The 101,310-nt window shown below is 63.9% G+C and carries 82 protein-coding genes, 1 other RNA gene, 1 pseudogene and 1 riboswitch; of the genes and pseudogenes, 32 read left to right on the top strand and 52 right to left on the bottom strand.

Features of this window, described 5'->3' with window-relative positions:
* Positions 1–581: 581 nt before the first annotated feature.
* Complete coding sequence (locus M622_RS0119935; protein WP_040830464.1) at positions 582–1,355, top strand: class I SAM-dependent methyltransferase; 774 nt, start codon at positions 582–584, stop codon at positions 1,353–1,355.
* A gap of 152 nt (positions 1,356–1,507) precedes the next feature.
* Here the strand turns inward: M622_RS0119935 and M622_RS25415 are convergent, their stop codons facing one another.
* From M622_RS25415 to M622_RS25350, 14 genes are all read right to left on the bottom strand, one after another.
* Positions 1,508–2,404, bottom strand: coding sequence for a glycosyltransferase family 2 protein (locus M622_RS25415; RefSeq protein ID WP_021248394.1), 897 nt, complete (start codon positions 2,402–2,404; stop codon positions 1,508–1,510).
* Positions 2,397–3,356, bottom strand: a complete 960-nt coding sequence (locus M622_RS25410; protein WP_031346415.1) for a sulfotransferase family protein — start codon at positions 3,354–3,356, stop codon at positions 2,397–2,399. Before M622_RS25410 ends, M622_RS25415 begins: the two co-directional genes overlap by 8 nt.
* A complete protein-coding gene (locus M622_RS25405; protein WP_021248392.1) occupies positions 3,319–6,543 on the bottom strand; it encodes a sulfatase-like hydrolase/transferase in 3,225 nt (1,074 codons plus the stop codon). The genes M622_RS25410 and M622_RS25405 overlap by 38 nt, the downstream gene beginning before the upstream one ends.
* Complete coding sequence (locus M622_RS25400; protein ID WP_021248391.1) at positions 6,527–7,366, bottom strand: glycosyltransferase family A protein; 840 nt, start codon at positions 7,364–7,366, stop codon at positions 6,527–6,529. The genes M622_RS25405 and M622_RS25400 overlap by 17 nt, the downstream gene beginning before the upstream one ends.
* A gap of 368 nt (positions 7,367–7,734) precedes the next feature.
* A complete protein-coding gene (locus M622_RS25395; protein ID WP_021248390.1) occupies positions 7,735–8,658 on the bottom strand; it encodes a glycosyltransferase family 2 protein in 924 nt (307 codons plus the stop codon).
* 5 nt (positions 8,659–8,663) lie between these two features.
* On the bottom strand, positions 8,664–9,431 hold the full coding sequence (locus M622_RS25390) for a polysaccharide deacetylase family protein (protein WP_084520674.1): 768 nt from the start codon (positions 9,429–9,431) through the stop codon (positions 8,664–8,666).
* Positions 9,432–9,555: 124 nt separating this feature from the next.
* Positions 9,556–10,509, bottom strand: a complete 954-nt coding sequence (locus tag M622_RS25385) for a glycosyltransferase family 2 protein (RefSeq protein WP_031346410.1) — start codon at positions 10,507–10,509, stop codon at positions 9,556–9,558.
* A 60-nt stretch (positions 10,510–10,569) separates the two neighbouring features.
* Positions 10,570–12,444, bottom strand: a complete 1,875-nt coding sequence (gene asnB, locus M622_RS25380) for an asparagine synthase (glutamine-hydrolyzing) (protein WP_245543038.1) — start codon at positions 12,442–12,444, stop codon at positions 10,570–10,572.
* Positions 12,416–13,507, bottom strand: a complete 1,092-nt coding sequence (locus tag M622_RS25375; protein ID WP_021248385.1) for a glycosyltransferase WbsX family protein — start codon at positions 13,505–13,507, stop codon at positions 12,416–12,418. Before M622_RS25375 ends, asnB begins: the two co-directional genes overlap by 29 nt.
* A 19-nt stretch (positions 13,508–13,526) precedes the next feature.
* The gene (locus M622_RS25370; protein WP_021248384.1) at positions 13,527–15,512 is read right to left on the bottom strand and encodes a hypothetical protein; all 1,986 of its coding nucleotides are present in this window, start codon (positions 15,510–15,512) and stop codon (positions 13,527–13,529) included.
* A gap of 6 nt (positions 15,513–15,518) precedes the next feature.
* A complete protein-coding gene (locus tag M622_RS25365) occupies positions 15,519–16,982 on the bottom strand; it encodes a lipopolysaccharide biosynthesis protein (RefSeq protein ID WP_021248383.1) in 1,464 nt (487 codons plus the stop codon).
* 106 nt (positions 16,983–17,088) lie between these two features.
* The gene (gene rfbC, locus M622_RS25360) at positions 17,089–17,631 is read right to left on the bottom strand and encodes a dTDP-4-dehydrorhamnose 3,5-epimerase (protein WP_021248382.1); all 543 of its coding nucleotides are present in this window, start codon (positions 17,629–17,631) and stop codon (positions 17,089–17,091) included.
* On the bottom strand, positions 17,628–18,506 hold the full coding sequence (gene rfbA / locus M622_RS25355; protein WP_021248381.1) for a glucose-1-phosphate thymidylyltransferase RfbA: 879 nt from the start codon (positions 18,504–18,506) through the stop codon (positions 17,628–17,630). Before rfbA ends, rfbC begins: the two co-directional genes overlap by 4 nt.
* Positions 18,507–18,607: 101 nt before the next feature.
* A complete protein-coding gene (locus tag M622_RS25350) occupies positions 18,608–22,201 on the bottom strand; it encodes a VanZ family protein (protein ID WP_021248380.1) in 3,594 nt (1,197 codons plus the stop codon).
* Between the two features lie 107 nt (positions 22,202–22,308).
* Here M622_RS25350 and M622_RS25345 point away from each other — a divergent pair, with 107 nt between their 5' ends.
* Positions 22,309–22,716: a hypothetical protein gene (locus tag M622_RS25345; protein WP_052028681.1), complete on the top strand. Its 408-nt coding sequence runs from the start codon at positions 22,309–22,311 to the stop codon at positions 22,714–22,716.
* 10 nt (positions 22,717–22,726) lie between these two features.
* Here the strand turns inward: M622_RS25345 and M622_RS25340 are convergent, their stop codons facing one another.
* Together M622_RS25340 and M622_RS25335 are read right to left on the bottom strand one after the other, a co-directional pair.
* Complete coding sequence (locus M622_RS25340; protein ID WP_031346405.1) at positions 22,727–23,971, bottom strand: pyridoxal-dependent decarboxylase, exosortase A system-associated; 1,245 nt, start codon at positions 23,969–23,971, stop codon at positions 22,727–22,729.
* A gap of 55 nt (positions 23,972–24,026) precedes the next feature.
* Positions 24,027–25,631, bottom strand: a complete 1,605-nt coding sequence (locus M622_RS25335) for an acyl-CoA ligase (AMP-forming), exosortase A system-associated (RefSeq protein ID WP_021248377.1) — start codon at positions 25,629–25,631, stop codon at positions 24,027–24,029.
* A gap of 114 nt (positions 25,632–25,745) precedes the next feature.
* Between M622_RS25335 and M622_RS25330 the strand changes: the two genes are divergently transcribed.
* A complete protein-coding gene (locus M622_RS25330) occupies positions 25,746–25,997 on the top strand; it encodes a phosphopantetheine-binding protein (protein WP_031346403.1) in 252 nt (83 codons plus the stop codon).
* 49 nt (positions 25,998–26,046) lie between these two features.
* Here M622_RS25330 and M622_RS25325 read toward each other — a convergent pair whose 3' ends face one another.
* Positions 26,047–27,783 carry an SLC13 family permease gene (locus tag M622_RS25325; RefSeq protein WP_021248375.1) on the bottom strand — a complete coding sequence of 579 codons (1,737 nt, stop codon included), beginning with the start codon at positions 27,781–27,783 and terminating at the stop codon, positions 26,047–26,049.
* A 482-nt stretch (positions 27,784–28,265) separates the two neighbouring features.
* Here M622_RS25325 and ampD point away from each other — a divergent pair, with 482 nt between their 5' ends.
* Positions 28,266–28,784, top strand: a complete 519-nt coding sequence (ampD, locus tag M622_RS25320; protein WP_021248374.1) for a 1,6-anhydro-N-acetylmuramyl-L-alanine amidase AmpD — start codon at positions 28,266–28,268, stop codon at positions 28,782–28,784.
* A 333-nt stretch (positions 28,785–29,117) separates the two neighbouring features.
* Entirely contained in the window at positions 29,118–29,993 is an 876-nt protein-coding gene (locus tag M622_RS25315; protein WP_021248373.1) for a lytic transglycosylase domain-containing protein, read from the top strand.
* A 1-nt stretch (position 29,994) separates the two neighbouring features.
* Here M622_RS25315 and M622_RS25310 read toward each other — a convergent pair whose 3' ends face one another.
* The gene (locus tag M622_RS25310; RefSeq protein ID WP_021248372.1) at positions 29,995–31,167 is read right to left on the bottom strand and encodes a pyridoxal phosphate-dependent aminotransferase; all 1,173 of its coding nucleotides are present in this window, start codon (positions 31,165–31,167) and stop codon (positions 29,995–29,997) included.
* Between the two features lie 157 nt (positions 31,168–31,324).
* On the bottom strand, positions 31,325–33,172 hold the full coding sequence (locus M622_RS25305; protein ID WP_021248371.1) for a phosphoenolpyruvate carboxykinase (GTP): 1,848 nt from the start codon (positions 33,170–33,172) through the stop codon (positions 31,325–31,327).
* Positions 33,173–33,588: 416 nt separating this feature from the next.
* Here M622_RS25305 and M622_RS25300 point away from each other — a divergent pair, with 416 nt between their 5' ends.
* Positions 33,589–35,862 carry an NADP-dependent malic enzyme gene (locus M622_RS25300; RefSeq protein ID WP_021248370.1) on the top strand — a complete coding sequence of 758 codons (2,274 nt, stop codon included), beginning with the start codon at positions 33,589–33,591 and terminating at the stop codon, positions 35,860–35,862.
* A 249-nt stretch (positions 35,863–36,111) separates the two neighbouring features.
* On the top strand, positions 36,112–37,224 hold the full coding sequence (pbpG, locus tag M622_RS25295) for a D-alanyl-D-alanine endopeptidase (protein ID WP_021248369.1): 1,113 nt from the start codon (positions 36,112–36,114) through the stop codon (positions 37,222–37,224).
* 7 nt (positions 37,225–37,231) lie between these two features.
* On the opposite strand, the gene M622_RS25290 is transcribed toward pbpG, so the two are convergent.
* On the bottom strand, positions 37,232–38,029 hold the full coding sequence (locus M622_RS25290) for an IclR family transcriptional regulator (RefSeq protein ID WP_021248368.1): 798 nt from the start codon (positions 38,027–38,029) through the stop codon (positions 37,232–37,234).
* 234 nt (positions 38,030–38,263) lie between these two features.
* Here M622_RS25290 and M622_RS25285 point away from each other — a divergent pair, with 234 nt between their 5' ends.
* From M622_RS25285 to M622_RS25255, 7 genes are all read left to right on the top strand, one after another.
* On the top strand, positions 38,264–41,113 hold the full coding sequence (locus M622_RS25285) for a monovalent cation/H+ antiporter subunit A (RefSeq protein WP_021248367.1): 2,850 nt from the start codon (positions 38,264–38,266) through the stop codon (positions 41,111–41,113).
* 1 nt (position 41,114) lies between these two features.
* Entirely contained in the window at positions 41,115–41,510 is a 396-nt protein-coding gene (locus M622_RS25280; protein WP_021248366.1) for a Na+/H+ antiporter subunit C, read from the top strand.
* Positions 41,507–43,030 (top strand): monovalent cation/H+ antiporter subunit D, encoded by a 1,524-nt coding sequence (locus tag M622_RS25275; RefSeq protein WP_021248365.1) that lies wholly within the window; start codon positions 41,507–41,509, stop codon positions 43,028–43,030. Before M622_RS25280 ends, M622_RS25275 begins: the two co-directional genes overlap by 4 nt.
* Positions 43,030–43,551: a Na+/H+ antiporter subunit E gene (locus tag M622_RS25270; protein WP_021248364.1), complete on the top strand. Its 522-nt coding sequence runs from the start codon at positions 43,030–43,032 to the stop codon at positions 43,549–43,551. Before M622_RS25275 ends, M622_RS25270 begins: the two co-directional genes overlap by 1 nt.
* Complete coding sequence (locus M622_RS25265; protein WP_021248363.1) at positions 43,548–43,817, top strand: K+/H+ antiporter subunit F; 270 nt, start codon at positions 43,548–43,550, stop codon at positions 43,815–43,817. Before M622_RS25270 ends, M622_RS25265 begins: the two co-directional genes overlap by 4 nt.
* 10 nt (positions 43,818–43,827) lie before the next feature.
* Complete coding sequence (locus M622_RS25260; RefSeq protein WP_021248362.1) at positions 43,828–44,280, top strand: Na+/H+ antiporter subunit G; 453 nt, start codon at positions 43,828–43,830, stop codon at positions 44,278–44,280.
* Between the two features lie 107 nt (positions 44,281–44,387).
* Positions 44,388–45,719 (top strand): pseudouridine synthase, encoded by a 1,332-nt coding sequence (locus M622_RS25255; protein WP_031346397.1) that lies wholly within the window; start codon positions 44,388–44,390, stop codon positions 45,717–45,719.
* 87 nt (positions 45,720–45,806) lie between these two features.
* Here M622_RS25255 and M622_RS25250 read toward each other — a convergent pair whose 3' ends face one another.
* The 6 genes from M622_RS25250 to M622_RS25225 form a co-directional block, all read right to left on the bottom strand.
* Entirely contained in the window at positions 45,807–46,034 is a 228-nt protein-coding gene (locus tag M622_RS25250) for a hypothetical protein (protein WP_021248360.1), read from the bottom strand.
* A 142-nt stretch (positions 46,035–46,176) separates the two neighbouring features.
* Positions 46,177–47,376, bottom strand: a complete 1,200-nt coding sequence (locus tag M622_RS25245) for an ABC transporter permease (protein WP_021248359.1) — start codon at positions 47,374–47,376, stop codon at positions 46,177–46,179.
* 19 nt (positions 47,377–47,395) lie between these two features.
* A complete protein-coding gene (locus M622_RS25240) occupies positions 47,396–48,604 on the bottom strand; it encodes an ABC transporter permease (RefSeq protein ID WP_021248358.1) in 1,209 nt (402 codons plus the stop codon).
* Positions 48,601–49,326 carry an ABC transporter ATP-binding protein gene (locus M622_RS25235; RefSeq protein WP_021248357.1) on the bottom strand — a complete coding sequence of 242 codons (726 nt, stop codon included), beginning with the start codon at positions 49,324–49,326 and terminating at the stop codon, positions 48,601–48,603. The genes M622_RS25240 and M622_RS25235 overlap by 4 nt, the downstream gene beginning before the upstream one ends.
* Positions 49,327–49,345: 19 nt before the next feature.
* Entirely contained in the window at positions 49,346–50,503 is a 1,158-nt protein-coding gene (locus M622_RS25230; protein WP_021248356.1) for an efflux RND transporter periplasmic adaptor subunit, read from the bottom strand.
* A gap of 22 nt (positions 50,504–50,525) precedes the next feature.
* Positions 50,526–52,259 carry a glutamine--tRNA ligase/YqeY domain fusion protein gene (locus M622_RS25225; RefSeq protein WP_021248355.1) on the bottom strand — a complete coding sequence of 578 codons (1,734 nt, stop codon included), beginning with the start codon at positions 52,257–52,259 and terminating at the stop codon, positions 50,526–50,528.
* 167 nt (positions 52,260–52,426) lie between these two features.
* Between M622_RS25225 and M622_RS25220 the strand changes: the two genes are divergently transcribed.
* From M622_RS25220 to M622_RS25210, 3 genes are all read left to right on the top strand, one after another.
* A complete protein-coding gene (locus M622_RS25220) occupies positions 52,427–53,602 on the top strand; it encodes a mechanosensitive ion channel family protein (protein ID WP_021248354.1) in 1,176 nt (391 codons plus the stop codon).
* Positions 53,599–53,982, top strand: coding sequence for a fluoride efflux transporter CrcB (crcB, locus tag M622_RS25215; protein WP_021248353.1), 384 nt, complete (start codon positions 53,599–53,601; stop codon positions 53,980–53,982). Before M622_RS25220 ends, crcB begins: the two co-directional genes overlap by 4 nt.
* Positions 53,983–54,094: 112 nt before the next feature.
* Positions 54,095–54,760: a YiaD family glycine zipper/OmpA-like lipoprotein gene (locus M622_RS25210; protein ID WP_021248352.1), complete on the top strand. Its 666-nt coding sequence runs from the start codon at positions 54,095–54,097 to the stop codon at positions 54,758–54,760.
* A gap of 103 nt (positions 54,761–54,863) precedes the next feature.
* Here the strand turns inward: M622_RS25210 and M622_RS25205 are convergent, their stop codons facing one another.
* From M622_RS25205 to thiD, 3 genes are all read right to left on the bottom strand, one after another.
* On the bottom strand, positions 54,864–55,964 hold the full coding sequence (locus M622_RS25205; RefSeq protein WP_021248351.1) for an NAD(P)-dependent alcohol dehydrogenase: 1,101 nt from the start codon (positions 55,962–55,964) through the stop codon (positions 54,864–54,866).
* Positions 55,965–56,115: 151 nt separating this feature from the next.
* A complete protein-coding gene (thiC, locus tag M622_RS25200) occupies positions 56,116–58,032 on the bottom strand; it encodes a phosphomethylpyrimidine synthase ThiC (RefSeq protein ID WP_021248350.1) in 1,917 nt (638 codons plus the stop codon).
* A 119-nt stretch (positions 58,033–58,151) separates the two neighbouring features.
* Entirely contained in the window at positions 58,152–59,039 is an 888-nt protein-coding gene (gene thiD / locus M622_RS25195) for a bifunctional hydroxymethylpyrimidine kinase/phosphomethylpyrimidine kinase (RefSeq protein ID WP_021248349.1), read from the bottom strand.
* Positions 59,032–59,127: riboswitch (TPP riboswitch) on the bottom strand. Its footprint overlaps the gene before it by 8 nt.
* Before the next feature lie 111 nt (positions 59,128–59,238).
* Here thiD and M622_RS40480 point away from each other — a divergent pair.
* The 4 genes from M622_RS40480 to M622_RS25175 all read left to right on the top strand — a co-directional run bounded on the left by M622_RS40480 (position 59,239) and on the right by M622_RS25175 (position 63,400).
* The gene (locus tag M622_RS40480; RefSeq protein ID WP_021248348.1) at positions 59,239–60,924 is read left to right on the top strand and encodes a carbonic anhydrase; all 1,686 of its coding nucleotides are present in this window, start codon (positions 59,239–59,241) and stop codon (positions 60,922–60,924) included.
* A 163-nt stretch (positions 60,925–61,087) separates the two neighbouring features.
* Positions 61,088–61,741: a protein-L-isoaspartate O-methyltransferase family protein gene (locus M622_RS25185; RefSeq protein WP_021248347.1), complete on the top strand. Its 654-nt coding sequence runs from the start codon at positions 61,088–61,090 to the stop codon at positions 61,739–61,741.
* Positions 61,742–61,750: 9 nt separating this feature from the next.
* Positions 61,751–62,074 (top strand): rhodanese-like domain-containing protein, encoded by a 324-nt coding sequence (locus M622_RS25180; RefSeq protein WP_021248346.1) that lies wholly within the window; start codon positions 61,751–61,753, stop codon positions 62,072–62,074.
* Between the two features lie 24 nt (positions 62,075–62,098).
* A complete protein-coding gene (locus M622_RS25175) occupies positions 62,099–63,400 on the top strand; it encodes a TolC family outer membrane protein (RefSeq protein ID WP_021248345.1) in 1,302 nt (433 codons plus the stop codon).
* Between the two features lie 60 nt (positions 63,401–63,460).
* On the opposite strand, the gene waaA is transcribed toward M622_RS25175, so the two are convergent.
* Positions 63,461–64,720 carry a lipid IV(A) 3-deoxy-D-manno-octulosonic acid transferase gene (gene waaA / locus M622_RS25170; RefSeq protein WP_021248344.1) on the bottom strand — a complete coding sequence of 420 codons (1,260 nt, stop codon included), beginning with the start codon at positions 64,718–64,720 and terminating at the stop codon, positions 63,461–63,463.
* Between the two features lie 122 nt (positions 64,721–64,842).
* On the opposite strand from waaA, the gene M622_RS25165 reads away from it, so the two are divergent.
* Entirely contained in the window at positions 64,843–65,850 is a 1,008-nt protein-coding gene (locus tag M622_RS25165) for an NAD-dependent epimerase (RefSeq protein WP_021248343.1), read from the top strand.
* Between the two features lie 45 nt (positions 65,851–65,895).
* Here the strand turns inward: M622_RS25165 and argB are convergent, their stop codons facing one another.
* Together argB and M622_RS25155 are read right to left on the bottom strand one after the other, a co-directional pair.
* Positions 65,896–66,798 carry an acetylglutamate kinase gene (gene argB, locus M622_RS25160; RefSeq protein ID WP_021248342.1) on the bottom strand — a complete coding sequence of 301 codons (903 nt, stop codon included), beginning with the start codon at positions 66,796–66,798 and terminating at the stop codon, positions 65,896–65,898.
* 189 nt (positions 66,799–66,987) lie between these two features.
* Entirely contained in the window at positions 66,988–67,425 is a 438-nt protein-coding gene (locus M622_RS25155; protein ID WP_021248341.1) for an Hsp20/alpha crystallin family protein, read from the bottom strand.
* Between the two features lie 140 nt (positions 67,426–67,565).
* Between M622_RS25155 and M622_RS39595 the strand changes: the two genes are divergently transcribed.
* Positions 67,566–67,787, top strand: coding sequence for a cysteine-rich CWC family protein (locus M622_RS39595; RefSeq protein WP_084520672.1), 222 nt, complete (start codon positions 67,566–67,568; stop codon positions 67,785–67,787).
* Here M622_RS39595 and M622_RS25150 read toward each other — a convergent pair.
* From M622_RS25150 to M622_RS25105, 10 genes are all read right to left on the bottom strand, one after another.
* A complete protein-coding gene (locus M622_RS25150; RefSeq protein ID WP_021248340.1) occupies positions 67,779–68,138 on the bottom strand; it encodes a barstar family protein in 360 nt (119 codons plus the stop codon). The genes M622_RS39595 and M622_RS25150 overlap by 9 nt on opposite strands.
* On the bottom strand, positions 68,135–68,506 hold the full coding sequence (locus M622_RS25145) for a guanyl-specific ribonuclease (RefSeq protein ID WP_031346392.1): 372 nt from the start codon (positions 68,504–68,506) through the stop codon (positions 68,135–68,137). The genes M622_RS25150 and M622_RS25145 overlap by 4 nt, the downstream gene beginning before the upstream one ends.
* Before the next feature lie 53 nt (positions 68,507–68,559).
* Positions 68,560–70,209 carry a tetratricopeptide repeat-containing response regulator gene (locus tag M622_RS25140; RefSeq protein WP_021248338.1) on the bottom strand — a complete coding sequence of 550 codons (1,650 nt, stop codon included), beginning with the start codon at positions 70,207–70,209 and terminating at the stop codon, positions 68,560–68,562.
* A 187-nt stretch (positions 70,210–70,396) separates the two neighbouring features.
* On the bottom strand, positions 70,397–72,199 hold the full coding sequence (gene aspS / locus M622_RS25135; RefSeq protein WP_021248337.1) for an aspartate--tRNA ligase: 1,803 nt from the start codon (positions 72,197–72,199) through the stop codon (positions 70,397–70,399).
* 67 nt (positions 72,200–72,266) lie between these two features.
* Positions 72,267–72,890: a DUF502 domain-containing protein gene (locus M622_RS25130; protein WP_031346390.1), complete on the bottom strand. Its 624-nt coding sequence runs from the start codon at positions 72,888–72,890 to the stop codon at positions 72,267–72,269.
* Positions 72,891–72,957: 67 nt separating this feature from the next.
* Positions 72,958–73,242, bottom strand: a complete 285-nt coding sequence (locus tag M622_RS25125; protein ID WP_021248335.1) for an FmdB family zinc ribbon protein — start codon at positions 73,240–73,242, stop codon at positions 72,958–72,960.
* Positions 73,243–73,394: 152 nt separating this feature from the next.
* Positions 73,395–74,246: a prepilin peptidase gene (locus tag M622_RS25120; protein ID WP_031346389.1), complete on the bottom strand. Its 852-nt coding sequence runs from the start codon at positions 74,244–74,246 to the stop codon at positions 73,395–73,397.
* A gap of 3 nt (positions 74,247–74,249) precedes the next feature.
* A complete protein-coding gene (locus M622_RS25115; protein ID WP_021248333.1) occupies positions 74,250–75,479 on the bottom strand; it encodes a type II secretion system F family protein in 1,230 nt (409 codons plus the stop codon).
* Positions 75,480–75,499: 20 nt separating this feature from the next.
* The gene (gene pilB / locus M622_RS25110) at positions 75,500–77,218 is read right to left on the bottom strand and encodes a type IV-A pilus assembly ATPase PilB (protein WP_021248332.1); all 1,719 of its coding nucleotides are present in this window, start codon (positions 77,216–77,218) and stop codon (positions 75,500–75,502) included.
* Positions 77,219–77,356: 138 nt separating this feature from the next.
* Positions 77,357–78,190 (bottom strand): cytochrome C assembly family protein, encoded by an 834-nt coding sequence (locus tag M622_RS25105; RefSeq protein ID WP_031346388.1) that lies wholly within the window; start codon positions 78,188–78,190, stop codon positions 77,357–77,359.
* 51 nt (positions 78,191–78,241) lie between these two features.
* Between M622_RS25105 and ffh the strand changes: the two genes are divergently transcribed.
* The 5 genes from ffh to gloA are packed head-to-tail and all read left to right on the top strand — an operon-like array spanning position 78,242 to position 82,371.
* Complete coding sequence (ffh, locus tag M622_RS25100; protein WP_021248330.1) at positions 78,242–79,612, top strand: signal recognition particle protein; 1,371 nt, start codon at positions 78,242–78,244, stop codon at positions 79,610–79,612.
* Positions 79,613–79,625: 13 nt separating this feature from the next.
* Positions 79,626–80,402, top strand: a complete 777-nt coding sequence (locus tag M622_RS25095) for an EI24 domain-containing protein (protein WP_021248329.1) — start codon at positions 79,626–79,628, stop codon at positions 80,400–80,402.
* Positions 80,399–81,148, top strand: a complete 750-nt coding sequence (locus tag M622_RS25090; protein ID WP_021248328.1) for a competence/damage-inducible protein A — start codon at positions 80,399–80,401, stop codon at positions 81,146–81,148. Before M622_RS25095 ends, M622_RS25090 begins: the two co-directional genes overlap by 4 nt.
* On the top strand, positions 81,148–81,930 hold the full coding sequence (locus tag M622_RS25085) for a M48 family metallopeptidase (RefSeq protein ID WP_021248327.1): 783 nt from the start codon (positions 81,148–81,150) through the stop codon (positions 81,928–81,930). Before M622_RS25090 ends, M622_RS25085 begins: the two co-directional genes overlap by 1 nt.
* A gap of 45 nt (positions 81,931–81,975) precedes the next feature.
* Entirely contained in the window at positions 81,976–82,371 is a 396-nt protein-coding gene (gloA, locus tag M622_RS25080) for a lactoylglutathione lyase (RefSeq protein ID WP_031346385.1), read from the top strand.
* Positions 82,372–82,459: 88 nt separating this feature from the next.
* Here gloA and M622_RS25075 read toward each other — a convergent pair whose 3' ends face one another.
* From M622_RS25075 to M622_RS25050, 6 genes are all read right to left on the bottom strand, one after another.
* On the bottom strand, positions 82,460–83,293 hold the full coding sequence (locus M622_RS25075) for an SDR family NAD(P)-dependent oxidoreductase (RefSeq protein WP_021248325.1): 834 nt from the start codon (positions 83,291–83,293) through the stop codon (positions 82,460–82,462).
* A gap of 106 nt (positions 83,294–83,399) precedes the next feature.
* Positions 83,400–84,659 (bottom strand): sulfotransferase family protein, encoded by a 1,260-nt coding sequence (locus M622_RS25070; RefSeq protein WP_031346384.1) that lies wholly within the window; start codon positions 84,657–84,659, stop codon positions 83,400–83,402.
* A gap of 30 nt (positions 84,660–84,689) precedes the next feature.
* Positions 84,690–85,880, bottom strand: a complete 1,191-nt coding sequence (locus tag M622_RS25065) for a DUF1214 domain-containing protein (protein WP_021248323.1) — start codon at positions 85,878–85,880, stop codon at positions 84,690–84,692.
* Positions 85,881–85,899: 19 nt separating this feature from the next.
* Positions 85,900–86,916, bottom strand: coding sequence for a TIGR03617 family F420-dependent LLM class oxidoreductase (locus M622_RS25060; RefSeq protein ID WP_021248322.1), 1,017 nt, complete (start codon positions 86,914–86,916; stop codon positions 85,900–85,902).
* A 200-nt stretch (positions 86,917–87,116) separates the two neighbouring features.
* Complete coding sequence (locus M622_RS25055; protein WP_021248321.1) at positions 87,117–88,172, bottom strand: HD domain-containing phosphohydrolase; 1,056 nt, start codon at positions 88,170–88,172, stop codon at positions 87,117–87,119.
* Between the two features lie 124 nt (positions 88,173–88,296).
* The gene (locus tag M622_RS25050; RefSeq protein ID WP_021248320.1) at positions 88,297–89,541 is read right to left on the bottom strand and encodes a nitronate monooxygenase; all 1,245 of its coding nucleotides are present in this window, start codon (positions 89,539–89,541) and stop codon (positions 88,297–88,299) included.
* Between the two features lie 199 nt (positions 89,542–89,740).
* Between M622_RS25050 and ssrA the strand changes: the two genes are divergently transcribed.
* Positions 89,741–90,067: a transfer-messenger RNA gene (ssrA, locus tag M622_RS39590) on the top strand.
* A 122-nt stretch (positions 90,068–90,189) separates the two neighbouring features.
* Here ssrA and M622_RS25045 read toward each other — a convergent pair.
* Both M622_RS25045 and M622_RS25040 read right to left on the bottom strand, forming a co-directional pair.
* Complete coding sequence (locus M622_RS25045; RefSeq protein ID WP_031346381.1) at positions 90,190–91,461, bottom strand: sensor histidine kinase; 1,272 nt, start codon at positions 91,459–91,461, stop codon at positions 90,190–90,192.
* Positions 91,451–92,134, bottom strand: coding sequence for a response regulator transcription factor (locus M622_RS25040; protein ID WP_021248318.1), 684 nt, complete (start codon positions 92,132–92,134; stop codon positions 91,451–91,453). The genes M622_RS25045 and M622_RS25040 overlap by 11 nt, the downstream gene beginning before the upstream one ends.
* 147 nt (positions 92,135–92,281) lie before the next feature.
* Here M622_RS25040 and M622_RS25035 point away from each other — a divergent pair, with 147 nt between their 5' ends.
* Complete coding sequence (locus M622_RS25035; RefSeq protein WP_021248317.1) at positions 92,282–94,261, top strand: LTA synthase family protein; 1,980 nt, start codon at positions 92,282–92,284, stop codon at positions 94,259–94,261.
* A gap of 737 nt (positions 94,262–94,998) precedes the next feature.
* Here M622_RS25035 and M622_RS25030 read toward each other — a convergent pair.
* Together M622_RS25030 and M622_RS25025 are read right to left on the bottom strand one after the other, a co-directional pair.
* Positions 94,999–95,310, bottom strand: coding sequence for an RES family NAD+ phosphorylase (locus tag M622_RS25030; protein WP_245543036.1), 312 nt, complete (start codon positions 95,308–95,310; stop codon positions 94,999–95,001).
* A gap of 168 nt (positions 95,311–95,478) precedes the next feature.
* Positions 95,479–96,162: pseudogene (locus tag M622_RS25025) on the bottom strand (transposase family protein); the annotation flags it as partial.
* Positions 96,163–96,643: 481 nt separating this feature from the next.
* Between M622_RS25025 and M622_RS25020 the strand changes: the two are divergent.
* Both M622_RS25020 and pglW read left to right on the top strand, forming a co-directional pair.
* Positions 96,644–96,865 carry a helix-turn-helix domain-containing protein gene (locus M622_RS25020; protein ID WP_031346377.1) on the top strand — a complete coding sequence of 74 codons (222 nt, stop codon included), beginning with the start codon at positions 96,644–96,646 and terminating at the stop codon, positions 96,863–96,865.
* Positions 96,862–101,214 (top strand): BREX system serine/threonine kinase PglW, encoded by a 4,353-nt coding sequence (gene pglW / locus M622_RS25015; RefSeq protein WP_084520670.1) that lies wholly within the window; start codon positions 96,862–96,864, stop codon positions 101,212–101,214. The genes M622_RS25020 and pglW overlap by 4 nt, the downstream gene beginning before the upstream one ends.
* The last annotated feature ends 96 nt before the right edge of the window (positions 101,215–101,310 follow it).

The following is a 101,310-nucleotide window of genomic DNA, read 5'->3' as shown; positions in this document are numbered from 1 at the left end:
GACGGGGGAAAGGGGCGAATCATGCCAAAATCTCAGAATCTAGGCCATTGTTATATAAGCGTTTGTTAATAGTGCACCAACGCCGTTTTTTCGGCTCGGCTTGGTGACGAAACGCCTGGTCTGTCGGAAACCGAGCATCGATCTGATGAGGCCCAGCTCCGGCTCCTCACTCTGCTCTAGTAGGGTGGGCTCTTCGAAGTGGCTGCGTCAATCCCGATCCTGATGGTGCTTATCGCGCGCCGCCACGGTCAAGGCCTCGATCATGGCATCCTGCCAGTGGAGCGGTGCGGGTCATTTCTCGCTCGTGCGTCCTGGTCGGCGCCGCAGTGCGGTCGAGCACATGCGGGATGTGCGATTGGGTGAAGGGTCGAGGATGGAATCATACAATCACATCAAGGTGTTATGGTGGATCATGGGCTGTGCGAACACGGACTCGTGATATTTGCTCCTGCTGCAAGGAGGGATTGGATTATGCTGCACAACTCTCCCTGCGGACCTGACGGTTACAACCTTGCTCGATCGCCTGAAGAAGGGTTTGGCAGGAAAGCTCACAAACTTTGAGTTCGGGGAAAGACAGGATCATGGCCAGTGATAAACGGGCAAAATACTTTTCAGTCGACGCCTTCTCGGTTCTCGCTGCAGCAGAAGCCGGCAATTGGTGGTTTCGCTCACGAAACCGTTTGATTCTATGGACTCTTGATCGCTACTGTCAGCCGATTGGTAGTTTTCTGGAAATCGGCTGTGGGACGGGTTTTGTCCTTGAGGGGGTTCATCGGGCGTACGGTGAGGCTAAACTTTTCGGCTCTGAATATTTCGAAGAAGGGCTGAACTTTGCACGAGAAAGGGTTCCATCCGCAGAGTTTTTCCGTCTTGACGCCACGCAGATGACAGATGTTGGAGTATTCGATGTGGTGGGCGCTTTTGACGTGCTTGAGCACATCGACGAGGATGAGAGGGTTTTGAGTAATGTCTTCAATGCCATAAAGGCCGGGGGGTTTTTGATTGTCACCGTCCCCCAGCATCGCTGGCTCTGGTCTCCAGTGGACGACTACGCTTGCCACGTGCGGCGCTACACCCGCGGGGAGTTGGTGGGAAAGATCAAGGCGGCAGGCTTCGATGTTGTTCAGGTGTCGTCCTTCGTGAGCTTGCTTCTCCCCTTGATGTGGATTTCTCGCCTTCTCTCTCGGACGAAGAGTGTTGAGCCCATGAGTGAGTTCAGTATTCCAGGGTGGCTGAACAGAGTGCTTGAAGCGGTCATGAGCTTGGAGCGTAGGCTCATTGCGTGGGGCCTCCGTTTTCCTGCAGGAGGTTCTTTGATTGTCGTCGGAAGAAAAAATCGCGACTCCGCTCAATAATCTGAATTCGGCTGAACGCCGGCGCAGTTAAATGCTCATCAACAGCTTGTCGATAATCCTGCGGCTTTAAAAGTCGATATTTCCACCCACGACCCGCTTGCGCCACTCAGGTAGCCACTATTTCCATGACTTGAATCGCATGCTACGGAGAGTCAGATTTCTTGCCGCGTGAGCATGGCCAGCAGAAGGCTGGCGGCGAGGCGTCCCCTCTGAGTCGGCGAGGCAATCAGAGCCAGTAGCAGATCTTTGATTGCCTGTAGGTGCTGGCCATCTCGCCATGCCCATTTCGCATAGTCGCAAAGAAGGCCCGCGTAGACGCTTCTCCAGAATACGCCCTGCTGGTCCTGCGGGAGGAGTCTGCGGTTCTTGCGCGTCATTGCGAGCGCGCCACGGCGCATGGCGGTTCGGTTGCGGCTGACGCTTGCAGGGTGTTTCAGGATCACCACCAATGGCTCTTCCAGACACATGAAGCCACCGCGTGCAGCAAGCCGGATCCACATGTCGGTGTCTTCGGCGCCGGCAAGGGCAGGGTCGAAGCCACCGAGTTCCTTCACCAGCGCTGTGCGCGCGACAACTGCAGATGCGCCACCGGCGACGGACGCATGTCCACAAAAGATGTCGGCAACGGTCGCGCTGTGCTGGTCTGATCCACTCCAGATGCCGACCGCTCGCCCCTCGCGATCTTCGAGCAGGGCAGTAGCGGCACAGAAGGCGAGCTCAGGACGATGCTCAAGCAGTTCCACCTGACGGAGTAGCTTGTTCGGCAGCCAGCGGTCGTCGGCATCGAGAAAGGCAATATAGCGCCCATTTGAAGCGGCGATTCCGGCATTGCGGGCGCTGCTCATTCCGCCGTTGGGTTTGTCGACGACCCGAATGCGTGTGCCGAAACTCGCAAGCACCGAGCGCGTGTCGTCGGTACTGCCGTCATTGACGACGATGGTTTCGACACCCTGGAAATCTTGTGCAAGAACGCTGTCGATTGCGCGCCTGACGCACCATGCGGCGTTGTAGGCAGGAATGACGACGCTGACGGTGGGTGCTTCAATCATGGGGGTCGTAGCCCATCCGCTCCATCATCGGCGCGATCGCAGGCAGGATGCGTTCAATCATCTCGGGGTTGCTCTCTTTCCACTTCTGTTTCTTTGGCGTGCCCCTGACAATGCTCGTCGGACGGCTCGACAGGCTTGCACATCGCCGTTCCATTTCCGCATTGAAAGGCAGATTGAGGCGTTCGAACGCTCCGCGAAACATCTCGACCGGGCGTTCAAAGATGTCCTCGTAGCGCAAGCTTATCCATTGTTCCGGCGGGATTGTTCTGGCGGCGTCAAGCGCGAGGGCGTTTGCGGTGATCCACTGGTAGGCGCAGACTTCCTCGAGACTGGCCCTGTTGTAGTCTTTCCAGCCGGGTGGAAGAAAGAAGTGCCACTCGCTGAATTCGCCGTCATTGATTGCGACCGGCGAGGGCGAGGGGCCGAAAAATTTCTCGAGTCCGAAGCCGCCGTCGGTGCGCCCGAGCCGCCAACCGTCGATCATCGAACTGATGTTGTCCCGACCATCACGTTGTATGAATATGAACTTTGCGTTCGGAAACAGGGTATGCAGATAGCCAACGCGCAAGGTGTTGATGCAGGTCTTGTCAAGGACCTGACCTTGTCCGAGGCGCGCATAAAAATATGCGAGCGCTCGGCGGCGGTGTTCGGGCAGGGCTTGTTCCGGCCGGGCTGACTCCGACTCCCAGCCATTGTTCAGCGGCCCGACCAGCGAGTTCCAGAATTGTGGAAGTTCGTAGTCGAAGTGCAGGAAATGTCCGGACGCCGCAATGGTTTCAAAAGTGATGGTGGTGCCCGAGCGTGAGCAGCCGATCACGAAAACCGGATCCGGCATCGCCGGACGTGCCACATTCCAGAAAAGTTCTTGAGCTCGCCAGGCAAGAAGACGCAGATTCTTGTCTCGGACTTCCGGGTCAAGCAACTTGGGTAGGCTGCTCAGTTTCAGCGCCATCGTTGGGGGGCACTCCTGACGTTGTTAAAGAGATTGGCGAGCAGTCTGGATCTGCATCGATGATCTGTCGTAATGCCTTCCAGAGTGTCACGACAATTTCCGCATGCTTTGCAGAGACATCGGATATGCAGCCCGGGTCAGAGACAAGGTCAAACAGCAGCAGCTTGCAGCCTGATTCGAGTGGCTGATAGACGAGCTTCCATTGACCGCGTCGCAGCATCCGATCCTTGGCCTGCACGATAGGGCGTTGAAACTCTGGTTTGATGGCCATTGTGCCGGTTTGCTTGTCGGGGACCTCGAGCATTTCCAGCAGGTTCGGGTAGCGCAGATGATCAACAGCCATGCCCGGAATGTCTGTCATCCAGATCCCGGTTTCGTTGTAGGCGTCCAGTGCGATTTTCGCATCGGCGTCGTGGAGGTAAGCGCTCAGCGATACCCCGTCCATCCCTGTTGGCGCTGGTAGACCGAGTACATCAAGCAGGGTCGGCATGAGATCGATACTTCGCACGACATGCTCGACGCGGCCCTGCCCTGGTGTGCGCGGATCGATGATGAGAAGTGGTACGCGGGCGGATTGCTCGCCGATGGCGGAGTTTCCCTGTCCCCAGGATTCATGCTCGAAAAACTCCATGCCGTGATCTGAATAGAGGACGAGGATTGTGTTGTCCCTGAGACCTGTCGCATCGAGATGTGCCAATAGGCGACGGACTTCATCATCGAACCGATTGACGCAACCATCGTACAAAGCCGTGATCTGTTCGAGGTCGAATGCTTCGCGAGGCTCGGCCTGGCGACGCAGGATCTCCCAGGGGTCAGTCAGGCGCGCCATTGCGAACTTCGATTCGCCTGCGTATTCCCGCGTTGAATGATTGAGGTAGTAGGGGTATTCGGATCCAAAGGGTGGGTGGGTCGTGGAGAAAAACACGTTAAGCAGGAATGGCTGTGCTGACGCGCCCAGCCGATTGATCAGTCGGGCCGCCTCTACGCCCAGTTCGTCGGTGAGCGGTACGCCGCCGAGAAAATGGATTTCGGGCAACAGTGCCTTACCGAATTCGTTATGCACGAACATCGACAAGAACAGCCGCAGATCTTTCGGGCCCTGGCGAATGAAGAGCTTCAGGTTCCACTGGTCTTCGGGGAGATCGACATACTCGAAGCCAAGGTCGAACTTGCCCATGTCTGCGCCGCACCAGTCGGACAGCACGGCCGTTGTGTAAGCTTCGCGCCGTAGCAGATGCGCGAGCGCGGGCACCTTGAGACGGGTCTGGTCATCGGCCACATAATTGTCGCGAATGCCATGCGTATGAGGCCAGGTGCCGGTAAGTAGCGAAACAAGACTGGGGGCGGTGCGGGCGCATGGCACATAGCAGTGGGTGAAGAGCGTGCCCTGTTGCGCAAGGGATTCGATGAATGGGGTGAGCCTTTTTCCGATGCGGTCGGCGCGAAGGGTGTCCGAGCCGATCATCAACACGTTGGGGCGAGCCGTTGGCTTGTCGGCCTTGCGAGGCTTGGGGTATGACCTGGCCTTCAGGCGTCTGGCGATCAGTGCAAGGGTGGCGCTGAAAGCGGTGATCGACGCGACACCTGCCCAGTGCTGTTGCATGAGCAGTCTTGTGCCTGCAGCCAGGATCAGGATGATCGCGGTGATCGCGAATGCCGCCTCTGCCGCCTTCAGACCACGTGGCGTAAGACATCTCCACAAGGGATACAGGCGACTGCTTCGGTAATGCGACGACGCCATCAGGCTGGCCGGGAGCAAAAGAAGATGGCGACAAAACTGAAACCCGGTGCTGACAACGATTGCCGCGACCGCGCTCACTGCCCCCCATGCGGTGGAGGGGGTTTGCTGGAGAAGGTAGGTGCTGGCTGAATAGATCAGCGTTCCGAGCAGGCCTTGTACAAACAGAATCCCGAAGGCGATCAGAGTCAGTCGCATCAGGGCCAGTGCGGAATAGAGGCGGAAGTGGCGCAACACCTCGTGCCGCAACTGGGGACCGGTTTGGGAAAAATCGGCCAGCGATTTGCCCAGCAGCGCCATGGCCCCCAGCCCGGCGACCCCTATCGACGGCAACAGGGTCGATGCGAGTGCCCCCTGGCTGAGAGCCCAGGCGAGCACGCAGGCGGAAATCATGAAAACAGCGAGCAGGCTTGCCAGCGCCCCGGCTCGACTGGAATTCGAGTGTTGGCATTCGCGACTCTTCTTCATCGCCCGCCAGAGCTCGAGCGAGCCCGCAAGCTCACCTGCGCTGGCAGCCACGCGGACCATATAGAAAAATCGCCGGTTGCTGTCCGTGGTGAAGACTGCGCACGCTGAGTGCTCGAAGATCTTGCGCAGCATGTAGGCTTGCGGCCCCTTCGTTCGCTTGGAGATCATGAAGCTTGCGCGCGAACGCAGGTAGCTCTTCCGAAGGGTGTAGGGCGTACTCATGCGCTGCGCGTCGACCGCGTGTAGTTGCCTTACCTTGGGCAGGTAGCGGATCGTGTGTCCCTGGGCGGTCGCACGCCGCAGAAAGTCATGGTCCTCTCCACCGGCAAGATTGTGTCCGGTCGGTCCCAGATCGGTCGAAAACCCACCAATATCCAGGAGTACATGCCGCCGCACGCTGATGTTGCCGCCGCTGGGATAGCGATCCGCTTCGCAAATTCTGCGGGACTCGCGGCCCAGATCAAACTCGGGGAAGGGGCGAATCGGGATGGCATAGGGTTCCCTGGCATGAACCCATTGCGGCTCACTTCCGTCCCAGGCCGGCCAGATGCGGCCACACAGGATGCCATCCTCGGGGTAACGCTCGATGCCTTCGAGCAAATGGCTGATAAATCCGCTCTCAACCACCTGGTCGTCATCGATGAAGCACAGCACTGCGTGCTGTGTGTTGGCTATTCCGGTGTTCAGCGCATACGATTTTCCAGGCTGAGGCTCCTCCACCCACGACAGGCGCAGGCGAGCTTCGAGGTGGGCGTGACGAAATTCCGTGAGTCGGACAAGCGTGTCGTCGAGGCAGTTGTTCGCGACCACGAGCACGTCGATGATCTCTGCTCCCGCGTAGCCATCGTTGTAGATCGACTCGAGGGTTTCGATGAGCGACTGGCTGCGATTGTGGGTGCAAATGACAAGCGCGAGGCGAGAGGAGACGGTCATCAGGGGGGCGCTCGCGATGAAAGGAGCGGGTTCAGACTGATCGGCCATGTGCGCGCAAGACCTTGAGCCACTCGTTGATAAGAGAGCCCTCGGTGCGCATGTCCCAGCGATATCCCGTGCGCTTGAAAGGATAGATTCCCTGCTCTACGGCCCAGATCAAATCGTCCAGGTAGCGGATGTAGTTCTCATCGTGTCGCCATGGATGGATAGCCCAATGCTCATGGCCCGTCATTGACCAGCGCACGTAACCGCGCTGCGCGAATGTGTGGCTGAGGCTGTTCTCCAGAGGCTCGCCCGGACGGGATTGTTGCAAGGGGAGGCAGGCCCTCAATTTGACCATGTCCATCAAGAAGTAACGGGTGGAGGTGAAGGTGGCAATGCCCCACGGCTCTTGTGGTGTGCTCGCAAAGGACCGTCCAAGCAGTCGTTCGAGCCAGTTTCGCGCTTGCGGAGGTCCGCCCTGCGGTGTCGTGACAATGACCTCCGGATGCTGCTGAAGCATGCGCAGACCCTCGTGGATCCACGAGCCACCACCCTTGCGGTAAAAAAGCATGTCCGAGTCGACGTGGAGTACGTAGTCAGAGGCGCAGGAGTCGAGCGCATAAAGGTATTGATAAATGGGCGCGCCAGAGAAGTCCTTGAGCTCGATGTCGGCATTTCCGAAGTACTTGAGCAATATGCGCCTCTGTTCGTCATCGCTCCAGGGGATGACATCGACCCGATCCAGTACGCCGTCTTCAAGCAGGCGCGCGAGGATTTGCTCGACATCCGTTTGCTGACCCTGGATACGCGAGGCGTACTTGCCTTCCTGGCGACCAGGATCATAGGTCGCAATCTTCTCCCGGAACGGGAAGTTGAGCGCCTTCATCATATGGCGAAGAGTCTGCTCGAGATAGGGGGCATCGGAATTGCAGACGTTTACGGAATAACTGATCGGCGGTGTTGTCGATGGCATGTTTTGCAGCCTGTTGTTCGGAGTTGGGCAGGCGTCCTGGCAGTACGCTCTACCGTACTCTTCGATAGGATGGAGTTCCCTGCACGGTGAATTACGGAACGCACGTCGTCTTCAGTTTGGTCAAAACCATTCTCTATTCCTGTTCGCGTTGCTGGCTCTGGTGCTTGCTACACCAACCCGGAATGATGGATGAATGTCGGACTGGACAATGATCGGCACTCCGCACCCACACTGGATGCTTATGTGCACGGAAGGTCGGGGCTGAAGCAGCCCAGTCCCATAAGCTAGTTGTCCATCATCCAGCCCATGAAATAACCGGAAAAATACGCAGCATTCATTTCAAGGCGTAGTGAGTGGTTCTTGCCCAATCTTGCCCGGCTGCTGATGGCGCGAAAATAGGCCCGCAGAGCCTGGGGAATCAGGAATTTTGGCGGAATCTTGGAGCGCGCCCCGCGTGCGTATGCGCCCTCGGTACGGCCTTGGCGGAAATGCAGATCAAGAAAATAGCTGCGGCGGAGTTTGGGGGTCTGGATGCGGTGATGAATGATGGCGTCGGGTACCCAGCGCACGCTGCATCCATTGTCGAGCAGGCGTCGGTAGATTTCCGTGTCTTCCCCGCCTATGTTCGCGCTGCCCTTTCGCCCCAGACGGCTGTCAAAGTCACCGATGCGAGCGAAGACGGATCTACGAAAGGCGAAGTTTCCTCCAAAGATGGGTGTGTCGTGGGCCTCAAGGGCGCGCTCCTGCGGGCCGTGGTCCAGCTTGCCAAGGAAACCGAGCAACTCGTCCTGTAGCCAGGCCGGGCGGGCACCGTCCTCGAAGAACACTTCTATCCGCCCACCGAGTGCGTCCGGTGAGTAGGTGCTCATTGCCCGCTCGTACGCTACCAGCCAGAATGGATCGGGCGTTTCGTCATCGTCCATGAAAAGCAGATACTCGCCGCGTGCTTCCCGTAAGGCCCGGTTGCGGGCATTTGACAGGCCAAGGCTGTTTTCACGCACGATACGTGTGACGACGTGCTCAAGTCGCCAATGTGTAGAAGCCAGTAGTTCAGCCGTGGCATCGGTGCTGCCGTTGTCGATGACGATGAATTCCCATGGTCTGGTCGGCATTTCCAGCAGAGCAAGGTCGGCAAGCGTCCGCTCCAGGCGGTCTGCATGGTTGTGCGTGCACAGTGCGACGGTGATGAAGGGTGTGGTCGAGGTCATCGGGCTCAACTCGCCTGGATTCCAAACCGGGACAGGACTCTGCCGGCCTTGTAGCGAAAGCTGTTGGCAAGGCTGCCATCGTTGCTGCCCAGACTGATCTTGCGCTTCAGCATCGATGCGCTGTCAGTGCCGAACACGTCGAGGCGGCGCAGGCGGAAGTGCTCCACATCGGGGCGGTTGAAACCGGGCTGAACTGAAAATGCAGCGCGGTAGCCGGCGGACTGGGTGTGGGCGAGAACGCGATCGTCGTATCGCCCATAAGGATAGGCCAGGTAGTCCACCGCTTCGCCGAGCAAGGCCTGCAGGTCCTCGCGAGCGCCGACGAGTTGGGCTCGCAAGGCATCATCGTCCAGGGTGGGAAGGTCTGCGTGGCTGCGGGTGTGAGAATGAAACGCGAAGTCGTGCCGCAGCAGCTCCCGAATGTGGCTCCGATCCATCAGCGGGTAGGTGTGACCATCCGGATTCTGCTTCTCACACCAGGCGTCGCGCTTGCCGATCAGTCCACTCACGAGGAACACGGTTGCAGGCCAGTTGAGCCGCGCGAGCACCGGGGCTGCATGTTCGTGTACGCCAAGAAAACCATCATCAAAAGTCAGCAGGAAGGCGCCTTCTGCCAGCGTGGTCTCTCCGCCTAGCCAGGACATGAAACTCTCGATCGAGATCGCATGCCAGCCAGTGGAGGCAAGGCCTTCCATATGAGCGGAAAAACGCTCCGGGCTGACGCAGTACTTTCGCTCCCAGTCGTTGTGTGCATCGCCGATTCGGTGATACATCAGAACCGGGACGCGTTGTGCGCGTGGTGAGGGCAGGCTGTTCATTGGCGTACGGTGTGTTGTTTGATGTGGCGAGAGTGAGCCTGGGCTTCGACTTTGATGAAGCTGAGCGCGATTTCGCTGTTCATGTCGTGCGGCTGACGAGCGCTACCAGCCTGCGGAACACCGATCCGGGGAGCGTTGCCGGGATCAGGTATCTCAGGTCGCTGGCCTTCCAGCTGCCTTCACGCAGGGCAGCCCGGAAGAGTTTTTGTGCGTCCTCGAGCTCACGCTTCCAGTACGAGCGATAGGCCTCTCGCATGAGATAGCCATCGGAGAGTTCGGACAGCTTTGCCTGTGACAGGTGGCTGACGCGTTCGGGATGCTGTGCAATGAAGTCTCGACGCACCTGCAGTGCATCGAGGACCTGCTTCCAGCGTGTCTTGGATATCTGCCCGCCGCCATGCCAGCGGTAGAAGGCCATCACCTCGGGCACGCGCACGATGCGCTGGGTATGCGCATAGAGGCGCAGCCAGAAATCGTAATCCATCGAGGAGAAACATCTTTCCGAGAAGCCGCCGATCGCCTCCACTGCTTCACGCCGCACCAGGGCCGCATGTATCGGCCACGGGCAGCTGCGGAGAAATTCCGCGGCCGTGTCCATGGTGGCGTAGTCCGGCGGAACGTAGGGCTGTGATCCAGGCGCGCCCTCACCGAAGTTCTGCCAACCGCAGTAGGCAAGATCGGCAGCTTGCCGCTCGAGCGCACCAGCCAGTTTCTCGAGGCAGTCTTGGGAAAGATAGTCGTCGGCGTCGAGAAAGGAGACCAGGTCTCCCTTTGCATGCTTCAGGCCGAGGTTGCGTGCCGGATAGGGCCCTCTGCGATCCTGATGCAAGAGCACGATGCGTTGCGGGTGGCTTTCGGCAAGCGCCTGCAGAATCGCCTTGCTCCCATCCGTCGAGCCGTCGTCGACGATGATCAACTCGACGTTGCCATGGCTCTGCCCCATCACGCACTCGACCGCCTCGACTACAAAGGGGGCGGCGTTGTAGCAGGGCATCACAACACTGATGCGCGAGGACAGGGAGGCTGAGCTCATGTACGGCCCCACACTCTCGATTCACATCGCGGATGGTTCATTGTTCTCGGCTCTCGGCAGTTAACGAGCGTGTAGCAGGGTACGGCCTGCCGGGTGACGACTCAACAGTGTGTATGCCCAACGGCGGCTGTCGGACAGGCGCGTCTGCTTCAGCAAGGGGACGGATTTCCAGGCTTCGAGCCCGGCGTGGTGGCGAAGCCAGCGCCAGGTCGGGACAACGAAACCACTCTTGGGGCGATCAAGGACGGAGCCTGGAAGACTGTTTGGCAGAGTCTGCGGCAGCATCTGCTTGCCACTGCCGAGACGGCCGCTTGCCGCCAGGCCGAGGATCGATTCGGTCAGGCGATGATCGACCAGCGGAGTGCGGATTTCCAGGGAGTGGGCCATGCTGACCCAGTCCGTGTCGCGCAGGAGCTGGTTGCGCATGTAGCGAATCGACTCCAGGCAGGCCACCTGTGCAAAGTCATTGAGGTCGTCGAAGCTATCGGCATGAGCGGCGTCATGCTCCATGAGCGTGTTCAAGCCTTCGCGAAGCGTCTCAGCACTGAGCACGTGTCGCAACTCCCAGGGCATGAACACGCCTTTGGACAGGTGATAGGCCCCGGGCGCCGTGCTGCCATAGCCCGGGATGCCGGCATTGTTGGCCGGCCAGTTGAGTGAGGCGCCGAGCAGGTCGTGGACATGGCGATAGAGCGAGGGCGCATGCCGCCATGGGCTGGTCGAGGCTTGGGCTCGAATGCGTGGGACGTGCTCGAATGTTGCATAGCCGCCCAGCAACTCGTCACCACCCACGCCTGACAGGGCGACCTTGAGCCCGGCCTGGCGTGCAGCCCGGCTGACGAACCAGGTGTTGATGCCGTCGATGGTGGGTTGATCCATTGCGGCAAAGAAGCGTTCCAGCTCATCTTCCTGTGCTCCTGCCGAGAGCACGATGCACTCATGATCGACGTCCAGGTGACGGGCGATTTCGGTGGCAGCGGGGCATTCATCGTGTTGCGTGCCCTGCAGGTCGTCGAAGCTCAGGGTCAGGGTCTGCAGACGCGTCGTCGACACTTCGCGCGCGAGTCCAACCAGGGTGGAGGAGTCTAGCCCCGCGGACAGGAAGGCGCCCACGGGAACATCAGCCAGGAGATGCGCGCGAACGCTGTCGAGCAGCTGCTCACGCAGATAGGCCCGCTCCTGGCCCTTGGGTATCGCGGATGCGGTGTGGAGGGACAGGCGCAGTGCGTCGCTGATCTTCCAGTAGCGAACAGGCTGCCCCAGCCCTCTGGATTGCGATACGACAAGGGTCGAGCCGGCCGGCAAGAGGCTTGCCCCCTTGTACAGGGTGAAGGGCTCGGGAACCGAGCCCCACAGAAGAAAGCCCACCGCACCTGCAGGATCTGCCCGCGTGTCGACACCTTCTCCAGCGATAAGCGAGCTGACCTGAGAGGCGAAGCGGATGGTGTTGCCGTCGTTCGCGTAATACAGGGGTTTGATCCCATGCGGATCGCGTGCGAGGAGAAGCTGCCTCTCCCTGGCATCCCACAGGGCGAAAGCGAACATCCCGCGCAGACGGCCAACCATGGAAGGGCCGTGCTTGCGGTACAGGTGCAGGAGGACCTCGGTATCCGAGTGCGAGCGAAAGAGCACGCCTTCGCGCTCCAGCTCTTCACGCAGGATGAGGTGATTGTAGATTTCGCCGTTGAAGGTGATGACCTGTGCGCCGTCCACAGCGTGCATCGGCTGTGCGCCGGCCTCGGTAAGGTCGATGATGGCCAGTCGTCTGTGTGCGAGCCCCAGGCGGCCGTCGTCCGAAATCCAGCATCCGCTGCCGTCGGGCCCGCGCGCGGCCATCGAGTCACGCACGCGGATGAGCTCGTCGCGATTGACCGCAGCCGCCGTCTGCCCGTAGGCGAAGATGCCGTTAAGCCCGCACATCGCTCGGTGCCTCATTCAAGGCTTCGCGCACTGCTTCCAGATAAGCGTGACCGAAGCGTTGATCGGGCTCCAGATAGTTGCCCTCTGCCCATTCGTTCCAGGCCTTGATGAAGACAATGCGTTGCGCGGACGGATACGCCTGAACCAGGTTGATTCCGCGCTGCAGGACGGTCTTGAACAGCTCAGGCGTCGAGCCGTGGAGCACCAGCCCGTTCAGGCCCGAACGTGGGGTGTTGTCCCAGTTCGGCAGCACGGTTGGGTACTCGGTGAACTTGGGTGGCTGCTTGCGGGTGAGCCCATCCATGATCTGGCTGTAGTCGAGTACGGTCAGCTTGTACTGCCCGCGCGCAAGCCGCATGCGCGCCTTGAGCGCAGGATAGCGCCATGGGATATGCCCGCTTTTGTCCGGCATCGGTTGCCAGGTTGATGCGTCCATGCCGAACTCGGCAGGATCAACCGGAACTGCGCGGTAATTCACCGCCACCAGGTGAAGGCCTGGCAGCCCGGCTTCAGCGGCAAGGCTGCGCCAGTAGTCCATCACGTTCTTGATGTCGGGGATGTCAGGCGGGTTGTAGATCAGGAACATCGGCTTGCCATCGACCCGGATGTACCTGGGGTCGTGGAACGCGGCCAGCAGCCATTCGAAGTGGCGCTTGTGATCATCCATCCCGGGATAGGATTGCTCGATCAGCATCCTGTCGGCCACCCCCTGCCAGATGTTGCTCCAGCTGTGATTTGCCCAGCACAGGCAGAAAGGCAGCTCGGGTTCGCCGCTGGATAGAATTTCGTTGACCGGCCTTTCGAGTATGCGACGTCCGCCGAACCAGTAATGGTAATAGCAGAAACCCTCGATGCCGTAGGCCTTGGCAAGCTCGGCCTGTGCATGGCGTGCCTCGGGTAGGCGCAGGTCGTAATATCCGAGATCGGCGGGCAAGTGGGGTTGATAGTGACCGGGATAAAGCGGTCTGGCCTTGGCGGTGTTGGTCCACTCGGTAAAGCCCTTGCCCCACCACTCGTCGTTCTCGGGGGTAGGGTGGTACTGCGGGAGGTGGAATGCGATTGCGCGTGCGTTGCTCATCGGGGACGGGAAGTGGAAGTCAAAGTGTTGTAGCGTTTGAGTGCGCTGCGGACGCCTGGGTCGTTTGCGTTGGGTGCGCAACGGCTGGTGTGCACATGGTCCACGCACGTGCCGGAATCTGAACGGATTGCATCGGGGAGCGCGCGTCCGCTGCGAACATTGCCTCCTGGCGATCGAAGACAAGCGGGAGTGGGGCCTCGGCCGTATTGATCACCATGAAGCTGGGGCCGTTGCGGTCAGTCAGGTTCACCACGCGCAGGCGGGGGTCGACAGGAGAGGGGGTCGCATGCGCACCTGCGGGTGGGTGTATTTCACCGTTGGCGCCAAGGAGTGAGGGTGGAAACCCCAATCCTGCGTCGCTCAGATCAAGCACTGCGGTGGCCAACAACTGACGGTCTGTTTCGGAGCCTGTGCGCAGGCAACGGCGATAAAGCCCTTCTGCCCAGAAGGCGAGCGAGTCCTTGCTGGCGGCGCTTTCCTTCCAGTGCAGTGTCACTTGGCTTCGAACACCGAAGTCGGCCAGACCATCACTGATTGCAGCCAGTTCGGCTGCTCCTGAGTGCGCCGGAATAGTTGAGATCAGGCGTTCGAAATCCATCAGATGCACCCCGTGGTAGCGGTGCACGAAATCACCTTGAGCCAGGCTGCGCTCGATGTAGCCATCGGGCATCAGCAGCCGCGGAAAGCGCTTGCGTATCAGGTGCCAGCGGGGAATCACGTACTTCCAGCCGATGCGTTTCAGCGCGCGTTTCGCGAACGGCAGCCTCTCCTGCGCGGCCTTGGGAAGCAGGGATAGCTCGATGATTCGCAGCAGTGGTGTGAACAGCCATTGTGCAGGTCGTGCGGCAAGCACCGCCTGCAGGGCGCCCACGCCGGAGGCCACAAGCCCGGCGTGGGAGGCGTCTCCGGTCACCGCCTCGAATCGTTTCAGGGCCAGCATGCAGTCGAGGTGGGTGTTCAGAATCAGCAGATTGGTTGGCGACTTTCCCAACCAGTCGCTGCGTGCCCAGCCCAATGGATAATGCCGCATACCTTCTTCGGACTTCTCCAGTGAGTCGTGGAGGAACCAGGCCCCTACTGCGGTCTGGTCGACCTGAGAGGCGATAAAGGTCGCTGCACGCTGCAAGGCATCCGCCAGTGCGGGCTCGGGCGACTCCGCGTGTTCGCTTGCAAGTAGTTGCACCGCGCCGTTGATAAGCCGGTTGTGGCTTTCATACTGCTCGGTCCACTCGCCATGCCGAAAACCACCATCGAGGTCCTGTCGTGCGAGCACCGACAGCACGAGCTGTCGGCGCAGCAGGTGGTACAGGCGTTTGCCGGTGCTTCGCGACAAGCCGGTCGCAACCATGTGCAGCGAGAGCGCATCGAGCTCGTCGCATATCTTGCGCTGCTTCGGCCAGGCCCAGCATGCGCCGTATGCCTTGCCGTGGATGAGATGTTGATAGAAGTCCGCGGCTGACTGGACCGACGTATGCGAGGCGTAGACGAAGAACGCCTGGCTTTCCAGCGTCTTCGCGGTCATCAGTTCGTCACGCCAGCCAAGGCGGGACGAGTCATCCCGGCTATCCAGACGCCACAAGGCCCAGTCCAGAATGTAGCCTTCAGGGATGTCGAAGGATGCCGCAGCCGCCTCGCTTCCCATCGCGAAGTCTGCCGGTGAGACCGGCATCTCGGCCGTGATGCGCCCCAGGGCATCGAGCTTTCTTAAAATGGGCGCCCGAGGGCTCCAGAAGACGGCGCCGGTCCTGGACAAGGGATCGAGCAGCCAACCGCCAAGCCCCAGGCACCTGCGCAATGCGTAGCCGCCCACGAGTTGCAAACGAAAAGGCCCGAGTGATGAAGCCTGGGCGCGGATGAAGAGGCACTGGCTGCGTTCGCTATCAAAATCGTCGCGCACGAGCTCGACGCCGTCGTCTGTCCATTCCCGTCGCGTGGCCCCGTCGAGTCGAACCGGGCTGGCGTCGGCGGGCGTGTTGAAACATTCAATGAGATTGAGGTGCGTCATCGGGAGTCAGGCGCTCAGCTTGAGCACCCTGCGCCAGCGCAGGGCTTCGTCGGCGAGTGCGGGAGCAGGAAGGAAAAGGAAGGCTGCAAGATAGGCCAGGCCCGACACGCCACCTGCCAGAAGCATGTAGAGCGCCGGGCGTGCCTCGCGCCAGTCTGAGGGCAGCATCACATGGACGATTGCCAGCGCGACGATCAGGACCAGGTTGAGTTTGAGCCCGGGCAGCAAGGCCCGCGAGAGGTCGCTCAGGCTTGCAGGAAAGCAGCGTGTGGCGAGGTAGTACATCACAGGTGTCGAATAGGCGATGCCGGCGAAGACGCCCCATGCAGCGCCCACGATTCCCCAGGTTTTCAAGCTGAAGTAGCAGATGAGCGCAACGACAATGCCTTGACTGACATGAATCCATACCTCGCGCCCGAGCCGGTTCATGGCTGCAAGGACTGCGCCACAGGGATGCCCGATACAGATGAAGATCCCGGCCAGCGAGACAATGCGCAAGGGGTCGGCAGACGGCAGCCATCTTTCGCCATAGACGAACAGCATGAATGGCTCAGCCATCCATACGAGGCCGACATAGACGGGCATCGTATACACGACCATCAGCGTGATCATGCGATAGAAAAGGTATTTCACCTCGTCTGGCCTGTCCTGCGCCTTCGACATGGCGCGGAAAACCGCCTCGTAGACCGATGCGCTCAAGGTGGAGAAGGGCAGCCAGGCAAGGCTTTCGCCCTTGTTGAAGAGGCCGACGGCAGACGGTCCTGAGGTTTGACTGATGATTGCGTTGCTTGCCTGTTTGGTTGCATACGAGGCAAGGTCGTTCAGCGACACCTTGATGCCGTATGCACCGAAGCGTTGCGCAACCGCGTAGTCAAGGCGCAGTTGTGGCTTGCGTTCGCTCACGCGGTCAAGCAGCACGAGCGTGATCAGACTGCCGAGAATCCCGGACAGGATCAGGCTCCAGGGGCCTGCGCCAGCGATGGCCATGGCAATGCTGGCGAGGCCGGTGATGACAGCCACCACGAGCCCGATGATGGAACGCTCCTTGAAACGCATTTCCCGGTGCAGCCAGCTCGCGCGCGTATTGACGAAGGGGCGCAACAGAAAACTGATCGCCGACACCCTGACAAGGCCGGTATAAAGCGGGTTGCCAAAAGCGTTGGCAATCAAGGGCGCGCAAAGATAGAAGCCTCCGAAAATAAGCGCGCCGATAATGAGCTGTGCCGTGAACACAACGTCGAAGTCATGCTCGCTCGCAACGTGTGATTGCACCAGCGCCTGACCCATGCCCCCACCGCTGACGAGTCCGACAAAGCCGGTAAAGATCTGGATCGTCACAATGAAGCCGAAGTCTTCGGGCACAAGAAGGCGGGCAAGCGCGATCCCGAACGCAAACTGAAGAATTTGTCCGCCGAGGCTGCCGGTAAGTAGCCACTTGATGCCGCCACGGATGGAGTTCGATGTGCTCATTTTTTTTGATTTGTCTGCGTTTTCATCGCAGTCATTTGTTCACGCAGCGTAAGTGCACTGCAAACGCTGCGTTGGGGTTCGGTCGCGGGGAATGTGGTGCTGAGCTTCACGAATGAGCTTGTACAAGATCCCGCAGCGTTGGCAGCCCGGTGTCCTTCCCTGACAGGCTGGGCTGAGCAATCGGCCAGGGTATCGCCACCTCCGGATCGTTCCAGATCAGCCCGCCCTCATCTTCGGGAAAGTAGAAGTCGGTGCATTTGTACTCGAAGTCTGCCACCGCGCTGATCACGCAGAACCCATGTGCGTAGCCCGCTGGAATCCATAGCTGGCGGTGATTGTCGTCGCTGAGTTCGACCCCCACGTAGCGGCCGAAAGTCGGCGATTTCGGGTTGATATCCACCGCCACGTCATACACCGCGCCGCGGCTCACCCGCACCAGCTTGCCCTGCGGCCGGGTCTTCTGGAAATGCAGCCCGCGCAATACGCCGCGCTGTGAGCGCGAGTGGTTGTCCTGCACGAAGGGCTGGGTGATGCCGATTTCGTGGTAACGCTCGACCTGGAAGGTTTCAATGAAGAAACCGCGGGCGTCGCCGAAGACCTTGGGCTCGATGATGAGCACGCCGGGCAGGGCGGTTTCGATGAGCTTCATGCGGCGGGGCGCTCCTTGAGGATGCGCAACAGGTACTGGCCGTAGCCGGTCTTGCTCAGCTTGTTGGCTTCGTGCGCGAGCTTGTCGGCGCTCAGCCAGCCCTGGCGGTAGGCGATTTCTTCCAGGCAGGCCACTTTCAGCCCCTGGCGCGCCTCGATGGTCTGGATGAACTGGCTGGCTTCCATCAGCGATTCGTGGGTGCCGGTGTCCAGCCAGGCAAAGCCGCGTCCGAGCAGGCTGACGTGCAGGTTGCCGCGCTGCAGGTAGGCGTTGTTGACGTCGGTGATCTCGAGTTCGCCACGGGGCGAGGGCTTGATCTGGCGGGCGATGTCGATGACGTCGTTGTCGTAGAAGTAGAGGCCGGTGACGGCGTAGTTCGACTTCGGCTGGCTGGGCTTTTCTGCGATGGAGATGGCCTTTCCCGCCGTGTCGAACTCGACCACGCCAAAGCGCTCGGGGTCGTTGACGTGGTAGCCGAACACGGTCGCGCCCTTCCGGCCGACCGCGGCTTGTCGCAGCATGGCGCTGAAACCATAGCCGTAGAAAATGTTGTCGCCCAGGATGAGGCAGACGTCGTCATCACCGATGAAGTCTTCGCCGATCAGGAAGGCCTGCGCAAGTCCGTCGGGCGAGGGCTGTTCGGCGTAGCTGAGCGTGATGCCGAAGTCGCTGCCGTCACCGAGCAGTTTGCGAAAATTGGGCAGGTCGTCGGGCGTGGAGATGACGAGGATGTCGCGAATCCCGGCCAGCATCAGCACCGAGAGCGGATAGTAGATCATCGGCTTGTCGTAGATGGGCAGCAACTGCTTCGAGACGCCGCGCGTGATCGGATGCAGTCGCGTGCCGGAGCCGCCGGCGAGGATGATGCCTTTCATTCGGTACTCCCGGGTAGTAATGGGCATTGTGGACCGCAAGCCATGACGGCGCCGTGAATTATGGCACTGCACATAAGGTCTGGCCCGGATCGGCGTGGTTTTCAGCCGCCAAGTCGGTGCAGCGTGCGGCTTTCGCCTTCGATGATCTCCACCGTCAGCCCGCGCTCGCCGGCTACGAACCACCAGCGTGTTGTGCGCTGCGGGCCGATGATCTCGGCGCCAACACGCTTGCCATCCTCCAGGCGGCGCACGCTGGCCTGCGCCTTCTCGCCGGTGAGGGTCGGCAGCATCACGACCAGAAACTGGTCCGCCTCGGCTTCGCTGGCGGGCATCAGTTCGATGCGCCAGTTGCCCGGTTCGGGCAGGCCGGGGCCGGTCTTTTTCATCTCCTGCTGCACCGTGCCGCCGTTGTCGTAGTTCTTGCCGTCTACGAAGAACTCGAAGCCAGGCCCGCCGATGAGGTTGAGCAGCGGCACTTTCGGCAGCAGGACCTGGCCGCTCAGTTGCCCGCCGCGGTGGCCGGGCTGAGTGGTGGCGGGGATGAAGACGCTGAAGCTGTCCTGGCCGATGACGGGCAGGTCGATGGCGTGCAGCAGCCAGCGTTTGCGAAAGCCGGCGTCGCTGGCGACGACGTCGTCGAACACCACGATGGCGTCGTTGGTGCGGTCGTAGCCGAACACCCGCCACATGCGTTCGACGCGTTTCGTGCGGTGGGCGAAGCTGCCGCGGCCGGACTGGCTGTTGGTGTAGGCCGGGGTGAGGTCGGCGACGGCAGCGACGATGTCATCCTGGTCCAGGTGGGCGACGATGTTGCCGCTGTGATAGGTGTCGCGGCGCTTGTCCCATTGCTCGCGGTCCAGTGGCGCGGCCTCCACCCCCCAGCCCGAACCGATACGGCGCTGGCCACCGTCGTTGGCGTAGTGGCGCGGGTTGCCGATGTCGAAGCCGGGGCCGGGCTGGAGGTCGTCGGGGTCGGTGACGGTGACGAGGTTGTGGGCGATGCTCTGGTAGGCGTAGTTCATGTGGTGGTCGGAGCCATAAGGCCGCCCGTAGAGCCCACTGTCGATGGCGAGGGCGCCGCCCTTGTAGATGGTGAATGCGCCCTGGTCGAGATGGCTGTGCGACCAGTAGTTGTCGCCCGCCTTGAAAGTGAGGTAGGTCGCGTCCGGCGACCAGTTGCTGCGTGCGACCAGCATGCCGATGCCGTCGAACAATTGCGACAGCGGCAGGCGCTCCGTTGCGTGGGGGTCGATGAGGCTGTTGTCGGACAGCGGCCCCCAGGGCCAGGCGGTGGGCAGCAGGTCTTGTGCGGGCGGCGCCAGGCTGTAGGCCGCGGCATGGCGCAGTTCGAGCGCGAGCGCGACGGCGTCGGGCGCAGGGCGCAGGAAGTTGGAGCCATCCCCCCAGCGGTAATGGCTGCCGTCCGGGCGCGTGCGATGGACGAGAAAGTCCAGAAAGCCGCGAATGCCGGGTTCGGACTGGATGAGGTCCTCGCCGGTGGCGAAGCGCCACATCGCCGGCAAGGTGTAGATGGCCTGGCCGATGCCGATGCCGACGTACTCGCCACCTTCGTGCCAGCCGCCCGCGCGCCCCATGATCTGGCGCCACACCGGCAGTACGCGCTGCTTCCACAGTTCGTGGGTGAAGGCCATGTAGGCGTCGCCGCGCGGGTGGTCGCGGTAAAGCGCGATCGAGCACGCCATCAGCGCCTGCAGCGGGGCGTTGTACAGGTAGACGTTGTAGGGTGAGAGCTGCTCCTTGCGGATCACCTCGATGACGTAGTCGCAGCCCTGCGCCAGCTTGTCGCGCAAGGCCTCACGCTCGGCCAGGCTCCATTGGTCGTACAGCCAGTCATAGGCCAGCGCCAGGGGCTTGACCTGATCCTGGCCGCGCTCCCAGAAGTGCAACTCCATCAGCTTGGCGTGGGTGCGGGCGAGGTCGACGCTGCCGGGGCGCAGGCGCGCGGCGAGGATGGCGGCGTCGATGGCGTTGGGGTTGCTGCGCGCGGCGTAGAAGATGGGGTCGATGTGCTTGCGCTTGTGGGTGAGCAGCAGCTCGATGTCGCCCGGGGTGGGGTGGGGCAGGCGCGGGCGGGCGAAGCGGAAGCCGGGCAGGGCTGCGGCGGGCAGGGCTGCGGGCGGCGGGTAGCTGAGCGTGGCTGCGTTGATGGCGCCAGCCGGTGGCGTGGACGGCACAGTCGTGATGACGACGATGAAGAGCGCGAGAACGGGCAGGGCTCCACCCAGCAGCAGCGCCCGCCAGCGCGAGGTGGCTGCTGCGCTGACGGGCGCGGCGGCCGATTCGGTGGGCAATGCAGCGCGCTGCGTGTTGGCCATATTGCTGGCTCCGTCACGCAGCACGCGCTCGACCAGCCAGTGCAGCACGGCGGCGCTTGCGGCGGCGATGAGGAGGTTGGTCGGGTCTGGCCGCTGTCCGACCGCGAAGAGCTTGAGCACTTCGATGCCCAGGCACAGCAGCAGCGCAGCGAGGACGGTGAGCGCGCGCGTCGTGCCAGGCTGAGTGCGCCATGCCAGGGCGCTCGCCATGCCCAGCGGGGCATAGGTGCCGGCGACGAACAACAGGCTGCGCAGGGCCACCGTTTCGCTGGTGTAGTAGTGATAGTAGAAGGGCAGGAAACGCAGGCCGTCGAGCTTCTCCAGCGCGGCCCAGGTGGGCTGCAACTGCAGTGGAAGCAGGCCATTGAGCGCCAGCGCGAGCGCGAGGTAGAGGGGCAGCAGGGCCAGAAGGGCAAGACGCAGCCGCTGCGGCCGCCACAGCAGCCAGCGCGGCGACGCCGCATGCGCCAGCACCACGCCCCAGGCCACGCCCAGACTGCGGGTGAAGATGGAGATGATCTGTGTGTTGCCCGAGGCCAGCACGATCTGCACGCCCTCGATGGTCGCGCCCAGCACTGTGCCCGCCACCAGGCCCCAGATGACTGTCCTGATGGGAGAGGGGGTGGGCGCCGCGTCTGGCCGGTGTGGCATGCGCCAGCCGAGCGCGAGCAAGATACCAAAGGGCAGCACCAGCAGCGCCTCAACCAGCAGCTTTACGCCACAGGTGAGGCTGCTGCCGCAAGCCAGTCCAGGGCCGATGCTGAAGCTGTCGGGCTTGGCGAACTTGGCGCCGAGCTCCGCCCCTGAAACCAGGAAGTCATACGGGAAGAAGCTCAGCCCCAGATAGCCGATCGCGTAGAGCGCGAGCAGCGCACGCAGGCTGCTCGCGCCGCCGTGGATGAAGCGCTCCCACATCGCCGCGATACGTCGCCCGGCCATGAACCACGTCAGCGTACCGAGCGCGGTGCCCAGGCCCTCGGCGAGCAAGTCATTGAGCGACACCGTGCGTGGCGGGAAGAACAGCTGCAGGTATTCGATACCCGCCGCCAGCGCCAGGCAGGCGCCCAGCATCAGCGCGAGCAGCAGCGTGCGCAGCGTCCTTGTCAGTCGGCTGGCCCACACCGCACCGGTGACGAAGTAGGCGAGCACCAGGTAGAGCAGGATGTTCGCCACCCAGTCGGCTCGCGAGCCCACGCCCAGGTCCAGCCAGGGAGTGTTCACAAAGTACTGCCAGGCGTCAGGGCGGGCTTTGTATTCGAGCGGCACCAGGCTGCCATAGGCGACAAACAGCGCCCACAGGATGGCAAGCCTTGCATGCGGCCAGGCGAGCGAGCGTTGTGCTGAGGGTGTGATACTCATGGTCTCGGTCTATATTTTTTCTGCATTGACTGCAATTGTCGTATGTGCTGCGGCAAACTGCGAATCCGAAGCCTTGTCGCGCGGTTCAACCTTGGATGGGAGTGATCATGAAGATTTCTGGCGTAATGGCAGGTGTGTTGTTGCTCGGCGGTGTTGGCCTTGCGGGACAGGCGGCGGCAGCGTGCAGCGGCACAGCGCTGGACGTGACGCAGCTGAGCGCTAAATTTTCCGGCAACACGGTGTGCGCTCAGCGCGCTGGCGATCGCTGGCAGGAGTATCACCAGGGAACGGGCAGCGGAGACCTCATCGACTGGAAGATGGGGCCGGGGCATGCCGTCGACCCGTCCAAGCAGGTCGGTACCTGGTCGGCGACGAACACTGGCATGGCTTATGACTACGGTTCGGGTGGGCAGTACACGTATCAGGTTTTCGATAACAACGACGGCACTTACAGCTTCTGCAATGGGGCCGAAATGGCGGTGACGGTGCGCAGCGGCCAGGGCGCTTGCCCCTGATCGCAAGGCCTCACACCAGCACTTCCACCACTTCCGGATGGCTCAGGAAAGCCCGTGGGCTGGCGCTGGCGCCATAGGCGCCGGACTGGAACACCACCACCAGGTCGCCCGGCTGCGCTTCGGGCAGGGCCATGCGGTCGGCAAGCAGGTCGAGCGGCGTGCATAGCGGGCCCACCACCGACACCGTATCGCCTGCGGGCTGGTCCATGCGGTTGCCGATGGCGACCGGGTAGTTCTTGCGGATGACCTGACCAAAGTTGCCGCTGGCCGACAGGTGGTGGTGCAGGCCACCGTCAGTGACCAGGTAGGTGTGGCCACGCGATAGCTTGCGGTCGATGACGCGGCACACATACAGCCCGGCTTCACCCACCAGGTAGCGGCCGAGCTCGATCACCAGCTCGGCTTGCGGCAGCTTGTGTGCAGCTTCCGTGAGCAGTTGGGCAAGGTTGTCGGCGACCGGCGCGAGCTCGAGCCGGGTTTCGCCGGGGAAGTAGGGGATGCCGAAGCCGCCGCCGAGGTTCAGAAAGCGCACTGGCGCGGGAGCGGAGTCGGCCAGGCGCAGGGCGAGCTCGAAGCTTTGCCGTTGAGCCTCGACGATGGCCTCGGCCTTGAGGTTCTGCGAACCCGCGAAAATGTGAAATCCTTCGAAGTTCAGCCCCAGGCGCTTGATCTGCGTCAGCAGCTCGGGCACCTGCTCAGCATCGACGCCAAACGGCTTTGGCCCGCCGCCCATCTTCATCGCCGAGCTGCGCAGCTCGAAATCCGGATTCACCCGCACGGCCACCCGGGCCGGCAGTCCCAGCGCTTGTGAGGCCTGTGCGAGCGGGGCGAGCTCACGGAAGGACTCCACATTCACCAGGATGCCGGCGGCGACGGCCTGGTGCAGTTCCGCGTCACGTTTGCCGGGGCCGGCGAAGCTGATCTCCTGCGGATCCGCGCCGGCGTCCAGCGCCACGCGCAGTTCGCCGGCCGAGGCGACGTCGATGCCGTCCACCAGCGTGCTCATCAGACCCACCAGCGCCGGCATGGGATTGGCCTTCATCGCGTAATGCAGCTTGATGCCGGCAGGTAGCGCCGCCCTCAACTCGGCGACGCGGCGTCCGAGCAGGCCACGGTCGTAGGCGTAGAAGGGTGTCTGGCCGACGCGCGCGGCGAGGCGCGAGAGCGGCAGGCCGCCCACGATCAGCTCACCGTCAAGAGTGGGAAAGGCGTCCATCGGGGCATGGACCGGTGCGGGTTTGCTGGCGCTGCTCATGGGGCGGGGTTTCTCGATTCGACCATCGTTTTCGTGGTTCAAGCCTGAGCCAGGCTCAGCCGGCCTGGGCTGCAGCGGCAAGTGCCTTGCGGTCGATCTTGCCGTTGGGGTTGCGCGGCAGTGGGCCTGCGTGCGCTTCGATACGTGCGGGGACCATGTAGGCCGGCATGCGGCTGCGGCAGGCAGCAAGCAGCGCGGCGCTGTCCACCGCGCCGCTGGCAGGGGGCGTGACCACGACCGTGATGCTGTGACCGAGGCTGTCGTGAGCAACACCGAAGGCGGCACATTCGCCAACCAGCCCGGTGGCGTAAACGATCTCTTCCACTTCGGTGGGGCTGACGCGGTAGCCGGAGGTCTTGATCATCTCGTCGCGGCGGCCAATGAAGTACAGGAAACCCTCTTCGTCGCGGCGCACGGTGTCGCCCGAGAACACCGCGATCTCGGGCAGCACCAGGCCGGCTGCGCCGCCCGGCGCCTGCGTGGGCAGGGGGCGGAAGCGCTCGGCGGTGCGGTCGACATCGTTCCAGTAGCCCATCGCCACCAGCGCACCGCGCTGCACCAGTTCGCCGGGTTCGTTGGCCGCACATTCGCTGCCGTCCGCGCGCAACACCATGACCTCGGCGTTGGGAATGGCCTTGCCGATCGAATCCGGCCGGCGATCGAGCTCTTCCGGCGCCAGATAGGTGGCACGAAAGGCTTCGGTGAGGCCATACATCAGGAAAGGGCGGGTGTGCGGCAGTTGCGCGCGCAGACGCTGCAAAGTGTCGAGCGGCATGCGTCCGCCAGTGTTGGCGATGTAGCGCAGGTGGGTGCCGATGTCCTCGGGCCAGGACAGCTGCGCGAGCTGGATCCACAGCGGCGGCACCGCGGTGAGGCCGGTGACGCGTTCGCGCGCGATCGCCTTGAGCACGTCACGCGGCAGCAGATAGTTGAGCAGCACCACGCGCGCGCCGACGTGAAAGGCGCTGGTGAGCTGCGAGAAGCCGGCATCAAAGGACAGCGGCAGGGCGGCGAGCAGGCTGTCGTGCGCGTGGTTGCCGAGGTATTGCGCGACGCTCTTCGCCCCGGTCACCATGTTGCGATGCGACAGCACCACGCCCTTGGGGCGGCCGGTGCTGCCCGAGGTGTACAGGATGGCGGCCATGTCGGCGTCGATGACGCGATGAGCTGGGCGCGCGGGCGCGGCCAGCAGCGCGTCCCAGCCGTGCAGCGATACCCCACTCAGCTCCGGCACGGCCGCCGGCGCGCCGGTCAGCACCACGTGGCGCAGATCGTGGCAGCCTGCCAGGGTGTCGCGCAAGGTGGCCAGGCGCTCCGCGCTGGTGACGAGCACACGCACATTGCAGTCGCGCAGGATGTGGCCGACCTGATCGGGCTTGAGGATGGGGTTGACCGGCACGAAGACGGCACCCGCCGCGCTCGTGCCGAAGGCAGCGACGACGAATTCAGCGCGTTTGTCGAGGTAGATCGCGACCCGTTCGGCGCGCGCCAGACCGAGCGCGATGAGTCCGGCCGCCGCCGCCTGGCAGGCGGCGTGTACGCTCGCATAGCTCAGGTGCTGGGTGCCTGCGCTGAGCGCGATGCGCTCGCCGTCACGCTCGGCGGCGGCGGTGACGAGGTGGTGCAGCAGATCGCTGGGGCAAGGGACAGGGTTCAACATGCAGGTTTGAAGGCGAGGCACAATCATTGCTCAAGTCCGGAAGTATAATGCGGGCCGGCCAGGGCACCCGGATTGCTGTGGTGCCTGCGAGATTGCGTAAGGGAGACGGTGTTCTTGGATATTCAAAAAGAAGTGTTGTCCTTACTCGACGAGGTGCTCAGCCTCGACGGCCGCGCGCTGGCGTTCGATGCCGATACGCCGCTGCTGGGCAGTGTCGCCGAACTCGACTCGATGGCGGTGATCGCGGTCATTCAGGAAATCGAGCTGCGCTTCGACATCATCGTGCCCGATGACGAGGTCGACGGCAGCTCCTTTGCCACCGTGGGCTCGGTGGTGGAATTCGTCACCCGTCTGAACGCGCACTGACTGGCCGTCTTGTTGGCTGAATGAGCGCGCGCCCTTGCGGGCGGCTCGTTCACGCCGGCTGGAGCGGAAACACCAGCGGCACCAGCGCCAGCACACCGAGCGAATACGCCAGGCTGACGGGTAGGCCCGCGCGCAGGAAGTCGCGCATGCGATAGCGCCCCGCCGAATACACCATGAGGTGGGTCTGATAGCCGAAAGGGATCAGGAAACCGGCGCTCGCGCCGTAAGCCACGATCATGACGAAGGGCGTCGGATCGACGCCGAAGGCGCGCGCCGTCCCCAGTGCAATCGGAAACGCGAGCGCGGCTGCGGCGTTATTGGTGATCAGTTCGGTCAGGGTCAGGGTGATCAGATACACCCCGACCAGGGCGCCATACACCCCGTAACCGTCGAACAGGCTGCGCATCCAGCCCGCCATCAGTGCGGCCGCGCCCGAGCGTTCGAGGACCCCGGCAATGGTCAGCGCCGAGCCGATCACCACCATGATCTCGAACGGAAAGCGGCGCCGTACTTCGCCCAGGGTGAGCAGTCCGCTCACCAGCAGCGCTGCGAACAGGATCAGCAGGCCGTTGAACAGCGGCAGGTACTCGAGCGCGGACAGCAGGATGACGCTGGCGAAGCCTGTGAGCGCGAAGCTGCTCTGCGCTGAGCTCATGCGTGGGCGCACTCCGGCGCCGTTGAGCACGTGGAAGTTGCGGTCGAGGTTGCGATGCTGGAAGAAGTCCGGCCCCGCGGCCAGCAGCAGGCTGTCACCGATGCGCAGCGGGATGCGCCCCAGTTGTCCGGTGAGGCGCTTGTCACCGCGCCGGATGCCGACCACGCCGGCATCGAACATGGTGCGGAAGTCCATGTCGCGCACGGTGCGATTCGCCAGTTCCGACTCATTGGAGATGACGACTTCGATGAGGTTGGACTTGAGCAGTGCGTCCGCGCCCACGCCGAACACCTGCAGGCCCGCAAAGCGTTGCAGCGCCTGCACCTTGTCGACCGCACCGGTGAATACGAGCACATCCCCCGCCTGCAGAACCTCCGCCGGTCCTACCGGCGAGATCAGGCGTTCCTTGCGTGCGATCTCGACCAGGAACAGGCCTTCGAGATTGCGCAGGCAGTTGTCCTCGATGCTGCGCCCGATCAGGGGCGAGCCGGCCGTGACGCGGGCCTCGAGGAAGTAGGCGGTGCGCGACTCGGCGTCGCTCGCGGCATTGGCCGGCAGCGTCCGGCTGCTGAGGGCCATGACGGCGATGCACAGCAGCGCCACCGGCAGGCCGACGAGGGTGAACTGGAACATCTGCAGCGCAGGCAATCCGGCTTCGACGGCGAAGGAATTGACCACCAGGTTGGTCGAGGTCCCCACCAGGGTGGTGATGCCGCCAAGGATGGAGGCGTAGGAAAGCGGGATCAGCAGCTTTGAGGGCGGATGCAGGCGCTGCTTCGAGATCGGGCCGAGCAGGGCGCCGACCACCGCGGTGTTGTTCATGAAGGCGGAGATCAGGGCGGTGACGCTGCCCAGCTTCAGCGTCGCACGGCGCCGGCTGCCCTGCAGCAGGGAGGCGGACAGGCGATCGAGCAGCGGCGAACGTTCGAGGGCGAGTGAGACCAGCAGCAGCAGGATCAGCGTGGCCAGGGCCGTGTTGGTGAAGTTGGACAGGAAGGCCTGCTGACTGCTGAGGCCGAGCAGGGTGTAGCCACCTGCCCAGGTCGCGAACAGGATGGCTGGGCCGAAGCGGCCGTGGATGAGTAGACCGAGCAGGACGGCGATCGAGGCGAGGACGAGATAGGCCGTCATGTGGATTCTGGTGTGATGCGCAGCAGGCAGGCGAGAGTGTCGGCGCGGACGGCTGGGCCTCTTGGCCCGGACTTGTTTGCGCCCTGGAACACCTGCGGTCGGATGCAGGTGCATGCGCTGCGCCCTATTCTATCGACAGCCGAGCTGCTGCGGTGGCGCGGAACACGGAGATGGAGAGCGGGGCACGGGCGCCTGCACTCCATCTCCGTGGGGCGCGATCTTGCCGCGCCGTGGGGAGATCGGCCGCCGGGCGTGATTGCTGCAATGCAGCATCTGCGTGGCGAGAATTGAGCTGTCGGGGGGCTGGTTTCGTCTGGTGGCGCTTTTCCGGTTCGGTTTTCGTGGCCTGAAGCTGTTTGCTGGGGCCTGGGCGTGAAGCTCGGTGGCCCTCGCTCAGCGGGCCGGACCCGGTTGGCCAGACGGGGACTTGCTGTTAGGGTCCACCGTCGCCTGCACAGGGCGAAGCCCTTCGACCGACGACCGTGAGCCTCTTCCTTCCGTCCCCCAATTTTGATCACCGCCCGCCGGGTGTGCGCGTGCGCCTGATCGTGGTGCACGCGATCAGCCTGCCGCCGGAGCAGTTCGGCGGCCCGGGTGTGGCGCAGTTGTTCACCAACTCCCTGCCCTGTGCAAGCCACCCTTACTACGACACCATCCGCCATCTGCGGGTATCGGCGCATTACTTCATCCGTCGCGATGGTTTACTGATCCGTTTCGTCGATCCGGACCTCCGTGCCTGGCATGCGGGGGTGTCGTGCTGGAACGGGCAGCAGCGCTGCAATGACTTCTCCATCGGCATTGAACTGGAGGGCTGCGACGCCCAGAAATTCGAGATTGCCCAATATGAGCAACTTGCCCGTCTGGTCCTTATGCTGAAAAAACGTTACCCGATCGAGGGTGTCGTGGGGCACTCGGAGATTGCGCCAGGCCGTAAAACCGACCCTGGCCCTGGCTTCGATTGGGCGCAGTTCGAGCGCTGTCTGCAGCAAGTCGGAGATTGATTTCGGGCTGGGCAGCGCATTCAGGTTTTGACAAAATGTTTGCGGACCAATAAAGTTCGCCCCGTGTTGCTCTGCAGCATTTTTATTCATCAATCGATTTCGGTGCGGCGCCTTCCCTTCGGGGAGACGCAGTTTCATGGACGTACGCACCGCGCAGTCCGTTGTTTCGTTGCGACGATGGGCTTGAACACCTACTTGTGACCGAGCGTTACTGCACTCGGCCGAGGTTTATCCGCCCCGGTTGAGTCGGCTTCTGCACACCATGCGGAAGCGCTGGATGGCCGACCACGCCGATCCAGCTGCAGCCGCCCTGGTCGCAGCATGGAGGACACCATGAAACAAGCAACCCGAATCAACACGCTCGCGCGTCAAGCGAGCGGAGCCATGTTCAGCATTGCACACGGCACCGTTCTTTCCCTGGGTCTGATGGGCATGGCCTACGTCGTCGGCGAGAACAGCGCGCCGATCGCAGTCAGCTATGCCGACACCCGGGCAGCGTCCAAGGCCGGGCCCACAGTCGGCGAAGCCGCAATGGCGCTGAGCGTCGCGGATCGCGCCCAGCCCAGTCTGCTTGCGCCGCGTCAGGCGACGCCGGGCCTTAGCATCCCTGCCCGTGCCACCTCTTCCGCCGCGCTGCGGGCGCTGGGCACGCCTGGCTTCGGGCTTGACGGTAGCGCCGATGGTCTGGCCGCAGAAGAGGACGAAGGGCTGTCGCCCGAAATGGCGCGTGTGCGCGACTGGATTTCGGACACCTATCGCGTCTCCGGCCCGGCGCTGGAGCCGGCCTTGATGGCCGCCGAGGATTCAGCCGAAGAGCACGGTTTCGACCCCTTGCTGATCGTCGCCATCATGGCGGTCGAATCCAGCTTCAATCCGCGTGCGGTCAGCACGATGGGGGCGCAGGGCCTGATGCAGGTCATTCCGCGCTATCACGAGGACAAGATCGGCAAGCGCCAGGGCCGGTACGCCTTGTTCGATCCTGAGCTCAATGTTCGGGTCGGCACCCTGGTGTTGCAGGAGGGCGTGCAGCGCTACGGCAGCCTGCAACGTGCGCTGCAGTACTACAACGGCTCGCTCAAGGATCCGCATGCGCGCTACACGCGCAAGGTGATGGCGGTCAAGAAGCGCCTGGTCACTGCTTCCGGGCGCGAGTTGCTGGTGCAGAACCAGAATAAGGCCAGGGCCGAGGTGCTCGCCGCCGCGAGCTGAGTCAAAGCTGCAGCCGTGCGATGCGCTCCACGGCCTCGAGCAGACGCTCGCGCCGCGTGGTGTAGGCAATGCGCAGATGCTGACGCGGCAGGTGATGACCAAAATCCAGTCCCGGCGTGGCCGCCACCCCCGCTTCTTCGATCAGGCGGCGGGCCAGACTTTCGGCGTCTGCGGCAATGTCCGAGACGTCGGCATAGATGTAAAACGCGCCCTGCGGCTCGGCCGCGACGCGAAAGCCGAGGCTGCGCAGTGCGGGCAGCAGGGTGTCGCGACGAGCGCCGAACTCCTTCCGCCGTGCTTCCAGGATGGCCAGCGTATCGGGCTGGAAGGCCGCCAGTGCGGCGTGTTGTGCCGGGGTGGAGGGCGAGATGAAGAAATGTTGCGCGAGCTTTTCGATGTCGCGCACCAGGCCTTCGGGTGCCACCAGCCAGCCCAGGCGCCAGCCTGTCATGCCGAAATACTTCGAGAAGCTGTTCACCACGAAGAGGTCGTCGGCCGCGTTGAGGCGCGGATCGGCGAGGGCCGTCGTCGCTTCGACGCCGTAGCTCAGGCCCTGGTAGATCTCGTCGACGATCAGCACGCCGCCACGGGCGTGCGTCACCGTGTGCAGGGCGGCGATTTCACTGACGCTGAGCAAGGTGCCGGTGGGGTTTGACGGGCTTGCCACCATCAGCCCCCGGCTGCGTTCACACCAGGCGGCGTCGACCTGCGTCGGTGTGGGCTGGTAGCGTGTGGCCGCATCCACCGCCAGGCTGCGTGCGCGGCCCTCGAAGCTGCGCACCAGGTGGCGGTTGGAGGGATAGCCCGGATCGGGCAGCAGCCACTCATCGCCCGGATCGGTCGTTGCCGCTAGCGCCAGGATGAGGGCGCCGGAGGCGCCGGCGGTGACGACGATGCGTTCGGGTGCGACCTCGGCGCCGAAGCGCTCGAGGTAGAAGCCCGAGATCGCTGCGCGCAAGGCCGGCAGGCCCAGGCCGGGAGTGTAATGCACGTCGCCGTCGGCGATGAAACGCGTGGCAGCGTCGATGATGGGCTGGGGCGTGGGGAAATCGGGCTCACCGACTTCCATGTGGATGATGTTGCGCCCCTGGGCTTCGAGCTCGCGCGCGCGGCGCAGCAGCTCCATGACGTGGAAGGGCTGGATGTCCTGGACGCGGCGCGAACGCTGAAGCATCTCTGCGATCCTCTGTGGGGCTCAAGGGCGAGCCAAGACCGGCCGGCTTTTTTGCCCGTGAGTGTTGTCTGAAAAAACAAAAGCGCCGTCGAGCGGCGCTTTTGCGATGTGGCTCCTGTGCGTGAAGCGCAGTGCTTCAGGGCTCAGTCGGGGGAGCTCAGTCGGCGTTCAGTGCCAGCTCGAACAGTTCGCGCTTCAGCTCCAGCTCGCGCGGCAGGCGGTCCTGCAACTTGTCGAACCATTCCTTGTGCGATTCGAGCTCGGTACGCCAGGCATCGGCGTCAACCTGGATGAGGGCGTCGAACTCGGCGCGGCTGACGTCGGCACCGTTCCAGTCCAGATCCTCGAAGCGCGGCATCCAGCCCAGCGCGGTCTCCTTGGCTGCGATCTTGCCGCGGCAGCGATCGACGATCCACTTCAGGACGCGCATGTTGTCGCCAAAGCCGGGCCACATGAATTCGCCCTGCTCATTGAGGCGGAACCAGTTCACGCAGAAGATCTTGGGTGTGTCTTCCACCGTATGGCCCATCTTCAGCCAGTGGTTGAAGTAGTCGCCCATGTGGTAGCCGCAGAAGGGCAGCATGGCGAAGGGGTCGCGACGCACCACGCCCTGCGCGCCAAAGGCGGCGGCGGTGGTTTCCGAGCCCAGGGTTGCGGCCATGTAGACGCCGAAGTTCCAGTTGAAGGCCTGGTACACCAGCGGCACGGTGGTGGCGCGACGGCCACCGAAGATGAAGGCCGAAATCGGCACGCCGGCGGGGTCTTCCCAGGCTGGATCGACCGACGGGCACTGATTCGCGGGGGCAGTGAAACGCGCGTTCGGGTGTGCGGCCTTGCGCTTGGTTTCAGCAGCGATCTCCGGCGTCCAGTCCTTGCCCTGCCAGTCGATCAGGTGAGCGGGCGCTTCCTTGGTCATGCCTTCCCACCACACGTCGCCGTCGTCGGTGAGCGCGACGTTGGTGAAGATGATGTTTTCCTTCAAGGTCGCCATGGCGTTGAAGTTGGTTTTTTCGGAGGTGCCGGGAGCGACGCCGAAATAGCCGTATTCGGGGTTGATGGCGCGGAACTTGCCATCCGGGCCGGGCTTGATCCAGGCGATGTCGTCGCCGACGGTGGTGATCTTCCAGCCGTCGAAGCTCTTCGGCGGGATCAGCATGGCAAAGTTGGTCTTGCCGCAGGCCGAGGGGAAGGCGGCAGCGACGTAGGTCTTCTCGCCTTGCGGTGACTCGACGCCGAGGATCAGCATGTGCTCGGCCAGCCAGCCCTCGTCACGCGCCATGGTGGAGGCGATGCGCAGCGCGAAGCACTTCTTGCCCAGCAAGGCGTTGCCGCCGTAGCCCGAGCCGTAGGACCAGATCTCGCGCGTCTCGGGGAAGTGCACGATGTATTTGGTGGTCGGGTTGCACGGCCAGCGGCTGTCGGGCTCGCCCTGGCCAAGCGGGGCGCCGACCGAATGCACGCAGGGCACGAAGGCGCCGTCGGTGCCGAGCACTTCGATTGCGCCCTTGCCCATGCGCGTCATGATGCGCATGTTGGTGACGACGTAGGGGCTGTCGGAGATCTCGACGCCGATATGGGCGATCGGGCTACCGAGTGGACCCATCGAGAACGGAATGACGTACATCGTGCGCCCACGCATCGCGCCCTTGAACAAGCCGTTCAGGGTCTCGCGCATGACTTCGGGCTCTTCCCAGTTGTTGGTCGGGCCAGCGTCGCCCTTGTCCTGCGAGCAGATGAAGGTGCGGTCTTCGACGCGGGCGACGTCAGACGGGTCTGAGCAGGCGAGGTAGGAGTTCTTGCGCTTTTCCGGATTGAGCTTGATCAGCATCCCGGAATCGACCATCTCGGCGCACAGGCGATCGTATTCTTCCTGCGACCCGTCGCACCATACGACACGGTCCGGCTCGGTGAGTGCGGCGATCTCGCCGACCCACTGCTTCAGGCCTTCGTGGCGGACGTAGTCGGGGGCAGCGGCAATGGCCGCCTGGGCGTGGTTCAAAGACATGTGTACAGCTCTCCCGTGCTGTGATGCGAAACCATGCCCGTCGGTCGGCCATCGTTGAAGCAGGCTGTTGCCTGGCCGGCGGGCTGCTTGGGGCGCCGATCATGGCGCACCGATGTCCGCCTGCGACTCAGCCGAAGACAAGTCGCAGCCGGTGAAAGCCCGGAATTATGCCATGACCCGGTGGTGCTCATGAAGGCGGTCGTAACTATCGCTGTGCGCAGGCGCGGCTATGATGATGGAGCGGAGTGCTGATTCTCCATTTCACATTGCAGGCGTGTTTTTCGTAATGCGAAAGATGGGTGTTTCACGGTATTCTTCGCAGCTTCGCGCAAGAGTCGTTGGCCTGCTCAGTCGTCGGGAGCGGTCGGCGGCGCGTGATGCGCACACCAACCCGCAGACGAGACAGGAAAGAGACCATGGATGAACTGATCCGCAGCGCCGCCCTCGACTATCACCGCTATCCGCGCCCGGGCAAGATCTCGGTCACGCCGACCAAGGTGCTGTCCAACCAGCGTGACCTGTCGCTGGCTTATTCACCGGGTGTGGCCGCTGCGTGCGACGCCATCGTCGAGGACCCCGCGCAGGCGGCTGAACTTACCGCACGCTCCAACCTGATCGGTGTCATCACCAATGGCACGGCGGTGCTGGGCCTGGGCAACATCGGCCCGCTCGCGGCCAAGCCGGTGATGGAAGGCAAGGGCGTGCTGTTCAAGAAGTTCGCCGGCATCGATGTGTTCGATCTGGAGGTCGACGAGAACGATCCCGACAAGCTGATCGACATGATCGCCGCGCTCGAGCCGACCTTCGGCGGCATCAACCTTGAAGATATCAAGGCCCCCGAGTGTTTCTACATCGAGAGCAAGCTGCGCGAGCGCATGAAGATTCCGGTCTTTCATGATGATCAGCACGGCACCGCGATCGTCGTCGGCGCGGCCATCCTCAATGGCATGCACTTGCAGGGCAAGGATCTGAAGACGGTCAAGGTGGTGACTTCAGGTGCCGGTGCGGCGGCGCTCGCCTGCCTGCGCCTGCTCGAGAAGCTGGGGGTGCCGGTCGAGAACATCTGGGTGAGTGATATCGAAGGTGTGGTGTACGAAGGCCGCACGGTGTTGATGGACCCGATCAAGGCGCGTTATGCGAAGGCGACCGAGGCGCGCAAGCTGGGCGAGATCATGGAAGGGGCGGACGTCTTCCTCGGTCTGTCGGCGGGCGGCGTGGTGAAGCCCGAGATGGTGGCCAGGATGGCGCCCAGGCCGATGATCCTCGCGCTCGCCAATCCGACCCCGGAGATCCTGCCCGAGGCGGTGAAGGCGGTGCGCGATGACGCGCTCATCGCCACCGGGCGTTCGGACTATCCGAATCAGGTCAACAACGTGCTGTGCTTCCCCTTCATCTTCCGCGGTGCGCTGGATGTGGGCGCGACCACCATCTCCGACGAGATGCAGCTGGCGGCGGTGAAGGCGATCGCCGAGCTGGCACGCGTCGAACAGAGCGACATCGTCGCCGCCGCCTATGGTGAGAAGGTAGGCGGCTTCGGCCCCGACTACATCATCCCGCGCCCCTTCGATCCACGCCTGATCGTCAAGATCGCGCCCGCGGTGGCGGTGGCAGCGATGGCCTCGGGGGTGGCGACGCGCCCGATCACCGATTGGGATGCGTACCGCGCGCAGCTGAACAACTTCGTGTGGCATTCGGGCATGATCATGAAGCCGGTGTTCGCCGCAGCGCACATGGAGCCGAAGCGCATCATCTTCTCCGAGGGCGAATCCGAGAAGGTGTTGCGTGCGGTGCAGACGGTGGTGGATGAGGGGTTGGCGCGTCCGATCCTGATTGGCCGCCCCGACATCGTGAAGGCGAACATCGAGCGTTTCGGTTTGCGCATCGTCGCCGAGCGTGACTACGAGTTGGTCAATCCCGACTCCGATCCGCGCTTCAACCAGTTGTGGCAGCACTACCACGGACTGATGGAGCGCCAAGGTGTTTCGGTCGAGTATGCGAAAAAGGAAGTGCGTCGACGCACCACCTTGATCGGCACCTTGCTGCTCAAGTTCGGTTATGGCGATGGCCTGATCTGCGGCACCTACGGCATGCACCGCCTGCATCGCGAGTTCGTCGAGGTCGTGCTCGGTCGGCGTCCGGGGGTGGACAACCTGTATACGGTGAATGTGCTGAGCCTGCCCGGGCGCACCCTGTTCCTCGCCGATACCTACGTCAACTACGATCCCAGCGCAGCGCAGATCGTCGAGATGACCCTGCTCGCGGCGGAGGAGATGAAGCGTTTCGGCGTCACGCCGCGTGTTGCCTTGCTCTCGCACTCGTCTTTCGGGTCGGCCGATTCGCCCACCGCAGAGAAGATGCGCATGGCCCTGCGTTTGCTGCACGAACATCACCCCGAACTGGAGGTGGAGGGTGAAATGCACGGTGACTCTGCACTCGATGCCCGCCATCGGTTGCAGATCTTCCCCAATGCCAGGATGCGCGAAGATGCGAATCTGCTCATTTTCCCGACCCTGGATGCGGCCAACATTGCCTTCAACCTGCTCAAGAATGCGGCGGGCGAGGGCATGACGGTGGGCCCCATCCTGCTCGGTGCGGCCAAGCCGGTGCACATCCTGACGCCGTCAGCCACGGTGCGGCGCATCATCAACATGACCGCGCTGACGGTCGTCGAGGCTGGTCAGAGAGGCTGATCGTCGGCAGCGGCAGCGTGTCTCACACCCGCCCCCTCAGCGAGGGTGGGTGTGATGAATGATGACGATGACGGCGCACCTGTTTCCTCACGGCACCACCGCAGTGGATTTTTTTGTTTCAGACGATGCCGCCCGCCGGCATTCATGTAACAATTTACTCAGACCGTGTGAATCCGCTTCAAACATCCGCGCTATGTGCTTATTTTTCTTGTAAGTTCAGGCTAGGACTTCTGGGTTGCCTCCTCCGCCATGACGCCACGTTCCCTGCTTGTTGCCGCCTTGTTCGGCTTGTCGATGTTACAGCCGCTCGCCAACCTCGCCGAGGCCGCTGCCAGCCCGGCTGCAGGAGCGAGTGCCAAGCCCGCAGCCAAAAAACCGATTGCGAAAACAGTTGCGCAAAAGAAGAAGGCGGCGCTGAAGTCGTCGACGCGCAAGACGGTGCGCAAAGCCAGGGCGGGATCGGCCACGAGCAAGGCACGTCGCCTCTCGGTGCGCCTGGCGCCGGCGGCGGCGGGTGCCAGTGCGGCCCTCGTGGCGCCGGCGGCGGCGGCGGAAGACGTCGCCCTGACCCTGGACGCGGGCGGCATGCCCGAGCTGGGTTCGAGCGCGTTCTATGTCATCAACTCGACCAATGGCGAAGTGCTCCTTGAGCGCAATGCAAGCGCGGTGGTGCCGATCGCATCCATCACCAAGCTGATGACGGCGATGGTGGCGCTCGATGCCGGACAGAGCCTGTCCGAGCTGATGACGATTTCGCGAGATGACATCGACACGCTCAAGGGCACGGGCTCGCGTCTTTCGATCGGCACCACCTTGTCGCGCGAGGAGATGCTCAACCTTGCGCTGATGTCTTCCGAAAACCGTGCGGCGTCTGCGCTGGCGCGTTATTACCCGGGCGGTGAGCAGGCCTTCATCGAGGCGATGAACGTCAAGGCGCGCTTGCTGGGGTTGTGGAACACCCGCTTTCACGACAGCACCGGCCTCAATCCGGCCAACGTCTCCAGTCCGCGCGACCTGGCGAAGATGGTGTCGGCTGCTGCGGCCTATCCCTTGATTCGCGAGTTCTCGACCGCGCCCGAGCGCCATGTGGATGTGCGCGGGCGGCTGACGCGCTTCGGCAATACCAATGGGCTGGTGAAAAGCCCGGAGTGGTCGATCAGCGTATCCAAGACCGGTTACATCTCGGAGGCAGGGCGCTGCCTGGTGATGCAGACCTGGTTGCATCAACAGCCGGTGGTGATGGTGCTGATGGATTCAAACGGGCGTTACACACGTACCGCAGACGCGAAGCGGGTGCGCAAGTGGATCGAGCAATCAGCGACCCAGCGTGTCGCTGCAGCCCCCGTCCGGCGCGAAGGCTGAGCCCTCCTCAGGCGTGCTCGGGCAGGTAGCCGAGGGCGCGCGAGATCTCGTTTGCGGTCTCGCGCACCAGGGGCGCCCAGTCGGGATTGAAGCGTTCCGACGGCGTGGACAGCGAAATCCCCGCGATCAGCTTGCCATGGTCGTCACGGATGCCGGCGGCGATGCAGCGAACGCCCGCCTCGACCTCGTCCAGATCGAAGCTCACGCCATGACGGCGCACGCGATCGAGTTCCTTTTCCAGTGCTGGCAGGCTGACGATGGATGCGGGCGTGGACGCCGGCAAGCCGGTGCGGCGAGCATATTCGCGAATGCGCTCAAGGCCGTCTTCGACCAGGAACAGCTTGCCGGTGGCGGTCGTGTGCAGCGGCGCGCGTGCGCCGACAATGTGCACCACGCGCACCGAGGAGCGTCCGCTCGAGGTGCGGTCCACATAGACGATCTCGTCGTTGGCGCGGATGCCCAGGTTGACGCTCTCGCCGGTGGCCGCGTGCAGCTTGAGCATCATCGGCATCGCGGTGTCACGCAAGGAGATGCGCGACTTCACCAGGCTACCCAACTCCAGCAGGCGGATCCCGAGCCGGTAGATGCCCGCGTCGGTGCGATCAACGAAACCGCTTTGGGTCATGGCGCCGAGGATGCGGTGCGCGGTCGACGGGTGAAGCCCGGTCTCCAGTGCGAGCTGCTTCAAGGTCACCGGATCGGGATGTTGCGCGAGCACATCCAGCAGCTTCATCATGCGATCGATGACCTGAATGGGGTTCTTGCCTTCGGCGACGGGAGCAGGATCGATCTTCTTGGCGGGCACGATGAGATTTGAAGTGAGCAGGAAATGCCGAAGCTTGAATCTTACGCGGACGGTCTGATTTCGCCTAATGAAACGAGGTGCCGTTTTGCGGCAATGTGCCAGCCCGGATATACTTTGGCCGCAACAGACCCAGCGCTTGCTGGCTGGCGTAATGTATGCGTCTGAGCTTGTCGCCGCGCGCTGTGCGCACAAGACTCCCGCGCAAGACCCAATGAGCAAGGCCTGGAATTTTCAATGAGTCTTCTGCTGATCGTGCTGCTGCCTTTTCTCGGCGCGCTATTGCCGGCGTTGATGATTCGCGCCGGGCGCACGGCCTGCGCGACGACGACATTCAGCTTCAGTCTGATCGCACTTGCGCTGCTCTTGTCGCACAGCTCGGCGGTGTTGAATGGCGAAGTGGTGCACGCGAGCTGGGAATGGTTGCCGGGGCTCGGTCTCAATGCCAATTTCATGCTCGACGGCCTGGGCTTCTTCTTCGCCGGGCTGATCCTGGGCATTGGTTTGCTGATCATCGTCTACGCGCGCTTCTATCTGGCAAAAGACGATCCGATGGGCAGCTTTTACGCCTATCTGCTGCTTTTCCAGGGCGCAATGCTGGGCATCGTGCTGTCGGACAACATCCTGTTGTTGCTCGTGTTCTGGGAGCTCACCAGCCTGTCGTCCTTTTTGCTCATCGGTTACTGGAAGCACCTGCCCGAAGGCCGGCAGGGCGCGCGCATGGCGCTGACCGTGACCGGTGCCGGCGGCCTGGCAATGATCGCCGGCATGCTGATCCTGGGCGAGATTGCAGGTTCCTACGATCTGTCCGAGATCCTGCTGGCGCGCGAGGCGATCCAGGCCTCGCCCCTCTACCTGCCCGCGCTGGTGCTGATCCTGATCGGCTGCTTCACCAAGAGCGCGCAGTTCCCCTTCCACTTCTGGCTGCCACAGGCCATGGCAGCGCCGACGCCGGTTTCGGCCTACCTGCACTCGGCGACCATGGTGAAGGCAGGCCTCTTCCTGATGGCGCGCATGTGGCCCGTGCTGGCGGGCACGCCGGAGTGGTTCTACATCGTCGCCACCACCGGCCTGGTGACCATGCTGCTTGGCGCCGTGATTGCCCTGTTCAAGGATGACCTGAAGGGCTTGCTGGCTTTTTCCACCGTCAGCCATCTCGGGCTGGTGACCATGTTGCTCGGGTTCGGCACGCCGCTGGCGGCGGTTGCAGCGGTGTTCCACATCCTCAATCACGCCATCTTCAAGGCGGCCTTGTTCATGAATGCCGGCATCGTCGATCACGAGACCGGCACCCGCCACATTCCGCACCTGGGCGGCTTGCTGCAGGTGATGCCGATCACCGCCACCCTGGCCATGGTGGCGGCGGCATCGATGGCGGGCCTGCCGCCCCTGAACGGTTTTCTGTCCAAGGAAATGATGCTGCACGAGGCCGTGTCGACCGCATGGCTGGGCTCGGACTGGGTGGTGGCGGCGATGGCGACCCTGGCCGCGTGCTTCTCGGTTGCCTATGCGCTGCGTTACGTCGGACATGTGTTTTTCGGCAGGACGCGCAGCGAGCTGCCGCACACGCCGCACGACCCGCCGCTCGGCATGTGGCTGCCGCCGGCGCTGTTGGTGGTGCTCGTGGTGCTGATCGGCCTTTTCCCCGATCCCGTCGCCGGCCCGCTGGTGGCGAGTGTGTCGCGGGTGGTGACCGGGGGCGAGGTGATGGATTACCACCTCGCGCTCTGGCATGGCTTCACCCCGGCGCTCGGGCTGAGTGCGATTGCCGTCGTTTGCGGCTTCTTCATGCTGAAGGCCTACCCGCGCGTGCGGGCGATATGGGCTGCCGGACCACATCCTGAAGCGCGCCTGATGTTTCGCTCCACGATCTCCTTTGCCGTCGAACTGGCGCAAGCGATCACCCAAGGTCTGCATAACGGTGCGCTGCCGCGTTATCTGGCGTTCATGATCGCCACCGCACTGCTGCTGGGGATTTCGGCCTTTATCGGCGGCAGCCACGAGGCCGGGCAGCGCCCCTTGCTCGAGGCGAATCTGGCAACGGTGATGGTGTGGCTGATGCTCGTGGGGGGCTGCCTGACGGTGCTTCTGCATCACCACGAGCGTATCGTCGGCCTGATTGCGGTGGGTATTGTCGGCCTTGTGGTGTCGGTGGCTTTCGTTTATCTGTCGGCGCCGGACCTGGCTTTGACACAGATCTCGGTCGAGGTGGTCACGGTCGTGCTGATGTTGCTGGCGCTGAACTTTCTGCCCAAGGACACGCCGCGCGAGAGCAGTGGGGCGAGGCGCCTGCGTGATGGCTCGCTGGCAGTGGCGTCCGGGCTCGGGATCGGAGGCTTGGCGTGGGCGGTGCTCACGCGAGACTTCGAGACCCTGTCGGGCTACTACCTCGAGCAGTCCGTGCCTGGCGGCGGTGGCACCAACGTGGTCAACGTCATCCTCGTCGACTTCCGCGGCTTCGATACTTTTGGCGAGATCATCGTGCTCGGCATCGCTGCACTCACCATCTATGCGCTGCTCGATGGCGTGATGCGCGGCGCGGTGCAGCGCAAGCTGGTGGCGTGGGTGCCGGATCAGGCACGCTCCGCGGATCGCCATCCGATGATGCTGGTGGTGGCCACGCGCGTGGGGCTGCCGCTGGCGTTGGTGGTGGGCGTGTTCATTTTCCTGCGCGGCCACAACGTGCCGGGCGGCGGCTTCATCGCCGGACTGCTGGTGGCGATTGCGCTCATCGTGCAGTACATGGCGAGCGGTTTCAGCTGGGCAGCGCAGCGCATGAAAATCGACTACCACGGCCTCATCGGCAGCGGGGTATTGGTGGCCGCGCTGACCGGCCTGGGGGCCTGGGTTGCCGGCTATCCCTTCCTCACCAGCACGGTGTGGCATCTGTCGCTGCCGCTGCTGGGTGAGGTGCATGTTGCGTCGGCGATGTTCTTCGACACCGGGGTGTTTCTGGTGGTCGTGGGGGCGACGATGCTGGCGCTTGCCAATCTCTCGCGCATCGCGCGGCGTGCCGAATATCTGCCCGTGAATGCCGAGCCCATGGATATCGATCCCTCGCTGCAATCCCACTCCGGACAAGGCTGACATGGAATTCCTGCTTGCCAGTGCGATCGGCGTGATGACCGCCACTGGCGTCTATCTGCTCTTGCGCGCGCGCACCTTTCCCGTGGTGCTGGGTCTTGCGTTGCTGTCCTACGCCACCAACGTGTTCCTGTTTGCCATGGGGCGTCTTGCGGTGAACCGGCCGCCGGTGGTGGATGCGCTCGCGCGCGGCTACACCGACCCCTTGCCGCAGGCGCTGGTGCTGACTGCGATCGTCATTTCCTTTGGCATGACGGCGGTGTTGGTGGTGATGTCCCTGCGCAGCTTCATCGAGAGCGGCGACGATGGCGTGGACGTCCTGGTACAGCCCACTGAGGACGAGCTGGGCGGCTCAGCACCGCGAACCGCTGCGTCCTCAGCGCGCGAGGCAAGCCAATGAACCACTGGATCATCCTCCCCATCCTGTTGCCGGCGATCGTCGCGCCCGTGCTCGTGCTGGCTGCACGTTACGACCTGGGGCTGGCGCGCGCGCTGTCGCTGGGGACGGCGGTGCTGGCGCTGGGGCTGGCGCTGGGCCTGCTGTTGTCGGCCAGCGACAGCAGCGTGGCGCAGGTCTATGCGCTGGGCGACTGGCCCGCGCCATTTGGCATCGTGCTCGTGCTCGATCGCCTGTCGGCGCTGATGCTGATGCTGGCTGCGCTGCTGTCGCTGGTGGTGCTGCTCTATGCGGTCGGCGATAGCGACGGCCGCGGGCGTCATTTCCATGCCCTGTGGCAGTTCCAGGTGATGGGGATCAATGGGGCCTTCCTCACCGGCGACTTCTTCAATCTGTTCGTGTTCTTCGAAGTGCTGCTGATCGCCTCTTACGGCCTCATGGTGCATGGGGGAGGCGCACAGCGGGTGAGGGCAGGGGTGCAGTACGTGGTGGTGAACCTCGTCGGCTCCACCCTGTTCCTGATTGCGGTGGGCCTGATCTACAGCGTCACCGGCACGCTCAACATGGCCGATCTCGCGGTGAAGGTGCCCGAGGTCGCGGCTGGTGATCGCGCCCTGCTCCATGCCGGTGCGCTCTTGCTGCTACTGGTGTTTGGCGTCAAGGCCGCCCTGGTGCCCGTGCATTTCTGGCTGCCGGGAACGTATGGCAGTACCAGCGCCGTGGTGGCGGCATTGTTCGCGATCATGACCAAGGTCGGGGCCTACTCCATCCTGCGCCTGTACGTCCTCGCCTTCGGTCCGGAGGCGGGCGCGTCGGCCTTGCTCGCGGCGCAGTGGCTGTTGCCAGCCGCCATGTTGACCCTGGCTCTGGGCATGATTGGCGTGCTGGCCGCGCGCAGCCTGAGCCAACTCGCAAGCTTCGCCGTGATCGGCTCCATGGGTACGCTGCTGATCGCGGTGGGCCTGTTTTCTGCACAGGCGACGTCGGCCGCGCTCTACTACATGCTGCATTCAACCCTGGCAGTGGCGGCGCTGTTCCTGATCGCCGAGCAGGTCGGTCTGCGGCGCAAGAGCGCCGGCGAGGCGCTGATCGTGGGGCGGCAATTCGAGTCTCGCAGCCTGTTGGCGGCGCTGTTCTTCGTCAATGCGATTGCGCTGTGTGGTCTGCCACCGCTGTCGGGCTTCATCGGCAAGCTGCTGGTGCTCGATGCCGCACGCGATTCAGCGAGCATGCTGTGGATCTGGGCTCTCGTGCTGTCAACCTCGCTGCTGGCCCTGGTCGGCTTCGCACGTGCGGGCAGCACCGTATTCTGGAAAGAAACCGTGAGCGCGGACTTTCGCCCGCTGTGTGCACCCGGGGCGCCGCTGCCGCTGGTGGCGATTGGCGTGCTGCTCGCGAGTCTGGTGCTGCTGACCGTGTTTGCGGGGCCAATCACCCTGTGGCTGGATGAAGCCGCTGCCCAGCTCTACCAGCCCTCACACTACATCGATGCGGTGCTGGGTGCCGCAGGGGGGAACGAGTGATGAGCGATAGGGCAACTGCGTCCGCCGCCGACAAGAGGGGCTGGCTGCCTCATCCCTTGTTGAGCGCTTCACTGGTGCTGGTGTGGCTGTTGCTGCAGAACAGCTTGGATCTTGGCAACCTGCTGCTTGGGCTGGTGCTGGGCCTGGGCATTCCCTTGTGGACCAGTGGGCTGTGGCCGAAGCGGCTGCGGGTGAAGAGCTGGGTCGCGGTGCTGCGTTACAGCGTGATGGTGATCGGCGATATCGTGCTCGCCAACATCGACGTTGCGCGTCTGATCCTGTTCCGCCGTGCGAGCGAGCTGCGCACGCGCTGGGTGAGCGTGCCGCTCGAGCTCTCCAGCCCGGAGGCGATCACCGTGCTGGCAGGCACGGTGACGATGACCCCGGGCACGGTGAGCTGCGATCTGTCGGCCGATGGCAGATACCTGCTGGTGCATTGCCTCGATGCGCCGGATACGGAGCAGATCGTGCGCGAGATCAAGACGCGCTATGAGGCCAGGCTGAAGGAGATCTTCGAATGATCGACCATGCACTCAGTTTTGCGCTCGGCGCGACCTCGCTTGCACTGCTGCTCAACCTGTGGCGCCTGGTGCACGGGCCGAGTGTCATTGATCGTGTGCTGGCGGTCGACACCATGGTCATCAACATGATCGCACTGATCATCTTTTACGGCATACACGAGGGCACGCCGGTGTATTTCGAGGCGGCGCTCATCCTCGCCATGTTCGGTTTCGTGTCTACCGTCGCCTTCTGTCGCTTCGTGCTGCGTGGCGACATCATCGAGTGAGGCTGTGCTCATGAACCTCGTGTTCGAGATCCTGGTTGCCGTGCTGATCATCATCGGCGGCGTTTTCACGCTGATCGGCTCGTGGGGCATGGTCAAGTTGCCCGAGCTCATGAGCCGCCTGCACGCCCCGACCAAGGCCACCACACTCGGTGTCGGTGGCGCCTTGCTGGCGTCCATGCTTTATTTTGCGGCGTTCAAGAGCCACCTGTCCTTGCACGAGTTGCTGATCTCGATGTTCCTGTTTCTGACTGCGCCGATCACCGCCCACTTCCTCGCCAAGGCGCACATTCACCGTCACGTCGACCCGGTGCGCGAGCTGCCGCGGCCCGACGGCCACGGCTGGGGCACTTTCGAGGCGCCGCATGACGCCGCGGCCGAGATGAAGGCGGTGATGGATGACGGGCCTGATCCCGCAGCCGCAGAGAAAGCGCACAACGACGACGCCGGGCGAAGCCCGCGGTAGTGCCTGAATTGTGGCGTGTGTCGGCGCTCGCCGCCTTTCACCTGCGCTTGGGCGCATAATCGCGCCTCCGCTTTGATGTGCGTCGGTTCGACGCCAGAGGTATCGTTGTGAGCACCGTTCGCAAGAGTCCCCCCCAGCCTGCACCTTCACTCATTTCCGGCACGCTCAAGGTGCGCAAGCCAGCCGCTGCTGAGGCCGAGGCCGAAGTGCCTGCGGTCGGCGCGCCGGCGAGGACGCCCCAGAGCGAGGAGCGCAGCAATGATCAGCGCAGGAAAGCTGAGGCCGATGGCGTCGAGCGCCCCCGTGGCGATCGCACGGGTGGCGAGCGTGGCCGCGAGCGCACGAGCGGACGTCCCTCCGAGCGGCCGCTAGAGCGTCCGCGCTCACAGGTGAGCCGCGGAGAAGGCGCCACGAATCCAGCCCGGCGCGGCGAAGGCCACACGAATCAACCCAGGCGCGGCGAAGGCCCCACCAATGAGCGCACGCCGGCAAGCCGTGGGCGCAGCCCGGTCAAGGGGCCACGCGCGGCCGGTGATGCAGGCGAGCGCTCCGAGCGCCCTGGCCGCGTGCGCGGCGCAGCGGACAATGCCGACGCGAGTGCGCATCGGCGGGCGTATGAGAATCGCGCCGACGCCGGGGCGGACTCTGTGCGCTCCATCGCCGCAGCCTCCGCTTCGCTCCCGGTTTCTGGCGCAGCGGCAGCCGAGCCTCCCAGTGGGGTGCGGCTGTCCAAGATCATGGCCGAGCGTGGAATCTGTTCGCGCCGGGAGGCTGATGAATTCATCGAGCGCGGCTGGGTTTTCGTCGACGGCAAGCGCGTGTCCGCGCTTGGCATCCGCATCGATCCCGACGCGCGCATTGATCTGGCGCCGGAAGCGGCTCGCACCCAGGGCCAGCGCGTGACCATCCTGCTGCACAAGCCGGTGGGCTATGTATCGGGCCAGCCCGAGCCAGGTTACACCCCCGCGGCCAGCCTGATCGGCGCAGACAACCAGTTCGACCGTGAAAGCGCGCAGCGTTTTCATGGCAGCCATCTCATGAATCTGGCTCCTGCGGGCCGGCTCGACATCGACTCCACCGGACTGCTGGTTCTGACCCAGGATGGGCGCATCGCGCGCCGCCTGATCGGTGAGGACTCAAAGGTGGACAAGGAGTACCTGGTGCGCGTCGAGGGCCAACTCGACGCCGAGGGCCTGGCGCTGCTCAATCACGGCCTCGAGCTCGATGGCGTGCGCTTGCGACCGGCCAAGGTGGAGTGGATCAATGATGATCAGCTGCGCTTTGAATTGCGTGAAGGCCGCAAGCGCCAGATTCGCCGCATGTGCGAGCTCGTGGGCCTGAAAGTGGTGGGTCTCAAGCGCGTGCGCATCGGCCGGATCAAGCTCGGTGACCTGCCTCTGGGGGAGTGGCGCTTTCTGCGCGAGGATGAGTCCTTCTGATCTGTGCTGATCTGTCCGTGCCGAGCGACCTTGTCGCGGAGCTGGTCAGCGCCGGTGCGCAGCCGCGTGGGCGCGCACCGGCCCGGCTCAGGCGGGGGCAGCAGGCCGTGCCCGCTTCAGGCACTTGCCGCTGAGCTTCAGCGCCGCAGCGGTCTCGTCGCTGAGGCCGCTGACTTCGGCGAAGTACCCGGCCAGCGGGCAATCAAAACCGGGCGGGCAACCGTGCTCGCAAGCGCACTCGTGCTGCGTTGCGTCGAGTAAAACCATCTCTCTGACAGCTTCGCAACGGCCGATGGGGAAGTCGATGATGCTCATGATGGCCTCCTTCCAGGCGCTGCCTGGTCACTGCGTTCAATACCTTTCTGCGTTGGCTGGTGATCCCTGTCACGGTGCTGGCTCACTTTCAGTGTAGTGGTTTTCCCTAGCTTGTCCAGCTGAACCTACACTCTGTGTGGTCTTATTCGGCGCGCAGAGCTGCAACCGCATCGAGGCTGGCAGCACGCCGCGCGGGGAGCACACCAGCCAGCAGGCCGATCAGCACGGCGAGCAATTCCGCGGCGAGGGCAAAGCCCCACGGCGTGCTCACCGGTAATGCCGGCAGCAGCAATCCCAGCGCATGGGCTGCGCCCGCGCCGACGGCCAGTCCAACCAGACCGCCCAGCGCCGACAACACCACCGCTTCGCCCAGGAACAAGCCCAGGATGGTGCGCCGGCGTGCACCCAGCGCCACCAGCAGGCCGATCTCGTTGGTGCGTTCGGACACCGCGATGGTCATGATGGTGACGATGCCGACACCGCCCACCAGCAGCGAGATGCCGCCGAGTGCGCCCACCGCGGCGGTGAGGATGTCGAGAATGTTGGACAGCGTTGCCAGCATGTCCTCCTGGGTGCGTACGCTGAAGTCTTCGCGGCCGTGGCGGGTGATCAGGCTGCGCGTGACCGCGTCGACGACGGGCGCGACGGGGACGTTCCCCGCGTAAGCCACGCCGATCTCCATCAGGCCGTCGCGTTTGAACAGCGCCAGCCCGCGCACGCTGGGAATGAAGGCGGTATCGTCGAGATCGACGCCCAGAAATTCGCCCTTCTCTTCCATGATGCCGATCACGCGGTAGCGTTCATCACCGATCTGGACACGCTCACCGAGCGCATTGGCGACGCCGAACAGTTCGCGCTTGAGTTTGGGGCCGAGGACGACGAAGGCGCGCGCGCTGGCGCTGTCGTCAGGCGGCAGGAAGTGGCCGACGCGCACCCGCATCGCATACACCTCCTGCATGTCGGCGCTGACGCCGAGCACCGTGGTGCGGCGCACGCGGCCGTTGGCGCGCACTTCGGCATTGCCGTTGACGTTGGCGGTGACATGGGTGACGTAGGGCAGGCGGGCGAGCGCGGCAGCGTCATCAAGGGTCAATTCGCGTGCAGTCGACGGCAGGCCGGGCGGGCCGCCGCGCGCACCCTGGCGCCCGGGGTTGATCTGGATGACGTTGGTGCCGAACTGGCTGAACTCCTGCAGCACGAAGCGGTGCAGACCTTCGCCAATCGAGGTCAGCAGGATGACCGCGGCAATGCCGACGGCGATGCCACCCAGGGTCAGCGCGCTGCGCAGGCGGTGGGCGGTGATCGAGCGCAGGGCCAGCTGCAGCAGGTCACGCCAGCTCATCGTTGTGGCCTCCTCATGTTCAGCGCTTCATCAAGGCCTGGACCGGGTCCAGGTTGGCGGCACGCCTGGCCGGCATGACGCCGAACAGCAGGCCGGTGACGAGCGCTGTGCCCACGGCGGCAATCACCGCCCAGCTCGGTGGCCAGGCAGGCAGGGCGGGAAAGACGAGGCGAATCACCCACGCGCCAGCGTGGCCGAGGACAAAGCCGCTCAGCGCGCCGGCCAGTGACAGCAGCGCGGCTTCGGTGAGGAAGGCAAGACGGATGGCGCGAGCGCTGGCGCCGAGTGCCTTCAGCAGGCCGATCTCGCCAGTGCGCTGGGTGACGGCCACCAGCATCACGTTCATCACCAGGATGCCCGCCACCGCCAGGCTGATGGCGGCGATGCCGGCCACGCCCAGGGTGAGCGCGCTGAGGATGCGGTCGAAGGTGCCGAGCACGGCGTCCTGCGTGATCACGGTGAAGTCGAGTTCGCCGTCACGGCGCGCACGCAAGAGCGCTTCGACCTGAGCTTGAGCGGGCACCAGGGCGTCGCGGCCACGTGTCTCGATCATGATGCGAAACAAGGAGTTGGTGTTGAACATGGCCTGCGCGGTGGCGACCGGCACCAGCACCAGCTCGTCGGAATTCATCCCCAGCCCGCGCCCGGCCGGACTCATGACGCCAATGACGCGCAGGCGGCGGTCGCCGAGGCGGATCATGCGCCCGATCGCATTCTGGTTGCCGAACAGCTCCGCACGGATCGTTTCGCCGATGACCGCCACCGCCGAGGCGCGGCCGAAATCCTCAGGTGGCAGGAACTGTCCGCTGGCAACACCGAAGCCGCGGATGTCGACGTAGTCGGCGCTGGTGCCGACCACCATCACCTCGCGCAGCCGTCCGCCAAAGGAGATTTCGGAATTGCCCACCGCCAGCGGCGCGACGCGCTGCACCAGCGCCAGGCGCAGCAGGGCGGCGGCGTCGCTGGTGGTGAGGTCGCGCGGTGTGCTGCTGACGAAACTGCCTGGATTGACGCCACCGGTCTCGTTGCGCCCGGGCAGCACGATGAGCAGGTTGGCGCCCAGCGCGGAGAATTCCTCCACCACGTAGCGCCGCGCGCCATCTCCGAGCGCCGTCAGCATCACCACTGCGGCCACGCCGATCGACATCGCCAGCACCATCAAGGCCGTGCGCAGCGGGTAGCCGAGTGCGGCGCGGGTGGCAAAGCGCAGCGTGTCGGCCGGGCTCATGGGGCGGTTTGCGGCTGGTCTGCGGCCAGGCTTGGGCTTGCCGGTTTGCGCACATCCTGGCGGATGAAGCCGTCTTCCATCAGCAAACGGCGGCGCGCGCGTGCGCCCATGGAGGGGTCGTGGGTGACGACGATCAGCGTCATGCCGGCGGCATTGAGGTCCTCGAGGAGCGCAGTCACCTCCTGTCCGGTGGCGCGGTCGAGGTTGCCGGTGGGCTCGTCGGCGAGCAGCAGGGCGGGGCGCATGATGGTGGCGCGTGCGATGGCGACGCGCTGACGCTGGCCACCGGAGAGCTCTTCCGGGCGGTGGTGGGCGCGGCTGGCGAGGCCGAAGTCCTTCAGCGCCTGGCTCACGCGCGCGCCACGTTCGGATGCGGAAACACCCGCCAGCATCAGCGGCAGGGCGACGTTCTCTACTGCTGTCAGCCGTGGCACGAGATGAAAGCTCTGGAACACGAAACCGATGCGGGCGCTGCGCACTGCGGCCTGTTCGTCGGCGCTCAAGGTGGTGACATCGCGACCTTCGAGCCGGTAGTGGCCACTGTTGGGGCGGTCGAGCAGGCCGAGCAGATTGAGCAGGGTGGACTTGCCCGAGCCCGAGGGGCCCATCACCGCGACGTATTCGCCGGCTTCGATGCTGAGTGCCACCTCGCACAGCGCATGGACCTCGCTGTCGCCAAGCGTGAACACGCGGTTGATGCCCTCGAGCTCGATCTGTGCCATGGTCGGCCTCGGCGCTGCGCTAAGGGGTGGCGGCCTGGGTTGAAGCTTCGATGCTGACCTGCGCGCCCGCTTCCACCCCCGCACGTTCGAGCGAGGTCACGATGCGATCTCCCGCGCTCAAGCCTTCCAGCACTTCGGTCTGCTCCCAGTTCGACAGCCCGCTGCGCACGCGGCGCTCGACGAGCACGCCATCTTGTGCGATCAGCACGCGATGGCCCTCGCGCAGGGCTGAAGTCGGAATGCGCAGCACGTCCTCGCGCGTGTCGAGCACGATCTCGACGTCGGTGCTGTAGCCCACCAGCAGGCCGCGCGCCTCTTCCGGGTGCACGAAGTCGATATCGACCTCCACTGTTCGCGCCTGTTTTTCCACCGCGGTGATGTAGGGTGCGACGCGCTTGACGCGACCCTCGAACACCTTGGCGGGCATGGCCTCGAGGGTGATGCGCACGGCTTGGCCGGGGACGATTCTGGGCGCGTCGATCTCGTCCATGGGCGCCTTGACATAGAGGCAGCTGTCGTCGATGAGGTCGATGACAGGTGGCGTGGGGACCCCCGGTGGCGAGGGGATGGAGATCTCACCGAGTTCGCCGCTGATGCTGGCCACGGTGCCGGCGAAGGGCGCGATCAGCACCAGGCGCTGGCGATCGATGGTGGTGGCTTTGGTCTGAGCCTGGGCGGTGAGGACATCGGCTTTCGCGGTATCGCAGGAAGCGCGCCGGGCGCGGGCTTCGGTGCGCGCCCGCTCCTCCACACTGGCGGAGACGAAGCCGCGCTTCACCAGCTGCGCCTGGCGTGCGGCCTCGCGCTCGGCGTTGTCGGCGACGGTGCAGGCTTCGCGCACGCGCTGGCGCGCCGTGGCCAGTTGGGCCTCGTTGACCGCCAGCCTGGCATCCAGGTCCTCATGCCACAGCCGCATCAAGACCTGGCCGGCCTCCACCCGGTCGCCTTCCTTCACGCCCAGATAGTCGATACGCCCGCCGACGATGGTGGCCATTTTGGTGCGCTGGCAGGCTTCGATCTCGCCGGCGCGGGTGTTGGACAGGGTGGCTTCGACCTGGCCACGGCCCACTTCCTGCACAACCACCAGGATGGGTTTCGGTCGGGTGAACCACCAGCCTGTCGCCGCCAGCAGGACCAGCACGACAAGGACAGTGAGCAGGCGGCGCAGGCTTTTCATGGTGGGGAACCCGGTCGGTGGCTTATTTGCTGGCCTTTGCCCACGAATCCTTCAGCGTCACCGTACGGTTGAATGCTGGTGAACCGGGTTTCGAGTCGATGCGGTCGGCGACGAAATAGCCGTGGCGCTCGAACTGGAAATGCTCCTCTGGCCTGGCGTCCTTGAGTATGGGCTCGAGGTAGGCGATGAGGCTGCGCCTGGAGTCGGGGTTGATGTCGGTGAGGAAGTCGCGCTCAAGCTCGGGTGCGTCGCCTTCGCGGCGCTGGCCAGGGTGGGGATGGGCGAACAGGCGATCGTAGATGCGGACTTCGGCTTCATAAGCGTGCGCGACCGATACCCAGTGCAGGTTGCCCTTGACCTTGTAGGTGTCGGCGCCGGGCGTGCCGGAGCGGGAGTCGGGCATGTATTCGGCGAACACCGTGGTGACCGTGCCGGCGGCATCCTTCTCGCAGCCGGTGCATTTGACGACGAAGCCGTAACGCAGGCGCACCATATTGCCGGGGTAGAGGCGGTGGAAGCCCTTCACCGGTTCTTCCATGAAGTCTTCGCGCTCGATCCACAGTTCGCGGGAAAAAGGCATGTCGCGCTTGCCCAGCTCGGGCTTGAGCGGGTGGTTGGGCGCCTGGCACAGCTCGGACTCACCCTCGGCATAGTTGGTGATGATGAGCTTGAGCGGGTCGAGCACCGCGACGCGACGTTCGGCGGCCTCGTTGAGGTCGTCGCGCATGCACTCCTCGAGCACGCTCATGTCGATCCAGGAGTCGGCCTTGGACACCCCGATGCGCTCGGCAAAACGGCGAAAGCCGGCGGCGGTGAAGCCGCGGCGGCGTGCGCCGATGAGCGTGGGCAGGCGCGGATCGTCCCAGCCGGCAACGTGGCCTTCATTGACGAGCTGGATCAGCTTGCGCTTGGACAGCACCACGTAAGTGAGGTTGAGGCGGGCGAACTCGATCTGCTGCGGCAGCGGGCGCGAGAAGTGGCCGGCGTCCGCGAGCGCGTCGAGCAGCCAGTCATAGAACGGGCGCTGGTCTTCGAATTCGAGCGTGCACACCGAGTGGGTGATGTTCTCGATCGCGTCCTCGATGGGATGGGCGAAGGTGTACATCGGATAGATCGGCCACTTGTCGCCGGCGCGGTGATGGGCGACGTGGCGGATGCGGTAGATCGCCGGGTCGCGCATGTTGATGTTGGCGCTGGCCATGTCGATCTTCGCCCGCAGGATGTGCGTGCCTTCGGGGAATTCGCCGGCGCGCATGCGGCTGAAGAGGTCGAGGTTCTCCTCGACGCTGCGCTCGCGATAGGGGCTGTCCTTGCCGGGCTCGGTCAGGGTGCCGCGCCTGGCGCGCATGTCGTCGGCGGACTGCGAATCGACATAGGCCTTGCCGGCACTGATCAGGCTCAGCGCACAGGCGTACATGGTGTCGAAATAGTCGGATGCGAAGTAAAGATGCTCGCCCCAGTCGAAGCCGAGCCACTTTACCGCTTCGAGGATGGCGTCGACGTATTCCTGCTCTTCCTTCTCCGGGTTGGTGTCGTCGAAGCGCATGTGGCAGACCCCGCCGTAGGCCTCGGCGAGGCCGAAGTTCAGGCAGATGGACTTGGCGTGGCCGTAGTGCAGATAGCCGTTGGGCTCGGGCGGAAAGCGCGTTTCGACGCGGCCGTCCCATTTCCCGGTGCGCAGGTCCTCGTCGATGATGTTGCGCACGAAATTGGAGGCAGGCGGGGGGGCGGCGGCGAGATTTTTTTCGGGTTTCATCGGCTTCGCAGGTGACGGTGGCCGCGTCGCGGCCGGGTTTCCATGAGCGCGATTGTAGCCGATCCGGTCGCCTCGCCCGCGCGTGCGGCGCCCGCGGAGCCGGCGCGCGCAGCGTTCGGCCGTCGGCGGGTAAAATGAGGCTTCCTTGAACCTGAAACAGGATCGTAATGGCTGAAATATCCTATTTTTCCTGGTTCCAGACCTTTCTTGCCGATCTCACTGGCGGCGAGAACATGCTGACGCTGGTGCTGCAACTCTTCCTCGTCGTGCTGGCGGTGGTGGTCGCGAACTTCTTTCTGCGCCGTACCATGGCCCGGCTTGAGGAACACTCTCGCAGCACGATGGTGGAGTGGGACTTTCCCCTCCTGTCGGCGGCGCGCAGGCCCTTGAGTGTGCTGGCCTGGATCGTCGGCCTGAGCTTCGCTGCACGCATCGTGGAGTCGAAGACCGACTCGGTGCTGCTGGAGGTGGTCGAGCCCCTGCGCACGGTTGGAGTGATTGCTTGCGTCGCCTGGTTCCTGGTGCGCTTCATCGGCAACTTCCAGGACAGCATCATCGAGAAGCGTCACCGTCGCGGTGAGTCGATCGACCGCACCACAGTGGATGCGATCGGCAAGCTGCTGCGCGTGTCGGTGATCATCACCTCGGTGCTGGTGGGGCTGCAGAGCCTCGGCTTCTCGGTTTCCGGCGTGCTCGCCTTTGGCGGCATCGGCGGCATCGCGGTGGGTTTCGCGGCCAAGGATCTGCTGGCGAACTTCTTTGGTGGCTTGATGGTTTATCTGGACCGTCCCTTCGTGGTGGGCGACTGGGTGCGCTCGCCGGACAAGGAGATCGAAGGCACGGTGGAGGAGATCGGCTGGCGGCTGACGCGCATCCGGACCTTCGACAAGCGTCCGCTCTACGTGCCCAATGCGGTGTTCGCGCAGATCACGGTGGAGAATCCGTCGCGCATGAGCAATCGCCGCATCAAGGAAACGGTCGGACTGCGCTATGTTGACATCGGCAAGGTCGCCGCCATCGTCGCGGACATCAAGGCGATGCTGCAGTCCCATGAGGAAATCGATCAGAACCAGACCCTGATCGTCAATCTGCTGCAGTTCGGCCCCTCAACCCTGGACATCATGGTCTATACGTTTACAAGGACGACGGTGTGGGTGCATTTCCATGAGATCAAGCAGGACGTGATGCTGAAGATTGCCGATATCGTCGTTGCGCACGGGGCGGAACTTGCCTTTCCGACGCGGACCCTGCATGTGCTGGGCGAGGCTGCGGCCGCCGAGGCCGTGGGCGCGCAGGCCGGGGGTGCGTCGCCGCAAGCTGTGGCGATGGCGGAGGCGCGATGAATTTCACCGCCTTCGCGGCAGTGGGGGTCGGTGCTGCCTGTGGCGCCTGGCTGCGCTGGGGCTTGGGCGCGTGGCTGAACCCGCTGTCGGCGATGGTGCCGCTGGGGACGCTGGTGGCCAACCTGGGCGGCGGCCTGTTGATGGGTTTTGCGCTCGGTCTGATTCAGGCCTGGCCGGCGATGACGCCGGCGCTGAAACTCTTGCTCACGACTGGCTTGTTGGGCGGCTTGACGACCTTTTCGACGTTTTCGGCCGAAGCCTTTCACTTGTTGCAGCGCGGCGCCATCGGCTGGCTGGGGCTGCATGTGACGCTGCATGTGATGGGCTCGGTGCTGATGACCTGGGCGGGATACTCGATTTTCAACATGCTGCGGACTTGAGCAGCTGGTTCCGCGTGAGGGGTGTCATGCTTTGTTGCACACTGGAAGACGGGGGTGCGGCATTGCGCGCCGATAATCGATCGGCTTGTTACAAATCTGGAGGCTCAAAACCATGAATAAAATCCTCATTTCCCTGACTGGGGTCACTTTCGCCGCAAGTGGTCTTGTCGGTTGCGCCAACATGAACGAAACCCAGCGTGATACCGGCATGGGTGCAGCCATTGGCGCCGTGGCCGGAGGCCTGATCGGTGCCGCCACCGCGGGCGGAAACAAGGGCAAGAGCGCGGCCACGGGGGCGGCCATAGGCGCGGCCCTTGGCGCGGGTGGCGGCTATCTGTGGTCGCAGAACATGCAGAAGCAAAAGGCGGAGATGGAGCAGGCCACGGCTGGCACCGGCATCGGTGTGAGCCAGACCGCCGACAATCAGCTCAAGGTGGACATCCCCAGCGATGTCTCCTTCGACACCGGGCGCTACGACATCAAGGCCAACATGCGCCCGGTGCTCGACAACCTCGCCAACGGCCTCAATCAGCACCCGATCACCACCATCACCATCGTCGGTCACACCGACAGTACCGGCAGCGATGCGGTGAACAACCCGCTCTCGATCAACCGTGCTTCTGCCGTACGTGACTATCTGGTTGCGCGTGGCGTGGCCGCCCAGCGCATCGGCATCGAAGGGCGTGGCGCACGCCAGCCGATCGCGGACAACTCGACCCCGTCCGGGCGGGCGATGAACCGCCGTGTTGAGGTCTTCGTCGCCGAGCAGGTGCGCTGAACCTGGCCTGAAGTCTGGCAAGGCGACGCGAACCGCGTCGCCGGATCAGCAAAAAGGGCGCCTGCGCAGGCGCCCTTTTTGCTGATTCACGCTCGGTGCGACATCAGTTCGGTTTGATGGCCACCTTCAGCACGCCGTCACGCTGGTTGGCGAACAATTCATAGGCGGCGACGATGTCGTCGAGCTTGTAGGTGTGGGTCACCAGCACACCGAGGTCGACGCGTTTGGATGCGACCACGTTCATCAGCCGGCGCATGCGTTCCTTGCCGCCAGGGCAGAGCGCGGTATTGATGCGATGGTCGCCCAGGCCGGCGGCAAAGGCGGACAGCGGGATCGTCAGGTCGCTCGAATACACGCCGAGGCTGGAAAGTGTGCCGCCCGGCTTGAGTACGCGCAGCGACTGCTCGAAGGTGGCTTGGGTGCCCAATGCCTCGATCGCGGAGTCAGCACCGCGCCCGCCGGTGAGCTTCATGACCTCGCTGACCACGTCGCAGTTGTGGAAGTTGAGCGTCACGTCGGCCCCCATCACCTTGGAAATGCCGAGGCGGTGGTCATTGCCATCGACCGTGATCACCGTGGTCGCGCCCAGCAGCCGCGCGCCGGCGGTGGCGCACAGGCCGATCGGGCCCTGGGCGAACACCACCACCGTATCGCCGAGCTTGATGTTGGCGTTCTCGGCGCCCTTGAAGCCGGTCGACATGATGTCCGGACACATCAGCACCTGCTCGTCGCTGAGGCCGTCGGGAATGGGGGCGAGGTTGGCCTGGGCGTCGGGCACCAGCACGTATTCGGCCTGGGTGCCATCGATGAGGTTGCCGAAGCGCCAGCCGGCGGTGGCCTTGTAACCGTGGCCACCGCACTGGCCGGACGGGATCAGGTAGCTGCCGTCCTGCGAGGCGGCGCCGTCCTGTGCGGCGTAGGAGTTGAAGTTCGGGCAGATCGCGCCGGCGATCACGCGCTGGCCTTCGCGGTAGCCTTGTACCGCGCTGCCGAGTTTTTCGATCACGCCCACCGGCTCATGGCCGATGGTGAGGCCGGGCACGACTGGATATTCGCCTTTCAGGATGTGTACGTCGGTGCCGCAGATCGTGGTCGTGGTGATGCGGATCAGGGCATCGTTGGGGCCGATTTCGGGGATCGGCTTGTCGACCAGTTCGATACGGCCGGGGGCAACGAAGACAGTCGCTTTCATCATGGCAGTCATGGGGCGTCTCCTGGTACAGGAAGGTGAGTCCGCGAGATCAGGCGCGAACGGCCAGGGACACTATGGACCACCATGACGACGGCGGGCTTGATCTGGGTCGAACCAGGAGCACGGGAGGGCCGCATGCCGGCGGCCCCTCCCGCAGCGCAGGTCACACGTTGCGATACACCTCAGCCCCACTCCTGACGAACTCCACCGCCTTCACCTCCATGCCCTTCTTCAGCGCCTCAATTTCGCTGATGCCTTGCTGGGCAGCGAATTCGCGCACGTCCTGGGTGATCTTCATCGAGCAGAAGTGCGGGCCGCACATGGAGCAGAAGTGCGCCACCTTGGCCGAGTCCTTGGGCAGGGTCTCGTCGTGGAATTCCTTGGCCTTGTCCGGGTCGAGGCCGAGGTTGAACTGGTCTTCCCAGCGGAACTCGAAGCGCGCCTTGGACAGCGCGTTGTCGCGGATCTGCGCGCCGGGGTGGCCCTTGGCCAGATCGGCGGCGTGGGCGGCGAGCTTGTAGGTGATGATGCCTTCCTTGACGTCCTGCTTGTTGGGTAGGCCGAGATGCTCCTTGGGCGTCACGTAGCACAGCATGGCGGTGCCGTACCAGCCGATGGTGGCGGCGCCGATGCCGCTGGTGATGTGGTCGTAACCCGGGGCGATGTCGGTGGTGAGCGGGCCCAGGGTGTAGAAGGGCGCTTCATGGCACTGCTCGAGTTGCAGGTCCATGTTTTCCTTGATCAGCTGCAGCGGCACGTGGCCCGGGCCCTCGATCATTACCTGCACGTCGTGCTTCCAGGCGATCTGGGTGAGTTCGCCCAGAGTCTTGAGCTCGCCCAGCTGCGCTTCGTCATTGGCATCGTAAATCGAGCCCGGGCGCAGGCCGTCGCCCAGGCTGAAGGCCACGTCGTAGGCCTTCATGATTTCGCAGATGTCCTCGAAATGCTCGTAGAGGAAGCTCTCCTTGTGGTGCGCCAGACACCACTTGGCCATGATCGAGCCGCCGCGCGAGACGATGCCGGTGAGCCGGTTGGCGGTCAGCGGCACGTAGCGCAGCAGCACCCCAGCGTGGATGGTGAAGTAGTCCACGCCCTGCTCGGCCTGCTCGATCAAGGTGTCGCGGAAGATCTCCCAGGTCAGGTCTTCGGCCTTGCCATTGACCTTTTCCAGCGCCTGGTAGATGGGCACGGTACCGATCGGCACCGGCGAGTTGCGTACGATCCATTCGCGGGTTTCGTGGATGTTCTTGCCGGTCGACAGGTCCATCACCGTGTCGCCCCCCCAGCGGATGGCCCAGGTCATCTTGTCGACCTCTTCGCTGATCGAGGAGCCCAGCGCCGAGTTGCCGATGTTGGCGTTGATCTTCACGAGGAAATTGCGGCCGATGATCATCGGCTCGGTTTCCGGGTGGTTGATGTTGTTGGGGATGACGGCGCGGCCGCGGGCGACCTCGGAGCGTACGAACTCGGGGGTGATCTCGTCGGGGATGCTGGCGCCGAAGTTCTGCCCCGGGTGCTGGCGCAGCATCATCGCCGCCATCTTCTCGCCGGTGGGGCCGGCGGCCTTGAGCGAGGCCAGATACTCCCGGCGCTGCAGGTTCTCGCGGATGGCGATGTATTCCATCTCGGGGGTGATGATGCCGCGTCGGGCGTAGTGCATCTGGGTGACATTGACCCCCGCCTTGGCGCGACGCGGCTTGCGGTGCAGGCCGGGAAAGCGCAGCTCGTCCAGTGCGGGGTCGGCGGCGCGCTGGCGGCCGAATTCGGAGCTCAGATCGGGCAGCAGCTCGGTGTCGGCGCGCTCTTCTATCCACTGCTGGCGCAGTGCCGGCAGGCCGGAGCGGATGTCGATCTTCGCGGTTGGGTCGGTGTAGGGGCCGGAGCAGTCATAGACGAAGATCGGCGGATTGGGCTCGGCGCCCATCGAGGCCGGGGTGTCGCTCTGGCTGACCGCGCGCATAGGCACCCGGATGTCGGGGCGCGAGCCCTCCGCATAGACCTTGCGTGAGTTGGGCAGCGGGGCAATCGCCGCGGCGTCCACATGGGCGGTGGCGGCGATGAATTTTTCGTTGGCGTTCATGCGTGTTGTCTCCGAGGAATCGGTGTTCTTGCACAGGGGGTAGTCCACGGCGATGCGGCCGTGGGGATGCGATTACGAATACGGGGTCGGCGAGGTGGCGACGCAGAGGCTGGGCAGATTCAGTCGCGAGTGGGCGACTTGCGCCACAGCGCATGGAAGTGATGGACCGGTCCATGGCCGCTGCCGACGGCGAGCTCGCCTGAATGCGCGATCGCGCCGAGCAGCCACTGGCGCGCCTGGCGCACGGCGGTTTCCACCGGGCGAAAGTCGGCTGCCGTTTGTGGCAACAAGGCGGCCACGGCCGAGCTCAGGGTGCAGCCAGTGCCGTGGGTGTTGCGGGTTTCGATGCGGGCGGCGGGGAGTTCGATCATGCGCTCGCCATCGAACAGCAAGTCCATGAGCTCATTGCCGGGCAGGTGGCCACCCTTGAGCAAGACCCAGCGCTCTGACGACAGCGGCAGCAGTTCGCGCAGGCGTTCGGCGGCGCGGTACATGTCCTTGACCGACTCCGGCGCGCGCTGCCCGAGCAGCACCCCGGCCTCGGGCAGATTCGGGGTGATCATGAAAGCCTGCGGAAACAGGGCTTCGCGCATCATCGAGATCGCGCTCTTTGCCAGCAGGCTGTCGCCGCTCTTGGCCACCATGACCGGATCGAGCACGACCTTGACGGCTTTCCAGTGCGCAAGCCGGTCTGCGACGGTGGCGGTGACTTCGGCGCTGCCGAGCATGCCGATCTTGGTCGCGTGCAGTTGTACATCCGCAAACAAGGTGTCGATCTGCAGGCGCAGGAAGTCGGTGGGTGGCACATGCACGGCGGTGACCGCATGCGTGTTCTGTGCCGTCAGTGCCGCGATCACGCCACAGCCGTAGGCACCGAGCGCGGAGAAGGTCTTGAGGTCGGCGAGCACGCCGGCACCGCCAGACGGGTCGATGCCGGCAATGGTGAGCACATTGGGAATGCGGGAGGGGCTGCCGGTGACGGCAGCCGATGATGCGGATGAACTCATGGTGACGTTTCCCTACGCCGGTGCGAGCCGGATCAGGTTCCAAGGGTGTTTCTCAGCCCGTACGCAGCGGGCACCCCTAACGAGAAGGGCGACGATACTGCATGCACCGGACCGTGGCAAGGTGCTCAAGAATTCGTGCTCAAGAATTCGGCGCAAGCGTCGTTTAGCATGAAACCACACTTGAATTCCGGTCGTTTCGATGAAACCCTCCCGCCTGGTCTTGCTGGCCATGTTGACCGCAATCCCGCTCCAGCAGGCGCTGGCTGCCGACTGGCAGTTGGTGCTGAGCGATCGCAATCGGCGGGTGGAGATCGATCGCTCCAGCATCTTCGCGTCTGATCGCGGCACCAAGGTGTCGTGGGGGCGGGTGGTGCTGAGCAATGAGGAGGCGGCAACGGCGGGCTATGCCACGATCAAGGCTTTGAATCGCTACGATTGCCAGAACCGGACCTTCGTGACCGTCAAGCGCGTCTATCTCGACGGCAACGAGATCATCGTGCGTGAAGAATCGGTGGCGGAGCAGGCCCCTTTGCGCGTCACGCCCAACTCGGTTGATGAGCGCATGTGGCGTGAGGTGTGCACTCCACCCTCCGCCAATGATCTGCAAAGGATTGCGAGCGAAGTGCAGAAGCTGGCGGCGACGCAGCCCGCGCTGGCGCAGCCGGTGGTGGCCCCGCCTGTGCCCCTGGCGCCGGCGCCGTCTGCCAAGGCGGCGCTGCCTGCGGCTGAAGCCGAGCCGGAGGGGGGCGCCAAAGCGCTGCCTGCGAGCGCTGAGGACGCGCGCCCTGGCCCCATCGATGCGCGTGACACCTCGGTGCGCCCGATTCGTGCCGCCCAGAGCCCGCAGCCCGCGCCAGCGGCGCAGTCCAGAGCGGAGCCCCAGACTGCCACCCCCGAGGCCACACCCCAGGCGTCCATCGTGCCGCCGCTGCCGCGCATCAAGCCCACCCGACCCGAGCCGGAGGCGGCCGAAGCCGCGGACGCGCCGACAAAGGGCTCAGCGCCGCCACCCCGGGCAAGAGTGACCCCCGCACGTGCCGCGAGCTCGGCCAGGAAGCCGAATGTCCCGCCGGTGCTCGCGATGGCGCAAACCCGCACGCCGTCGAGATCAGGGCCTGCTCCGCTCAAGCCAGGGGCGAACGCGGCTGCACCCGATGCCCCCGACGCCGTTGAGGCGCTGTTGCGCGCCCGGCGCCAGAACCCGTTCGATGCGGGATGGAGCTATGAGGGGGAGACGGGGCCTGAAGTCTGGGGGCGTCTGCGTCCCGACTGGCGCACCTGCAGCGAAGGTCGTCGGCAGTCACCCGTCGACCTGCGTGAAGGGCTGGTGGTCGATCTGGCGCCGATCAAGTTTCACTACCTCTCTACCGGCTTTCGTATTCGTGACACCGGCAATGCGATCGAAGTCACGCCAGGAGAAGGCATGGGCATGGAGGTGCGCGGCGTGCGCTACGAGCTCGAACGCCTGAGCCTGCACCAGCCCGCGCAGGAGCGCATCGGTGGCATGGCTTTCGACATGAGCATGTATCTCGAACATCGCAGCGCGGACGGGCGCATTGCGATCCTGGCCGTCCTGCTGTCCGCGGGTACGGAGCCCAATGTGCTGCTGCAGACGCTGTTGAACAACCTGCCGCTGGATCAGGGGCGGGAGTTCGTGCCCGATGCGATCATCGACCTCGCCGACATCCTGCCCGACAATCCGGCACACTTTCTCTACCTGGGCTCATTGCCCACACCGCCTTGCACCGAGGATGTGATCTGGGCGGTGATGAAGACTCCGGTGGGGATGAGCGCGGATCAGCTCGCCGTGTTTGCACGCCTGCACACAGGCAACTCACGCCCGCTCCAGGATACCAACGGGCGGCCCATCCTGGAGTCGCGTTGAGCCCCGTGGGCCCCGACGAGCGCAGCGAAACGGCGCTGTGCGGGCCGTTGCCCGCGCCAATCCTTCCTCATCGCGGTGCATCAACTGCGCTAGAATATTGGACTTTTCCGTAATGGATGACGCTTTTTATTAGCGTCTGCTAATATTCCGCCAGGAGCACCTGATGAACTTCGAGAAAGCGCGCTTCAACATGGTAGAGCAGCAGATCCGCCCTTGGGAGGTGCTGGATCAGGACGTGCTCGATCTCCTCATGACGGTCAAGCGTGAGGAATTCGTGCCTGCCGGCGCGCGCGCGCTGGCGTTTGCCGAAGTCGAGATCCCGATCGGTTTTGATCAGGTCATGCTCAAGCCGACCATCGAGGGCAAGCTGTTGCAGGCCGTGCAGGTGAACAAGACGGACTCGGTGCTCGAGATCGGTTCGGGTTCGGGCTTTTTTGCCGCCTTGCTTGCCGGGCATGCGGAATGGGTGCGGACGATCGAGATCGAGCCCGCGCTGGTGCGCCTGGCGTCCGCAAACCTGGCACGCAACGGCGTCGAGAACGTCGTCGTGATCCAGGGTGACGGCCTTGAGGGCTGGGCCGAGCGCGCGCCCTATGACGTGATCGTGGTGTCGGGCGGCGTGCGGGAAATTCCGCAGGCGCTGCTCGAGCAGCTCGCGGTCGGCGGCCGTCTTTTCGCCTTTGTCGGCGCAGCGCCGGTGATGAAGGCGCGCTTGGTCACCTGCGAGGCTGAGGGCCGCTTCCGCACCGAAGATGTATTCGAGACGGTGGTGCCGATGTTGCGCAATGCGCTGGACAAGGCCTCGTTCAAGTTCTGAGTCCAGGGCATGCGTCAGATCAGTCCCCGTGAGTTGGCCGATCGTCTGAATGACGGCAGCAAGGACGCGCCGCTTCTGCTCGACGTGCGCGAGGCCTGGGAGTTTCGTTTTTGTCATATCGAGAATTCGCTCGAGCTGCCGATGGGGAGCGTGCCGACACGCTATGTGGAGCTTGAGCCTGAGCGTGAAACGGTGGTCATCTGCCATCACGGCATGCGCAGTGCGCAGGTGTGCATGTTCCTCGAGCATCACGGCTTCACGAACGTGATCAACCTGGCGGGGGGGGTGGCGGGCTGGGCCTCACAGGTCGACCCCAAGATGCCGCATTACTGAGCAGTTGTACTCATGGAGCACGGAATGAAGCGAGCGTTGGCAATTTGTCTGGCAGGTCTGTTCTCAAGCGGTGCCATGGCGGCCGATCTGATGCAGGTGTACCAGGATGCGCTTGCGAACGATGCGAAGTTCGCCGCTGCCCGTGCGCAACTCGAGGCCGGCCAGGAGAGCGTGGTGCAGGGGCGTGCCGGTCTGTTGCCACAGCTTGGCCTGAGTGCCGATGCGGCCTGGAATGATGCAGAAATCAAGTCGAACCTGGGCACCTCGTCCGGCGACTATGACAGCCGCGGTTACGGCGTGCAGCTCACACAGCCGCTGTTTCGTTGGCAGAACTGGGTGCAGTTCAAGCAGGGAGAGCTGCGCACGGCGCTGGCGGGTGCGCAGTTCGGGGTGCAGCAGCAGGATCTGGTGCTGCGCGTGGCGGAAGCCTACTTCAACGTGCTCAACGCGCAGGACGTCGTGGACGCGGTCACGCAGCTGCGCAAGGCGGCGGGCGAGCAACGCGAATTGGCCAGGACCAGCTTCGAGGTCGGCACCGTGACCATCACCGACGTGCATGAAGCTCAATCGCGCTTCGATCTGGCCTCAGCACAGGAGATCGCGGCGCAGAACCAGCTCGAGGTCGCACGCCAGGCGCTGGCGCAGATCATCGGCAAGCAGCCCGAAGCGCTTGCCGGCCTGCGTGAGGGCGTGACGCTCTCGCGACCGCAGCCTGACAACATTGCCGACTGGGTGAGCGCGGCGGAGTCGGGCAGCCTTGGTGTGCAGGCGCAGCAGCTGGTGCGCGAGATTGCGGCGCAGGAAGTCGAACGCGCGCGCGCCGGGCACTTGCCCACCGTGGACCTGGTGGCCTCGCATGGCGTGCGCCACAAGCCGCAGCTGGCAACCGATCGCAGCGAGGCGACTCTGGTCGGCGTGCAGCTCAATCTGCCGCTGTATGCGGGTGGGCGGGTGTCGTCGGTGACGCGCGAGGCGGCCGCGCTGCGCTTCAAGGCTGACGCCGATCTCGAGGACGCCCGGCGCTCGGCAGCGCTCGCAGCGCGTCAGTCCTGGCTTGGCGTCACCAGTGGAATGGCCCAGATCAAGGCGCTGGAGGCCGCGCGGGTTTCATCCTCCTCGGCCCTGGAGGCCAACAAACTCGGCTATGAGGTCGGGGTGCGCATCAACATTGACGTGCTGAACGCGCAAACTCAGCTCGCCGATACGCTGCAACAGTTGTCACGCGCACGTTACGACACGCTGCTGGCGCAATTGCGGCTGAAGGCCGCCGCGGGCACCCTGGGCGAGGACGACGTACGCGCGATCAACGCCTTGCTCGTGCCCTGAGATTCCGCCTTCAGCTTGCGCCTTCCATACCCAGGACTTCAGGCCTTGGGTATGTGAGTCTCAAGGTTTCAAGGCCTCGAGCATTTCCAGCGTACGCGCGCTCGCGCCACGGTCGGCTTCGGCAAAAGCCTTGCCTGCCCTCGCCATTGCATCACGGCTTGCAGCGTCCTCCAGTAGTTTCAATCCGGTACGCACGCCTTCCTCGACGTCGGGTGCGCGCACTGCCGCGCCTGTGATAATCGCCTGCTCGGCCACTGCGGCGAAGTTGAAGGTGTGCGGCCCGACGATGACTGGCGTGCCACTGGCGCAGGCTTCGATCGGATTCTGGCCACCGAAGGCAAGCCAGCTGCCGCCAATCAGGGCGACATCGGCGAGCGCGTAGTAGACGAACATCTCACCCATCGAATCGCCCAGCCAGACGCGCGTGTCCGCGTCCACCGCGCTGTTGTCCGAACGTCGTTGCAGCTTGAGGTCGCGCGTGGCGGCAAGCTTTGCGACTTCATCGAAACGCTGCGGGTGACGCGGAACCAGAACCAGCAAGACTTCGGCTGGAGCGAGACGGGCAAATGCGTCGAGCAGCAAGGCCTCTTCACCATCGCGCGTGCTGGCGCCCAGCAGCAGCGGGCGCGCGCCGGTGCGCGCGCGAAAGATGGCGGTGCGAGCGGCCGTGTCGTCCGGCGGGCTGATATCGAACTTGATGTTGCCGGTCACCATCACCCGCTTTGCGCCCAGCGCCGACAAGCGCGCGGCGTCGGCAGCCGTCTGCGCGCCGATTGCGCTCAGTGCGCCCATGGTCAGCGCGCTCAGTGCAGGTAGCCGGGCGTAGCGGCGTGCCGAGCGTTCGGACAGGCGTGCGTTGGCCAGCATCGCCGGTATCTTGCGCCGGCGACAGGCGGCGAGCAGGTTGGGCCACAGCTCGGTTTCCATGATGACGCCGAATTGCGGACGAAAGTGACGCAGAAAGGCATGGGCAAAGCAGCCGATGTCGTAGGGCAGATAGCAGCGCAGCACGCGGCGATCGCTCTTGAACAGGCTCTTGGAGGTTTCGCGCCCGGTGGGCGTCATGTGCGTGAGCACGATGCTGTGCTCGGGCCAGCGTTCAAGCATTGCCTTGATCAGGGGCTCGGCGGCGCGTGTCTCGCCCACCGAGACCGCATGCACCCAGATGACCTGGCTCGGAGCGCGCACGCTGTAGCGGCCAAAGCGCTCGCCAAGGTGTTTGAGGTAGGCCGCTTGGCGGCGCGCGCGCCACACCAGGCGCAACAGTACGAAGGGCAGGGCCAGGAGCCACAACAAGGTGTAGGGCAGGCGAGTCAGCATCGAGTCAGATGGCAGTGGGATGGCGCAAGTATAAGCAAGGACGACCGTGTCGGTTGCCTCATGCTGTGCCCGTGGCTGCATGCGATAATTCGCGCCTTGTGTTCTCCGCTGCCACGACCCTCATGAAAATTCTCGTTACCGGCGCCGCTGGTTTCATCGGCATGCACGCTTCCCAACGTCTGCTTGCGCGTGGCGACGAAGTGGTCGGCCTCGACAATCTCAACGATTACTACGATCCGACGCTCAAGGACGCGCGCCTTGCACGCCTGACGCCGCACCCGGCTTTCCGTTTCGTGAAGATGGACGTCGCCGACCGTGCTGGCATGGAGGGACTGTTTGCCACCGAGAAGTTCGATCGCGTGATCCACCTCGCGGCCCAGGCCGGAGTACGTTATTCGCTACAGAATCCCCAGGCCTACATCGACAGCAACGTGGTCGGTTTCATGAATGTGCTCGAGGGCTGCAGGTATTCAAAGGTGCAGCACCTGGTTTATGCATCGAGTTCCAGCGTGTACGGCGGCAACACCAGGATGCCGTTTTCCGAGCGCGATAGTGTCGATCACCCGGTCAGCATTTATGCGGCAACCAAGAAGGCCAACGAACTGATGGCGCACACCTATAGCCACCTGTACGGCCTGCCAACGACCGGTCTGCGCTTTTTCACCGTGTACGGTCCGTGGGGGCGGCCCGACATGGCCTTGTTCCTGTTTACCAAGGCCATCCTCGAGGGGCGACCGATCGACGTCTTCAACCACGGCAAGATGAAGCGCGACTTCACTTATGTAGACGACATCGTTGAGGGCGTGATCCGCACCCTGGATCGCACCGCGGAGCCGGATGCCGCCTTTGATTCGGATCGGCCTGATCCGGGTCGCAGCAAGGCGCCCTTCCGTGTGTTCAACATCGGCAACCACGACCCGGTGCAACTGATGGACTTCGTCACTGCCATCGAGAGCACGCTGGGCATGAGCGCGCAGAAAAATTTCATGCCGCTGCAAGATGGCGATGTGCCGGCGACTTACGCCGACACCGAAGCCTTGAACGCCTGGACCGGCTTTGCGCCGGCCACCAGCGTGCAGGACGGTGTCGCGCGCTTCGTTGCCTGGTATCGCGACTACTACCGTGTCTGATCCTGTGTGCGCCCCCGTATCAGCTGCGGGGGCGCACACCCGCGCTCAGGCGCTCTTGATCATGGTGCCGACGCCGTGGTCGGTCAGGATCTCAAGCAGCAGGCAGTGCTCGACGCGGCCGTCGATGATGTGCACCGACTTCACGCCGTTGCGCGCTGCGTCCAGCGCCGAGCCGATCTTGGGCAGCATGCCGCCCGAGAGGGTGCCGTCGGCGACCAGCCCGTCGATCTCGGCAGGCGTCAGGCCAGTGAGCAGTTTGCCGCTCTTGTCGAGCACGCCGGGGGTGTTGGTCAGCAGCATCAGCTTCTCGGCCTTCAGGATTTCGGCGAGCTTGCCGGCGACCACGTCGGCGTTGATGTTGTAGGTCTCGCCGTCCTCACCCACGCCGATGGGCGCGATCACCGGGATGAAGTCGCCCTTGTCGAGGAAGGAGATCAGGCTGGGGTCTATGCTGGTGATCTCGCCTACCTGGCCAATGTCAATCAGGTCGCCCATCGGGGCGTCGAGTTTTTGCATGCGCAGGCGCTTGGCGCGGATGAAGCTGGCGTCCTTGCCGGTCAGGCCTACCGCCTTGCCGCCCGCCTGGTTGATGAGATTGACGATCTCCTTGTTCACCTGGCCGCCGAGCACCATCTCCACCAGTTCCATGGTCTCGGCGTCGGTGACACGCATGCCCTGGATGAACTCGCCCTTCTTGCCCACGCGCGCGAGCAGGCTCTCGATCTGCGGGCCACCGCCATGCACCACCACCGGGTTCAGGCCAACGAGTTTCAGCAGCACGACGTCGTGCGCGAAACATTCCTTGAGGTGGGGGTCTGTCATCGCGTTGCCACCGTACTTGATGACGATGGTCTTGTCGAAGAAGCGCTTGATGTAGGGCAGGGCCTCGGAGAGGATTTCGGCCTTGCGCGCCGGGGTGACGGCGGGGGTGCTGCGGGTATCGGTCATGAACAAGTCCTTTTTTTGCAGTGCGGATCGATGGCCCGCAGTTTACTGTTCTCTGTCGCATTCTGTGCGCGGGATCTCCGCCGTCCTGCTCTCGCCTCAATGAAAAAACCCGCATCCGCGCCCTGGCTGGGCGTGGATGCGGGCTCGAGGCAGCATTGAACAGCTGATCAGCGCTGTCCCGTTGCGGGCTCAGTCAATGCTCAGGCGCCTGGCTTGGGCTTCCGCCTTCTTGGGTAGCGAGAGTTCCAGCACGCCGTCGTTGAACCTGGCTGATGCCTTGGCTTCGTCGATTTCCTGGCCGAGTTGGAAGCTGCGCGAGACCTTGCCGAAATAGCGTTCGGTGCGCAGCACCTTGTCGCCTTCCTTGGTTTCCTTTTCCTGCTTGCGCTCGGCGCTGATCGATACCACCGGACCATCGATATGGACGTGGATGTCTTCCTTCTTCATGCCGGGCAGCTCGGCATGTACTTCGTATGCGTCGGCTTTCTCCTTCACGTCCACGCGCATCTGAGGGGCGTCGGTGCTGACGTTCGCAAGCGGGTGACCGCCGAAGTCCACCGGGCGGACGAAGAAGCCGCGGAAGAAGTCTTCCAGCGGATCGGGACGACGTGTGAGATTGGTGCTCATGTTCAGGCCTCCTGTGCTCGAAGTCTGCCGGGGGATTCCGGCCTCACCTACAAGATAGGTGCGAAGCCCTGGTTTTCAAGACCGAAGGCCGGAGTCCTGGCCTATGATCCCTGGCGTGCATTTCTCGACCTGGATCGCAAATGGATGCAAACATCTCTGCAGCGCCGCCTACCAATCTGTGCCCACGCTGCGCACAAGCTTTTTCCTGTGGCATGCGTGCGGGTGTGGAGCCGTGCTGGTGTGCTGCCTATCCGCCAGCGTTTGCAGTGCCCGCCGCCGCCGGGTCCGGTGTGACCGAAGGCTGCTACTGTGCGGACTGTCTTGCCGGGCTGATCGCGGCACGGCAGGCCGGGCTAGGATGAAGCCTCCACGTCGGCGCCCGGTTCCGTGCCTTCGTCGATGATGCTCACGGTGAATGCAATGCCTTCGTCTGCCCAGAAGGCAGCGGCGCCGGCGAGCACTTGCAGCGCGCTGGCGAGTGTCTCGGGTTCGTTCTGGCGCAGCAGCGCGGGGTGGGAAAGGACGACGCGATAGGCCGAGGCGGGCAGCCACGACAGATCGGTGAGACAGTCGTGCATTGCATCCCAGTTGTGGCCGAACCATGAGGGAAAGCGCAGGGCAGCAGCAAAGCGATCGAGCAGGTCATGCTTGCCGGTGCACGCCGACAGGTCGATGTGTACTTCGAGCGCTGGATCAAGGGGCGTTGTGGTCACGGGCGCGGCTCCAGCTGACGAAAGCTGCGGTAGTGATCGTCGGTGTAGTAGTAGACCACCGGTGGGTCACCACCGCTGACGATGCGGCGCGCGCCGCGATCACGCGCTCCGGGTGTGGGCACGGTGTATTCGCGGTAGTAGCCAGAGGGCTTGTGCGGCAACAGGCGCTCGCGATTGTGGAATACGCTGCCGTCCTTGCGATAAGGGAAGGGGCCGCGGTCCTGGATCAGGGCCAGGGTCTCGGTGGCTTCCGCAGGCAGGCCGGCGTAAGGGCTGCCCGCGCCGTTGCCCGGGCTGCACGCTGCGAGCAGCGCGGCGAACAGCATTGCAAACACAAGAGGGAGCCGAAGGCGAGGGCGGTGGAGCATGGGGGCGGACGAGCTTGATCGGTAGCGAGGCCGGGCGGCCAGGGGCGGATGATTCAGGTATTGCGGACCAGGCGTGACATCACACGTTCAGGGCGGATGCCATAGCGCTTGATCAGCGCATGCATGAATTCGGTGATCGCGGTCAGGCGCGGATTGGCGGGTGAAAGACGATGAGCGCGCTGGATGAGGTCGCGGGCCTGAACGGCGAAGGCGTCGTTCCAGCCGCGGTTCTCGATGTGACGCAGCAGCGCCAGCGCGGCGTTGAAGAGCACGTGCGGATTGCCGGGCAGCTTGCGGGCAGCGTTCATCATCTCGGCCACCGCACCGTCGTAGTCTCCCGCCTGCGCCTTCTCGGCGCCGGTGGTGACGAGAGACTTGACCTCAGCCTGGATGCCGGCCTCGATCTGCTGTGACAATTGCCCCAGGCCACGGGCTTCGAGCACCGCGCGCGTGGTTTCGAGCGTGCGATCATCCGCGGCGCTGCGCAACAGGTCGGCGACGAGTTCCTTGCCATGGTCGTCCAGCTGCTGCTCGAAGCAGGTCCTGATCATGTCCTGGCGCAAGCCGACCGACAACTCGCGCATGCTGCCGCCGGCGCGCAGCGTGCTCGCCAGCGCCTGCTGGGCGCGTGCCCGATCGTTGTTGTGGGCGTGAATGAGGGCGGTGCACACAGCCTTGCACAGCTCACCCTTGGGCTGGCGTCCCATGCTGCGCTCAAGGTCGGCAACGGTTGCCTGGGCCTCATCCACCCTGTTCCGCGCCAGTTGTGCCTGCAGCAGGCGAACGTGATCCTCGGGGTCGCGAAATTCCGAGTACTTGCCCTTGCGCACGACCTCGGCCATCGCCTGCTCTGCCCCTTCAGGCCGGCCGGTGGCCAGGGACAGGGTGCCGAGACGGCGCAGGCGCGCGACGCGGTGGGGCGAGTACTCGGTCGCCGTCGCGAGAGTGGTGCAGGCCTCATCCGGGCGCCCGGTTTCCTCCTGAATCTGGGCCAGGAGTTCGTAGGCAGCGATGAAGCGCTCATTTCGGCTCAGCACGCCGCGCACGATGTCTTCGGCCTCGACGTACTGCTTCTTGATCACCAGTATGCGTGCAAGCCCGAGCTCTGCCCACGGGATGCTGCGTGCGCCGAGTATTTCCCGATACAGGGTCGCGGCTTCATCGACCTGGCCAATGCTGGCGTGAAGCTGCGCCTGCAGACGCATCAGGTCAGTCAGGTATTGAGGGTTCTCATTGCGCGCAAGGCGGCAATAATCGATTGCACCGATCGGGTCGCCCAGCCTTGCTAGCTGCCACGCCGGGAGGAAGGCGTCGCGTTTTTGCAAGGCGCGCAACAGCCTCACACGCAGCGTTTCAGCGTTCAGGGGCTTGAGAATGTAATCGTTGGGCGTGAGCTCACAGGCACTCACCACGCGCTCGTAATTGCGTTCGCCAGTGATCATGACGAACACGGTGTCGAGCGGGATGATGCCTTGGGCGTGGAGGTCTTCCAGCAGATGCTGGCCGTCCTGGCCGTCGCCCAGGTTGTATTCGCACAGCACCAGATCGAAGCGCTGCTCGCGCAGGCGACGCATGGCCATCGTTGCCGACACCGCGAATTGGGCGGTTTCGACCCCGATTGAAGTCAGCATGGTGCGCAATTGCGTGCGCATCGTGGGCTGGCTTTCAACGACCAGGACTTCGAGTTCGTGCGAGAGGAACATCAGTAGTGGCGCCAAACGCACGCAATGGCGTGCCTTGGCCGAAGACTACGGCATCCGGCACGTAATCTGAAGCGGCCGCAGGGGAGAATTATCCAGCGCTGGCCTGGCGGGCATTACTGCTGCCCGCCGCTGCTGCCGAATTGCGCGAGGGCGGCGAACCCGCTGCCGCGCTCTCAGCAGGCCAGGCTCAGGAAGGCTTGCCGACTTCTACCGTGGTCTCCACCTTCTGGCGTAGACGGATGTGCAGTTCGCGCAGTTGCTTTTCGTCCACGTCGCTGGGTGCGTTGGTCAACAGGCACTGAGCACGCTGCGTCTTCGGGAAGGCGATCACGTCGCGAATCGACTCGGAGCCGGTCATCATGGTCACGATGCGGTCCAGGCCGAAGGCGAGGCCGCCATGCGGTGGCGCGCCGTATTTGAGCGCATCGAGGAGGAAGCCGAACTTGGCCTGTTGCTCTTCAGCACCGATGTTGAGCGCTTCGAACACCCTGGCCTGCACGTCGGCACGATGGATACGCACCGAGCCGCCGCCAATCTCCCAGCCATTGAGGGCGATGTCGTAGGCCTTGGCCAGACACTCGCCGGGGCTGGTGGTGAGCAGCTCGAGGTGTTCGTCCTTGGGGCTGGTGAAGGGGTGGTGGCAGGCCACCCAGCGCTTGTCGTCCTCGTCGTATTCGAACATGGGGAAGTCGACGACCCACAGCGGGCACCAAGCCTGGCCGCTGAGGTAGCCCTTCTCGTGGCCGAGCTTGCTGCGCAGGGCGCCCATGGCGTCATTGACGACCTTGGTCTTGTCTGCGCCGAAGAAGATGAGGTCGCCGGATTGGGCCCCGGTGCGCTCAAGGATGGTGCGCAGCGCGCCCTCGTGCAGGTTCTTGACGATGGGCGATTGCAGGCCTTGCTCGTTGGCCTGGCTGGCATCGTTGACCTTGATGTAGGCGAGCCCGCGGGCGCCATAGATGCCGACGAACTTGGTGTACTCGTCAATCTCGCCGCGGGTCAGGCTGTTGCCGCCGGGCACGCGCATCGCTGCAACGCGGCCGCCCGAGGTGGCGGGGCCGCTGAACACCTTGAAGGCGACGTCCTGCACCGCGTCGGTGACGTCGGTGAGCTCCAGGGTGACGCGCAGGTCGGGCTTGTCCGAGCCGTAGCGACGCATCGCCTCCGCATAGGTCATGCGCGGGAAGGGTGAGGGCAACTCGACCGCCAGTGCCTCCTTGAACACGAAGCGGATCAGGTCTTCCACCAAAGCGGTGATCTCGTGTTCGGTCAGGAATGAGGTCTCGAGGTCGACCTGGGTGAATTCGGGCTGACGGTCGGCGCGCAGGTCTTCGTCGCGAAAGCACTTGACGATCTGGTAGTAGCGGTCGTAGCCCGCCACCATCAGCAATTGCTTGAAGAGCTGGGGCGACTGCGGCAGGGCGAAGAACTGGCCCGGGTGCACGCGCGAAGGCACCAGATAGTCGCGCGCGCCTTCCGGCGTGCTCTTGGTCAGCATCGGCGTCTCGACGTCAATGAAGCCGGCGGCGTCGAGAAAGCGGCGGAAGGCCATCGTGGTCTTGTAGCGCAGCATCAGGTTGTGCTGCATTTGCGGGCGACGCAGGTCGATGACACGGTTGGTCAGGCGCACGGTCTCGGACAGGTTGTCGTCGTCCACCTGGAAGGGGGGTGTGACAGCTGCGTTCAGCACTTCGATGTCCTGGCACAGGATTTCGATTTCACCGGAGCCCAGATTTGCGTTTTCGGTACCAGCCGGGCGGCGGCGGACCTTGCCGCTCATCTTCAGTACGTACTCACTACGCACCGACTCGGCGATGCTGAACATGTCGACACGGTCCGGATCGCACACCACCTGCACCAGGCCTTCGCGATCGCGCAGGTCGATGAAAATGACGCCGCCGTGGTCGCGGCGGCGGTGTACCCAGCCGCAGAGGGTGACGATCTGATCGAGGTCGGCGGCGGTGACTTTTCCGCAGTAATGAGTTCGCATGGGTGGGTTCCGGCAGGTCTGGGTGGCGACGCCTGAAGCGCGCGGGGGTCTGAAAGGGAGATGGGCGTTATTCGTTGAGTAGGGCGGGCAGTTCGCTGCGGCGCGAAGGCGGCGCAACGACGCCCATCGAGATGATGTACTTGAGGGCTTCGTCTACGCTCATGTCGAGCTCGATGACGTCCTTTGTCGGCATCATCAGGAAGAAGCCAGAGGTCGGGTTCGGCGTGGTCGGCACATAGACGCTGACGTAATCGCCCTTGAGATGCCGCGCGGCATCACCGCCGGGCTTGCCGGTGAGGAAGGCGATGGTCCAGGCACCTTCGCGTGGGTACTGAACCAGCAAGGCCTTGCGGAAAGCCTGGCCGCTGCTGGAAAACAGCGTGTCGGACACCTGCTTGACGCTGTAGTAGATGGATTTCACCACTGGAATGCGGGCGAGCAGGCTCTCCCACACCTTGACCAGCTTCTGACCCAGCACGTTGGCGGCAACCAGTCCGGTGACAAGGATGATGAGCAGGGTCATCACCACGCCGATGCCAGGAATGTTGAAGCCCAGGATGGCCTGGGGCTGGGCGTCGCGCGGCAGCCACAGCAGGATCTGGTCGAGCGTGTTCACGATCCAGGCCATCACCATGAAGGTGATGGTCAGTGGGATCCAGATCAGCAGGCCGGTGATGAAATATTTCTTCACGAAGTCTTCTTGCGAGGCCTGCGCGGTGCAGGCCGATGAGGTGCAGGCGGGTAAGGACTGGGGGCCGTCAGTGGCAGGCGCAGCCACCTGCGCAAGCGGGCGCGGAAGGCGAGGCGCTCTCACCTGAGGTGGATGTGTCGCCGCCCGTGCTGCTTCCCTTGCCGCTGCCATTGCCCTTGAAGTCGGTCGCGTACCAGCCGCTTCCCTTCAATTGAAAGGCGGCTGCTGACAGCAGCTTGGTGTAGCCGCTGAGGCCACAGGATGGGCAGGTGGTGAGCGGTTCATCGCTCATTTTCTGCAGGTGATCCTTCTGGAAACTGCAGCTCGGACAACGGTATTCGTAGATGGGCATGACGAGCTCCCGAAAACAAGTGCGCAAGTCTAGCGCAATGCAGCATAAGGAAGAAGGCGAAGCCCGCGTACGCCGGGCCAAGGGCGTAAATGGGGTCGCGCTGGTGGGCTTTCAAGCCTGGCTGGCAGGGCGTGCGCCTGAGATAGCAGTCCTTACAGCGCGCCCAGATAGTGGCTTGTCAGCGCTTCGCCCCAGAACAGGGCGATCACGCCGGCCGCCGCGAGATAGGGGCCGAAGGGAATCGGCACGTTGCGGCCATGATGCGCAAAGACGATGAGCGCGATGCCGACCAGCGCCCCGACCAGCGAGGACAAGAGCAGGGTGAGCGGCAGGATCTGCCAGCCCAACCAGGCTCCGATGGCGGCGAGCAGCTTGAAGTCGCCATAGCCCATGCCCTCCTTGCCGGTCGCCAGTTTGAACAGCCAGTACACCGCCCACAGCACGAGATAGCCCGCCATCGCACCGATCACCGCACTCGACAGGTCGGTAAAGGTGTCGCCAAGATTGAACAGCAGGCCCAGCCACAACAGGGGCAGGGTCAGGTCGTCGGGCAGCAGCTGGGTGTCGATGTCGATGAAGGCGAGCGCGAGCAGGGTCCAGATGAAAAGCAGCGCTGCCATGGCGGCAAGGCCGGAGCCGAAATGCCACGCGGCGTAGCCCGACAGCAAGGCGGAAAAAACCTCCACGATCGGGTAGCGCTTGCCGATGCCGGCACCGCAATGGCGACAGCGGCCGCGTAGGGCCAGATAGCTGATGAGGGGAATGTTCTCGACCGCCGTGATCAGGTGGCCGCAGTGCGGACAGCGTGATCGCGGGGTGGCAAGGTTGAAATGCTCGATGTGTGGCACCGCCTCGCCGCGCAGCTCGGCGGCCTGAAGCTGCCAGTCGCGCTCCATCATCTTCGGCAGGCGATGGATGACGACGTTCAGGAAGCTGCCCACGAACAGCCCCAGCAGGGCACTCAGAGCGGTGAAGAGGACGGGGTCGCGCACTGCCTCTGTCACGGCTCAGACAATCGAGCCGAGCTTGAAGATCGGCAGATACATCGCCACCACCAGGCCACCGATCATGGTGCCGAGGAAGACCATGATGATGGGCTCGAGCAACTGTGACAGGCCGGCCACTGCATCGTCGACTTCCTGCTCGAAGAAGTCGGCAACCTTGCCGAGCATGGCGTCGAGCTGACCGGACTCCTCACCGATCGACACCATCTGCACGACCATGGTCGGAAAAACCCCCACACCCTGCATCGAAACGGTGAGGCTGGTGCCGGTGCTGACATCGCTCTGGATCTGGCGTGTCGCGGTCAGATAGACGTGGTTGCCCGAGGCGCCCCCGACCGATTCGAGCGCTTCCACCAGCGGCACGCCGGCGGCAAACATGGTCGACAGCGTGCGCGTCCAGCGCGCAACGGTTGCCTTGCGGATGATGTTGCCGATGACCGGCAGCTTGAGCACCGTACGGTCGATGGCAATCTGCATCGCCGGCGAGCGCTTGTACAGCCAGCCAATGGTGAGGATGGTGACGATGGGTATGCCGAGCACGACGTACCAGAAGTCGACGAAGAAATCCGACATCGCGATCACGATCATTGTCGGCGCCGGCAGGTCGGCACCAAAGCCGGCAAATACACTCTTGAACTCGGGAATGACGAACAACATCATCACCGAGATGACCAGTGCCGACACCATCAGGACGGCGGCTGGGTAGAACAGGGCGGCCTTGATCTTGCCCTTGATGGCGAGGATCTTCTCCTTGTAGGTGGCGATGCGGTCGAGCAGGCTGTCCAGAATGCCGGCCTGTTCGCCAGCCGCCACCAGGTTGCAAAACAGCTTGTCGAAATGAGCCGGGTGCTTGGCGAAGGCCTGTGACAGGTTGAAGCCGGTCTCGACATCGGTGCGCACCTCGTTGAGCAGGCGTGCCAGCGCGGGGTTGCCCGAACCCTTGATGCCAATGTCGAAGGCTTGCAACAAGGGCACGCCGGACTTCATCATCGTTGCCAGCTGGCGCGTGAACAGGGCGATGTCCTTGTCGCGGATGCGGCCGCCGCGCGACATCTTCTGTTTCTTCACCTTGGTGACGAGGATGCCCTGGCGGCGCAGCATGGCTCGAACCATGGCGTCCCCGTTGGCGCGGGTCTCACCGCGGACCAACTTGCCGGTCTTGTCCTTGCCTTCCCAGTTGTACAGCCCCTCTTTCGGACCTGTTTGACGCTGTGCCCGGCTCGCGCTTGCCATGTGATCGAACTTCCTTTGCCTTATTCGTTGGTCGTGGCCAGTACTTCTTCGAGCGAGGTGACGCCCTGCCTGACCTTCAGCAGACCTGAGCGGCGCAGATTGTGCACCCCTTCGCGGTCCGCCTGCGCGGCGATGTCCATCGAATTGCCACCCGTCATGATGATATGGGCAATTTCCTCGGTGATCGGCATGACCTGGTAAATGCCAACCCGTCCTTTGTAGCCACTGCCCTTGCACCGATCGCAGCCCGCGGGTCCATAGGGCTGCCAGCTATCGTCCAGTTCGTCGACACTGAAACCGGCTTCAAGCATTGCCTCAAGCGGGATGTCCGCAGGCTTTTTGCATGAGCATAGCCGCCGCGCCAGACGCTGTGCCGTGATCAGGATCACCGAGGAGGCGATATTGAAGGGCGCCACGCCCATGTTCTTCAGGCGTTCGAGCGTGGTCGGGGCGTCGTTCGTGTGCAGGGTCGAGAGCACCAGGTGGCCGGTCTGTGCGGCCTTGACCGAGATTTCCGCGGTGTCGATGTCGCGGATCTCGCCGACCATGATCACGTCCGGATCCTGGCGCAGGAATGCGCGCAAGGCGACAGAAAATGTCAGCCCGGCCTTTTCATTGACGTTGACCTGGTTGACCCCAGGCAGGTTGATTTCGGCCGGGTCTTCTGCGGTCGAGATGTTGACCCCGGCCCTGTTGAGGAGGTTGAGGCAGGTGTAGAGCGACACGGTCTTGCCCGAGCCGGTGGGTCCGGTGACGAGGATCATGCCGTAGGGGCGCTCGATTGCGGCGAGCAGTGCCTGACGTTGGTCGGGCTCGTAGCCGAGTGCGTCGATGCCCAGCATCGCCGAACTGGGGTCGAGGATGCGCATCACGATCTTTTCGCCATACAGGGTCGGCAGGGTCGATACGCGAAAGTCGATGGCCTTGGCCTTCGACAGCACGAGCTTCATGCGGCCGTCCTGGGGGACGCGCTTTTCGGAGATGTCGAGGCGCGAAATGACCTTGATGCGGGCGGCGATCTTTTCCTTCAGGACCAGCGGCGGCTGGGCGATTTCGCGCAATACGCCGTCGGTGCGGACGCGGATGCGGTAGTACTTCTCATAGGGTTCGAAGTGCACGTCCGATGCGCCCTCGTTGATCGCGTCGATCAACACCTTCTGGATGAACCTGACCACCGGCGCATCGTCGACTTCGCTCGTGTCCTCCGCTTCCTCGTGCGACTCGCCCTGCGCTTCGAGCTTGAGCAAACCCATGTCGAAGTTGTCGCCGTTGAACTCCTTCAGCGTGTCGGCGGCGGATTCGGAGAGCGTCTCCACCAGGCGCTTGAGCTTGTCGGCCTCGGCGATCACAAGATCGAGTTGCAGGCCGGTCTGGAAGCGGATCTCGTCGAGCACGCGCATGTTGGAAGGGTCTGCGAGCGCAAGGGTGATGCGGTTCTGGCGCTGCGCGAGGGCAACGACCTGGTGCTTTTGCATCAGTTTGCGATCGACGGCATCGGCCGACAGCATGGACTTGTCGAATGCGGCGATGTCGAGCAGCGGATAGCCGAAGGTGTCGGCCGCAAAACGCGCCAGGCTGGCGATCGAAATCAGTCCGCGTTTGGCGGACTCGAATATGAAGGCATTGGCGCCCTCGGTGCCGTGACGTGTACAGGCGATCGCGTCGGCCTCTGACAGACGCCCGTGCTGAACGAGGGCCCGCGCGAAACCGCTCAGGGCCGGTTGAGGATTTGCCGCCATGCCTTCCCTTCGGAGTTCTCGCATCTGAAGATCATAAGGGATGAGTCTGGGTGCGCGGTATCTTCACCGCTGCAGGCTAGCGAGCTGGCCTGGGTGACATCGTGCGGACCTGCATCCTTGGCCATGGTCGCTTGGCGCTCAGCCAATGCGCTGCAGCACGACCTCGATGACGAAGCGACTGCCAACGTAAGCAAGCATGAGCGCGACGAAGCCGGCCAGCGTCCAGCGCAGCGCAATTCGACCGCGCCAGCCCCACAGGTTGCGGCCGAGCAGCAGGGCGCCAAACAGCAGCCACGAGATGGCCGCGAATATGGTCTTGTGGTCGACCCGGAACGCCTGGCCGAACAGTGACTCGGAGAACATCACGCCAGTGGCGAGCGTCAGGGTCAGCAAGGAGAAGGCGATGGCGATGAGGCGAAAGAGCAGCGCCTCCATCGTCATCAGTGGCGGCAAGTTGGTGAGCAGGCGGCTGAAGCGGGCGTTGTGCAACTGACGCCCGGCGACCGACATCAATAGCGCGTGCAGGGCCGCCAGCGTAAACAGGCTGTAGGCCAGCATGGCGATGACGAAGTGCGCGCGAAACGCCGGCGATGCCGCGTTCGCGAGGACGTGTTCGCCGGGAAAGAGCATGGGAATGGTGCTTGCCAGCACACCGGCTGGCATCACCACGGCATGCAGGCCATCGAGCCGGGTGTAGAGCGTCTCGACCCAGTAAAAGCAGATCGCCAGCCATACCATCAAGGACATGGCGACGCCGAAGCCGAAGCGCATTTCCTCGCCGGGGAAGATGGCAGAGTGCAGGGCGACACCGTGCGCCACCAGCGCGATGAGGAGAAAAACACGTTCGCGCGGCGCCATGCACTGCCGCCCCTTGGCGAGCGGCGCACGGGCGAGGATGCAGCTGCGCCAGAACACCACGCCGAGGCCGGCATAGAGCGAGGCTGGAATCAGATGAAGTAGAATTGTGCTCATACAGAACATAAGTTTACTCCAAGTCACCCGCTGACGAAGGCTCTCTCGCACATGCTCGACAATCTCACCCAACGCCTGTCAAAGGTCGTCAAGACTCTGCGCGGTCAAGCGCGCCTGACGGAAGACAATATCCAGGAGGCGATGCGCGAGGTGCGCATGGCCCTGCTCGAAGCCGACGTCGCGCTGCCGGTGGTGAAGGACTTCATCGCCCGGGTCAAGGAAAAGGCCGTTGGCCAGGACGTCATTGCCTCACTGACGCCGGGTCAGGCGCTGGTTGGCGTGGTCCATGACGAACTGCGCAACCTGATGGGCAGCGCCCATGAGGGGCTGAATCTGGCCACCCAGCCGCCGGCGGTGGTTCTCATGGCCGGCCTGCAGGGCGCAGGCAAGACCACCACCACCGGCAAGCTGGGCAAGCTGCTGCACGAACAGCAGAAGAAGAAGGTGTTGGTGGTGTCCGCCGACGTCTATCGTCCGGCGGCGATCGAGCAGCTGAAGACGGTCGCGGCGCAGGCGGGCGTGGAGTTCTTCCCGTCTACGGTCGAGCAGAAGCCGGTCGATATCGCCCGCGCGGCGCTGGACTTCGCGCGCAAGCACCACTTTGACGTGCTGCTGGTCGATACCGCCGGTCGTCTCGCCATCGACGAGCTGATGATGGCCGAGATCAAGGCCTTGCATGCCGCGGTCGCGCCGATCGAGACCTTGTTCGTGGTGGACGCGATGCTGGGCCAGGATGCGGTCAACACCGCGCGCGCCTTCAACGAAGCGCTGCCCCTGACCGGCATCGTGCTCACCAAGCTCGACGGCGATTCACGTGGCGGCGCGGCGCTGTCGGTCCGCCACGTCACCGGCAAGCCGCTCAAGTTTGCCGGCGTGGGCGAAAAACTCACCGGCTTCGAGCCTTTCCATCCTGAGCGCATGGCCAGCCGCATCCTCGGCATGGGCGACATCCTCGGCCTGGTGGAGGAGGCGCGGCGTGGCGTCGACGAGGAGAAAGCGCGCGTTTTCGCGCAAAAGCTCAAGAGCGGGAAGGGTTTCGATCTCAACGACTTCAAGGAGCAGATTGCGCAGATGCGCAAGATGGGCGGCCTGTCGTCGATGATGGACAAGCTGCCGGCGCAGTTCGCGCAGGCCGCGGGGCAGTTGCAGGGCGGTGCCGAGGAAAAGACCATCGGTCGGATCGAGGGCATCATCAATTCGATGACGCCGCTCGAACGCGTCAAACCCGAACTCCTCAAGGCCAGCCGCAAGCGTCGTATTGCGGCAGGGGCCGGGGTGACGGTGCAGGAGGTCAATCGCTTGCTCAATCAGTTCGAACAGACGCAAAAGGTCATGAAGCAGTTCTCCAAGGGCGGCATGAACAAGATGATGCGGGCGATGAAAGGCATGATGCCGGGCGGCCTGCCCGGAATGCCGCGCTGAAGGCGGGGGCAGGATGAAAGACATATTGCTTGCCTTCGGCCGCGCCACGCGCAGCCTCTTCCGCCGCGACATCTTCTGGCACCTGCTGTGGCCGGGCGTGGTGTCGATGTTGGTGTGGACGCTGGTGGCGGTGCTGGCGTGGACCCCGGTCACTGATTGGATTTACGCCTGGGTGGGCGGGTGGAGCTTCGTGGGGGGCTGGATCTCGACCTCGGAAGCTGCTGCGGCGGTGACGCTGGTGCTCGTCCAGATTGCCGTGGGGCTGGCTTTCGTGCCGCTGATCTACGTCACCGCGGCGCTGATCGTTGCCACCATTGCCTTGCCGCTCATGCTCGAGCGTGTCAGCCGGCGCGACTACGCCGATGTCGAGCAGCGACGCGGCGGCTCCAGCCTGGGCAGCGCCTGGAATTCGATTCTGGCGGGCATCCTGTTCCTTCTGGCGCTGATTGTTTCACTGCCGTTCTGGCTGATTCCAGGGGTAGGGCTGCTGGCCGCAGTGCTGTTGACCGGCTGGCTCAACCAGCGCGCCTTTGGTTACGACGCCCTGATGCTGCATGCGGACGCTGAGGAGTTGCATCGCCTGCGTCGCGACTGGCGGCCGCAGATGTTGCTGCTCGGCGGCGGCTCCGCCCTGCTCGCCTATGTGCCGGTGATCAACCTGGTCGCGCCGGCCTACGCAGGGCTGGCTTTTGTCCATTATCTGCTCGAGCGTCTGCGGCAGGATCGGCGCTTGCGCGGCGTGACCTTGCTCGACGCCGAAGCACCAAACCTTGCGCGGGCAGGCTCATGAAATTTGCGGCATTGATCATCGGCGACGAGATTCTGTCCGGTCGTCGCAGCGACAAACATCTCGCCAAGCTCATCGAGCTGCTTGGCGCACGTGGGCTCAAGTTGTCGTGGGCGCGCTATTGCAGCGACGATCTGGCGCAACTCACCGCCACCTTGCGTCAGACCTTCGCCAGCGGCGATGTGGTCTTCTGCTTTGGTGGGATCGGGGCCACCCCCGATGACCGCACGCGCGAGGCGGCGGGCGCAGCGCTGGGGGTGGAACTCGCGCTGCACCCCGAAGCCGAGGCCGAGATCCGTGCCCGCTTTGGTGATGAAATCACCGCCGAGCGTCTGCAGATGGGGGTCTATCCGCTGGGCAGTGAGATCGTCCCCAACACCTATAACCGCATTCCGGGCTTCTCCATCCGCGAGCACTATTTCACGCCGGGATTTCCGGTCATGGCCTGGCCCATGGTGGAGTGGGTGCTCGACCAGCGCTACGCGCACCTGCATCACGCCGAGGACTATGTGGAGCAGGCCATCACCATCTGGGACACCTACGAGGGTCAGCTGATCGGGATGATGCAGCAGATCACTGCGGATTTCCCCGGCGCCACCTTGTTCAGTCTCCCCACGTTGGCGGCGCAAGGCCAGCGGCGCTCGCTCGAACTCGGCATGAAGGGCACAGCCGCATCCGTGGCTGCGGCGATGGCGCTGATCAAGGCTGATATCGACACACGTGGGCTGGAGTGGCAGGACAAGGTCTGATGCGCGCGCGTGCTGGGCGCGCGGCGGCGGCGAGCGAAGAGGCGCATGAGCTCGATATCGAAGGTCTGCAGGTGAGGCTGACGCTGCGGCGCTCGCAGCGCCGATCCTTTGCCTTGCAGGTCGATCATCGCGGCGCGCGGGTATCGGTGCCCATGCGCACTCCTCTGGCTGAAGTCGAGCACTTCGTGCGCGGACATGGCGCCTGGCTGCTGGAGCGGCTGCAGCGCTCGCGGCAGCGCATGGCGGCGCCGCCGCTGACGCTGGTGGACGGGGCTGAGTTGCCTTTGTTCGGACGCCCGCTGCGACTGCGGCTCGGCAGCGGGCGCCGCAGCCAGTGGCGGCTCGATGACGATGGTGGTGAAGAGTTGCATCTTCCCGCTCAGGGCGATGTTGCACAGGCCTTGCAACGCGCCCTGCGCGCGCGGGCGCTGGCGTGGTACCGGGAGCGCGTGGAGATCTACTGCCAGCGCCTTGGTCTGCCCATGCCCGAGCTACGGCTGACGAGCGCACGCACGCGTTGGGGTAGTTGCAGCAGCCGCTCCGGAGTCCGTCTGCACTGGCGGCTGGTGCATTTGCCCCCGGCGCTCATAGACTATGTCGTCGCGCATGAGCTCGCCCATCTGCGCGAGATGAACCATTCGCCTCGTTTCTGGGCCGTGGTGGAGTCGGTCTATCCGGACTGGCGCGAAGCACGGGCGCGGCTGCGCGCGGCGGCGCTGCAGTTGCCGGTGTTCGGAACCATGGAGGCGAACGACGCCGGCTTGATCAATGCTGAAGACTGAGACCTTCGTCGCGTGCGACGAATCGACTTTAAAGGAAAACTGAACATGCGAATGCTGCACACCATGCTGCGCGTCGGCAACCTTGAGCGCTCACTTGCCTTTTATACCGAAGTGCTGGGGATGCGGCTTTTACGCAAGCATGATTACCCGGATGGCAAGTTCACCCTGGCCTTCGTCGGCTATCAGGATGAACAGGACGGTGCCGTGCTCGAGCTCACCCACAATTGGGGTGTTGATGCCTACGAGCTGGGCACTGCCTACGGTCATATCGCGCTGGAGGTTGTCGACGCGAAAAAGGCTTGCGAGGAAATCCGCGCCCGTGGCGGAAAAGTGGTGCGTGAGGCGGGACCGATGAAGCACGGCACGACGGTCATCGCCTTCGTGGAAGATCCCGACGGCTACAAGATCGAGCTGATCGAGCGCAAAGTCGATCATGCCTAGCAGCGTAGCGCACGGGATGATGACGTCGCGATTGTGAGTCACGTAAAACCCGTGCTCGACATGGGTTTCAGGTTTCATGAACAGCCGCTCAGGGCATATAGGCGCCGCCGCTGACGCTGATGAGCTGTCCCGTGATGTAGCTGGAGCGCTCCGAAATGAGGAACAGCGCCAGATTGGCGATATCCTCGGGGCGCCCCAGGCGAGGGGTGGGCAGCCCGCTCATGTTGAACAGACTGCCCTCCAGGCGCGCTCGTTCCATGTCCTCCGGCTTGCCGAGTTGCTCAAAACCGAAGCGGTTCCAGAAGCTGCCGCCGCCTACGTTCTCCGCCTTGTGGGGCACGATCCAGCCCGGACAGATGTTGTTCACGCGCACCCCTTGCTTGGCCCATTCCCAGGCCAGCGCCTTGGACAGGCTATTCACGAAACCCTTGGTGGCGCCATAGTGGGCGACGCCCGCGGCGGCCTCGCCCAGCAGGGAGGAGTTGGAGGAGATGTTGACGATGCTCCCTCGGCCCAGAGCCAACATGTCCCTGGCGACCGCCTGGCAGCAATTCACGACGCCATCAATGTTGAGCGCAATCTCCCAGCGTCGAGCCGCCTCGTCCAGTTCCGCAAAGGCAGCCGGGTGGGCAACGCCGCCGGCATTGTTCACCAGTCCGTCGATGGGGCCGAACTGCTGGTGGGCGATTTCAATCATCGCCTCCACACTGGCCCGTTGGGTGACATCGGTGGCCACTGCCAGCACCTGGCCGGGCAGGCCCTGCTGCTTGGCCTCCTGAGCGAGCTTTTGGCCGGTGGCCGCATCCCTTGAAGCACTGAGCACATTGCAGCCTTCGCGGGCGAATTCCATCACCAAGCCCTGGCCGATACCGCCGCTGCCACCTGTGATGATGATGGTCTTGCCTTTCAGGTCCAGATCCATGCCGGTTCTCCTCGTCGATGTCAGTCGTTGGTGGGACCATGAATCGCGCCGTTTACCGGCAACAGTGCACCGCTGATGGAGGCAAGCTCGCTCGCATCGCAGGCCATCAGAGCTCGTCCGGTACGTGGTGGAAGTGCTGATAGCGGGCAAAAATCTCCCGTTCCCTGGCGATCTGGTCGCGTTCGCCGACGCTGTACTGATGCTGGCCGAATCTGCCTTGGGGCTTTTCGGCCAGGTAGCTGAGCACGTTGCTGCGGGCCTGCTCGGAGAACGGCAGGCCCATCTGCTGATACAGTCGGGCGAGCGTTTCCTGGGGCTGGGCCATCAGATCGGCGAACAGGAGATCATGGATGCGGGATCGGGGGATGCTGCCGTCCTCGATCTGCTCAATGACCCGGTTGAGGCTGTGAGCATAGGCCTCCGGCGTCAGCAGGCGCTCGAAGGCGGCGGCATCGAATGGCTTGTCGCTGCGCATCCAGTAGAGGGTGCCGAGCAGATTGGTGACCGAAGCCCTGGCCTTGATCGGATCCCGGTGCGTGTAGACCACCTGGGCATCAGGAAACACCTTGAACAGCACAGGCAGGCTCTCGGTATGGGAGGGCGATTTCAAGAGCCAATGAGAACGAGGGTTCTTCCATTGCAACAGCTTCAGCATGCGCTTGTAGTAGGCATAGGGGACGGAGAGATCCGCCTGCGTCAGCCACTGGTAATAGCTGGGAATCTGGAAGATGCCGGTCAGGTTGTCGGTGACGAAGGTGCAATTCATGGCCACCTTGCACTCGTTGGGTATGCTTGCCCCCAGCTCGTGCATGGCGAGAAAGCTGGGGGCCACCCGATGCCATTGGGTCAGCAGGTGCTGGGCCTTCGCGATGCGCGGGTCGCTGCGGTAGGTAGCGGCCTCCGGTGGCGGACAGGGAAACATGATTTCCCAGTTGGTCGGGACGCCAAACTGCCCGTCCTGTGAAAGCAACTCGAACAGAATGGAAGTGCCGGAGCGGGCCTGGCCGACAATGAATACCGGCGCATCCACGATCTCGTCCTCGATCTCCGGATGGCGACGGTAGGTTTCCTCGATCTCCAGCCGCTCCTGAAGCCAGATCAGCAGATCGCTACGCGTCATCAGGCGGCCGAAAAGGTTGAGCTCCGCCTCCTCGTTTATCGCCTTGACCAGAATTTCAAAGGGCTCGCGCCATTCGTCTTTGCCGAAGTCGGAGAGGCCCGTGTTGGCCATCGCCGTGTCCAGCAGTTCCTGGGCGCGCAGGGGAACCAGGCTGGCAATGTCCATGCCCCTTCCTTCCTGGTTGAGCTTTGCCAGCCAGTCGGGGCGTGCTGGGGGTGTCCAGCCTGTCGGCGTGCCTGCGCTCATCTGGGCCTCTCCTGGAAAAGGGGATGTCGTTCAGATATTGCCGAAGCGGTTGATCACGCCCCGGCGCCGGGCTGCCAATTGTTCGCGGCGTCCATTCGGGCTGATGCGCTTCACGTCGGCCGGCAGATGTTCGGACAACTGCGCCGACTTGATCTGGGTGGCCACAGGGGCCGGGTAAGCGTCAGACAGCATCCAGCGGTAGCAGACATAGCCTTCCGCATAACCGGAGGGATCCAGCCAGTTGGGCAAGCCCGGATCTTCGTGGGCGATGACGACGATCAGTTCGCCGTCGCCTTCCAGTTGGGCGTAATGGCAGTTGGTGTTGGACAGCCGGTAGCGGTAGTCCATGGTGGTCCACCAGTAGTTGCCGAACTCCACCGCCCAGTATTGGCAGCGGGGAGGTCGCACGCGGATGATCAGGGCCTCGTCCGGCGGCAGGGCCCAGTAGGCAATCATGGGCTCGCCGCCCGGCGTGGCGTCGATGGCCTGATCTGCCAGTTGCTTGTAGGAGCGGAAGGTGTTGGGTTGGGCTTTCCACATGTTGATCATGTAGACCCAGAACTCGATGGACTCGTTGACCCATTTGGCCGAGGCCAGCAGTTGCCGTGCGAGACGTTGCGGTGTCGGGGGTGGCGGTGGGCTCATGTCGCCGGTCAATCGATCGATGCGCGCCTTCATGGGGCGCTCGTTCTCCCAGTCGGCGAAGAACTGACGGAAGGTGACGCGAAAGGTTTCCGGGGTGGTGCGCAGCCAGTTGCCGGGCTGGGGCTCGGGACTGCAGATGAGTTCGAAGCTGCCATCAGCGTCCACCTGAAGGTCATCGGCGAAGAGGGTCTGAGCTACCTTGCCACCCCAGGGGGTCTGGCCCTGCTCGACCGAGGTGACGGCGAAATAGCGGGCGCTGCCGCGGTCGCCGCTGATGCGGTAGGTGTCGGTGCCATTGATGGTGGCGCCAACATAGACCGCGTCGGTGTTGTCGCCGCCCTGCTTGCGCACGGGGTCGAAATAGTGCATCAACTCCGGATGGAGCGGATCCGCGTAGTCGTGTTGGAAGTTCAAGGCCAGCGATATGTTGCGGGCCAGGACCTCGAAACCGGCAGTGCGATCATTGACATGGGGTGGCACCGTGGCCCGGAACGGGATCTCTCCGGCTCTCTTCAACTCGTCGCAAAAGTCTGCCCAGCCCTGGCGCAGAACATCTTCGTCATCGCTAGCGCTCATCCTTGCTACCTCCTGGTCTTCATCCTTCCCGCTTGAATGCCTGCACGATGTCAGCCCAATGGCCAGGGTCGGGACAGCGGTTGTGGGTGATGCTGACGCCGTCGGCGATGCCGGCCAGACGAGCGCGCAGCTTGCCGGCGATTTCGTGACGCTCCCCCAGCACCGCAACTTCATTGAGGATCTCGTCGCTGATGAGGCCGGTCATGTCGTCCCAACGGCCCGCCTTGGACAGCCGATTGAGTTCGGCATGGACGTCGTCCCAGCCATGGCAGGCCAGTGTGGGCAGGTAGGCAGGCGTGGAGCCGTAGAAAGCCAGCTGCTTGCGCGCTGCCAATTTGGAGGCCTCAAAGGCTTCCTCGGTATCGGCGGTGACGACCAGGGTGGCGCAGATGATCTCGATATCGCTGCGCTGGCGGCCCGATTTGCTCAAGCCTTTTTCCAGCGCCGGCAGCGTGTTTTCCAGCAATGAGCGCCGCGTGTTGAAGGGGTGGCCGATGAAGCCGTCGGCGGCCTCGCCAGCGACCGCCGTCATCAGCGGGCCGAAGCCGCCGGTGAGTATCGGTGGCGGACCAAAGGGGTTCGGCCCCGGGTTGAAAGCCGGGATCATGATGGTGTGACGGTAGAACTTGCCTTCGAAGTTGAGCGGCGCCTTGCCCTCCCAGCAGTTCCAGATGGCCTTGATGGCCAGCACGATTTCCCGCATGCGTTCGGCCGGATGGGACCAGACGGAACTGAATCGCTTCTCGATGTGGGGTTTGACCTGCGAGCCCAGGCCGAGGAAGAAGCGGCCACCGGAGATCGACTGCATGTCGTAGCCCAGGTTGGCCAGGTTCATGGGGTTGCGGGCGAAGGCGATGGCGATGGCCGTGCCCAGGCGCAGGGTGCTCGTGTGCTCGGCCGCGACGGCGAGGGTCAGGAAGGGGTCGTGCTTGGCTTCGAAGGAGAAGCCTCCGTCATAGCCGATGTCCTCCAGTTCCTTGTAGATGGTGCGAGCCTTGCGCGGATCTTCCAGGGGGGCGGTGGTGTAGATTTTCATGCGGGCTTGTCCAAGGATGATTTGCGGAGTCTGAACCTCGTCGCAGCATCATCATCGACTGGAAGTTTCTCGGCAAGCCCGGCTTGCGCGTGGTGATGATGTTGCGTTGAACTTCAGAGGTGCCGCCACCAAGCCTGGGTCGCATACGCAGTGGGGTGTTCCGACGGCTGTGGGGCGGTCCAGAAACCCGGTCCGGAAAGCTATTGAACGGTCGTGTGTTCGGGTTCGTCGACGAAGCGGGTGTGGATGTCGAGTACCTCGTCCCAGCTCGACAGGAAGGCGTCGATGCAGCGTGCGTCGAAGTGGCTGCCCCGGCCTTCGCGCAGGAGCGCGATGGCGCGCGCGAAAGGCCAGGCGGGCTTGTAGGGGCGGGAGGAGGTCAGCGCGTCAAATACGTCGGCCACAGCGACGATGCGGCCCTCGAGGGGAATTGCCTCGCCAGCGATGCCGTTGGGGTAGCCTGTGCCATCGAACTTCTCGTGGTGAGACAAGGCGATGCGAGCGCCCAGTCGCAGCACTTCGGATGAAGAGTCCTTGAGGATGTCATGGCCGATGAGGGGGTGGCGTTTCATCACCTCGAACTCGTTGACTGTCAGACGTCCGGGCTTGAGCAGGATGGTGTCAGGGATGCCGAGCTTGCCGACGTCATGCATGGGTGCCGCCAGCAGCAGGGCGTCGGCAAGCTCGCTCCCCAGGCCCATGCGGCGTGCAATCACTGCCGAGTAGTGCGACATGCGCTGAATGTGAGCGCCGGTCTCGGGGTCGCGGAATTCGGCGGCGCGCGCGAGGCGGGTGATGGTTTCGCGTTCGCGGTCGAGAATCGCGGCGGTGGCCTTGCGCACCGCCACGCTGAGGGTCTCGGCGCGCTGGCGCGTGGCGAGGTGGGCTTCGCGCAGCTTGAGCATGTTGCGCACACGCGGTTCGAACTCGTGAGCGTCGATCGGCTTGGTCAGAAAGTCGTTGGCGCCACACTCGAGCGCCTCATAGCGCACCCCACGCTCGTTGTTCGCGGTCACCATGAGGATGGGCACGTCTTCGTGCTTGTGGCTGGCGCGTACGCGGCGAATGAACTCGAGGCCGTCGATGTCCGGCATCATGTAGTCGACGATGATGAGGTCGGGCTCGGTGTGCGCGCACCATGTCAAGGCCTCCTGCGGCGACTCGAATCCGTGCGATTCGACGCCGGGCAGGCGATCGACGAGCTTGACCATCAGCAACAGGTTGAGCGGGGTGTCGTCGACGATGACGATTTTCATGGGCGGCTATCAGGGAGCATGGACATCGGGACTATCGCTGCTAAACGCCGTGCAGGCGAGGAACTTTGCCCGCCTTGAAGCGCGAGCACGGTGTCATCCCGGGTAAACACCCCGGCTATCCGCTTCAGGCGGGCAGCGCGATCTTGTTGTCCGTGCTGAACTGGTAGTCGCGGAAGATATGCTCGGCGGTGAGGATGCGGTAATCACCGTTGTCCTCGCGCACCGAGGTGTCCTTGAGACGGTAGGTGTAGTGGCCACAGGTCCAGCAGTCGAAGTTGCGCATGTGGGTGCACAGACAGGTCTTTTCGAAGACCTTGATCTTCTTCGCTTCCGGATGAGCCGCGACCTCGCGGTTGTAGGCCTCGATGTACTGGCAGTTGCCGCTCGAGTCGAGCAGATAGCCGTAGGCTTCACAGTTGGGGCGGATGCCGCTGCCGATGGCGGGGCTGCTCTTGAGCATTCGCATCGGGTAGCCGGTGGGGGAGATCTGATTGACCTCGATCTCTTCCTCGCTGGCCTTGAAGTAGTGCTGTTGCACCGTTTCTGGCAGGCCGCATTCCTTCGCCACCGTGAAACGGGTGGCAACCTGCACCGCCGCCGCGCCCATCTCGAGGAAATTGACCGCGTCGGTGCCGGTGAAGATGCCGCCGGCCGGGATCAGGGGGATGTCGAGTTGCTGTGCCTTGAGCCAGTCACGCACTTCGACGACGATGGTGGCGAGATCGTACTGTGCCCAATCGAGCCCGAAGCCGAGGTGGCCGCCCGCGAGTGGACCCTCGACCACGACGAAGTCGGGTTGGCGGCCGGTGCGGGCGCTCTTCTTCAGGAACAACTGCAGCGCCCGCAGCGAGCTGACGATGATGCCAAGCCGGACGTCGTGAAAGCGCGGGTGGTCCTCGATCAGTGCGAACGAGCCCAGGTGCAGGCCGGCCGCCAGGGTGATGCCATCGATGCCGTTGTCCATCGCCGCTCTGAGCCGCGCCCTGAGGGTTTCCTTGGGCGAGTTCATGGTCAGCTTCTCCATGCAATTGATGAAGATCTGGCCGCTGCCCTGCTTGCGCTCCATCGTGCGGCTGACATGGGTCGCGGTGGCCTCGGCAATCAGACCAAGATCGAACTGCACGACCGATTTGTCGGTATTGGCGACGTTGAACTTGTACTGCTGGAGCTTGTTCTTGACGTACTTGGTGTTGTAGCGGCGATCGGAAACCGTCGGCAGCATGGCGTCCGAGATGTGCCCGACGCCGCCCAGGCGCGCCGCCTCGAGGGCGAGGTCGGCCGTCGAGATGTCGACGCCCATCCCGCCCACCATGATCGGCACCAATTCCTGGGATCCCAGCTTCAGGCGAAAGTCGTCAACACGCTTCATTGCATCGAGTCCGTTAGTTCGGCAGTCCGGCATTATCACCCGAGTCGAGTCTGCGGCCCAGCCCTGTGCCGTGCTTAAGCGCCGGTATCGAGCTCGGTCAGCTCCGCGGGCGACCCCGGGTAGTGGGGAGCTTCAGCTGGTGTGCGTGCGACGCTGGTGCGAGGCTTGACAGACGCGCTTACAACTTGGACGGGAAATGACCAGTGCAACCATTGAATGTCGCGGCCGGCCTGCGTAAGATGCAAGCCATGGTTGTAATCCCGGCAACCCGGAGGCGTTCTGGACAGGGGTTCGATTCCCCTCACCTCCACCCAAGTGCATTCGGGAGTGTGCTTGGGTGGGGGTGTACTGGTTTCGACAGGGCGGGCAAAGGTGCGCAGGCAACTCGAGAGGCGACGGACGTAATCCGCGCAAAACCATAAACGCCAACGATGAGCGTTTCGCAGTAGCTGCATAAGCTGACTGCCGGGGCCGCTGAAGCCTTGTAACCCAAGAAAGCCGGTGGGGACTTCGGTCCCCATCGTCACGTCTGGCGTCTGCCCGTTGTTGCGCTGTTGATTACGCCCGCTGTCGATTGCCGCTGTCGATTGCATGAGGCCGGCGCGCGCATCAAGCTGGCCGCAGCCAAGCCATTCCCAAAAAAATACCTCAAGCGGTGCTGTCGAGCACCACATGAAAGCAAGTGCCGCTGGGCTCGAGATCCCGAATGCGGATCGTCCATCCTTGGTGGGTGCAGATGCGTCTGACCAGCGACAGGCCAAGTCCGAGGCCTTCGCCGCGCGCATGTTCGCCGCGCACGAAGGGCTGGAACACCTGCTCATGCTGTTGCTGCGCGATGCCCCAGCCGCTGTCTTCCACCCGGAAGCCGCCACGCTCGGCGACAAGCCGGACACGCCCCTCGTCGGTGTAGTGCAGGGCGTTGCGCAACAGATTGGAGAGTACGGCGCGCAGCAAGGTCGGGTTGTAGACGCCCGTATCCTGCCCCTCGCTGCCGAGCTCGAACGCCAGCCCCTTGGCACGTATCTGCGGCCCCCAGTGGGCGGCTTGCTCATCAAGCACTTCTTGCAGCGTGCAGTTGGCCGCGAAGGCGGTCTTGTTCGTCTTGCTGCGCGCCAGTTGCAGGAAAGTCTGCACCAGCTCACCCATTTCCTCGCTCGCGCGCTCGATGCGCCCGAGTTGTTCGCGCTGGCGTGGCTCAAGCTGTGCGTGCTGCAGCAGTTCGCATGAGGTGGCGATCACCGTCAGCGGCGTGCGCAGTTCATGGCTGACATCACTGGTGAACAGCCGCTCGCGCTCGAGTGAGTCGCGCAGCTGCCCGAGGGTGCTGTCGAAGGCCGCGGCCAGCTGCCCGACCTCGTCGTCGGCATACTCGGCTGCCAGCGCCGGCGCCAGGGGGAGCAGCTGGTCGCGATGGCTGACTTGCCGGGCCAGCCGGCTGACTGGCGTCATGACGCGCCTGGCCATGAGCCAGCCCAGTCCCCAGGCGCCCGCCACCGAGAGCAGGAAGCCGGCGAGCACCACGTTGAACAAGGCCTTCTCGCGCGCCTCGAACTCGTGTTGTTCCTGCACCAGCACGAAGCGCTCGCCGTTGAGGGTCTGGATGTAGACGTAGAGTGCACGCTCCCCGTCGACCAGTTCGGTGAAGCCGTCGTCGAGTGCGGAGTACTGCGGCGGGACCTCATAAGCGCTGTGACTGGAGGCGTAGAACCGAGTCGCAGGGCCCAGGCGTGGCGGGCGTTGGTTGCGCAGATCATCCTGCAGCACGGACTCAAGCTCGCGCTGCATCTCCTGCGACACCAGGTGCTCCTCGAGTACGTGCACGATGGCCACGATGCCCAGCGAAAAGGTGCCACTGACCAGCGCCGTCATCAGCACGAAGGCGACGACGATGCGACGCATCAAGGGTTGCCTAGAGCGCATCGTCGCTCTCGGCCAGACGAAAGCCGACGCCGTGCTGGGTGTGCAGCAATGGCCGTGCAAAAGGCTTGTCGATCACCTGACGCAGCAGGTGGATGTGACTGCGCAGACTGTCGCTGTCGGGACAGTCGTCTCCCCACAGCGCCTCCTCGAGTACCTCGCGGCGCACCACGGCGGGGCTCTTCTGCATCAGCAGCGCCAGCAGCTTCATGCCCAGCGGGTTGAGCTTGAGAGGCTTGCCGGCACGGGTGACGAGCAGCGTATCGAGGTCATAGACCAGGTCAGCCACTTGCAGGCGGCGCGTGCGGCTGCCCCGGCTGCGGCGCAGGATGGCCTCGATGCGGGCATGCAGCTCGGACAGGGCGAAGGGCTTGAGCAGATAGTCGTCGGCGCCGGAGCGCAGGCCTTGCAGGCGATCTTCGAGCGCGTCGCGGGCGGTCAGCATCAGGATCGGCACTTCGCTGCGCGCCTCCTCGCGCAAGCGTCGACATAGCTGGTAGCCGTCCATCCCCGGCAACATGATGTCGAGCACGATCAGGTCATAGTGCTGGCTGGTGGCCAGGTGCAGGCCGCTGAGGCCGTCCTGGGCGCAGTCCACGCTCCAGCCCTTGAGCTGAAGATAGTCCATGACATTGGCCAGAATGTCGCGATTGTCTTCGACCACCAGGATACGCATCGACCACTTCCCTCTACATGGATTGACGTTTTCTTCACATCGCCTTGACGCAGCGCTCACGTCGAGGGCGACAGACTGCGGCTCGTTCATCTGCCACAGACTTTCACGATGCCACAGCTTCGCTACGCCCAAACACGATATCTGAGTGTGCTCCTGCTCAGCTGGCTGCTCGTGTTCTTCCTCACCCGCACCGTCCTCCTGCTCGCCCATCTCGCCGACGCCGATGCTGGACTGTTCGACGTGTTGCGCCTGTACGGCATAGGCCTGGTGTATGACCTGAGCTTTCTGCTCTATGCCGCGCTGCCGCCGGCGCTCTACGTGCTGCTGTGCCCGAAACGGCTGTGGCGTAGCAAGGGCCACACTTTATTCCTCCATGTGCTGACCGGCCTTGCCTTGTTTGCGATGTTGTTCGTTGCGGTGGCGGAATGGCTGTTCTGGGACGAGTTCGGGGTGCGCTTCAACTTCATCGCGGTGGACTACCTGGTCTACTCGGACGAAGTCATCAACAACATCCTCGAGTCCTACCCCATCTATCCCGTGCTGGCCTTTCTGGTGCTGCTGGCAATGGCCGCCACGGTGGGGCTGAGGTCGACCCTCAAGCGCGCGCTTGCAGCGCCTTTGCTGCAAAAGTCCGCTGCCCTGTTGTACGTGGGCGCGCTGGCGGTGGCCGCCTTCGCCGTCAGCGCCGTCATCGGCCAGAACTTTCCGCTCGCCATGGGCGGTAACGTCTTCCAGCGCGAACTGGCGAGCAACGGCCCATTCCAGTTTTTCGCCGCTTTCCGCAACAACGAACTCGATTACCAGCAGTTCTACGCCACCTTGCCCGACCCGCGTGCCGCTGCGCTGCTGCGTGCAGAGCTGAGCGAGCCCATCGCCCGCTTTGTCGGAAGTGATCCACTGGACATTCGCCGTGCAATCGACAACCCCGGACTCGAGCAGCGTCGCAATCTGGTGCTGGTCACGATCGAAAGCCTGAGCGCCAAATATCTGGGCAGCTTCGGTGACCGCCGCGGCCTCACCCCGAACCTGGACGCACTACGGGATCAGGGCCTGTTCTTCAGCAATTTTTACGCCACCGGCACGCGCACCGATCGCGGCCTGGAAGCCATCACCCTGTCGATACCGCCGACGCCGGGGCGCTCCATCGTCAAGCGCATCGGGCGCGAATCGGGCTTCGCCAGCCTCGGCCAGCAACTCGAGGCCAAGGGGTACGACAGCGTGTTCGCCTATGGTGGGCGCGGCTACTTCGACAACATGAACGCTTTCTTTGGCGGCAATGGCTACCGCATCGTCGATCAGAGCAGCGTGGCTGAAGACCAGATGCATTTTCAGAACGCGTGGGGCATGGCAGACGAGGACCTCTATGCCCAGGCGCTGAAGATCGCAGATCAGGATCACGCCGCCGGCAAGCCCTTCTTCCTGCAGCTGATGACCACCTCCAACCACAGGCCTTACACCTACCCTGATGGCCGCATCGACATCCCCTCCGGTCGTGGGCGGGAAGGCGCGGTGAAGTACACCGACTACGCCATCGGCCAGTTCCTCGATCGCGCCCGTGACAAACCCTGGTTCAACAACACGGTGTTCGTCTTCGTGGCGGATCACACCGCCGGCAGCGCCGGCAAGGAAGACCTGCCGGTGGCGAACTATCACATTCCGCTCTTCATCCTCGCGCCCGGCCTGGTTGTGCCGCATGAGGTGTCCACGCTGAGCAGCCAGATCGATCTCGCTCCCACCTTGCTGGCTCTGCTCAACATGGACTACGTCTCCACCTTCTATGGACGCAATGTGCTGAGCGATGAGACTCGTCCGGGGCGCGCGCTGCTCGGCAACTACCAGCATCTCGGCCTGTTCGACGGCAAGGACCTCGCCATCCTCAGCCCGCGCCGCGGCATGCGCCGTCACGATGACGCGCTCGGTCTGAGTCATGAGACGAAAGTGGATAGCGAGGACCCGCTCCTGCGCCGCGACATCGCCTATTACCAGGGCGCCAGTCATGCCTTCGGTCAGCACTTGATCGACTGGCAGCCCCGGCCAGCGCCTCAGGCGCTGCTCAGTCAGCGCCATCAAACTGGCAATCAAGCTGGAGAAACCGTTCGCTCCGAGCCTGTCGAAGGGCTTAGATGAAAAAGAGCCAGGGCTCCCGGGCACCGTCCCGGCTTACGATCGGCTGATTGTGAAGAAGTGTCGACCGAATCGACATGACATCTTTTCATGTCGATATATGAGGAAAATCCGTACAGGTTTGGCTTGGGCATCCTCGCCGAGTTGCCCTTCACTTCGAGCGCTGTGAGCAAGCTACGGTGACCTGTCCCCGCAGGAGTGCGGCCATGCGGGGCGCACCAAGAAAAAAGAGCCCAAGATTTCTCCTGAGCTCTTGATCCTGTTGGTGGGCCCTGCGGGATTCGAACCCGCAACCAAAGGATTATGAGTCCTCAATATGTAGATTTTCAGGCAAAAAATGATTTATATTCAATAAAATGACGGGTCAAAAATTGCACACAAAGCTGCACATATCGGCCGTTTTAGCGGCTATGTGCAATCCGATCGCACACGATTGCACATAGAACGTAGCGAGCCCCGCGCACGCTACGCAGGCAGGCTTAGCCGAGGGGAATAAACAGCAAAAGAGGCTCATGCAGCGTAATCAATAAGCATAAAAAATCAATAGGGTAGGGGAGTCTGCCGACGTTAGAGTAGAGTCATGTAGCCTAGGCGAGTCTGCCGACGGGAGAAACGCGTTTGGCGGCACTGAGCGAGGCCTCCGGCGCCCCTGCCACCGCTGGCGCGTTGAGCCGATTCAGCATGCGCTCAGCACGACTTATGGCGCCCGCAATGGCGGGGGCAATCTGCATTTTGATCGACTATCCTAGGTTGCGGAACAGTTGCATATCGACCGCGAGCGATACAGGATCACCGAGACGGATACGGGCGAAGTCGGGATGCTTTGGATTCAGCAGGTAGTTGCGCTCGGTCGGGAGCACCGCGCTGGGCACGCTCAGAACCGCTGAACGCGCACTGTCGAGCCAGGCGCGGCCGATTTCATGCAAAGCACCGCGGGCACCGAGAGCTCGCCAGTCGGTAGGCAGGGATTCGACGTTAACGCGCGTTTCGGGCAAATCGACGTGCGCGGGAATCAGCACATAGTTTGCTCGCAAGCGGTCGTCCTGCACCATGAGCTCGAGCAAAGCCAGGGATTGTGACTGCGCGGTGTAGATCTGCGTATTCCACGCAAACTGGACACGCATTCCACGCCAAACTGGACAGTCGCGCACCTTCGCAGTCAAAAGCGGATGCCGCGAATCGCCCCGTGACGATATGCCAGACGGTGCGCTTCAAACGAATACACCGTGCGCGATGCGACCGAGCGTGTCGATGCAGGCATGCTCGATGGTCAGCGGATCACCGCCGTGGCTACGCATGTCCTCGGCAAAGGCCTGCAGCGTGGTGTGATCGCGCCCCGGGGTGGCAAACAGCAAGCGTTTGAGCTCGAGGTCATGCACGACGGTGATGTACTCATGTCCGCGCTTGACGCTGGTCTCGTCGATGCCCACGTAGCGCACGCCCGACATGTCGTCCTTGGCGCGGGCAGCCTCGACGTAGTGGCGCACCCGCCGCCACATGCGCTTGGGCGCAACCCGCATCTGGCCGGCTACCTGGCGCACCGGCATCTCCCGGCACAACGACAGGCTCAGCGCCTCGAACAGCAGGGTAAAGCCGCTGCCCTCGCGCGCCCACGGCACCGGCAACTGCGTGGTCTTGCCGCAACCGCTGCACTGCACGCGCGGGATCTCAGCATGCAACCAGGCTTCGAACTGAAAGAAGTCGAGATGACGCCAACTGCGCCGTACCCGGTCGTGAATCAGCTCAGGCTCGGCCCCGCACGCCGGACACGCTGCACGCTTGCCGGTGTGCTCGACCTCGAAGTCGATGCGTCGCTTGCTCGTGTTGAGCTCGACCTTGGCAACGTGCCAGGGCGGCTGCAGGCCAAGTGCGGTGGTGAAGAGGGCTTCGATCTGGGTGCTCATGGTGTGCGAGGTCAGCGTCAGGGTCGGGCGGTTGTAGCACTCGCCGTCATGTTTGAAGAGTCAATTTCCACTGGAAACGGCTTAGAGCCAGCTGGCATCCCTGGAATGGGTGTCCCGGTTCAACCATCACGGGCAGCTCGAACCCAAATGTCATATTTCGCCCGCAGAGGCTGACACTACCTGACACTACTACAGGCAACTCGCCAGTCAGGCCATCATCGTGGCCTGACTTGAACCAAGCGGCCTCCACGGAAGCCGGGGCGATTCAGTGCAAGCAAAAGTCCCTTTCTGGTGCGGGTGTTGCAGGGCCACCTCCCATGTATTCACGGCTCGCCGCGCCAATGTGGGCGCCTCTCGCTTTTCCCCCGAGTACTCCTTTCCATGAAAATGTATTTGCCGGGCTCAAATAAAAATACTACGCTGCGCAGCACCCCGACCCATTGAGGCCCCTTCCGCTACACGGGGGAAACCTACCCGACCCATGATCCGCTGCCACCTCTCCACCCTGATGCATCGCGACAAGCTGCGCATCGCTGATGTCGCGCGGCTCACCGGGCTTAATCGCAGCACGGTCACGGCGCTGTACCGCAACACTGCGACGCGCATCGAGCTTCCGGCAGTTGATCATCTTTGTGCGCTGTTCCGCTGCTCCGTCGCAGATTTGCTCGAATACATGGCCGACGAGCCGGGGAGGGAGGCATGAGCATGGGACCGTCACGCTGGCACGTCATCGCCGAATCAAACTTTGCCTGGGAGCGTGAAGCGCTCGACTGGCTGCGAGAGCAACTGCCCGACCGCGAACCCTGGCACGTCTGGAGCAACTTCGAGTTCATCGATGACCAAGGCAAGGTCAATGAGGTCGACGCCCTGGTGCTATCGCCCGCCGGTCTGTTCCTGGTCGAGATCAAGAGCCGCCCCGGGCGCTTGTCGGGCGATGCGCACTCGTGGACCTGGGTGACGGACGCTCACACCCGCACCATCGACAACCCGCTCCTGCTTACCGACCGCAAGGCCAAGCGACTCGCCAGCCTGCTGCGTCGGCAACCGGCCATCGCCAAGGCCAAGATCCGCCTGCCCTTCGTCGAGCCGCTGGTGTTCCTGTCCGCAACCGCGCTCGATTTCCGGCTCACAGGCTCCGCTGCAGCTGGCGCCTATCGGCGCGGGCGCCCCGGTGCCGATGACGATGGTGGCATCGTCGGTGCCCTGGCGCAGGGGCTGCGTGGGCCGATCCGTCACCCGGTCGACCACCAGCAGGCGCGCGCCATCACCCGCGGGCTCACCGAGGCCGGCGTGCGGCCATCCAACAAACATCGCCAGGTCGGCGACTACGAGCTGGTCAAGCTCATCTCCGAGGGCGAGGGCTACCAGGACTGGCAGGTGCGCCACGTCAGCGTCGACACGGTGCAGCGGAGGGTGCGCATCTACACCATCTCCACCGCGTCCAGCCCGGAAGAGCGCGGCGCCCGAGCCCGCCAGGCCCGCCGCGAGTTCGAGGTGCTCGAAGGCATCGACCACCCTGGCATCCTGCGTTGTAACGACTACAAGGACAGCGAGCTCGGGCCGGCGCTCATCTTCGATCATGACCCGGCCTCGGTCCGCCTCGACCACCTGATTCGCGAGCGTGGCCAGCACCTCACGGTGGACCAGCGCCTGCAACTGGTGCGCGACATCGCCGAAGCGCTCAAGTACGCCCACGGCAAGCGCTTGTATCACCGCGCCCTCGGGCCGCAGAGCGTGCTCGTGCGCCAGGATGGCAGCGGGCTCAAGGTCCAGTTGATGAACTGGCAGACCGCCGCCCGCGACGTCGATGCCGACGACACTGTGCATCGCACCACCGGCACCCAGCACGTCGAGGCTTATGTCGAGGACCCCGGCCTGGTCTATCTGGCGCCCGAAACCACGCGTGCAGACCCGGTCCATGGTGCCGAGCTCGACGTATTTTCCCTTGGTTGCCTCACGTTCTTGATCTTCAGCGGCCGTTCGCCCGCCTCGTCGACATTGGAGCTCACCGTCAAGCTGCGCGAAGGCCAGGGCCTGCGTCTGTCGGATGTGATGGATGGCTGCGGCAAGAAGCTGCAGGAACTGGTGCAGTACGCCACCCACCCGGACGTGCTCGGCCGCTACGACACCATCCAGGGTTTTCTGGCCGACCTCGAAGGTGTGGAGGACGAGCTCACCACGCCCGACCCCGAAGCCACCGTCGATCCCAGCGATGCGGTCAAGGGCGATCGGCTCGAAGGCGGCTTCACCGTCGTCACGCGCCTGGGGCGAGGCTCGTCCAGCATTGCGCTGCTCGTGCAGCACGATGACAGCGGCGAAGAGTTCGTCCTCAAGGTGGCCAACGACCTCGCCCACAGCGACAATCTGCAGGCCGAAGGCGAGGCGCTGGCCAAGCTGCGCCACCCCAACATTGTCGAGTACCGCCAGACCCTGCAGATCGCCGGGCGCACCGCCTTGGTGCTCAAGAGCGCTGGCGAGCACACCCTGGCCGAAAAGCTCAGGGACGGTCGCCTGTCGCTCGACTTGCTGCGCCGCTTCGGCGAGGAACTGATCGAGGCGGTGCGCCACATCGAGGACAAGGGCGTCATCCACCGCGACATCAAGCCCGATAACATCGGCATCAGCGGCGGGCGCGGCGGCAAACTGCAGCTCGTTCTGTTCGACTTCTCACTGTGCCGCACTCCGGTCGAGAACCTCAGCGCCGGCACGCCGCCCTACCTCGACCCCTTCCTGCCGCTGCGCCCCGGCAAGCGCTGGGACCTGTACGCCGAGCGCTTTGCGGTGGCCGTCACCCTCTACGAAATGGCCGTGGGCAAGGCGCCGCGCTGGGGTGATGGCGCCAGCTCACCGGTGGTGGTCGATGGCGAACTTGTGTTCGAGACCGGCGTGTTCGACCCTGCCATCCGCGGTCCGCTCGACACCTTCTTCTCACACGCCCTGGCCCGCGACTTTCGCGAGCGCTTCGACAATGCCGAAGACATGTTGCGCGACTGGCGCCGCGTCTTCGAAGTCTTGTCGACCACCCATCCGACCTCGGCCCAGGGCTTCGAGGCCATCGCTTTTGCCGCCAACGCCGACACCACCATGGTCGAGCTCGGCTACAGCCTCGAAGCGCGCGATGTGCTCGAGCGCATGGGCATTCACAACGTGCGTGAACTGCTTGCGGTCGATCGCATCCGCTTCCGCTACCTGCGCGGCGTGGGTGACAAGATTCGCAAGGAGATCCGCCTCAAGGCCAAGGAGCTCGCCCGGCTGCGCCCGGACCTGACCCAGGGGCGTGGCACGCTGCATGACACGGAGGAGGGCGGCGGCAAGAGCACCGACAAGCGCGCCATCAGCGTCAACGAGCTTGCCCGTCAGTTGTTGCCGCGGCGCCCGGCTGGCGACGACCGCCCCGAAGAGGCCGCGCTCGCCTACTTCCTCGGGCTGGACGAGGACGCCGAGGGCGGCAGCCCCGCCGCCACTGACCCGGGCCAGCCCCGCACTTCGCCAGGCCCGGCTGGCACCTGGCCGGCACTCGGCGCGGCTGCGACCGCCCACGGCCTGGACCGCAAGGAACTCACCGACACTCTGGTCAAGGCCCGCGAGCGCTGGCTCAAGAATCCGGCCTTCACCGAACTGCGCAACCAGCTCGAAACCCTGCTGCACGGCCAGGGCGAGGTCATGACCAGCACCGAGGCCGCACTCGCCCTGCTGGCCTTGCGCGGCTGCGCCGAACAGCGCGACGACGAGCGCCTGCGCCTGGCCAGCGCGGTGCTGCGCGCAGCCCTCGAGGCCGAGAGCCACCTCGAAAAGCCCCGCTTCGAGCTCTTCGACCACGCGGCCACCCCGCTCGTCGCTACCAGCTCCGCCTGGGCGGACTACGCGCACCGGCTCGGTGACGTGGCCGACACCTGCGCCTTGACCGATCCGCTGTTGCCGCTGACGCGCGTCATGCAGGCGCTCGAAGGCATTCGCCCGCCCGCGCCGGTCGATGACCATGCAGCCGATGTGCAGCGCCCCATTCCGCCAGCCCGCCTGCTGCGCCTGGCCACCGCAGCCTCGCGCACTGCGGCGCTTTCCAGTCGGCAAGAAATCTACCCGCGCAACATGCCGGCCCTGCAGGCGCTGCGCCAGTCCCTCGGCGCTCTGGTCAGCCTCAAGGAACTCGAAGTCGCCGACCTCAAGGCGCGCGTGCGCGGCCGCTACCCCCTCGCCGAGCTCTTGCCCGACCGCCCGCGGCTCGACCGCCTGCTCGAAGAGGTCGACGCCCCTTTCCGCTGGGATGACGAAGCGCGCCTTTACCGCCGTCTCCAGTCGGGCACCACCAGCAGCGGTACCACCGCCTTCCAGCGCCTCACCACCGTCGACGGCCTCGCTCTGGCCGACGCCGCGGTGCAGGGCGCGCAGGCGCTCGAAGACCGCCTGCAGCGCAACCTGCGCCAGGGCGGGCTGCTGGTGCTGTGCGTCGATCCGCGCCTTGTCGTGCGTGCCGAGGCCGAGCTGCTGCGCCGTTTCGGGCCGGGTGCGGCGGTCGCCGGCGGGCTCGCCCGCTGCAGCTTCGACGCCCTCATGATCCAGGCCCTGCGCGCGCAGGCCCAAGCCCTGGGCGCCGACTGGAACGTCATCCTGCGCGCCGACGGCGCCGCCCACGACAGCCGCGACTGGGCCAACCTGCAGCGCCTGGTGCAGCGCACGCTGCCCGGCCTGCGCGACCGTCTGCTCGGCAGCGCCGATCCGGTCCTGCTCACCAGCCCGGGCCTGCTTGCCCGCTATGGGCTGATGAGCCTCGTGTCCGAGCTCGAAGCCCAGGTCGGCCGTCCCGGCTGCACGCCCGCGCTGTGGCTGCTGCTGCCCACCCGCCGCCAAGGCCTGCCGACGCTCGACGGGGTGCCGGTGCCGCTGGTCCACACCAGCGCCGCTGCCGACGTACCGCAGTCGTGGATCGAAAACCGCCATCGTGCGCAAGGTGGAGACAAGCGCCCTATCGCGCCGCCTGGCAGCATGCAGGGGCGCGACTGGCAGATGGCGGATGATTTTGACGCGCCTTTGTCGCCATGGATGGAGCCATGAGCTTCGGGTTCGTGGTGCGTCACGAACGGCGATTCGCGGCTGAAGCCGCTCCTACAGCGAGGAAACACCCCCGTAGGAGCGGCTTCAGCCGCGAAC

This window comes from Thauera terpenica 58Eu (genome assembly GCF_000443165.1).
GTDB classification, from domain to species: Bacteria; Pseudomonadota; Gammaproteobacteria; order Burkholderiales; family Rhodocyclaceae; genus Thauera; species Thauera terpenica.
The sequence above is the reverse complement of the archived record's forward strand: the minus strand, read 5'-3'. Positions and strand labels throughout refer to the sequence as shown.

Coding starts and splice junctions, on each gene's coding strand:
- M622_RS25340 (WP_031346405.1), bottom strand. CDS start 23,971: ATGAGCAGCGCCAGCAAACCCGCACCGGTCCATGCCCCGATGGACGCC.
- M622_RS25365 (WP_021248383.1), bottom strand. CDS start 16,982: ATGAGCACATCGAACTCCATCCGTGGCGGCATCAAGTGGCTACTTACC.
- M622_RS25310 (WP_021248372.1), bottom strand. CDS start 31,167: ATGCTTCAGCGTTCGCGCCGCGTCCAGGACATCCAGCCCTTCCACGTC.
- M622_RS25395 (WP_021248390.1), bottom strand. CDS start 8,658: ATGACCTCGACCACACCCTTCATCACCGTCGCACTGTGCACGCACAAC.
- M622_RS25065 (WP_021248323.1), bottom strand. CDS start 85,880: ATGAGCGCTAGCGATGACGAAGATGTTCTGCGCCAGGGCTGGGCAGAC.
- M622_RS25090 (WP_021248328.1), top strand. CDS start 80,399: ATGAAATTTGCGGCATTGATCATCGGCGACGAGATTCTGTCCGGTCGT.
- M622_RS25285 (WP_021248367.1), top strand. CDS start 38,264: ATGAGTCTTCTGCTGATCGTGCTGCTGCCTTTTCTCGGCGCGCTATTG.
- M622_RS25070 (WP_031346384.1), bottom strand. CDS start 84,659: ATGAGCGCAGGCACGCCGACAGGCTGGACACCCCCAGCACGCCCCGAC.
- M622_RS25180 (WP_021248346.1), top strand. CDS start 61,751: ATGCGTCAGATCAGTCCCCGTGAGTTGGCCGATCGTCTGAATGACGGC.
- M622_RS25045 (WP_031346381.1), bottom strand. CDS start 91,461: ATGCGCTCTAGGCAACCCTTGATGCGTCGCATCGTCGTCGCCTTCGTG.
- thiC (WP_021248350.1), bottom strand. CDS start 58,032: ATGAACGCCAACGAAAAATTCATCGCCGCCACCGCCCATGTGGACGCC.
- M622_RS25125 (WP_021248335.1), bottom strand. CDS start 73,242: ATGCCCATCTACGAATACCGTTGTCCGAGCTGCAGTTTCCAGAAGGAT.
- M622_RS25140 (WP_021248338.1), bottom strand. CDS start 70,209: ATGTTCCTCTCGCACGAACTCGAAGTCCTGGTCGTTGAAAGCCAGCCC.
- M622_RS25345 (WP_052028681.1), top strand. CDS start 22,309: ATGAAGATTTCTGGCGTAATGGCAGGTGTGTTGTTGCTCGGCGGTGTT.
- pbpG (WP_021248369.1), top strand. CDS start 36,112: ATGACGCCACGTTCCCTGCTTGTTGCCGCCTTGTTCGGCTTGTCGATG.
- M622_RS25075 (WP_021248325.1), bottom strand. CDS start 83,293: ATGGATCTGGACCTGAAAGGCAAGACCATCATCATCACAGGTGGCAGC.
- M622_RS25235 (WP_021248357.1), bottom strand. CDS start 49,326: ATGGCACAGATCGAGCTCGAGGGCATCAACCGCGTGTTCACGCTTGGC.
- M622_RS25095 (WP_021248329.1), top strand. CDS start 79,626: ATGAAAGACATATTGCTTGCCTTCGGCCGCGCCACGCGCAGCCTCTTC.
- M622_RS25405 (WP_021248392.1), bottom strand. CDS start 6,543: ATGGCCGATCAGTCTGAACCCGCTCCTTTCATCGCGAGCGCCCCCCTG.
- M622_RS25305 (WP_021248371.1), bottom strand. CDS start 33,172: ATGTCTTTGAACCACGCCCAGGCGGCCATTGCCGCTGCCCCCGACTAC.
- M622_RS25040 (WP_021248318.1), bottom strand. CDS start 92,134: ATGCGTATCCTGGTGGTCGAAGACAATCGCGACATTCTGGCCAATGTC.
- rfbC (WP_021248382.1), bottom strand. CDS start 17,631: ATGAAGCTCATCGAAACCGCCCTGCCCGGCGTGCTCATCATCGAGCCC.
- M622_RS25175 (WP_021248345.1), top strand. CDS start 62,099: ATGAAGCGAGCGTTGGCAATTTGTCTGGCAGGTCTGTTCTCAAGCGGT.
- thiD (WP_021248349.1), bottom strand. CDS start 59,039: ATGAGTTCATCCGCATCATCGGCTGCCGTCACCGGCAGCCCCTCCCGC.
- M622_RS25115 (WP_021248333.1), bottom strand. CDS start 75,479: ATGGCAAGCGCGAGCCGGGCACAGCGTCAAACAGGTCCGAAAGAGGGG.
- M622_RS25145 (WP_031346392.1), bottom strand. CDS start 68,506: ATGCTCCACCGCCCTCGCCTTCGGCTCCCTCTTGTGTTTGCAATGCTG.
- aspS (WP_021248337.1), bottom strand. CDS start 72,199: ATGCGAACTCATTACTGCGGAAAAGTCACCGCCGCCGACCTCGATCAG.
- M622_RS25240 (WP_021248358.1), bottom strand. CDS start 48,604: ATGAGCCCGGCCGACACGCTGCGCTTTGCCACCCGCGCCGCACTCGGC.
- M622_RS25205 (WP_021248351.1), bottom strand. CDS start 55,964: ATGACTGCCATGATGAAAGCGACTGTCTTCGTTGCCCCCGGCCGTATC.
- M622_RS25250 (WP_021248360.1), bottom strand. CDS start 46,034: ATGAGCATCATCGACTTCCCCATCGGCCGTTGCGAAGCTGTCAGAGAG.
- pglW (WP_084520670.1), top strand. CDS start 96,862: ATGAGCATGGGACCGTCACGCTGGCACGTCATCGCCGAATCAAACTTT.
- M622_RS25185 (WP_021248347.1), top strand. CDS start 61,088: ATGAACTTCGAGAAAGCGCGCTTCAACATGGTAGAGCAGCAGATCCGC.
- argB (WP_021248342.1), bottom strand. CDS start 66,798: ATGACCGATACCCGCAGCACCCCCGCCGTCACCCCGGCGCGCAAGGCC.
- M622_RS25030 (WP_245543036.1), bottom strand. CDS start 95,310: ATGGTGCAGGACGACCGCTTGCGAGCAAACTATGTGCTGATTCCCGCG.
- M622_RS25260 (WP_021248362.1), top strand. CDS start 43,828: ATGAACCTCGTGTTCGAGATCCTGGTTGCCGTGCTGATCATCATCGGC.
- M622_RS25270 (WP_021248364.1), top strand. CDS start 43,030: ATGAGCGATAGGGCAACTGCGTCCGCCGCCGACAAGAGGGGCTGGCTG.
- M622_RS25325 (WP_021248375.1), bottom strand. CDS start 27,783: ATGACGGCCTATCTCGTCCTCGCCTCGATCGCCGTCCTGCTCGGTCTA.
- M622_RS25220 (WP_021248354.1), top strand. CDS start 52,427: ATGGCTGAAATATCCTATTTTTCCTGGTTCCAGACCTTTCTTGCCGAT.
- M622_RS25280 (WP_021248366.1), top strand. CDS start 41,115: ATGGAATTCCTGCTTGCCAGTGCGATCGGCGTGATGACCGCCACTGGC.
- M622_RS39595 (WP_084520672.1), top strand. CDS start 67,566: ATGGATGCAAACATCTCTGCAGCGCCGCCTACCAATCTGTGCCCACGC.
- M622_RS25210 (WP_021248352.1), top strand. CDS start 54,095: ATGAATAAAATCCTCATTTCCCTGACTGGGGTCACTTTCGCCGCAAGT.
- M622_RS25085 (WP_021248327.1), top strand. CDS start 81,148: ATGCGCGCGCGTGCTGGGCGCGCGGCGGCGGCGAGCGAAGAGGCGCAT.
- M622_RS25335 (WP_021248377.1), bottom strand. CDS start 25,631: ATGTTGAACCCTGTCCCTTGCCCCAGCGATCTGCTGCACCACCTCGTC.
- M622_RS25060 (WP_021248322.1), bottom strand. CDS start 86,916: ATGAAAATCTACACCACCGCCCCCCTGGAAGATCCGCGCAAGGCTCGC.
- asnB (WP_245543038.1), bottom strand. CDS start 12,444: ATGAGGCACCGAGCGATGTGCGGGCTTAACGGCATCTTCGCCTACGGG.
- M622_RS25385 (WP_031346410.1), bottom strand. CDS start 10,509: ATGAGCTCAGCCTCCCTGTCCTCGCGCATCAGTGTTGTGATGCCCTGC.
- M622_RS25155 (WP_021248341.1), bottom strand. CDS start 67,425: ATGAGCACCAATCTCACACGTCGTCCCGATCCGCTGGAAGACTTCTTC.
- M622_RS25105 (WP_031346388.1), bottom strand. CDS start 78,190: ATGAGCACAATTCTACTTCATCTGATTCCAGCCTCGCTCTATGCCGGC.
- M622_RS25225 (WP_021248355.1), bottom strand. CDS start 52,259: ATGAAACCCGAAAAAAATCTCGCCGCCGCCCCCCCGCCTGCCTCCAAT.
- M622_RS25315 (WP_021248373.1), top strand. CDS start 29,118: ATGAAACAAGCAACCCGAATCAACACGCTCGCGCGTCAAGCGAGCGGA.
- pilB (WP_021248332.1), bottom strand. CDS start 77,218: ATGGCGGCAAATCCTCAACCGGCCCTGAGCGGTTTCGCGCGGGCCCTC.
- gloA (WP_031346385.1), top strand. CDS start 81,976: ATGCGAATGCTGCACACCATGCTGCGCGTCGGCAACCTTGAGCGCTCA.
- M622_RS25230 (WP_021248356.1), bottom strand. CDS start 50,503: ATGAAAAGCCTGCGCCGCCTGCTCACTGTCCTTGTCGTGCTGGTCCTG.
- M622_RS25350 (WP_021248380.1), bottom strand. CDS start 22,201: ATGAGTATCACACCCTCAGCACAACGCTCGCTCGCCTGGCCGCATGCA.
- M622_RS25300 (WP_021248370.1), top strand. CDS start 33,589: ATGGATGAACTGATCCGCAGCGCCGCCCTCGACTATCACCGCTATCCG.
- ffh (WP_021248330.1), top strand. CDS start 78,242: ATGCTCGACAATCTCACCCAACGCCTGTCAAAGGTCGTCAAGACTCTG.
- M622_RS25275 (WP_021248365.1), top strand. CDS start 41,507: ATGAACCACTGGATCATCCTCCCCATCCTGTTGCCGGCGATCGTCGCG.
- M622_RS25265 (WP_021248363.1), top strand. CDS start 43,548: ATGATCGACCATGCACTCAGTTTTGCGCTCGGCGCGACCTCGCTTGCA.
- M622_RS0119935 (WP_040830464.1), top strand. CDS start 582: ATGGCCAGTGATAAACGGGCAAAATACTTTTCAGTCGACGCCTTCTCG.
- M622_RS25390 (WP_084520674.1), bottom strand. CDS start 9,431: ATGTATCACCGAATCGGCGATGCACACAACGACTGGGAGCGAAAGTAC.
- M622_RS25055 (WP_021248321.1), bottom strand. CDS start 88,172: ATGAAAATCGTCATCGTCGACGACACCCCGCTCAACCTGTTGCTGATG.
- M622_RS25410 (WP_031346415.1), bottom strand. CDS start 3,356: ATGGCGCTGAAACTGAGCAGCCTACCCAAGTTGCTTGACCCGGAAGTC.
- waaA (WP_021248344.1), bottom strand. CDS start 64,720: ATGCTGACTCGCCTGCCCTACACCTTGTTGTGGCTCCTGGCCCTGCCC.
- M622_RS25020 (WP_031346377.1), top strand. CDS start 96,644: ATGATCCGCTGCCACCTCTCCACCCTGATGCATCGCGACAAGCTGCGC.
- M622_RS25400 (WP_021248391.1), bottom strand. CDS start 7,366: ATGATGAAGGCGCTCAACTTCCCGTTCCGGGAGAAGATTGCGACCTAT.
- M622_RS25370 (WP_021248384.1), bottom strand. CDS start 15,512: ATGACGCACCTCAATCTCATTGAATGTTTCAACACGCCCGCCGACGCC.
- M622_RS25245 (WP_021248359.1), bottom strand. CDS start 47,376: ATGAGCTGGCGTGACCTGCTGCAGCTGGCCCTGCGCTCGATCACCGCC.
- rfbA (WP_021248381.1), bottom strand. CDS start 18,506: ATGAAAGGCATCATCCTCGCCGGCGGCTCCGGCACGCGACTGCATCCG.
- M622_RS25415 (WP_021248394.1), bottom strand. CDS start 2,404: ATGATTGAAGCACCCACCGTCAGCGTCGTCATTCCTGCCTACAACGCC.
- M622_RS25165 (WP_021248343.1), top strand. CDS start 64,843: ATGAAAATTCTCGTTACCGGCGCCGCTGGTTTCATCGGCATGCACGCT.
- M622_RS25050 (WP_021248320.1), bottom strand. CDS start 89,541: ATGAAGCGTGTTGACGACTTTCGCCTGAAGCTGGGATCCCAGGAATTG.
- M622_RS25375 (WP_021248385.1), bottom strand. CDS start 13,507: ATGAGCAACGCACGCGCAATCGCATTCCACCTCCCGCAGTACCACCCT.
- crcB (WP_021248353.1), top strand. CDS start 53,599: ATGAATTTCACCGCCTTCGCGGCAGTGGGGGTCGGTGCTGCCTGTGGC.
- M622_RS40480 (WP_021248348.1), top strand. CDS start 59,239: ATGAAACCCTCCCGCCTGGTCTTGCTGGCCATGTTGACCGCAATCCCG.